The 107,684-nt window shown below is 40.1% G+C and carries 96 protein-coding genes, 1 pseudogene and 1 other annotated feature; of the genes and pseudogenes, 43 read left to right on the top strand and 54 right to left on the bottom strand.

All coding sequences use genetic code 11. The features are described 5' to 3' along the window. From bcsB to I6F41_RS09095, 9 genes are all read left to right on the top strand, one after another. Nucleotides 1-1,581, top strand: a 1,581-nt coding sequence (bcsB, locus tag I6F41_RS09055) for a cellulose biosynthesis cyclic di-GMP-binding regulatory protein BcsB (protein WP_231613487.1), incomplete at its 5' end; no start/stop codon positions are given. Beyond that, complete coding sequence (gene bcsZ / locus I6F41_RS09060) at nt 1,581-2,711, top strand: cellulose synthase complex periplasmic endoglucanase BcsZ (protein WP_197108227.1); 1,131 nt, start codon at nt 1,581-1,583, stop codon at nt 2,709-2,711. The genes bcsB and bcsZ, both read left to right, overlap by 1 nt. Continuing rightward, nucleotides 2,702-6,520 carry a cellulose biosynthesis protein BcsC gene (locus I6F41_RS09065; RefSeq protein ID WP_197108229.1) on the top strand — a complete coding sequence of 1,273 codons (3,819 nt, stop codon included), beginning with the start codon at nt 2,702-2,704 and terminating at the stop codon, nt 6,518-6,520. Before bcsZ ends, I6F41_RS09065 begins: the two co-directional genes overlap by 10 nt. A 256-nt stretch (nt 6,521-6,776) precedes the next feature. Beyond that, entirely contained in the window at nt 6,777-8,267 is a 1,491-nt protein-coding gene (locus I6F41_RS09070) for a peptide MFS transporter (protein WP_197108231.1), read from the top strand. Nucleotides 8,268-8,442: 175 nt separating this feature from the next. Next, on the top strand, nt 8,443-11,175 hold the full coding sequence (locus I6F41_RS09075; RefSeq protein WP_197108233.1) for a metallophosphoesterase: 2,733 nt from the start codon (nt 8,443-8,445) through the stop codon (nt 11,173-11,175). 319 nt (nt 11,176-11,494) lie between these two features. Next, nucleotides 11,495-12,541: a 4-hydroxyphenylpyruvate dioxygenase gene (gene hppD / locus I6F41_RS09080; RefSeq protein ID WP_011328825.1), complete on the top strand. Its 1,047-nt coding sequence runs from the start codon at nt 11,495-11,497 to the stop codon at nt 12,539-12,541. 211 nt (nt 12,542-12,752) lie between these two features. Beyond that, on the top strand, nt 12,753-14,066 hold the full coding sequence (gene fahA / locus I6F41_RS09085) for a fumarylacetoacetase (protein ID WP_086998865.1): 1,314 nt from the start codon (nt 12,753-12,755) through the stop codon (nt 14,064-14,066). Nucleotides 14,067-14,209: 143 nt separating this feature from the next. After that, nucleotides 14,210-15,373 (top strand): M23 family metallopeptidase, encoded by a 1,164-nt coding sequence (locus I6F41_RS09090; protein WP_182678374.1) that lies wholly within the window; start codon nt 14,210-14,212, stop codon nt 15,371-15,373. Next, a complete protein-coding gene (locus I6F41_RS09095) occupies nt 15,363-15,845 on the top strand; it encodes a bactofilin family protein (RefSeq protein ID WP_197108235.1) in 483 nt (160 codons plus the stop codon). The genes I6F41_RS09090 and I6F41_RS09095 overlap by 11 nt, the downstream gene beginning before the upstream one ends. Here I6F41_RS09095 and I6F41_RS09100 read toward each other — a convergent pair whose 3' ends face one another. Further along, nucleotides 15,846-16,319: a hotdog fold domain-containing protein gene (locus I6F41_RS09100; protein WP_058373868.1), complete on the bottom strand. Its 474-nt coding sequence runs from the start codon at nt 16,317-16,319 to the stop codon at nt 15,846-15,848. Nucleotides 16,320-16,699: 380 nt separating this feature from the next. On the opposite strand from I6F41_RS09100, the gene I6F41_RS09105 reads away from it, so the two are divergent. Genes I6F41_RS09105 through I6F41_RS09115 form a run of 3 tightly spaced genes read left to right on the top strand, consistent with a single transcriptional unit; the run spans nt 16,700 to nt 19,011 of the window. Further along, a complete protein-coding gene (locus I6F41_RS09105; RefSeq protein WP_011328830.1) occupies nt 16,700-17,893 on the top strand; it encodes a multidrug effflux MFS transporter in 1,194 nt (397 codons plus the stop codon). Between the two features lie 2 nt (nt 17,894-17,895). Continuing rightward, on the top strand, nt 17,896-18,528 hold the full coding sequence (locus I6F41_RS09110; RefSeq protein WP_011328831.1) for a LysE family translocator: 633 nt from the start codon (nt 17,896-17,898) through the stop codon (nt 18,526-18,528). An 18-nt stretch (nt 18,529-18,546) separates the two neighbouring features. Further along, complete coding sequence (locus I6F41_RS09115) at nt 18,547-19,011, top strand: methylglyoxal synthase (RefSeq protein ID WP_011328832.1); 465 nt, start codon at nt 18,547-18,549, stop codon at nt 19,009-19,011. 11 nt (nt 19,012-19,022) lie between these two features. Here the strand turns inward: I6F41_RS09115 and yegD are convergent, their stop codons facing one another. The 5 genes from yegD to I6F41_RS09140 all read right to left on the bottom strand — a co-directional run bounded on the left by yegD (nt 19,023) and on the right by I6F41_RS09140 (nt 24,719). Further along, nucleotides 19,023-20,387: a molecular chaperone gene (gene yegD, locus I6F41_RS09120; RefSeq protein ID WP_197108237.1), complete on the bottom strand. Its 1,365-nt coding sequence runs from the start codon at nt 20,385-20,387 to the stop codon at nt 19,023-19,025. A gap of 82 nt (nt 20,388-20,469) precedes the next feature. Next, nucleotides 20,470-21,312: a DNA ligase gene (locus I6F41_RS09125; RefSeq protein ID WP_197108239.1), complete on the bottom strand. Its 843-nt coding sequence runs from the start codon at nt 21,310-21,312 to the stop codon at nt 20,470-20,472. Nucleotides 21,313-21,344: 32 nt separating this feature from the next. Then, a complete protein-coding gene (locus tag I6F41_RS09130) occupies nt 21,345-22,001 on the bottom strand; it encodes an HAD family hydrolase (RefSeq protein ID WP_182678363.1) in 657 nt (218 codons plus the stop codon). Between the two features lie 59 nt (nt 22,002-22,060). After that, nucleotides 22,061-22,360 carry a hypothetical protein gene (locus I6F41_RS09135; protein ID WP_011328836.1) on the bottom strand — a complete coding sequence of 100 codons (300 nt, stop codon included), beginning with the start codon at nt 22,358-22,360 and terminating at the stop codon, nt 22,061-22,063. A 63-nt stretch (nt 22,361-22,423) separates the two neighbouring features. Further along, nucleotides 22,424-22,518, bottom strand: a sequence feature (Trp leader region). After that, nucleotides 22,482-24,719 carry a TonB-dependent receptor gene (locus tag I6F41_RS09140; protein ID WP_041454519.1) on the bottom strand — a complete coding sequence of 746 codons (2,238 nt, stop codon included), beginning with the start codon at nt 24,717-24,719 and terminating at the stop codon, nt 22,482-22,484. (Overlaps the previous feature by 37 nt.) Nucleotides 24,720-25,112: 393 nt before the next feature. Here I6F41_RS09140 and I6F41_RS09145 point away from each other — a divergent pair, with 393 nt between their 5' ends. Further along, nucleotides 25,113-25,661 carry an HdeD family acid-resistance protein gene (locus tag I6F41_RS09145; RefSeq protein ID WP_197108241.1) on the top strand — a complete coding sequence of 183 codons (549 nt, stop codon included), beginning with the start codon at nt 25,113-25,115 and terminating at the stop codon, nt 25,659-25,661. A 59-nt stretch (nt 25,662-25,720) separates the two neighbouring features. On the opposite strand, the gene I6F41_RS09150 is transcribed toward I6F41_RS09145, so the two are convergent. After that, the gene (locus tag I6F41_RS09150; RefSeq protein WP_011328839.1) at nt 25,721-26,581 is read right to left on the bottom strand and encodes a mechanosensitive ion channel family protein; all 861 of its coding nucleotides are present in this window, start codon (nt 26,579-26,581) and stop codon (nt 25,721-25,723) included. Nucleotides 26,582-26,770: 189 nt separating this feature from the next. Here I6F41_RS09150 and I6F41_RS09155 point away from each other — a divergent pair, with 189 nt between their 5' ends. From I6F41_RS09155 to I6F41_RS09180, 6 genes are all read left to right on the top strand, one after another. Further along, complete coding sequence (locus I6F41_RS09155; RefSeq protein ID WP_011328840.1) at nt 26,771-26,980, top strand: hypothetical protein; 210 nt, start codon at nt 26,771-26,773, stop codon at nt 26,978-26,980. A gap of 218 nt (nt 26,981-27,198) precedes the next feature. Then, nucleotides 27,199-29,334, top strand: a complete 2,136-nt coding sequence (locus I6F41_RS09160; protein ID WP_197108243.1) for a M3 family metallopeptidase — start codon at nt 27,199-27,201, stop codon at nt 29,332-29,334. 147 nt (nt 29,335-29,481) lie between these two features. Further along, the gene (locus I6F41_RS09165) at nt 29,482-30,909 is read left to right on the top strand and encodes an amidohydrolase family protein (protein WP_197108245.1); all 1,428 of its coding nucleotides are present in this window, start codon (nt 29,482-29,484) and stop codon (nt 30,907-30,909) included. A 93-nt stretch (nt 30,910-31,002) separates the two neighbouring features. After that, nucleotides 31,003-31,857, top strand: a complete 855-nt coding sequence (locus I6F41_RS09170) for a carboxylate/amino acid/amine transporter (protein ID WP_011328843.1) — start codon at nt 31,003-31,005, stop codon at nt 31,855-31,857. Between the two features lie 41 nt (nt 31,858-31,898). After that, entirely contained in the window at nt 31,899-33,140 is a 1,242-nt protein-coding gene (locus I6F41_RS09175; protein ID WP_197108247.1) for a glycerophosphodiester phosphodiesterase family protein, read from the top strand. Nucleotides 33,141-33,199: 59 nt separating this feature from the next. Continuing rightward, nucleotides 33,200-33,934, top strand: a complete 735-nt coding sequence (locus I6F41_RS09180; protein ID WP_086998829.1) for a dienelactone hydrolase family protein — start codon at nt 33,200-33,202, stop codon at nt 33,932-33,934. A gap of 58 nt (nt 33,935-33,992) precedes the next feature. Here I6F41_RS09180 and I6F41_RS09185 read toward each other — a convergent pair whose 3' ends face one another. Beyond that, nucleotides 33,993-34,916 carry a LysR family transcriptional regulator gene (locus tag I6F41_RS09185; protein ID WP_011328846.1) on the bottom strand — a complete coding sequence of 308 codons (924 nt, stop codon included), beginning with the start codon at nt 34,914-34,916 and terminating at the stop codon, nt 33,993-33,995. A 143-nt stretch (nt 34,917-35,059) separates the two neighbouring features. Here I6F41_RS09185 and I6F41_RS09190 point away from each other — a divergent pair, with 143 nt between their 5' ends. From I6F41_RS09190 to yghU, 3 genes are all read left to right on the top strand, one after another. Beyond that, a complete protein-coding gene (locus I6F41_RS09190) occupies nt 35,060-35,743 on the top strand; it encodes a type 1 glutamine amidotransferase domain-containing protein (protein ID WP_086998826.1) in 684 nt (227 codons plus the stop codon). 113 nt (nt 35,744-35,856) lie between these two features. Next, nucleotides 35,857-36,441, top strand: coding sequence for a rhomboid family intramembrane serine protease (locus I6F41_RS09195; RefSeq protein ID WP_086998823.1), 585 nt, complete (start codon nt 35,857-35,859; stop codon nt 36,439-36,441). A gap of 72 nt (nt 36,442-36,513) precedes the next feature. Beyond that, nucleotides 36,514-37,353: a glutathione-dependent disulfide-bond oxidoreductase gene (yghU, locus tag I6F41_RS09200; RefSeq protein WP_011328849.1), complete on the top strand. Its 840-nt coding sequence runs from the start codon at nt 36,514-36,516 to the stop codon at nt 37,351-37,353. A 75-nt stretch (nt 37,354-37,428) separates the two neighbouring features. On the opposite strand, the gene I6F41_RS09205 is transcribed toward yghU, so the two are convergent. From I6F41_RS09205 to I6F41_RS09235, 7 genes are all read right to left on the bottom strand, one after another. Further along, nucleotides 37,429-37,884: a hypothetical protein gene (locus I6F41_RS09205; RefSeq protein WP_197108249.1), complete on the bottom strand. Its 456-nt coding sequence runs from the start codon at nt 37,882-37,884 to the stop codon at nt 37,429-37,431. A gap of 12 nt (nt 37,885-37,896) precedes the next feature. Beyond that, complete coding sequence (locus I6F41_RS09210) at nt 37,897-38,175, bottom strand: EF-hand domain-containing protein (protein ID WP_086998814.1); 279 nt, start codon at nt 38,173-38,175, stop codon at nt 37,897-37,899. Between the two features lie 208 nt (nt 38,176-38,383). Continuing rightward, nucleotides 38,384-39,064, bottom strand: coding sequence for a response regulator (locus tag I6F41_RS09215; RefSeq protein ID WP_197108251.1), 681 nt, complete (start codon nt 39,062-39,064; stop codon nt 38,384-38,386). An 8-nt stretch (nt 39,065-39,072) separates the two neighbouring features. After that, nucleotides 39,073-40,524, bottom strand: coding sequence for an ATP-binding protein (locus I6F41_RS09220; RefSeq protein ID WP_192532115.1), 1,452 nt, complete (start codon nt 40,522-40,524; stop codon nt 39,073-39,075). After that, nucleotides 40,524-41,054, bottom strand: a complete 531-nt coding sequence (locus I6F41_RS09225; protein ID WP_011328854.1) for a hypothetical protein — start codon at nt 41,052-41,054, stop codon at nt 40,524-40,526. Before I6F41_RS09225 ends, I6F41_RS09220 begins: the two co-directional genes overlap by 1 nt. Nucleotides 41,055-41,063: 9 nt before the next feature. After that, nucleotides 41,064-42,716, bottom strand: a complete 1,653-nt coding sequence (locus I6F41_RS09230; protein ID WP_182684388.1) for a YHYH protein — start codon at nt 42,714-42,716, stop codon at nt 41,064-41,066. A gap of 33 nt (nt 42,717-42,749) precedes the next feature. Beyond that, nucleotides 42,750-43,358 (bottom strand): flavin reductase family protein, encoded by a 609-nt coding sequence (locus I6F41_RS09235; RefSeq protein ID WP_197108253.1) that lies wholly within the window; start codon nt 43,356-43,358, stop codon nt 42,750-42,752. Nucleotides 43,359-43,478: 120 nt separating this feature from the next. On the opposite strand from I6F41_RS09235, the gene I6F41_RS09240 reads away from it, so the two are divergent. From I6F41_RS09240 to I6F41_RS09250, 3 genes are all read left to right on the top strand, one after another. Continuing rightward, nucleotides 43,479-44,990, top strand: a complete 1,512-nt coding sequence (locus I6F41_RS09240; RefSeq protein WP_182684390.1) for a cryptochrome/deoxyribodipyrimidine photo-lyase family protein — start codon at nt 43,479-43,481, stop codon at nt 44,988-44,990. After that, entirely contained in the window at nt 44,980-45,117 is a 138-nt protein-coding gene (locus I6F41_RS09245; RefSeq protein ID WP_182678345.1) for a DUF2256 domain-containing protein, read from the top strand. Before I6F41_RS09240 ends, I6F41_RS09245 begins: the two co-directional genes overlap by 11 nt. A 124-nt stretch (nt 45,118-45,241) precedes the next feature. Continuing rightward, nucleotides 45,242-45,670 carry an OsmC family protein gene (locus tag I6F41_RS09250; protein WP_089368627.1) on the top strand — a complete coding sequence of 143 codons (429 nt, stop codon included), beginning with the start codon at nt 45,242-45,244 and terminating at the stop codon, nt 45,668-45,670. Between the two features lie 62 nt (nt 45,671-45,732). On the opposite strand, the gene I6F41_RS09255 is transcribed toward I6F41_RS09250, so the two are convergent. Further along, the gene (locus tag I6F41_RS09255; protein WP_182684391.1) at nt 45,733-47,226 is read right to left on the bottom strand and encodes a dipeptidase; all 1,494 of its coding nucleotides are present in this window, start codon (nt 47,224-47,226) and stop codon (nt 45,733-45,735) included. Nucleotides 47,227-47,401: 175 nt separating this feature from the next. On the opposite strand from I6F41_RS09255, the gene I6F41_RS09260 reads away from it, so the two are divergent. After that, nucleotides 47,402-47,590 carry a DUF2986 domain-containing protein gene (locus I6F41_RS09260; protein ID WP_011328862.1) on the top strand — a complete coding sequence of 63 codons (189 nt, stop codon included), beginning with the start codon at nt 47,402-47,404 and terminating at the stop codon, nt 47,588-47,590. A gap of 147 nt (nt 47,591-47,737) precedes the next feature. Here the strand turns inward: I6F41_RS09260 and I6F41_RS09265 are convergent, their stop codons facing one another. After that, nucleotides 47,738-49,864, bottom strand: a complete 2,127-nt coding sequence (locus tag I6F41_RS09265; RefSeq protein WP_182684392.1) for a TonB-dependent receptor plug domain-containing protein — start codon at nt 49,862-49,864, stop codon at nt 47,738-47,740. Nucleotides 49,865-50,230: 366 nt separating this feature from the next. Between I6F41_RS09265 and I6F41_RS09270 the strand changes: the two genes are divergently transcribed. Then, nucleotides 50,231-51,433, top strand: coding sequence for an MFS transporter (locus tag I6F41_RS09270; protein ID WP_011328864.1), 1,203 nt, complete (start codon nt 50,231-50,233; stop codon nt 51,431-51,433). Nucleotides 51,434-51,493: 60 nt separating this feature from the next. Here I6F41_RS09270 and I6F41_RS09275 read toward each other — a convergent pair whose 3' ends face one another. From I6F41_RS09275 to I6F41_RS09290, 4 genes are all read right to left on the bottom strand, one after another. After that, on the bottom strand, nt 51,494-52,540 hold the full coding sequence (locus I6F41_RS09275; RefSeq protein WP_179807884.1) for an NAD(P)-dependent alcohol dehydrogenase: 1,047 nt from the start codon (nt 52,538-52,540) through the stop codon (nt 51,494-51,496). A gap of 158 nt (nt 52,541-52,698) precedes the next feature. Continuing rightward, nucleotides 52,699-53,412: a DUF1499 domain-containing protein gene (locus tag I6F41_RS09280; protein WP_182678333.1), complete on the bottom strand. Its 714-nt coding sequence runs from the start codon at nt 53,410-53,412 to the stop codon at nt 52,699-52,701. Nucleotides 53,413-53,495: 83 nt separating this feature from the next. Then, nucleotides 53,496-54,836 carry a DUF1501 domain-containing protein gene (locus I6F41_RS09285; protein ID WP_197108254.1) on the bottom strand — a complete coding sequence of 447 codons (1,341 nt, stop codon included), beginning with the start codon at nt 54,834-54,836 and terminating at the stop codon, nt 53,496-53,498. 10 nt (nt 54,837-54,846) lie between these two features. Continuing rightward, nucleotides 54,847-56,754 carry a DUF1800 domain-containing protein gene (locus I6F41_RS09290; protein ID WP_197108255.1) on the bottom strand — a complete coding sequence of 636 codons (1,908 nt, stop codon included), beginning with the start codon at nt 56,752-56,754 and terminating at the stop codon, nt 54,847-54,849. Nucleotides 56,755-56,924: 170 nt separating this feature from the next. Between I6F41_RS09290 and I6F41_RS09295 the strand changes: the two genes are divergently transcribed. Beyond that, entirely contained in the window at nt 56,925-57,140 is a 216-nt protein-coding gene (locus tag I6F41_RS09295; protein WP_011328869.1) for a hypothetical protein, read from the top strand. Between the two features lie 135 nt (nt 57,141-57,275). On the opposite strand, the gene I6F41_RS09300 is transcribed toward I6F41_RS09295, so the two are convergent. Both I6F41_RS09300 and I6F41_RS09305 read right to left on the bottom strand, forming a co-directional pair. Then, complete coding sequence (locus tag I6F41_RS09300; RefSeq protein ID WP_011328870.1) at nt 57,276-58,406, bottom strand: S-(hydroxymethyl)glutathione dehydrogenase/class III alcohol dehydrogenase; 1,131 nt, start codon at nt 58,404-58,406, stop codon at nt 57,276-57,278. Between the two features lie 135 nt (nt 58,407-58,541). Then, on the bottom strand, nt 58,542-58,868 hold the full coding sequence (locus tag I6F41_RS09305; RefSeq protein WP_179807881.1) for a DMT family transporter: 327 nt from the start codon (nt 58,866-58,868) through the stop codon (nt 58,542-58,544). 167 nt (nt 58,869-59,035) lie between these two features. Between I6F41_RS09305 and I6F41_RS09310 the strand changes: the two genes are divergently transcribed. Beyond that, a complete protein-coding gene (locus tag I6F41_RS09310) occupies nt 59,036-59,902 on the top strand; it encodes a LysR family transcriptional regulator (protein WP_011328872.1) in 867 nt (288 codons plus the stop codon). Nucleotides 59,903-59,977: 75 nt separating this feature from the next. On the opposite strand, the gene hrpB is transcribed toward I6F41_RS09310, so the two are convergent. Together hrpB and I6F41_RS09320 are read right to left on the bottom strand one after the other, a co-directional pair. Beyond that, nucleotides 59,978-62,404 (bottom strand): ATP-dependent helicase HrpB, encoded by a 2,427-nt coding sequence (gene hrpB, locus I6F41_RS09315; RefSeq protein WP_197108256.1) that lies wholly within the window; start codon nt 62,402-62,404, stop codon nt 59,978-59,980. A gap of 150 nt (nt 62,405-62,554) precedes the next feature. Then, nucleotides 62,555-62,968: a group II truncated hemoglobin gene (locus I6F41_RS09320; RefSeq protein ID WP_182684397.1), complete on the bottom strand. Its 414-nt coding sequence runs from the start codon at nt 62,966-62,968 to the stop codon at nt 62,555-62,557. Nucleotides 62,969-63,232: 264 nt separating this feature from the next. Here I6F41_RS09320 and I6F41_RS09325 point away from each other — a divergent pair, with 264 nt between their 5' ends. Then, on the top strand, nt 63,233-63,436 hold the full coding sequence (locus I6F41_RS09325; RefSeq protein WP_182684398.1) for a CsbD family protein: 204 nt from the start codon (nt 63,233-63,235) through the stop codon (nt 63,434-63,436). 66 nt (nt 63,437-63,502) lie between these two features. Here I6F41_RS09325 and I6F41_RS18180 read toward each other — a convergent pair. The 3 genes and pseudogenes from I6F41_RS18180 to I6F41_RS09335 all read right to left on the bottom strand — a co-directional run. Further along, nucleotides 63,503-63,628, bottom strand: a pseudogene (locus I6F41_RS18180) (IS256 family transposase); the annotation flags it as partial. Further along, nucleotides 63,607-64,230 (bottom strand): hypothetical protein, encoded by a 624-nt coding sequence (locus tag I6F41_RS09330; protein ID WP_331460881.1) that lies wholly within the window; start codon nt 64,228-64,230, stop codon nt 63,607-63,609. The gene I6F41_RS09330 and the pseudogene I6F41_RS18180, both read right to left, overlap by 22 nt. Nucleotides 64,231-64,418: 188 nt before the next feature. Next, a complete protein-coding gene (locus I6F41_RS09335) occupies nt 64,419-65,393 on the bottom strand; it encodes a transposase (RefSeq protein ID WP_197108257.1) in 975 nt (324 codons plus the stop codon). Nucleotides 65,394-65,564: 171 nt separating this feature from the next. Between I6F41_RS09335 and I6F41_RS09340 the strand changes: the two genes are divergently transcribed. Continuing rightward, nucleotides 65,565-66,053, top strand: coding sequence for an Sbal_3080 family lipoprotein (locus tag I6F41_RS09340; RefSeq protein WP_011328878.1), 489 nt, complete (start codon nt 65,565-65,567; stop codon nt 66,051-66,053). Between the two features lie 135 nt (nt 66,054-66,188). Here I6F41_RS09340 and metH read toward each other — a convergent pair whose 3' ends face one another. The 3 genes from metH to metA are packed head-to-tail and all read right to left on the bottom strand — an operon-like array spanning nt 66,189 to nt 70,848. Continuing rightward, nucleotides 66,189-68,819 (bottom strand): methionine synthase, encoded by a 2,631-nt coding sequence (gene metH / locus I6F41_RS09345; RefSeq protein WP_011328879.1) that lies wholly within the window; start codon nt 68,817-68,819, stop codon nt 66,189-66,191. A gap of 12 nt (nt 68,820-68,831) precedes the next feature. Continuing rightward, nucleotides 68,832-69,911 carry a homocysteine S-methyltransferase family protein gene (locus tag I6F41_RS09350; protein ID WP_011328880.1) on the bottom strand — a complete coding sequence of 360 codons (1,080 nt, stop codon included), beginning with the start codon at nt 69,909-69,911 and terminating at the stop codon, nt 68,832-68,834. Beyond that, nucleotides 69,901-70,848 (bottom strand): homoserine O-acetyltransferase MetA, encoded by a 948-nt coding sequence (metA, locus tag I6F41_RS09355; RefSeq protein ID WP_182684505.1) that lies wholly within the window; start codon nt 70,846-70,848, stop codon nt 69,901-69,903. The genes I6F41_RS09350 and metA overlap by 11 nt, the downstream gene beginning before the upstream one ends. 240 nt (nt 70,849-71,088) lie before the next feature. Between metA and ettA the strand changes: the two genes are divergently transcribed. Together ettA and I6F41_RS09365 are read left to right on the top strand one after the other, a co-directional pair. After that, complete coding sequence (ettA, locus tag I6F41_RS09360) at nt 71,089-72,762, top strand: energy-dependent translational throttle protein EttA (RefSeq protein WP_011328882.1); 1,674 nt, start codon at nt 71,089-71,091, stop codon at nt 72,760-72,762. 86 nt (nt 72,763-72,848) lie between these two features. Beyond that, the gene (locus I6F41_RS09365; protein ID WP_011328883.1) at nt 72,849-73,757 is read left to right on the top strand and encodes a histone deacetylase family protein; all 909 of its coding nucleotides are present in this window, start codon (nt 72,849-72,851) and stop codon (nt 73,755-73,757) included. Between the two features lie 185 nt (nt 73,758-73,942). On the opposite strand, the gene cyoE is transcribed toward I6F41_RS09365, so the two are convergent. The 17 genes from cyoE to I6F41_RS09450 form a co-directional block, all read right to left on the bottom strand. Then, nucleotides 73,943-74,827: a heme o synthase gene (cyoE, locus tag I6F41_RS09370; RefSeq protein WP_011328884.1), complete on the bottom strand. Its 885-nt coding sequence runs from the start codon at nt 74,825-74,827 to the stop codon at nt 73,943-73,945. A gap of 9 nt (nt 74,828-74,836) precedes the next feature. Next, a complete protein-coding gene (gene cyoD, locus I6F41_RS09375) occupies nt 74,837-75,196 on the bottom strand; it encodes a cytochrome o ubiquinol oxidase subunit IV (RefSeq protein ID WP_011328885.1) in 360 nt (119 codons plus the stop codon). Continuing rightward, nucleotides 75,196-75,843, bottom strand: a complete 648-nt coding sequence (cyoC, locus tag I6F41_RS09380; RefSeq protein ID WP_011328886.1) for a cytochrome o ubiquinol oxidase subunit III — start codon at nt 75,841-75,843, stop codon at nt 75,196-75,198. Before cyoC ends, cyoD begins: the two co-directional genes overlap by 1 nt. Further along, nucleotides 75,840-77,843, bottom strand: coding sequence for a cytochrome o ubiquinol oxidase subunit I (cyoB, locus tag I6F41_RS09385; protein WP_182684504.1), 2,004 nt, complete (start codon nt 77,841-77,843; stop codon nt 75,840-75,842). Before cyoB ends, cyoC begins: the two co-directional genes overlap by 4 nt. A gap of 2 nt (nt 77,844-77,845) precedes the next feature. Next, a complete protein-coding gene (gene cyoA, locus I6F41_RS09390; RefSeq protein ID WP_086993897.1) occupies nt 77,846-78,760 on the bottom strand; it encodes a ubiquinol oxidase subunit II in 915 nt (304 codons plus the stop codon). A gap of 315 nt (nt 78,761-79,075) precedes the next feature. Next, entirely contained in the window at nt 79,076-79,495 is a 420-nt protein-coding gene (locus tag I6F41_RS09395; RefSeq protein WP_041454755.1) for a hypothetical protein, read from the bottom strand. Nucleotides 79,496-79,947: 452 nt separating this feature from the next. Continuing rightward, nucleotides 79,948-80,160: a (Na+)-NQR maturation NqrM gene (gene nqrM / locus I6F41_RS09400; protein ID WP_011328891.1), complete on the bottom strand. Its 213-nt coding sequence runs from the start codon at nt 80,158-80,160 to the stop codon at nt 79,948-79,950. A 94-nt stretch (nt 80,161-80,254) separates the two neighbouring features. Continuing rightward, a complete protein-coding gene (locus tag I6F41_RS09405; RefSeq protein WP_182684503.1) occupies nt 80,255-81,286 on the bottom strand; it encodes an FAD:protein FMN transferase in 1,032 nt (343 codons plus the stop codon). Between the two features lie 159 nt (nt 81,287-81,445). Continuing rightward, nucleotides 81,446-82,678, bottom strand: a complete 1,233-nt coding sequence (nqrF, locus tag I6F41_RS09410) for an NADH:ubiquinone reductase (Na(+)-transporting) subunit F (protein WP_011328893.1) — start codon at nt 82,676-82,678, stop codon at nt 81,446-81,448. Between the two features lie 18 nt (nt 82,679-82,696). Then, entirely contained in the window at nt 82,697-83,305 is a 609-nt protein-coding gene (gene nqrE / locus I6F41_RS09415; protein WP_011328894.1) for an NADH:ubiquinone reductase (Na(+)-transporting) subunit E, read from the bottom strand. A 10-nt stretch (nt 83,306-83,315) separates the two neighbouring features. Then, nucleotides 83,316-83,948, bottom strand: coding sequence for an NADH:ubiquinone reductase (Na(+)-transporting) subunit D (locus tag I6F41_RS09420; protein ID WP_011328895.1), 633 nt, complete (start codon nt 83,946-83,948; stop codon nt 83,316-83,318). Continuing rightward, complete coding sequence (locus I6F41_RS09425; protein ID WP_011328896.1) at nt 83,948-84,721, bottom strand: Na(+)-translocating NADH-quinone reductase subunit C; 774 nt, start codon at nt 84,719-84,721, stop codon at nt 83,948-83,950. The genes I6F41_RS09420 and I6F41_RS09425 overlap by 1 nt, the downstream gene beginning before the upstream one ends. Then, entirely contained in the window at nt 84,714-85,916 is a 1,203-nt protein-coding gene (locus I6F41_RS09430; RefSeq protein ID WP_197108258.1) for an NADH:ubiquinone reductase (Na(+)-transporting) subunit B, read from the bottom strand. The genes I6F41_RS09425 and I6F41_RS09430 overlap by 8 nt, the downstream gene beginning before the upstream one ends. A gap of 4 nt (nt 85,917-85,920) precedes the next feature. Next, nucleotides 85,921-87,264 carry a Na(+)-translocating NADH-quinone reductase subunit A gene (locus tag I6F41_RS09435; protein ID WP_011328898.1) on the bottom strand — a complete coding sequence of 448 codons (1,344 nt, stop codon included), beginning with the start codon at nt 87,262-87,264 and terminating at the stop codon, nt 85,921-85,923. A gap of 345 nt (nt 87,265-87,609) precedes the next feature. Further along, nucleotides 87,610-88,803: an enoyl-ACP reductase FabV gene (gene fabV / locus I6F41_RS09440; protein ID WP_086993907.1), complete on the bottom strand. Its 1,194-nt coding sequence runs from the start codon at nt 88,801-88,803 to the stop codon at nt 87,610-87,612. Nucleotides 88,804-88,919: 116 nt separating this feature from the next. Further along, the gene (locus I6F41_RS09445; protein WP_011328900.1) at nt 88,920-89,225 is read right to left on the bottom strand and encodes a BolA family protein; all 306 of its coding nucleotides are present in this window, start codon (nt 89,223-89,225) and stop codon (nt 88,920-88,922) included. A 62-nt stretch (nt 89,226-89,287) separates the two neighbouring features. Beyond that, nucleotides 89,288-89,878: an alpha-ketoglutarate-dependent dioxygenase AlkB family protein gene (locus I6F41_RS09450; protein WP_182684502.1), complete on the bottom strand. Its 591-nt coding sequence runs from the start codon at nt 89,876-89,878 to the stop codon at nt 89,288-89,290. Nucleotides 89,879-89,921: 43 nt separating this feature from the next. Between I6F41_RS09450 and I6F41_RS09455 the strand changes: the two genes are divergently transcribed. Genes I6F41_RS09455 through I6F41_RS09470 form a run of 4 tightly spaced genes read left to right on the top strand, consistent with a single transcriptional unit; the run spans nt 89,922 to nt 93,684 of the window. Next, entirely contained in the window at nt 89,922-91,070 is a 1,149-nt protein-coding gene (locus tag I6F41_RS09455; protein WP_011328902.1) for a methyltransferase, read from the top strand. After that, entirely contained in the window at nt 91,071-91,631 is a 561-nt protein-coding gene (locus tag I6F41_RS09460) for a YajG family lipoprotein (RefSeq protein ID WP_011328903.1), read from the top strand. Nucleotides 91,632-91,633: 2 nt separating this feature from the next. Further along, nucleotides 91,634-92,254 (top strand): peptidylprolyl isomerase, encoded by a 621-nt coding sequence (locus I6F41_RS09465; RefSeq protein ID WP_086993910.1) that lies wholly within the window; start codon nt 91,634-91,636, stop codon nt 92,252-92,254. 50 nt (nt 92,255-92,304) lie between these two features. Then, nucleotides 92,305-93,684, top strand: a complete 1,380-nt coding sequence (locus I6F41_RS09470) for an AmpG family muropeptide MFS transporter (protein ID WP_011328905.1) — start codon at nt 92,305-92,307, stop codon at nt 93,682-93,684. Nucleotides 93,685-93,759: 75 nt separating this feature from the next. Here I6F41_RS09470 and I6F41_RS09475 read toward each other — a convergent pair whose 3' ends face one another. Continuing rightward, nucleotides 93,760-93,999 (bottom strand): helix-turn-helix domain-containing protein, encoded by a 240-nt coding sequence (locus I6F41_RS09475; protein ID WP_011328906.1) that lies wholly within the window; start codon nt 93,997-93,999, stop codon nt 93,760-93,762. A gap of 408 nt (nt 94,000-94,407) precedes the next feature. Here I6F41_RS09475 and I6F41_RS18025 point away from each other — a divergent pair, with 408 nt between their 5' ends. Beyond that, nucleotides 94,408-94,596 carry a hypothetical protein gene (locus I6F41_RS18025; protein ID WP_011328907.1) on the top strand — a complete coding sequence of 63 codons (189 nt, stop codon included), beginning with the start codon at nt 94,408-94,410 and terminating at the stop codon, nt 94,594-94,596. Nucleotides 94,597-94,911: 315 nt separating this feature from the next. On the opposite strand, the gene erpA is transcribed toward I6F41_RS18025, so the two are convergent. Then, entirely contained in the window at nt 94,912-95,250 is a 339-nt protein-coding gene (erpA, locus tag I6F41_RS09480; protein WP_011328908.1) for an iron-sulfur cluster insertion protein ErpA, read from the bottom strand. A 253-nt stretch (nt 95,251-95,503) separates the two neighbouring features. Here erpA and I6F41_RS09485 point away from each other — a divergent pair, with 253 nt between their 5' ends. The 4 genes from I6F41_RS09485 to hemL all read left to right on the top strand — a co-directional run bounded on the left by I6F41_RS09485 (nt 95,504) and on the right by hemL (nt 100,088). Further along, complete coding sequence (locus I6F41_RS09485) at nt 95,504-97,186, top strand: chloride channel protein (RefSeq protein ID WP_182684581.1); 1,683 nt, start codon at nt 95,504-95,506, stop codon at nt 97,184-97,186. 16 nt (nt 97,187-97,202) lie between these two features. Beyond that, entirely contained in the window at nt 97,203-97,637 is a 435-nt protein-coding gene (locus tag I6F41_RS09490; RefSeq protein WP_011328910.1) for a CopD family protein, read from the top strand. 117 nt (nt 97,638-97,754) lie between these two features. Next, on the top strand, nt 97,755-98,771 hold the full coding sequence (locus I6F41_RS09495) for an aspartate carbamoyltransferase (RefSeq protein ID WP_011328911.1): 1,017 nt from the start codon (nt 97,755-97,757) through the stop codon (nt 98,769-98,771). Nucleotides 98,772-98,807: 36 nt separating this feature from the next. Next, nucleotides 98,808-100,088 carry a glutamate-1-semialdehyde 2,1-aminomutase gene (gene hemL, locus I6F41_RS09500; RefSeq protein ID WP_011328912.1) on the top strand — a complete coding sequence of 427 codons (1,281 nt, stop codon included), beginning with the start codon at nt 98,808-98,810 and terminating at the stop codon, nt 100,086-100,088. 74 nt (nt 100,089-100,162) lie between these two features. Here the strand turns inward: hemL and mrcB are convergent, their stop codons facing one another. The 4 genes from mrcB to I6F41_RS09520 form a co-directional block, all read right to left on the bottom strand. After that, entirely contained in the window at nt 100,163-102,505 is a 2,343-nt protein-coding gene (gene mrcB, locus I6F41_RS09505; RefSeq protein ID WP_182684582.1) for a penicillin-binding protein 1B, read from the bottom strand. 176 nt (nt 102,506-102,681) lie between these two features. Then, a complete protein-coding gene (locus I6F41_RS09510; protein WP_011328914.1) occupies nt 102,682-103,911 on the bottom strand; it encodes an ammonium transporter in 1,230 nt (409 codons plus the stop codon). Nucleotides 103,912-103,920: 9 nt separating this feature from the next. Continuing rightward, nucleotides 103,921-104,259 (bottom strand): P-II family nitrogen regulator, encoded by a 339-nt coding sequence (locus I6F41_RS09515; protein ID WP_011328915.1) that lies wholly within the window; start codon nt 104,257-104,259, stop codon nt 103,921-103,923. 181 nt (nt 104,260-104,440) lie between these two features. Further along, nucleotides 104,441-105,706, bottom strand: a complete 1,266-nt coding sequence (locus I6F41_RS09520) for a GGDEF domain-containing response regulator (RefSeq protein ID WP_182684583.1) — start codon at nt 105,704-105,706, stop codon at nt 104,441-104,443. A gap of 352 nt (nt 105,707-106,058) precedes the next feature. Here I6F41_RS09520 and I6F41_RS09525 point away from each other — a divergent pair, with 352 nt between their 5' ends. Beyond that, entirely contained in the window at nt 106,059-107,579 is a 1,521-nt protein-coding gene (locus I6F41_RS09525; protein ID WP_011328917.1) for a S10 family peptidase, read from the top strand. Nucleotides 107,580-107,684: the final 105 nt, after the last annotated feature.

The following is a 107,684-nucleotide window of genomic DNA, read 5'->3' on the forward strand; positions in this document are numbered from 1 at the left end:
TCTAGCTGGTTTGGTGCACAAGCCGATTGGCGCGGAGCACAATTTCCGTTATTAAAAAATAAAGCACCTAATGAACATAGCGTGGTGTTTATCACTAACGACTCTAAGCCTGATTTTTTACGTGATTACCCTGATGTTGATAAACCAACAATTGAAATTATTTCTAACCCACTCCATCGCTATAAAAAAATGTTACTTATAGTGGGCAAAGACACTGCTGATTTAAAAACTGCAGTAACGGGTTTAGCATTTGGTCATAAACTGATGACTGGTCGCACCGCTAGTATAGAGGCTATTAATCAGCTCCCGCTAAGAGAAGCATATGATGCTCCTCGCTGGTTAAGAGGCGATCGCCCCGTACATTTTGATGAGTTAATTGACTACCCAAAACAATTACAAGCTCAGGGCTTAAATAATGGCCCGGTAAAATTAAACGTACGCCTTGCACCCGATTTATTTACTTGGCGCGAAAAAGGCATCCCAATTACGCTGCAATATAGAAATACGCCTGAGAGCAGCATGCTTGACTCACGCCTAAACATGCTAATTAATCAAGAGTTTATTAGTGGTTTTTTACTCAGTAAAAATGATTCATTACTAAGTAAAACCAAAACAATTATGCCTTTAATTGGTAATACAGATACCACAAAAAACGCAGAAGATTTTTCCTTAAATGGGATTAACTTAGCAATTAGAAATGAGCTTAACTTTGACTTTCGCTTTGGTGTACTTAAAAAGGGAGAATGCTCTGTTGTACCTGCAGGAGGGGAGTATGGCGTAATAGATGGTAATTCAAATATTGATGTTAGTGGGTTTCATCATTACATTGCCCTACCCGATTTAAATGTATTTGCTAATAGCGGTTTCCCATTTACTAAATATGCCGACTTACATCAAACCTTGGTTATTTTAGATGATAATCCAACACCTAAAGCAATCACTTTACTACTCAATTTAACCGGTCGCTTTGGTGCTATCACAGGCTACCCTGGACACCGTTTAGAAATACAATCAGTCAGTGACGATAATAGTAATTATGATGACAAAGATATTATGATTATTACCGCCGCAAATACAGCGGTGAGTGACATTGATGAGAACGCGCCCACCAGTAAGCTTTTAAAAAATAACCACAGAATTATAAAGCAAGCTTTTTATAATGGCGCCTATGATGCTGATACAACAGAAGATGTACAGGTAAGCTTAGTTAGTAGCGGAGACTTAGCCGTTATTGCAGGGTTTCAATCGCCATTTGACTCTGAGCGCTCAATCGTGTCGTTAACCGCCAGTACTAATAAAGCGTACACACTACTAGATACTGCATTTAACGAGTCGCAATGGTTATCGCAAATTAAAGGCAGCGCTGCCGTTATTACTAGCCAAGGCGTAAGCTCTGTTAAGGCAGATGATACGTATTTTGTGGGGTATGTACCTGTGTATACTTTAATTTGGTTTCATTTATCTGATCATCCATTTTGGCTAGCTTTTTTATCTATTTTAACCCTGTTACTTATTTCATTTATAATTTGGCGCTTACTACAGGCCCTTACCTACAAACGTTTAGCTGAAGGAGATAAATAATGAAATTATTTATAACTAAAGCATTTATTATGCTGATTTTATTTACTCCTTTAAGCCACGCACAACAATGTGCGCCTTGGCAGCAATGGCAAACGTTTAAAACACACTTTATGAGTGATGATGGCCGAATAATCGACTTAGGCAGCGAGCAAAATATTACCACTTCTGAAGGGCAATCCTATGCGCTATTTTTTGCGCTAATTGCCAATGATAAAACCGCTTTTGATAAAGTATTAAACTGGACTGAAGAGCATTTAGCCGAAGGCGATTTAAGTACTCGCCTACCTGCATGGCTATGGGGAGTTAATAAAAACAACGTAGGTAATATTCTTGACTCAAACCCAGCATCTGACTCTGATTTATGGATTGCTTATAGCTTATCGCAAGCAGCTATACTTTGGGATGACCGCCGTTACCGTATTTTAGCTGCTGTGCTCGCACAGCGTATAATGCGCGAAGAAACAGCATATATTAAAGGACTTGGTTTATCTTTATTACCCGCACCTAGCGGCTTTGAGTTTGATAACAAGCGCTATAAATTAAATCCAAGCTATTCGCCGCTGTTTATTTATCAGCAATTTAGCAAACTTTATCCTCATTCACCATGGCAAGAGCTGCATGACGGTTCTGCCAACCTAATTCTTGAAACAAGTAATCAAGGTGTTAGCCCTGATTGGATTATGTTTGATACTAACAAGGGCTTTTACTTTGATAAAAAAGTAACCGACTTGGGAGGCTATAATGCAATTAGAGTCTATTTGTGGGCAAGTATGATGGCAGAGGATGCACCTTACAAAAAGCAATTAGTTACGCAGTTTGCTCCTTTCATTAAAACGATAAATAAGCGTGGTTATGTGCCTTTAAATACCTATGCACAAACGGGGAACTCAGATAAAAGAGGACCTGTTGGCTTTAATGCCGCATTACTGCCTTTACTAGCAACAGCAAATAATGACAATGACGCTGTAACAATGTCGATTCAACAAAAGTTAATGGTTGATAAATCATTTAGCAAATCGCGTTATTACGATAGTGTATTAAATTTATTTGGTAGCAGTACCTTAGATAAACGCTTTGCAATTTTAGCAGACGGGACGCTGCAACCTAACTGGAGCGATGAATGTCGTTAAGGTTTAGCTTAGTTTATGCCTTAGTAGCGTGCTCAACGTTAAGTGCTAAAACAGTCGACGATATAGACACTCAGTCTGTCGCATGGCTATTAAAGCAGATAAATATTGGCAAAGGGCAAGAAAATAAAAAGCTCGTTGAAGATAGCTTACGTAAGCTCGTTGCTATAGCCCCACTGCGCATTGAAACCCAATGTGCTTTAGCACGTAATTACTTTGCTACCGGCGCAACTAATGAAGCAACCTTATTACTAAACCAGCTTGATAATGGCGCAGCAAAACAACACCCATGTATTGAGCAACTTCGAGTTATTGCCCGTATTGAAACAACCGACAAACCATTAGTACAACAAGCAAAATTACTAGCAAGAGCTGGCCAATATGTTCAAGCCCGGCAAATTTATAACACCCTTTTTGATACAGCCTACCCCGAGCTTAGTTATGAGCTTGAACATTTAAACTGGTATGCACAAGACAGTGCCCAATGGCAGCAGGTTAATAAAGGCTATTTGCGCTTAATAGAGCAATACCCTGATGTAGCCCTAATCGAAATAGCTTATGCGACGCACCTGTTTAAACGCTCTGCGCTCGATAAACATGCGACTGATGTTTTTAGTAAATATGGCGTAACTGGACGTTTTAGCAACCAAATTGAGGATGCTTGGCTAAGAACATTGGCATTTATGCCTATTGAGAGTAGTACTGAGCAACAGTATCAGCGTTACTTTCTTGTGTATCCCTTTAGCAGTAAAGGGGAATTACAATATCAAGATTTCAAAAAGAAGTTTAGCGCTCGTCAAGCCTTGCTAGGTGATCCTGCTTATCAACTTTGGCAAAAAGGTGATGAACTACTTGAAAACAATAAGTTAAATGCCGCTGAACCTCTTTTATTACGAGCGTTAAAAGGCCGCCCAGCTGATTCTCAAGTTATGCGTAGTTTAGGTGTGCTCTACTTACGCTCAGGTGAGCATCAAAAAGCAGATAACTACTTTACTCGCGCATTAAAATACACCTCAGAGTTTAATGAGCGTGAAATACTCAAAGGCTTAGCCAAAACTGCCAATTTTTGGCTGTATATTCGCCAGACTAAAGAAGCCATAAATAACGCAGAGTTCAGAACGGCAGCACTCAAACTAAATTTAGCAGCTGCATTACAAGAAAACCCTAACACCATTTTATTTTATAAGGGCGAGCTTTTATTTGCTCAAGGGCAGTACTCTCAAGCTGCTACTTTTTATCAAAGTGTTTTAAAAAATGAACCGCTTAACTCAAGTGCATTATTAAGCTTACTTAAAATAGCCGAACTTGAGCAAAGTGAAAAAGCGTTAAATGCTTTTTATAATAACCTTAGTTCTTTGCAAAAACAGCAAGTAAAGTCAGCTTACGCGGCCGCTGTTAGCAAGCAACTAAGAGAAAAAGCGACTCGATTTTATGATGCTGGCGAATTAAACACCGCTAGAAAAACCTTAGAATATGCCATTGAGTTAACTCCTCAACAACCCTGGTTATACTATGATCTTGCTTTAATTTATCAGCAACAAGGTTTAACTCAGCAAGCCCGATCTTTATTTAACAATGTGTTATGGCAATTTCCACTTAACTCTTCACTGCGTTATAGCCATGCACTTTTTCTGCGCTCTATAGATGACTATAAAGGTGCACAAGCGACGTTAAAGTATATTCCGGTTAAAGATAGAGATGCCGATATTTTAGTGCTCGAACAACAGTTACATATTAATGAGTCGCTTAATCAAAGCGAGCAACTCTTAAATACTAACAATAAAGCAGTCGCGGTTTACCATTTAAGTAGTTTAGAAGCGCAAGATTTAACACCTTTAATGCAAGCAAAACTAGCAAGTAGTTGGTATAAAATTGCAGAGCAACAATACGCACTTAACTCACTTAATAAAGCTTTAACAAGCGCGCCAACTCTCGCCCCATATTGGCATATGCTTTATGGTGAATGGCTTTTAGAGCAAGGCATTGAAGAGAAAACGCATAACTGGTTTACAAGTTACACATTGCCAGAGAGCGCAACTGAAAACGAAATCACTCAATATGTGCAATTACATAATAATTATATAAATCAATATTACAGCGGTAGCGATTTAATCGCTAAGCTAAACCAGCTTGACCAAAAATATAAAAATACGCCGGCAATAACTACCGCTCTTATAAATGCAAACTTAGCACTTGAGCAACGTGAAGCGGCAATTATTTTATATCAGCAAAAAATACAAAATAAACAAACTCTTGAGCCCCAAGCTTTAATGGCTATTGCCACCACTTATAGAGAGCTTGGTGATGACTATCAGGCAAAGCAGGTTACGCAACAGGCTATAAATCAAAGTTCATCTCAAAAGGGGTACTTACAACGACAAATAATGGCATCCCTTAATGAGTTTAATTACGCGGGTGATGCGCTGTATCTTGCGAAGCAATTAGTTGATAAATCGCCAAACGATCAAGAACTTCGGTACCTAGGAGCTCAAGTTGCCGATAAGTTTAACAATGTCGAGCAAGCAAATACCTGGTATCAGCAAACACTGTCGCCTAACCAAGCTCTCAATGATGAACAGCTATACAGTAGCCTAGCGCGTATTAACGACACTGACCCTTGGTATATTAATGGCGCAAAACGTGAGTTAATAAATCAACAAAATAAAAACCAAGCTTATATTGCCATTGGGGTTAATTTTAGTGGCCAAACAAGTACCCAAAGCGAAGCAACGCTGGGAGCTGGCTTAATGCCTATGGAAGCTTATTTTCCGCTTTGGCAAGGCCATGGATTTATTAAAGTCGACCCTACAACTATAAGCGCACAAACAACACGATTTGATGAGCAATTTGCAGGTAGCCGCTATGGACAAGGTGCATTGTGTATTTTTACCTGTTCATTAGATGAAGTAAGCCCTGAGGAAAGTGGCGTTGATATTGGTATAGGTTGGCAAAATGAAAACTGGCGTGTTGATATTGGTACTACCCCACTTGGTTTTTTAATTGAAGACATAGTGTGGGGCATAAACTACGCAGACGATTTTGGCGACTTTGGATACAGCCTAGAACTTGAAAAACGCCCTGTTACCAGCTCGGTACTCTCCTATGCTGGTTTAACCGATATATACTCAGGTAAAGTTTGGGGTGGCGTGCGCTCAACTGGCTTAACCGCCAACTTATCGCACGACTTGGGTGGTAATTGGGGTTTTTGGTCAAGTGCCGACTTTCAATTATATAAAGGTCAAAACGTAAAAGACAATCAACGTTATCGGCTAATGGGTGGCAGTTACTATCGCGTTATTAGTAACCAAGAGCGTGAATTTACCGCTGGTGTCAGTTTATTGCATTGGTCTTATAAGTTTAATTTAAGCGAAGAAACCTATGGTCATGGCGGATATTACAGCCCGCAAAACTATATAGGTATTTCATTACCATTAAGTTATGACGCACGTTGGGGAGATGATTTTGTTTATCGAATTAAAACCGGTATTTCTTACTCACAAACTAAATCGAACGCGATTGACTTTTTTCCAAACGATCCCGACTTACAAGCCCAAGCATTCGTAAGCCAGCTTGAAACAGGCGTCGTTCCTGCTTTTAAGGGTGATACTAGCGCCGGTGTTTCGTATAACTTAGAAGGCAGTTTTGAGTACCGAGTAACCCCGCATTGGTTTTTTGGAGGCTACTTAGCAATTGACCGCTCTGACTTTTATGAGCCTAACTTTGGACAACTTTATGTACGTTACTATTTCAATCCTGTTTACGGCACATTAGCATTCCCAGGCAAACCTATAATACCTTATGCTGACTTTTAACAAGGTTTATTGTGTTTAAACCATAAAGCTTAACACTTCCCCTCGCACTAAGGTCTATGTATACTAATGCGCAATTGTAGCTAGGATAAGGGTGTGACTCTTACCTACGGCTTTACTACCTTAACGGCAAACCATTACCTTAGCTGCATTAAACAATACTGATGGTCGAGCATTTAGCGTGTAATACATGGCGCTAAATAGCTAAAGCAAAAATATATAAGGCCATTACAACAATACTTAAAGTTAGGAAGTAAATATGAGTTCAGCTCCAGATAGTGGTTGGTTTGGCCACCCTAAAGGACTTTCAACCTTGTTCTTCACCGAAATGTGGGAACGAATGAGTTATTACGGTATGCGAGCTATGCTCGTATTATTCATGACAGCAAGCTTACAAGAAGAAGGCTTAGCCTTTACCGTTGCCTCAGCTGCTGCAATTTATGGTTTGTACACAGGCGCAGTATACTTTTTAGGCTTACCTGGTGGTTGGCTAGCTGATAGATTATTCGGCGGTCAAAAAGCTGTTTGGTATGGCGGTATTATTATTATGTGTGGCCACATTATTTTGGCTATTCCACATGATTACTCATTTTTTATTGGTTTAATTTTTGTAGCAACGGGTACCGGCTTACTAAAACCAAATATCAGCGCTATGGTTGGACAACTATACAGTGATGCTGATGAACGTCGTGATGGCGGGTATGCTATTTACTACATGGGTATTAACTTAGGTTCATTAATTGGTTATTACGTTTGTGGTTACTTTATGGAAAATCTAGGTTGGCACTGGGCGTTTGGTGCTGCAGCTGTTGGTATGGCTATTGGTTTAGTGCAATACAAGCGCTCACTTAAAAACTTACCTGAGCATAGTGCCCTACCAGCTAATCCATTAGGTCCTAAGGGTACTGCTCGCGCATGGGGCAGTATTGCTATATTTATCATTATAGCGGCTGCAATCACTACCGCCGCTATGACTGGCGCTATTATTATTAACCCAACGGTAGTTGCAGGTTATACTGCGATTGCATTCACTATTATTTTCTTTGTTTATTTTGGTCTTATCTACTTTAAAGGTAAGTTAACCGATGCTGAGAAACAAAGAATGTGGGCACTGTTTTTAGTATGTATAGCTTCTGCCTGTTTTTGGTCTGGCTTTGAGCAAGCAGGTTCATCATTAAACTTATTTGCACGTGATTATACTGACCGTCTTATTGGTACTTTTGAAATCCCTACAACTTGGTTTCAGTCATTAAACTCGCTGTTTATTATTGCGCTATCACCATTTTTTGCAGCGCTTTGGATTAATATGTCAAAGCGTCTTGTTTCACCATCTTATAGTGCAAAATGTGCTGTTGGTTTAATTATAATGGCAACAGGTTTCTTAGTTATGTTTATGGCAGCGCATTATGCGGCTGAAGGCCTAAAAGTAGCACCTTACTGGCTTGTTACTACCTACTTTTTACACACTGTGGGTGAGCTTTGTTTGAGCCCTGTGGCATTAAGTGCTGTAAGTAAGTTATCGCCTCGTCGCTACACAGGCCAAATGATGGGCGTATTTGTATTAACTTATTCTATCGGTAATATCATTGCCGGATTACTTGCTGGTAACTTCGATCCAAATAATGTTGATGAAATACCTAACTTATACCTACAAATAGCATTATTTAGTATTGGTGTTGGTGTTATTTTAGTACTAATGACCTTTAAATCTAAAGTGTGGGAAAGACAGGGACTAAGCGAGGAAGCCTAGTAGTTAAGGTATTTAATTAAAATATTTGTTAATTAAATACCTATTACCCAACTTTTAATTACTTCCCCATAGCAGTATGGGGAAGTTTCCTCTTGGTAATCTTTTATTGCTTAGTTGTTAACTGATATTATTTAGCCAATTGATTACTGATTAGATTTTTAGGGATAGCGGGTAGATGCAATTGTTCACTTTGTATAAAGTAATTTTAGTTGTTTTTTTCATTGGTTTTTTATCTGCTTGTGGTGGCGCTGGCGATCAAGTCACTCCTAATCCTAATAACCCTTCCACTCCCCAAGCTAACGTATTACTTATTACTGGTGCAGGCTTATCTGCCACTATTAACGATAACTTTAAAATTGAAATTCCTGCCAATAGTGTTAACTCTGATACTGAGCTCACTTATATTAGTATTGAGCAAGACGAAACGCCACAAACGCAAAATATTATTTCTAATCTACATAGCTTAACTCCCGCAGGGCTTTCACTAAGTAATCCTTTTACAATTTCCTTAAAAATCCCTGACGATTACGCATTAGGCGGCCAACTTTATATTGCCCGTTTAAACGCTACAACTTGGGAAACTATAGAGAACTCTCGTGTTTTAAATGGTTTTGTTACAGCTCAAGTTAATCAGTTAGGCACATATGCCATAAAAATGCAGCGTAAAGAACGCACTGCCAGTATAGGCCCTACCTGTGATGTAAACAGCACTGAGCAATCTATTCGCTTTGTACATATTGCCGACTTACATGCTCGATTTGGTTATCAAGAGCAATTTTTTAGCCGAATTAAGGCATATCATAAAAAGGCTTTAAGCAAATCACCTCATACTTTATTTACCGATGGTGGAGATGATTACGAAAAAGGCACTGTAGCTGAGCAAATATCACAAGGTTTAGCGACCGATGAAGCCGTAAAAGCAATGAAGTTCGATCTTCGTGTAATAGGTAACCATGACTATGCTTGGGGGCCTGAAAAATTATTAGGCTTCTCAAAGGATGATAATGCCATTGTACTTGCCAGTAATACACGCTACGAAGGCGAACAAACACAAGATTTTGCAGCAGTAGGTTTTGCTAAAGTACAAGTAGGCTGCATTACACTCGGCGTATTTGGTATGACATCGGTCCCGTGGAACGAGCTAGATAGACCACTACAAGATGACCCTATTCCTGATTTTATCAAACAATTTAAAATGAGCTGGCAATGGCAACAAATAGCACAAAGTATTGTTAGTCAGTACAGCGATAAAGTAGATTATATGGTGATGTTAAGTCATTTAGGTGAAGGCCTTGATACTAAAATCGCACAAAGTGTGAGTGGTATTGATTTGGTTTTAGGCGGTCATACCCATGGCGGTGAGAGCTTTAATACCCTTGATAATGGCGCTATTGTTATTCAGCCTAACTTTTACGCTAAGGGCATAACCGACTTAAACTTAACGTTCGACACTAGTAATAAAACGCTCAAAAATGTTGACTACAAAACAGTAAAAACCGACACCATTACTGAGCGAGACACAACCACACAACAAGCCATCGACACAATTATGGGCCGTTATGCTCCCGATGCACAAACTGAAATTGCAATATCAGAAAACTACTTAAATGCAATGCAATTAGCAGCAGTCACCGCTGCAGCCGCTCAGCACTCAAGCAGCACTATTTCAGCAGCTTTACTCAACCCTGAGTTAGTGCAAAAACGTTGGACCCCTGGCGCCCTAACACAAGAGGACTTTCATAAAGCTTACTACGTAGAAAGGCAGCCATCTAACACCCCAGGCTTTAACTCTTTATATAAAGTCACGGTTAGCGGCAATGATTTAAATGCTATGTTAGCCAATCAAGCTGATTGGTTTTTACTAGCGCCTGAAAATATTCAAGCATCAAATAACTACAGTGTCGCACTTTTTAAAGGGGCAGCTCTTAATCCTGATTTATTTTTTAATGGGGTTACTTTTAATGATGTAGCACCGATAGCCGAAGCTTGGTGGCTTCTGGATCAATACGCACGTTATAGAACCACTCAATGCTTGCATATTGATACAAATACGCCACTCAATGCCTGCCAAGACATTGCTAATATCACTATTTGGAACTTTGATGATGTTAGCGATCCGCTTAAAGCCGACTTAGGCCCATCAATTCTTAGTTACTTCGATCCTGACAATAAAGGCTGGGGTCCTAAAAAGACCACCTTTGCTAGTACTAGCGCATTTAATATTAGTGATTTAGCTGATGGCGCATCAACTGTAATGGCATTTACCGATCACTCTCCTAACGAAGGGCTAAAGATTGAGTTAAATACCGCGCCAAATGGGGATTTTGCAAACCAAGGAATGGTGTCTGACTACACTTTAGTGATGGACATTTATTGGCCTTTTGCAGCAAAAGAAATATACAGAGCACTAGTTCAAACCGATGCAACAAATGATTTGAATAACGACGCCGACATATTTATTAATCCTATTGGTGGGTTAGGTGCATCAACCAGCGATAGTGGTTATTTTGGCACATCTGAGCCTGATACCTGGCACCGTATAGCTTTTGTATTTTATACCGCACCAAGCAATGGCGTATTTGAAGTGTATATTGATGGTGAATTTGCGGGTGTTAAAAGAGACGGTGAAATAGGTAAACGCTGGGCACTCGATCAAGCCGTATTATTATTAACTGATAATAACTACGAAACCGAACCGGGTTATTTAAACGCACTGCTTTATGCTGGTCGCGCAATGACTCGCAGTGAAATAAAAAGTATGGGTAACGCGCAACAAAAGCTGACTTTTAAGCAAACAACCCGAGAGCTCAATCAAAGTGTTGAACGCCATTACCAACTTGCACCCGCAATAAAACCTAATTTATGGTTAGAGCAACGTAGCAAGTTCTTTAACAATAGCAAACCGTAAACAATTAAATACAAAAAACCTTGTTTTTACTACAGTAAAAAAAGAGATTTAAGTTAGCTTAAATCTCTTTATAAAAAATAAACCACAACAAAATCAATAGCTAAAACTTAAAATGCCGCACTTATTCAAACGTTTTAATACATACGCGTATTTAAAGCACTCAGCAAAAAAGTAACTTACTGCTAACCGTCCTATAAAATTTACACACGCGCTGTTTACTAAATAACAACGCCCTCTTCCCCAAAGTACAAATTTAGTTAATCATCTACAGCAATACGACAACAAATAATCGCAGTGCTTAATTGCGGGAGTAATGATAATGAGTGAAGTAAATAACCCTTTAGGTTTAGTTGGTATCGAATTTACCGAATATGCAACACCTGATGCAGATTACATGGATAAAGTATTTACCGACTTTGGCTTTTCAAAGCTAAAAAAATTCAAAGGTAAAGACATTGTTTATTACAATCAAAACGATATTCATTTTTTATTAAATAACGAGCGTGATGGTTTTTCGGCACAGTTTGCTAAAGATCATGGCCCGGCTATTTGCTCTATGGGTTGGCGAGTAGAGAATGCACAAAAAGCATTTGAAGCAGCGGTAGAGCGCGGTGCAAAACCAGCAACCGACTCGGCAAATAAAGATTTACCTTACCCTGCAATTTATGGCATTGGCGACAGCTTAATTTACTTTATTGAGCAATTTGGCGAAAAAGGCTCTATTTACGCACAAGACTTTGAAGATCTAGCCGAGCAAAACGTGGTTGACGATAAAGGCTTTATTCGCATCGACCATTTAACTAATAATGTTTATAAAGGCACCATGGAAAAATGGGCTAACTTTTATAAAGATGTATTTGGTTTTACAGAAGTTCGCTACTTCGACATTAAAGGCCAAAAAACAGCGTTAATTTCGTATGCGCTTAAATCGCCTTGTGGCACTTTCTCTATTCCTATTAACGAAGGTAAAGGCAACGATAATAACCAAATCGATGAATACCTTGGTGAATACAATGGCCCTGGCGTACAGCATTTAGCATTTTTAACTGACGACTTAGTAAGCTCACTTGATAAGCTTGATAAATCGACTATTGCAACTTTAGATATTATTCCTGAGTACTACGATACTATTTTTGACCGTGTACCTTGGGTTGCTGAAGACAAAGAAAAAATTCGTGAGCATCAAATTCTAGTAGATAGCCAAAGTGAAAACTGTTACTTACTACAAATTTTCTCTAAAAACCTATTTGGTCCTATTTTTATTGAAATGATTCAGCGAGTTGACGATGGTGGCTTTGGTGAAGGTAACTTCCAAGCACTATTTGAATCAATTGAACGCGACCAAGAGCGCCGTGGCGTTTTATAAGTAGTTAGCATTTATATTTTAAAAGCAGCGTAACTCGCTGCTTTTGTCGTTTTACGCTGATATTGAGTAACAATTCTACTCTGTCTGTTTAAATCGTGCTATTCATCACCATATAAGCTGTTAATAATAGATGTTTTTAATCTTTATATGCATATTTAATAAATTGATATTTATACTGATTAGCACGACCAACTAAACCAAAGGAAATGTAATGAGTTTAATTAACGAAACCCATGATATAAATTTAACAAGCTGGGTAGCCTCTGCAAACGTTGCAGATTGCGACTTCCCTATTCAAAATCTACCTTTTGCTGAAGTTCGTCGTAAAAATAGCAACGAAGCTTTTCGTGGCGCTGTCGCTATTGGCGATCAGGTTATCGATTTAGCAAAACTAAATGAACTCGCTATTTTTAGTGGTGATGCGCAAACAGCCATTGCTGCTGCAAGTAACACAACATTAAATGAATTTATGAGCCTTGGGCAGCAATATTGGTCAGCACTGCGTTTAGCATTATCTAAAGCGCTGCGTGAAGGCTCTGAGCATCAGGCTAAATTAAGCGAAGCGCTTATTGCACAAGCTGATATTGAGTTTGCATTGCCGTGTCGCATTGGTGATTACACCGACTTTTACACCTCTATTTACCATGCAACTGCTGTGGGTAGCTTGTTTCGCCCAGACAACCCACTACTACCTAACTATAAATGGGTACCTATTGGTTATCATGGTCGCTCATCATCTATTGGTGTATCGGGTCAACAATTTCATCGCCCTAAAGGCCAAACCAAAGCGCCAGATGCTGAAGTACCATCGTTTGGCCCGTGTAAACGCCTTGATTATGAACTAGAAGTAGGTATTTACTTAGGTAAAGGTAACGCGTTAGGTGATGCTATAGCGATTGAAAATGCTGAAAACCATGTATTTGGCTTTTGTGTATTTAACGATTGGTCAGCACGTGATTTACAAGCGTGGGAATATCAGCCGTTAGGGCCGTTTTTAGCTAAAAACTTTGCATCAACGGTATCTCCTTGGATAGTGACAACTGAAGCGCTAGCACCATTTAGAACAAGCTGGACACGAGATGAAAACGATCCACAACCATTGGATTATTTAGAATCTAAAGCGAACCGTGAACAAGGCGCGTTTGATATTCAAATGGATGTAAAAATTCAAACTCAGCAAATGCGTGATGAAGGTCATACACCAACGCGTGTATCAACCTCAAGCTTTAAGCACTCATACTGGACAGTTGCGCAAATGGTAACGCACCATACTGTGAATGGTTGTAACTTTATGCCAGGTGATATGCTGGGCTCGGGTACGCAATCTGGCCCAACCCATGAAGAAGCGGGTTCGTTACTTGAGCTTTCTCGTGGTGGTAAAGAAAAAATCACGCTGAGCAATGGCCAACAACGTAGCTTTTTAGAAGACGGCGATAACGTTATTATGCGTGGCTGGTGTGAAAAAGAAGGTTACGCACGCATTGGTTTTGGCTGTGTGGAGAGTACTGTACTCGCTGCAAAATAATTTAAAGAATAAATTGTTTTGCTAAAAAGGATGGCATTTATTGCCGTCCTTTTTTATTAATTCAGTCATAGTTACAATTTTTTTCTAGCTTTTTAAACTCAAATTGCTATCTTAGCTTGGTTAATAGCCAGTATTTATGTGTCATGCCTATATTTATAAAGTCTTTTTTTGAACAGTTTTTTCCCTCTCGTCAACTACTTATTCGCCAAAATGGTGAAGTTAAGCATGTGGTTTTGGCGCCTTGGCTGCAAGTTTTTATCGTATTACTTGTATTAGTTACTCTTAGTTGGGTAAGTATTTCGAGCTTTCGGGTTTACTCACAAACTACAAAAATATCAGATATTGAGCAAACTCAACTCGATGAGCAAAAACAATGGCAACAGCAAGTCAGCGAGCAAAAAACACGCCATGACGAACAAATAGCACAATTAGCTGAGCTTGAACAAAAACAAGCTTTACTCCAAAGCATGATCGAATCTCTTCCTGCTTCTCTTAGTAAAGATGTTATAAAGCTGGGTGACGAACTTGAATCTCCTATTGAAGAAGAGCAAAGCGAGTTTCATGAACCTTTAGTCGATGACAGCGCTCAAAGTAAACAGGTGCAAAATACGCTCCCTAGTACATTCGCTGCTCGCTATGCACAGCTAAATCAATACTACGAGCAAAATTTTTTATCGCTTGAAAGTCAAATTACCCAACGTCATAACGCCATTTTAGCCATGCTTAAAGGTGCAGGGCTAGAGTCTGCATTAGCGCAACATTTAGCATTAAGCGAGCAAACAACCGCTCAAGGTGGTCCGTTAGATGTATTCGATGAAGCAAAAATTCCTGGCACATTTTTAGCTATTGCCGATAAATTATTACTACTAAATAATTTAGAAAACTTTTTAAATGAACTGCCTAATACCTTACCGCTGCCAGCTGCAAAGTATTATATTTCTAGCAACTTTGGATTGCGAAAAGATCCAATGAACAGTCGCCGCGCCTTTCATAAGGGCGTTGATTTAGCCGGCTGGCATAAAACTGAAATATTTGCTCCTGCCGACGGTACTGTACTGCGCGCTGGGCGCAATGGCGGTTATGGTAACTTTATAGAACTTGAACATAAAAATGGCTTAGTCACTCGCTTTGGTCATTTAAATAAAGTTAAAGTAAAAAAAGGCCAAGCAGTCACTAAGCACGATGTAATAGGCTTAATGGGCAGCACCGGCAGAAGTACCAGCACTCACTTACATTATGAAGTGCTTATTGATGGCAAGCATGTCAATCCTCTTAAAATAACAAAGGCGCTCTCTCGTGTTTGGTAAAAAAAAGCAAGTAACAAATAACGCTTCATTAAAACGCGTTAATCACGCTCCTTCTATTATTTCAGAAGATATGCGCCTTACCGGGTCAATAATAAGCCAAGGTGAAGTGCAACTTGATGGCCGCATTGATGGCGACATTAAAGCTACTCATTTAGTAATTGGCACTACAGGCGTAGTTGAGGGTATTGTTGAAGCGACAAGCGTGATTGTTAAGGGCAAAATAATTGGTTCATTAAATGCCAGTGAAGTTAACATTAAAAATAACGCTCATGTGCATGGTGATATTTTTCACGATACGCTTAGTATAGAATCTGGTGCAATTATTGAAGGTAATTTAAAACAGCGCTTTGAAAAAGAAAACTTAACACTCATTAATGATGAGTCAAAGCCGGTGAGTGATGTAAAACCATTAATTAACGAGGACGATATCGGCTTGTCATTCGTAAATAAACAAGCCTCTAATAAAAGCTAGTTACTTTTTAGCTGTAATGTACATAGTAATATCTGCAGTGAATACTAGTTCATTGCGGGTATTATATAATTTTACTGGCACCACTAAGTCTTCTTTATCTAGCCACTGGTGCGGTAAATCAATCTCTGCAATAGCGGTTACATCGGTATCTACTTTAGCTAAATACCGTACCGTCATACCTTTTGGGATCCAACGGTGAGTTTTAACCGGTACCGTGGCATCCACCATCACTCCAGCACATAACTCGGCCAAATTACACTGCGCTATTGCATGTATTGTACCTATGTGATTATGAACCCTACGCCGGTTTTTAACCCGCGCACTACAATGTCCTGCTTTTAAATTAAGTATGTAAGGCTTCATCGAGCCAAAGTATGGCGCTTTAAAACAGACTATTTTAGTAAATAGCCAGTGCCCAAAGGGTAGCTTTTTAACAATGCGCCATGCTGTTAAAACTGAAGATTTATTGCTCATTATTATTTTCCATCGTTCATTCTTTTGTAAAAGTAACACATCAGACCAGTTTGAGGTAGTGTCTTTAAAAGTCCCTTTTAGCTATTTAACCTTAACTTTGGTGAAGAGATTTACTAACGTATTGAATCATAGTTATATTTAAATTTATTTTTTCTAACCAGTGATTTTCAGTGACAATAAGGCGAATTTACGCGTCAACTGCTGACCTATTGCAAGTAAATTCAGCGCAGTTAGCGCTGAAAATATCTGCTTGAGATAGATTTATTACCCAGAGTTCATGTTATTTAAATTAAAAAATATCAATGTCGACGATACTAAGGGTCATAAGCCCTTTCTTTTTTATTAGTCCCCCCCTAAAATACGCGACAAAAGGAGAACTAATGCAAACACAGCCCGCTAAACCAAACTTAACTTTATTACTTATATTAGCGTTACTCGTTATTTTTTGCCCTATGGCTATTGATATTTACCTACCTGCATTTCCAACTATTGCTGAGCAATTTGCTGTTTCAGAGCAGCAAGTACAACAAAGTGTTGCTATTTTTATGCTCACTGTAGGCTTAGGGCAATTAATTGCAGGCCCCCTTGCCGATAAGTTTGGTCGTAAACCGGTCGCTGTCATTGGTATTAGCCTGTATGCGGGCTCTGCCTTGTTAGCCTATTATGCTCCTTCATTTAATATATTGCTGCTCGCGCGTGCTTTACAAGGGTTAGGAGCATGTGCCACTTTTGTGGTTGCTTTTGCCATAGTACGTGATAAATACGGTGCACAGCGAAGTGGGCAAATGATCACTTATTTAAATGGTATTATTTGTTTTATTCCAGCATTAGCGCCCATTTTAGGGGCATGGTTAACCGTGCAGTTTGGCTGGCGGATGAATTTTTTATTTTTAACTTTTTTTGCCATTTTTGGCTTAGTTATAACCTTATTATTTTTTAAAGAAACACGCCCAGCAGACAGCTACTATCAAGGCCATATTTTAGATTTACGCCGTTTTATGCCCATTATTAGCACTCCTATATTTTTATTTAATAGCTTACTTTGTATGGTCGCAATGTCGGCAATACTGGTGTACGTAACACTTGCGCCGGGTTGGTTAATTACTCACTTAGGCGGTACAGTTGCTGACTTTACTTTTTGGTTTACACTCAATGCGGTATGTAGCATTGTGGCGAGTTTTATAGCGCCTATGTATATTAAAAATAATAGCCAGCGTGCTTTGCGTCTTGGGGTTGGTTTATTGATTTTTTCGGGGTTATTAATGCTTGCGCTTAGCACCATACAAACCGCGCTGGCACTTATGTTACCTATGCTTATTGCTGCACTTGGTTTTGCTTTAAGTTTAGGCTCAGCAGCTGGTATGGCACTTTCTCGCTTTGCAAAACAAGCCGGAACCGCTTCAGCGCTACTTGGCGCAATGCAAATGAGTGGTGCGAGTATATTAGTGTTTGCAACACAGTTTTTAGGGTTAACTACACCATGGCTAATAGCCTTTCATTTACTATTGTTACTTCCTCTTTGGCTTATTTTAATAAGTAAAAAAGGACATGCTTTACACCCAACTCAAGGCTGATCATGATAAACCCTGATTTTTTAGTTTCTTTTTTACTGGCTAGCTTTTTAATTGCGGTGGCCCCAGGGCCTTCTAATGCCTTTTTAATGGCACAAACCTTTGCTAATGGCCGTACGGCAGGAATGCAAAGTGCGTTTGGTTTTGCCCTCGGTGGAGTAGTACATACATTTTTTGCTGTTGTTGGCTTAACCGCCATACTTAAAGCCTCTGAGGTAGCTTATAGTGCAGTGCAATATGCAGGCGCTGCTTATTTGTGCTACTTAGGGATAATGATGCTTAAAAGCACTTTTATAAAAGAGCCTATTGAGCAATCAGACAAACCACATATAACTACGAAGAAAAGTAAAAATGTAATGTTTCAAGCTATGATGACCGAAGTACTTAACCCTAAAGTGGCATTATTTTTTATCGCGTTTATTCCACAATTTGTTGATCCAGCACTTTCTTCGGCTACTTTTCAGCTCGCCTTTTTTGGTTTGCTGTATCCGCTTTTTGCTTTTCCGATTGATTGCGCTTATATTTATTTTGGCGATAAAATTGCGCGCTTTTTTAGAGATAACCCTAATAGCCAAACTTGGATAGATAGGATCACCGGCATTGTTTTCATTGCCCTTGCTATTAACTTATTACTTTAACAATAAAAAGAATTTTTTATGGACCAAAAAATACAATCGCTACCGGCTAAAAAAAATATTGCACTAGTAGCGCACGATGGTAAAAAAGCGGCTTTAAAATTATGGTGTATAAAACACCTAAACGCACTGAGCGAGCATACATTATATGCCACAGGCACCACAGGGCATTTAATCAATAAAACCACAGGGCTAGATGTGATTCAATTGCTTAGCGGCCCAATGGGTGGCGATCAGCAATTAGGGGCTAAAATTGCTGAGCATGAAATACATATGCTGGTGTTTTTTTGGGACCCGCTGGCATCGCAACCCCACGACCCAGATGTAAAAGCACTACTACGCTTAGCGGCAGTGTGGAACATACCAGTAGCCTGTAATGAAGTAAGTGCTGACATGCTCCTAAGCTCGCCATTAATGAATGTTGAGCTTGAGCGCACCTTGCCAGATTACGAAAAGTATTTAGCAACCCGACAAATAGATATTTAATATTTAATGGCTTAGCTGTAAAGCATGCTAGCCCATTTAGTTAAGCCGGCGGTTACACTACCAAAGTGATCGCCATTAACCATTTTAATATCACCTAAATGTTGGCTAAGCGCCGCTTTAATAAGAGGCGACTGTGCACTACCACCGGTTAAATAAATAACATCGGGCGTAGTATCTGCATCATTTATAGCTTGCTTCGCTAAAGTGACTATTTGGCTAATGCTATCATCTACCGCTAATGCTAAATCACTGACTGAAACATCTTTACTTAATGACGCATCTAAAAAGCTAAGATCGCAGTTATAATTAGTGGCTGAAGTTAATGCTATTTTAGCAGCCTCAGCTTGTTGTACTAATTGATGCCCTTGCCTATTTTGCTGCAAATGTATTAATCGTTTAAATAGCTCTGGCGCGCTCACATCGCGCAATTGTGCGCTAAGTTCTCTATGATGGTTAGCACTATAAAATTGGCTTTGTAAGTTTACATCGTTAATTTTACATGCTTGCCAAAAAGCTTGATTAGGCAAAGGTAGCCCTGATTTAAACGTACTGCCTAAGCCTAAAAGCGGCATCAAGCCATAGTAACTTAAAGCTATGTCTAAATCGTTTCCACCAATACGCTTACCGCTGTGAGCTAAAAAGTCAGCGTCACGGTCACTTTTATCCCGAAAGCTTGGCCCCATTTGCACAAACGAGCAATCGCTGGTACCGCCACCAATATCAATAACCAGTACTTTTTGGTTTTGTGTTAAGTTGCTCTCGTAATCAATACCGGCCGCCAGTGGCTCGTATAAAAATGCGACTTCTTTAAAGCCGGCACGTTTTGCAGCGCGCTCTAAAATACCAATTGCTTGCTGATTTGACTCCTCACCGCCTACCGCCTGAAAGTTAACCGGACGACCAATAACGGTTTGGGTTAACGTTTTGCTTAGTGATTGCTCAGCACGTTGTTTTATTTTTAAAATCATTGCGGTGGCAATGTCTTCAAAAAAGTTAATTTGTCCTTGTTTTAAACCTGTAGCGCCAAAAAATGATTTTGGTGATTTAACAAAATAACCCTCTTCAGGAAATTGCACATACTCGCTAATTGCTTCGCGACCAACAAATAAGGTTTCGTCTGTGGGGTGTAAATCTAAGTCAGATTTAATCCGTGGTAATGAATTTAGCAATGCTTGGCGCTGGGTTTTAAATGCAAGCTCATCGCTGCTACCTTGTAAATGCTTGGCAACATAGTCAACTACCAACGCACTATGGTGGGTATAAAGTGTTGAAGGTAGGTAATGTTTTCCTTGCTCTAACGGCACTAATTGAACGTTACCCTCGTTCATTACACCCATAGCACAATTAGAACTACCATAATCAAAACCAACAAACATATATCACCATACATCACTAAAAAGGCCGCGCAATTTAGCATACCTAGCAATAAATATATACTCATATAGGGCTGAATAATTGTTAGGGTGACTCTCTCACGCGTAAAAAACTAGCAAAGCGAGGTAAGCCATTTTTTGTTAAACCATGGAATCGATAAGTAATGGTGCTACCCAATGCTGGCGGGCTTTCGCGCTCGGCATCGCTAAATCCGGTGCCAATTGAAAACAGTTGCCCTTGCGCTGTTTTTACTCTTAACGCTCCTAACATGCCTTGGTATTTACCTTTACCCGGTAGGTATGCAATCACTATTGCTTCAGCATCTAAGTAGGGCTTTAATTTTAATAGCGCATCGCTGCGCCCATCGGCATGTTTTGCGCTTGCTAAATGCAGCATAACGCCTTCGCCACCTTGCGCTGTTATATTTTTAAAATAGTTAGTTAATAATTGGTTATTAGTAAACTGATGCTGCTTTATAGCCTTTATATGAGGTGAATTTAAACCAGCAACAAGGTGGCTGTAATTGCTGTAGCGCTGGCTAAAAGGCACGTTTGCATCAGGCATATCAAATACTTGATACGTAATACTTTGCCAATCATGATTATTGGGAGTTTTAGTGCGCACAATGCCACTGAGCACCGCAAAGTGCTGATGTTTAGTCCACAGTTCACCATCAAGCCATACTTTAGGTAAGGGTGCTGTAAACCATTCAGGCGCGTTTATTACATTACCTTGTCGGGTAACAAACTGTTTGCCTGTCCAAATAGCCCTTACACCATCAAACTTTTCACTAACTAAATAGTTACTTACATCGCTGTGCTTAGTTTCATCATACACTTTAGCAAGCAGCACCTTGGGCAATGTTGCATTCACAATAGAGCTAAAAAGTACTGCTGTGATTAAAGTAATTAATTTTATATAAAACATCAGCGCGTCCAAGCAAGGTAATGTGGCTTAAACTATAGTTGAGATTGCAGCCATTGCCAAAACTCTTGCAGATCATCCATACGGTAACTGGCTTGGCTAAAGTCATGGTTTTGCGTATGGCTATTAGCAATCGCCACAACACTTACAGCGGCGTTGTTTGCTGCAGTTACTCCGGTAAAGGTATCTTCTACTGCAATGGCATCTTTAGCAGCTACATTTATCTGCTTGAGTGCTAATAAGTAAGGATCTCCGGCTGGCTTTGGATTAATAACATCATCTTTAGTGACTACTGCGTCAAATAGATCATAAAAGCCAAGCCCTTTTAATATTGGTTCTGCTTCGTGGCGAGCGCTGCCTGTTACTAACGCCATTTTTAAGCCGCTGCTTTTAACCGCTATTAATGCTTGTTCTGCAAAAGGCATTAGTGCTGGTAAATTGGTTTTTACATATTGTGCAAATAAACGGTATTTTTCATCGGCTAAATAGTCACTGCTAACCGATAAGTTATGCTGTTGCTTTATTTCACTTGCAGCTTCGAGCGTTGGCCGCCCCGAAAAACGCTGACAAAACTCACCCTCTTCGTAGTTTACATTAAATGGCGCAAGTACCTGGCTCCAACATGCAAAGTGCATGCTTTCAGAGTCGACTAACGTGCCATCCATATCAAATAATACTGCTTTTAAAGTCATTTTTATTCCTTATCACAGCGCTAAAAAAGACGCCTAAGCGCCTTTAATATGTTTATAAATTACTCCGTTAAACCCGCCGGTGGCTCACCAGTGGCCTCTTCACCTGTTTCAACATCAACCAACTCATAACCACGCGCTTTACGCGCCACTTTTAAAACAGGTTTTTCAAACGCTGTTTTTAATCGCTCAGAATCAGCTTTTAATTCATCAAGCGATGTACCAAAAGGAGCTGCTCCGGTTTCAGACCAATTAGTTACTTTACCATTAAGGTTATATTCTACTTCATGTATTTGATACTGCGCTGCTTCATCTTTTGTGGCTTCACAAAAAATCACTCGGTAGTTCCAAAATCCAGCCATTTTTCATCTCTTTATTTTGCAAATCAATTAACGCTACTTTAGCAGTAATATTAATGAATATAAACGAAAAAGCCCGCTATAAAAGCGGGCTCTGTAGTATTTTTACTATTAGTGTTTAAGCTTAAAAGAAGTTAACTTTAAACTCTACACCAACGTAACGCTCTTCATTAACCATTACAGTATTATTGTTGAAGTCTACGCCACCAATAGATTGTTGCTCGTCAAATAAGTTACGCACAAATGCTGACACTTGGTATTCATAGTCGCCATCTGCCCATGCGTAACCGGCACGTAAGCCAGTTTCAACAAGCGGCTTACCTTCAAACTCAACTGATTCATATAAGAAAAAGTTAATTTTGCTACGATAAGAAACATCGCCATAAGCAAAGAATTCACCATCAGCTAGCTCTTTGGTATAACGTAATGTGAAGTTAGAAATCCACTCTGGAGCATGCGGTAAGCTGTTACCATCGAGTAATACTTTACCATTTACTACTGGGTTAGTAATTGTCAACGTTGGGCGGCTTGGAGCTGCTATGCTAAGCGTGTCATCTTTAAGCTCAGTTTTGTTATAACTTAAGTTGAATGTAGCATTTAGCTCATCACTTAACACCCACTCAGAATCTAGCTCAAAACCATAACCTGTGGTTTTATCAACATTTAACAAACGGTTAAAGTTAGCACCACCACCTACAGCTGTTAACTGTTGGTCATTCATTGTGTAGTAAAAAACAGTGGCGTTAACACGGCCTTGACCGTCTAGTACGTCTGACTTAATACCTGTTTCGTATGAGGTTACCGTTTCTGTTTCTGCGGTAGTTACATCATTACCATATAAAATACGCCCTTGTAAGCTAGGTGCACGGAAGCTATTAGCAATACGTGTGTACCAGTTTACGTCATCATTTACTTTATAGCTTGTTGAAATATCCCAGCTAATATGGTCATCACTTACATTGATGAGTCCACTAGATAGCGGACCAGCACCAATTGGGCTTTGAGTACGGTTTGCAGAAAATTCTTTTTCATCGTCTGAATAACGCAGACCTGCAGTTACTTTTAAATCATCGCTAATCGTGTAATCAACTGAGCCAAATACCGCCCATGCTTTTGTATCTTGTTGCTGTATTACATAACCGGTTTCATTACCTGCAGGTGATGAAAACGTATCATAGCTGAAATTTTCAATTGTCAGCGCTTCATCAAAGTAAAACACACCTACTTGGTAGTTTATATCGCCAGCAAAGTTGCTTGATAAGCGTAACTCTTGGGTATACTGATCATGATCTGGAATACCATCAGCACTTTCTGCTGAGCTAAAACCTGTCTCATAAGCGCCGTCAATGTCTGCACGAGAATATATTTCTGCACTTTCCCACGCCGAAATAGAGGTTAATGTGTGATTATTAAAATCCCACTCAAGCTTTAAGCTCGCACCTTCTGACTCAACTTGCTGCGTCGCACGTGATGCCGCATCGTGGTAAACCACGTCATTTTCAAAGCCATCAACTAAATCGTTAGTACCTGGCTTGATAGAATTACCAAAGAAGGCAATTGGTTTACCGTCCATATCACGCACGTGGTAGTTAAATAAACCAGTGAAGTCATCGCCTTCGTATAAAAACTGAATACGGGCTGCTTTATCTGTGTAGCCGCCTAGCGCGTCTTTTTGTTCAAACCCTGGAGCACGACTATCAATGTAATCGTCTTTATCTTGCCACAGTACTGATACACGCGTTGATAAACGGTCAGTTAAACCACCGCCTACCGCACCTTCAAAATCTACAGCGCCACGGCTACCGTAAGATACCGAGCCGTAACCTTCAAATTCTTGGCTTGGTTTTACTGAATCAAATTTAACAAGGCCCGCAGGCGTGTTACGACCAAACAAAGTACCTTGTGGTCCACGTAGTACTTCTACACGTGAAACGTCAAATACTGGAAAGCCTTTTAAAATAGCGTTTTCTTGTACTACTTCATCTACAACCAATGATACCGGTTGTGATGCGTTTAAATCGAAATCTGTATTACCTAAACCACGTACATAAAAGCGTGGGAATGAACGACCAAATGAAGACTCAATTGATAAACTTGGGATTTTCGCATTCATAAAACGAATATCCATACCAGCAGAGCTGTAAGCATCCAAGCTATCGCCTTGCAGTGCAGAAACAGCTACTGGTACTTCTTGTGCATTTTCTACACGTTTACGAGCAGTAACTTGAATAACTTCTAATTGATTTTTCTTTACCGCTGGCGCTTGCTCAGCAGCAATAGTAGAAAATGAAGTGCCTGCTACGGCAGAGAGTAACGCTGCATTTACTAGGGTTGCTAACGTAGATCTTTTCATTGCTTTCATGTCGGGGATTAACCTTTTTAGTGCACTCTTGTTCAACGGTTGATGTGTTGCGCCACTTACAATAGCGGACTCAGGCAATTTTTCGCGATACGCTACGCGGACCTCTTTCTCGAGAGTGCAAAACGAATTAAAGAGGCTGAATGAGTGGTTAATATTATAACACCCTGACGCTCTTTTACTGCATAAAAGAAACATAAAAAAAACAATTTGTGCAAAAAAATACATCTCTTAAAATAATTAAAAATAAAGCCTTTAAAAAACAAAAAATAGCGGACATTTGACCTGTTTCAAATTAAAATTATGCTATATAGACTTGGTGTTAAACTTGTTTGACCCTGCTAATAACAATAGCTACCTTATTTGGGCGCTCATACTATTTACTTAAGGATTAAAATGAATCTTACGAATACACTCACCAAAAACTGGTCGTTACTTTTACTTCGTGGTGTTATAGCCATGCTGTTTGGTTTAATAACCTGGTTTGCACCTGAGGCGTCGTTGCAAGTTATGTTATTAGTTTTTGCTGGCTATTTTTTATTTGATGGCATATTAAGAGTTTGGGTTGCCATAACATCAAAAAAATCAAATCCCTTTTGGATGTTATTATTAATTGGTGGCTTACTGAGTATTATTGCCGCTTTTGTCACTTTACTTGCACCAAACCTTACCGCGTTATTGTTACTTTATTATGTTGCTGCGTGGGCGATTGCAATTGGTGTAGTAGAAATATTTTTAGCCCAAAAGTTACGTAATGAAATTAGTAACGAATGGATTTTAATTATTAGTGGTTTTATTTCTATAATATTTGGACTGTACTTAGTATTTAACCCAGGTGCAGGCATTTTAACCTTGCTTTGGTTAGTTGCTGTATACGCTATAGTATTTGGCGCGCTTATAGTTGGTTTAGCGCTTAAATTAAAAAAATTAAATCAAAGCCGCTAATTCAGTTGGCTTAGCACCAAAATGCTAAGCCACTTTTCTTTATATTTAATGGGTGCTAATTACAGTGGCGTATTGAATTTTTTATCATCAATATGAATAATACGTTGTGGTAAGGCAATTTTAATATTATTTAACTTAAACTGCTTATAAAGACTAAAACGAATATCGCTGCGAACTTGGCGCAACATCGTTTCAGACTCTGCATACACCCAAAAATAAGCACTAAACATCATCGCGCTTTCAGCAAAGTCATCTAACAACACCGCTTTTGGTAAGGTGGGTAATATTGCCGGATGATCTGCAAGCACTTGTTGCATCAGTTTTTCAACCAATTCAACATCTGAGCCATACATTACACCCACATTAACCGAGGTACGTGCATTACGATCAATTAGCGTCCAGTTAGTTACTGTATTTTCTAATAATTGACTGTTTGGTACTAGCATATGTACGCCATCGTTACGGCGAATACGGGTTGAGCGAGTGTTTATCGTTTCAACTACGCCCTTGGCATTGCCCACCTCTAAAAAGTCACCAATACGAATTGGTCGCTCCCACATTAATATCCAGCCACTAATAAAGTTATTAATGATATTTTGCGCACCAAAACCAACACCTATCGCAATAGCACCCGATACAAAAGCAAAAGCGGTAAGCGGTATATTTAACACCTCTAAAGAAGTGAAAATTAAAATTGCGATACTTAAAATAAAATAAATTCGCGTAAACAATAGCACCGCATCAGGGTTCATTTTACGTTTAAGTAATGATTTTTTTATTAACTTACCAATACGAGTAACCACAAACCACATAGTAAATAATATCAATGGGATCTGAATTACTTTTACCACTGTAATTTGCACATCGTTGTAACTAAAAAGTACAAAAGCAAGCATTTGATTTAATTGTTCTAGTGTCATTTATTATCCAAATAAGTAAGAAGATACCGCTCTATAAACGTGTGTCTAAAATAAAAGTAAAACTGGTTCAGGGTTCGCTAAGTTTAGCACGTCATAATATTAGGGGAATAAAATCAATTTATACAATCAACTAACCTTTTATGGTACTTAGTGCTATATAAATAGTGTACTTGCACTGGAGATAACATTATGACGCAACTAACTTTAGCTCAAAAACTAGCAACCTTGCAGCCGCAGGTTGACCTTAATTTATTTGAAACTAGCCTCGAATACCGTAATAAAATTTTATCTTTACTCGCTCAACAAGAACAAGCACTGGCAACTATTAATCAAGAATTTGGCCAACAGCAACCGGTAAACTTTAGCTCTGATAAAAAATTTGTACTAGGTTACAATTAAAATTTGGATACTTTTTTTGCTTATTTACTTAACTAAGTAGCTCAAACGTTTATATTTAGAGCTACTTTTACCCACCTTTTCCTCTATTATTCGCTAATTTGCGTTTAAATCCCGCTTAATACCGATAAACATGATTGTATATAACTCTAAATTTGATAAGTTAACTGTGTTTTTCGACTCGCACAGCCTATTTCGGCTAATATTTTTATGGAGTTACTATGCGTAAAACATTGATCGCCACTACTATTGCTAGTGTTTTAGTATTATCTGCCTGTACATCAAACGATTCAAACAACATGGCAAAAGAGAGCGCTACACAAGTGCAAAACATTAACGCAGACAATGTATTGTTCAAATCAAGCCCATTACAATATATGGCACCAGAATTTAATAAGTTCTCTACTAAAGATTACGAAGCTGCTTTCGATGCCGGTATTGCTCAGCATAAAGCACAAGTATTAGCAATTGCTAACAACCCTGCCCCAGCTACATTTAAAAATACGTTAGTTGAAATGGAGCTTTCGGGTGAGTTATTAAATCGCGTATCTACTGCGTTTTATAACTTATCAGGATTAATTTCTGACAGTGAATATCAACGTATCGATGAGAAAATGGCGCCTGTACTTTCAGCGCACTCAGACGACATTTACTTAAATGGCGCATTATTTAAACGCGTACAAACTATTTACGACAATAAAAGCAAACTAAATGCAGAAGATCAGCGTCTTGTTGATTTTTACTACAAACAGTTTGTTAAAGCGGGTGCCAAATTAAACGACGCTGAAAAAGCAAAAATGCGTGAAATTAACTCTGAGCTTGCTAAGCTTTCAACGGCATTTTCACAAAACGTTTTAAAATCGTTTAAAGAAGACGTAATTGTTGTTACCGATAAAAGTAAATTAGCCGGTCTTTCTGAAGGCGAAATTGCAAGTCTAGCCGATGCAGCTAAAAAAGCAGGCAAAACCGGTTACATGATCACTTTAGTAAACACCACGCAGCAGCCAATTTTAAGTAGCCTAGAAAACCGCGACTTACGCGAGCAAGTGTTTACAGCTTCAACTAAGCGTGCGGCTAAAACTAACGGCCCTATTATTATTAAAGAAACCAACCTACGCGCTCAAAAAGCAGAGCTTTTAGGCTATAAAGATTGGGCTTCTTATGTAATGACTTCGCGTATGGCGCAAACCACTGAAAATGTTTACGGCATTTTAGATGACCTTGCACCTAAAGCAGTTGAAAAAGCAAAAATTGAAGCTGCAGCAATTCAAAAAGTAATTAACGATTCTGGCGAAAGTTTTGAACTTAAACCGTGGGATTGGGCTTTTTACGCTGAAAAAGTACGTGCTGAAAAGTACAACCTAGACCCAGCCCTAGTTAAACCTTACTTTGAATTACAATCGGTAATTCATAATGGTTTATTCTTCGCTATGGAAAAACTATACGGTATTACCTTTAAAGAACGTAAAGATCTGCCGGTTTACCACGAAGATGTAACTACCTTTGAAGTATTTAATGCTGATGGCAGTGCAATTGGTTTATTTTACATGGACCCATACGCACGTGAAGGTAAGCGTGGCGGTGCTTGGATGAGTGCATACGTAGGACAAAGTGGTTTAAAAAACACTAAACCTGTTATCTACAACGCGCAAAACATTCCAAAACCAGCAGCAGGTCAGCCTACATTATTAACCTTTGACGAAGTATCTACTTTGTTCCATGAGTTTGGTCATGCGGCGCATGGTTTATTCTCAGATGTTAAGTACCCAAGCCTAGCGGGCACAGCAACAGCGCGTGACTTTGTTGAGTTTCCTTCTCAAGCAAATGAAGACTGGATGATTGAACCGACTGTATTAGCTAACTACGCTAAGCACTACAAAACTGGTGAGCCAATTCCACAAGACTTGCTTAACAAAATGTTAGAATCACAAAAATTCAACCAAGGCTTTGGTACTACTGAGTACTTAGCTGCGGCATTGCTTGATATGGAATGGCATTCTTTTGGTTCTGATAAAAAAATAGCTGATGTAGAAGAGTTTGAGCAAAGCGCGCTAGAAAAACATGGTATTGCTTACTACCCTGTACCACCGCGTTATAAATCAAACTACTTTAGCCACACTTTTGCCGGTGGTTACTCTGCAGGTTACTACGCGTACCTTTGGACTGAAGTATTTGCAGCCGACGCCTTTGCCCATATGGAAAACAACGGTGGCTTAACGCGCAAAAATGGCGATAAGTTCCGTAAAGAAATCCTATCTAAAGGCAATAGCCGCGACTTAATGCAAAGCTACATTGAATTTAGAGGTCAAAAACCAACTACCGACGCACTTCTTAAGCGCCGTGGTTTAGTAGACTAATTAGTTAACTAATTTACACCTTTTAAAAAGCCCGCTTGCGGGCTTTTTTATTGCCATTAACTTAACCCACTTTTATAACCTTTTAACTCAAAGAAAATACCACTTTAAACAACTATGTTAATCTGAATAAAAAATTCAGGTGCCGCTATGAAACTCATATTAATACTCCCCATCACGCTTATTTTAGCTGCTTGTAACCAAGTGACTCAAAAACAACAAGCCGACATTATTATTAACCACGCCAATATAATTAACATGATGACAGGGCAAATTACGGCTAATCAATCCATTGTTATCAAAAACTCTACTATTGTAGCCCGCGGCGGCAATGAGCTAAATTTACGTTACAGCGCTACGAGTCAAATTGATGCCAGTGGTCAATATATAATGCCTGGGCTTTGGGATATGCATGTACACTTTGGCGGCGGTGAGCAACTAATAACAGAAAACAAACAGTTACTGCCGTTATATTTAGCCTATGGCATAACCACAGTGCGCGATGCAGCCGCTGATTTAAGTGAATCGGTATTGCAATGGCGCGAGCAAATTAATCAAGGCACATTAATAGGCCCTACTATTTATACCTCAGGGCCAAAGCTAGAAGGTAAAGACTCAATTTGGCCTGGCGACTTAGAAGTAGAAACCAGCGCAGAAATGCACGCCGCCATTGATAAACTTGAGGCCATGAATGTCGATTTTATTAAAATTACCGACAGCGCTTTAACGCCACAGTTATACTTACAAGCAGTAAAAGAAGTTAAAAAGCGCGGTTATCAAATTTCGGGGCATATTCCTTTTTCGCTTTCGGTAACCGATGTGTCAAACGCAGGGCTTGATGCGATTGAGCATATGACCTACATGTTAAAAGCCGCCGCCGATAACGAACAAGAAATTTCTGCTAAGGTAAAATCAGGTATACTGAGCTACTCCAGTGCGCTGCCAATTATTACTGAGCATGTTGACAAAGCCACAGCAATGAAAAAATATCGCGTACTCGCAAAAAATAATACCGCTGTTGTGCCTACCTTAATTGGCGGCCAAATTACGGCCTACATTGATGAAAACGACCATCAGCAAGACGAGTACCTAAATTATTTAGGCAAAGGATTAAAAGCCACCTACCAATGGCGAGTTGATCGCGCAAATAAAGATACCCCTGAGCAAATAACACAACGCAAAGAGCGCTTTATAAAAACGGCAAAATTACTCCCTTGGGTGCAGCAAGCTGGCGTATCAATTATTGCAGGTACCGACGCCGGTTTTTTAAATTCTTATATTTATCCGGGATTGTCGTTGCATCAAGAACTCGCTATTTTTAGTGATTACGGGCTTACCCCGTTACAAACACTACAAAGTGCCACAATAGCTGGGCCTAAATTTTTAGGTAAAACGCAGCAATTTACCAGTTTAGAGGTAGGTAAAGTGGCAGATATTATTATTTTAGCGCGCAATCCGTTAGTTGATATTAGTAACACGCAATCATTACAAGGCGTTATTAGCCATAACCGCTACTACAATAAAAAAGCGCTAGAGCATTTAAAACTACAAGCAAAGCAATTTGTAAGTTCACAATAGTTACTTTTTAGTCCACTTGTTTTATCAAGTGGACTATTACCCTTTTTTATTATCTAGGTTAAACTCGTTGTTTTATTTGGAGTTATAAAAACCATGGCTTACTTGTTTGCCGTCACCCTATTATGGGCGTTCTCGTTTAGCTTAATTGGTGTGTATTTAGCAGGCCAAGTTGATGCATGGTTTAGTGTGCTAATCCGCATTGCACTGGCTGCATTAATCTTTTTACCGTTTTTAAAGGTTAAACAGACTCCTAAACCATTGGCGTTAAAATTAATGCTTATTGGCGCAGTACAACTTGGCGCTATGTACAGCTTTTACTATCACTCCTTTTTATATTTAAGCGTGCCTGAAGTACTACTATTTACAGTAATGACCCCGCTTTATATCACCCTACTAAACGATGCTTTAGAAAAACACTTTAACCCTCGCTTTTTTATTGTTGCTATTATTGCCATTGGTGGCGCGGTAGCCATTAGGTATGAAGGCATAAGTAGCGACTTTTTGCTTGGCTTATTATTAGTCCAAGCAGCTAACCTGTGCTTTGCCATTGGCCAAGTGGCCTATAAACGCTTAATGAGTAACAGTACCCTTGAGCACAAATCGGTGTTCGGTTGGTTTTTTATCGGCGCTTTGTGCGTTGCTTTAGTGTGCTACCTGCTGTTTGGCAATACCGATAAACTACCGACAACCACAACTCAATGGAGCGTGCTTATTTATTTAGGAATCGTAGCGTCTGGGTTTGGTTATTTTGTTTGGAACAAAGGGGCTACCTTAGTAAATGTGGGGGCGCTGGCGGTAATGAATAACTTACTGATCCCTGCTGGTATTATTGTTAATGTGCTTATTTGGAACAGAGATGCCGATTTATTCAGGCTAGCTATTGGTGCTGGAATTATTTTAGCTGCATTATTGGTGAATCAATACTTTAATAAAAGTGCCATAAAATAGCGCTACACTTACATTATCTTAATAATTTAAAGCTGTTTTAAATGCTCGATAAAATAATTTTAGTCGCCTGTTTTATTTTTATAATTACTGGCTGTAGCAATACACTAATTAACAAACAAAATGCTCAACTGGGTACGCGTCCTTATTATTTAATTAACGATATGGACGCTGGTGATTTAAAGGCACAATTAGAATCGTGTAGTGAAGGCCCTTTTTATCGCACCGACTTTTCAATTGGGCATCGCGGTGCGTCTATGCAGTACCCTGAGCATACCAAAGAAGCTTACACTGCTGCTGCAAGAATGGGCGCAGGTGTTATAGAGTGCGATGTTACATTTACAAACGATAATGAGCTTGTATGTCGCCATTCACAATGCGACTTACACACCACAACCAATATTTTAGCCATTCCTGAATTAGCGGCTAAATGCAGCGAACCATTTATCCCCGCCGACGCTAAAAATGCAGTAACCGCCTCTGCAAAGTGCTGTACTAGCGACATTAGCTTGAGCGAGTTTTTAACGCTTAAAGGCAAAATGGATGGTGCAAACATGCAAGCAACTACTGCTAAGCAGTATATGCAGGGCACTCCCAATTGGCGCACCGACTTATACGCAACTAATGGCACATTAATGACGCATAAACAAAGTATTGCGTTATTTAAAGCACTCGGGGTAAAAATGACTCCTGAGCTTAAATCACCAGAAGTTAGCATGCCTTTTAAAGGCATGACGCAGGAGCAATACGCGCAAAAAATGTTAGATGAATACATGCAAATGGGTATACCGGCATCGCGAGTATACCCGCAATCATTTAATCTTGATGACGTAAAATATTGGATAAACAACAATCCTGATTTTGCTGATCAAAGTGTCTATCTTGACGGGCGAGATAGCGATGCAGGGTTCGATCCAAGTAATCCACAAACATGGCAACCTAGCATGGATGAACTGGTTACTAATGGGGTGAAAATTTTAGCCCCACCTATTTGGATGATGTTAAAAATAGATAAAGAAAGCAATATTGTGCCATCACAATACGCAATTGCCGCTAAAGCTGCAGGCTTAGAGCTTATTGCATGGAGCCTTGAGCGCTCAGGTCCACTTAACCAAGGTGGTGGCTATTATTATCAATCAATTGCTGATGTAATAAATAACGATGGCGACATGATGAAAGTAGTTGATGTACTTGCGCAAGATGTTGGCGTAATGGCTATATTTTCCGACTGGCCAGCAACCGTAAGCTACTACGCAAGTTGCAATAAAATGCCTGCTAGTCTTTAACTAGTCGTATATTTTATCGCGCTCAGTTACCATATAAATTTATATAACTGAGCGCAATTATGATCATCGAACAACATAATGCCGACTTGCCTACCCCTACAGGGTTGATGCGAACCACTATATACCGCCCTCAGGCGCAAGGGCTGTTTCCTGCACTTATTTTTTACTCTGAAATTTTTCAGCAAACCGCCCCTATTGCCCGCAGCGCCGCTATTTTAGCAAGCCATGGCTTTGTAGTATTAGTACCTGAAGTATTTCATGAGTTAAATCCTATTGGCACTGTGCTCGCTTACGACGACGCAGGTAAAGACAAAGGTAATGCCGACAAATGGGCTAAACCTTTAGAGCATCACGATAGCGACACCCAAGCCATGATCGACTTTGTAAAACAACAAAACTATTGCACAGGTACGCTTGGTGTAATGGGTGTATGTATTGGTGGGCATTTAGCATATAGAGCCGCATTAAACCCTGAAATTAAAGCTGCATTTTGTTTATACGCAACCGATATTCACAGTAATACATTACCGGCAAAACCAGGTAATAACTCATTTGAACGTATGGCAGATATACAAGGCGAAATTCACTTTGTATGGGGTAAACAAGATCCACATGTGCCGCAAGAAGGCCGCACTAAAATTTATCAGCAATGCGTTAATACGGGTATAAATTACCAATGGCAAGAAGTAAACGCACAACATGCCTTTATGCGCGACGAAGGTGAGCGATACGACGCAGCGCTTGCAATAAGTATGTATCAACAAGCTGTGGCATTATTTAACCGCACTTTATAAATTAGATGTTTAAATTAACCCAAACGCTGGATAATAAATCTTTTAACCAGCGTTCATGTTAAATGTTTTTTAGCATGCCTAAAGCAGTATGTTGTTTTACAAAGTAGGCTTTTAAATAATCTATAAATAGCCGCAATTTTTTAGAGCCTGCTGCGCCTGGCGGAAACACCCCATAAAGCTCAATATCTTTGCTTTTGTAATCGTCTAATATAATTTCTAGCAACCCTGCTTGCACTTTAGGCCACGCATCGTACAGCGGTATACGGCCTATGCCATGCCCGGCTTCAACAAAAGCAGTACGGGCAGCAGCGTTATTGGTACTTAAACCGCCTTGCATTGTAATGTCGTGTTTTTTACCTTCTTTTGAAAGAGTTAACGTTTTACTGCCCAATTGATACACCACCCATTGATGCTGAGCTAACTCAACAGGATTTTTAGGTTTGCCAAAATGAGCAAAGTAATCTGGCGAGCCACAAATACAGGTACTCATTGTTGTGAGTTTAGTTGCTTGTAAATTAGAGTCGCTTAGCGCCACCCCACGAATGGCAAAATCAAAACCATGCTTTATAATATCAACTACATCATCGCTAAGTTGTAGGTCTATGTTAATTTTGGGGTATTGGCGTTTAAAGCTATTAATAGCAGGCACTATTAATTGCATCCCTACATTTACCGGACAACTAATTTTGAGTAGCCCCTGAGGCTCACTTTTTATATTTTCTATTTGTTGATTTGCCGCATTGGCTTGCTCAGTAATTATTCTGCAGCGCTCGTAATACGCCACTCCCGCCTCTGTTAATGCCATAGTGCGTGTTGAGCGATTTAGTAGGGTAATTTCAAGTTGGGTTTCTAATTTTTTTAAATGGTAACTTGCCACCGCACGCGTTAAACCTAAATGCTTAGCCGCAGCGGTTAAACTACCCTGCTCTACAATTTGTGCAAACACCACCATACTTTTTAACTGCTCAAACGACACTTTCATAACATCTCCTAAATCCACTGCATTATTGTATCAATTATTGAATCAATAAAGTTAAATTTATCATCGTTGTTTAAAGCATTATTAGTGCATATAGTAGTTGGTAGCAAAATTAACTAATTTAAATCATCAAAAGGAATATTCTAATGGCTAAAAAAATACTTATGGTTTTAACCTCACATGCAGAATTGGGCAACACAGGTGAAAAAACAGGTTTTTGGGTAGAAGAATTCGCAGCCCCTTATTACGCATTTAGAGATGCAGGCGTTGAAGTCACTCTTGCATCGCCAAATGGCGGCCAGCCCCCGATAGACCCTACAAGTACTCTTGCTGATTTTCAAACTGATGCAACTAAACGCTACGACGCAGACAGCGCCGCACAAGCATTAATGGCCAATACCAAAGTGCTTAGTGAAGTAAATTCGACAGATTTTGACGCGGTATTTTACCCAGGCGGCCACGGCCCACTATGGGACTTAGTAGAAAACACCGACTCTATTGCACTTATTGAAAGCTTTATTAAAGAGCAAAAGCCAGTAGCGGCTGTTTGTCATGCCAGTGCCGTATTTTTGAATACTAAAGATGCCGATGGTAATGCACTTGTTGCTGGTAAAAAAGTAACTGGTTTTACTAACAGTGAAGAAGCGGCAGTACAACTTACCGACATAGTGCCGTTTTTAGTAGAAGACGAACTGATTAAAAAAGGCGGCGACTATCAAAAAACGGATGACTGGGGTGTACTTGTACTCGAAGATGGCCTAGTAATTACCGGTCAAAACCCAGCAAGCTCAGAACTTGCTGCTAAAAAGCTACTAACCAAACTAGGTTAATAACGATTTATAAGTAAAAAGCACAGCATTTAATGCTGTGCTTTTTTAATTGCTTTGCATTAGCAAATACAATTCCTATACTGGCAACTATTAAGCTCAACTAGGACTATTATATGGCAACCACACGGTCATTACTAACAAGCAAACGCTTCGCTATTTTTAGTATTGTTACAATTTGCTTTGTTTTACAGCTAATTAATAGCTTACCTGGCATTAATCTTAATGGTTTTGGCATTTATCCGCGCAGCATTAATGGCTTAATTGGCATACTGAGCGCGCCATTTTTACATGGCAGTTGGTGGCACTTTGCCAGTAACATGCTGCCTTTTATGGTTTTAAGTTGGTTGATTTGCCAATACAGCGTTAAGCGTTTTTATAACGTATTTATTTTTACCGCATTAGTAGGTGGTTTTTTAGTATGGGCACTTGGTCGTAGTAATATTCATGTTGGTTTAAGTGGCGTTATATATGGGTTATGGGGTTTTATACTTTGCTATGGCGTAATTAGACGTTCATTTAAATCCATTGTTATTGCTGTTGTCGTTGCCCTACTTTACAGCGGATTTGTTTGGGGTGTACTACCACAGCGCTTGCATATTTCGTTTGAAAGCCACTTATTTGGAGCATTGAGCGGATTGTTTTTAGGCTATAAATTAGCAAAATCCGACAAACTTAAAAGTCAAAAAACTCGCCTTTAATTTATTTTAATGGCCACATTTATTAATACATATATTTTTTATATGTATTTCATTTAAACAGAGGTTATTTTTATGAGTGATCAAAATCAATACACCCCACCCAAAGTTTGGACATGGGACAGTGAGAGTGGCGGTAAATTTGCCAGCATTAATCGCCCCATTGCCGGCGCAACTCATGACAAAACCTTACCTATTGGCGAGCACGCATTTCAGCTTTATTCGCTTGCTACACCAAATGGTCAAAAAGCCGCTATTATGTTTGAAGAGCTGTTAGAGCTGGGCTTAACCGATGCAGAATACGACGCATATTTAATCAGCATAGGTGATGGTGATCAGTTTGGTTCTGACTTTGTAGATATTAATCCAAATTCAAAAATTCCAGCGTTAATGGATCATTCAACCACGCCGCCAACACGTATTTTTGAATCGGGCTCTATACTGCAATACCTAGCAGAAAAGTTTGATGTGCTTATACCTAAAGATTTAAAAGCTAAAACTGAATGTCGTAACTGGCTATTTTGGCAAATGGGCTCAGCGCCGTACTTAGGTGGTGGCTTTGGCCACTTTTATAGTTATGCACCCACTAAAATGCAATATCCTATTGATCGTTTCACCATGGAAACCAAGCGCCAGCTTGACGTGCTAAACCGCCATTTAAGTGCAAACGAATACATGGCAGGAGATGAGTACTCAATTGCCGATATCGCAATTTGGCCTTGGTATGGCTCTTTAGTGCTTGGCGACATTTATGATGCAGCTGAATTTTTAGATGTTGCCTCATACACTCATGTTGTACGTTGGGCTAAACAGGTTTCAAAGCGCCCTGGCGTAAAACGTGGTCGTCGCGTTAACCGCACATGGGGACCTGAAGAAGAGCAACTAGCAGAGCGCCACAGTAGTAGTGACTTTTAACCTTGCTGTTATTGGTAAACTAAAAAATCAGCAGTAATAGCTGGTTTTTTAGTTTAGGTGTTGCCTTATTTATAATTACGCTTTAACACTCAGTATCGAATCACCTTGTGATAAAGCAAACTTTTCTTGAACCGCCGATAAAATAGCACTTTTATCTTCGTCATTTAACTGGCTTGAATACTGCGCTAACAACTCATCTAAATAACTAACTACATCTTTAGTATTTACTTGCTCAATTGAATTTTTAGGCGGTAGTGGTGGGCGCTGACCTTCAGGTCGAGCAGCATCACCTATGCTTTTAGCCTCAAACTCCAACTCGCCCATTAGCTCAGCCAACTCTTTTGTTGGCGCTATACCTTGCTCTTTAAGTGCAGCTTGAATACTTAGCGCGTTTTCTGCCGTTAAATTTTCGGCATCGAATTCAGCGAGTGTTTGTTTTACAAAGTCACTTTGTGCTGTTGTTAACTTTGCGGTTTGGCTACTTTGTTGCTGCACCAGGCTTGCAGAATTACTGCTAATATTATTAATCATTACAGTATCCTTTCAACGCTTACGACGAGGTGGTTTATGATCATTTACTTCTTGCTCACTAATTTCGCCATTACCATCTGAATCTATTTCGTCAAAAATTGTTTGTGCGTCTTCGCCGTGTGGTGGTTTTTTAGCGCTAAACTCTGCATAGCTAATTACGCCATCGCTATTGGTATCCATGCTTGAAAAATCAGGTTTAGGTGGTTTGCAATCGCTGCCTCTTGCTGCAACATTTACTGAAAAAGCAACCGACAATAGTGTAATAATTGTAAGTGATGATAAGTGTTTCATGCTCGTAACCTTTTGTTTAATTAATAACAAAAGATTACGCTGTAAAAATGCAAACAATGTGCAAATAATGAGGAAGTAAAAATAATGTATATCGCTAATGCATAAATTTAAAATGATAGCGAAATGCTAATGCGAGTAAATAGCTAAAGTGGCTATTAATTACTTACGTTAACGCATCGTATTTGCTAATTAATCAAATATTTTGTTGTTAATTACACTGCTGTGGATTTACAAAGCGATAACCAACACCATAAACCGATTGAATAACGCTGTCGGTTTTGGTTAATTCGTCCAGCTTTTTACGCAATTTTTTTATATGACTATCAATAGTACGCTGGCTCACAATACGTTGATCGGCGTACATAGTATCCATTAAGCTATCGCGCGAATAAATACGGTTAGGGTTGTTAAACAAGGGCTTAAATAACTGAAACTCAACATTGGTAAGCTCAATACTTGCTGCTTTGTATTTTACACTGTAGGTGCTTTCATCAAGTTGCATAACATTGGTTTTTGGCTTAACGTTATTCAAGCGCCTTAAAATAGCTTTAACACGCGCCACCAGCTCTGCATAACTAAAAGGCTTACAAATATAGTCATCGGCTCCTAATTCAAGCCCAAGTAATCGGTCAATCTCCTCTACCTTTGCCGACACCATAATGATAGGCACATTAGAGAACTGCCTAATTGCTTTACACAATTCAATTCCGCTTTGACCAGGTAGCATTATGTCGAGCAAAATCACACTAGGCTTGTTAATTTCAAGCCAAGGTAGTACTTCATTACCATGATGTATTTGATGCGTTATGTAATGATGGCTTGTTAAAAAATCGCTTATTAAGTTAGCCAGCTTAACCTCATCTTCTACAATCAATATTTGCTCTTGCATAGTGTCCTCTAAGCTTTAAATAAGGGTAATTTAATAATGATAGCAAGACCGCCTAAACTAGATTTTTCAGCTTTAATCTCGCCTTTATGACCTTTAACTATGTGCTGACAAATAGATAACCCCAAACCCGAACCGCCCTCTTGGCGATTTCGCGAACTATCTACTCGGTATAAATACTCAAATAAGTGCGATAAATGCGATGGCTCAACCCCCACGCCATTATCTTCAATAATAAGCTGTAAATACATTTGCCCTTTAATACTTATATTACTCGCCGTTAATGAAATAGTAGAGCATTGTGCGTAATGCACTGCGTTCATTAAAATATTATCGAATAACTGTAAAAGGCGTGTTTTATCTGCTTGAACGGTTATATTTTTTGCAGCATTTAATAGGTAAAGCTTTATATTATGTTGCTCAAGTATAACCAGATATTTTTGCTCAATAGTATTTAATAACAATGCCATATCAGTAGCTTGCATAGTGTAATGCATGCCCCCTAACTCTGCGCTATTGAGCATATGCAAATCGTCTATTAAGCGCTTTAAATGCAGGGCTTCGTCGTTGGCCGAGTTTATATTTTTTGCATTTGGCTCGCGTATGCCAAGTAGCATAGCTTCAAGCTCACCAAGCAAAATGCTCATTGGCGTTCTAAGCTCATGAGAAATATTGGCAAGCCAGCGTTTACGTACTTGCTCGTCTTTGGCGAGCGTAAATGCAAGCGTATTAAAATCCTCGCTTAACTGCCCTAGTTCGTCTTTTCGATCTAGGGTCAGCTTAGTCTCGTAATTGCCTTGCGTTAAGCGGTGCATACCGTTAGCTATTTGTTTTACTGGGCTAACTAAATGCCGAGATAATAAAAAGGTAACCAGTAATGTAAGCAGTACCGCCGCTAAAGCAATAAACCATAAGTAGTTTGTTTGCTGCTGTAAAAAATCAAGTTCGTAGCCATCAACTAAGCTATCTCTTTTGGATACAGCTAAATAACCAACCGCTTTATTATTCACTGTAATGGCTGTAGTCATATAGTTTAAATTACTTAAATACCTGCCCACTATTCGCTGTTTATTTTCGTCAAGCAAAGCATAATGAGCAATATTTTCAGGAGGTGGTCGGCGCGCGCCTAAAACAATATGCTCGGATGGTGGTGGCCGGCGCATCATTCGCCCTCTTGGATCAGGGCTTTTTGGTAACTTAGATAAAAACTGGCTGTTTTCTAGTTGCGATTCTATAAGCATTCTAAAGTTTTTGTCGCCGCCAATAACTAACTCCCACGAGGGCGTTTTTTGATACTGCTTTGCAAGTTGTAGCGTAAGTGGTTCTAATGCTTTTATCTCTTTTGCATTAACAAAATCAATAACGCCTTGCCCTATACTCCACTGTATAAGTATTACCATCCCTGCAATAACACTAAAGGTAAAACTAAATAGTATTAAAAAAAGTTTATTATGAATTTTCATTAATGCGTATTTTTAACCTTGCTAGGAAAGCTTTCAAATCGGTATGTTATAAACTCTTTGGTTTGATCATTAACATACAACGTAGCAACTATTTTTTTGCCCTGAGCGGTCCAATACATGTGACCATGATTATTTAAAGTAACCGATACGGTATTTATACCACTTTTAAATAAGTTAGCAGGTAAATGCAATGCATGTCCGTAAATTCGCTGTATTTTAACGCCATTAATATATAAATGAGCGTGGCCTTGTAAAAAACCGGTATTTTCGTTTGTTGTCGCGCTCATCATTTGTTGCATGTTCATTGCGCCCTCAGGAGGCACTGATAAATCATAACGCTGTGTATCTAGAATTAAGTTATAACCCGACATACTATCTTTTAATAACTTAAGGCTCAGTGCCGGTGTGGGTGCAGCGTTTGGTACTGCAATAGGCATATGGCTATGATCCATCATTTCCTGCTGCGCAAAGAGCTTAAAGCTCAATAGCACAGCAGTAGTTAGGATCAATGCGTATTTAAAATAACGCATAGTTACTCCTTACCTTCTTGGTGGTGGACCCATTGTTTCGCCCGTATCACAGCGACCAATTGAATTATCAGCTAATTGACCTTTAAAACGTGGCCCAATTTGATAAGGGAACGAAGGCTGTAATTTACCATCGCTGTCTAACGAAAGTGTTATGTGGTAGTGATAACCTTTACCATCGTTGGTATCGTGGCCGTTATGCTCATCAAGTTGTGCACCTGCTACTGTTTTTTGGGCGTAGTAATAATCTTCAAAATAATAACCGTCGTCGGCATTTAATGTATTACCTGAAAGTGTTGTTACTTCTGCGCCAATAGCTGGGCCTGTATCGCTTATTTGTGTACCTTGGCTAATATCGTATTGATTGACTAAAGTACAGCTTCGCTCACCTTGCGTACCACAACCGCCCTCGCTTGTTGATGCACCATAATCGCGCATTTCCCAACCGCTTAATGCAAGTTGCCCGTTACTTTCATAAGGGCCATAAAGTGGGTAGCCATCAGCTGCAAAACCATAAATTGGTGAATGCGCATCGCCATCATCTTCAAGTAAATCAGCTAAGCAGCTCGTGTAAAAATGATGATGATATTCTCCGTTAGCAGCGTGTCCGCCACATACATCCACATCGTATTGTTCGGCAATTGGCGCTAACGTATACCAAACATTATTACCGTAGCTCATACCATCGCCCCAATTAAATATGCTGGTGCCATTAACCATTAAACCAACTGTACCTAGGCCAGTTTCACAGGTTTCGGTGTCAGGTAAATCGGTGGGTGTTATTGGAAAGTACGCTTCTACAGCTTGTTCAGTCGGACAACCAGGTCCTGGAGGCCAATAGCCTGCACCGCCTGTATCATTACAATTTTCAGTGCTGCTGTTATAACCTATGTCTTCACCAAAAGAGATTGTTTGCCCTACTGCTGCTGAGGTTACACCGTTATAAAAATCGGTGGCTGCACGTGGGCGGTTATTTAGCGCGTCTACTTGCTCTTGTGTAAGCGTTACGTCATATTTTGGAATATCTGTGGTTTGCACGTACATGTATTCAACGTCAGCATCATCTTGTGCAACGCTAACAACTTCAACTGATTGCACATCTTCAACCACTGCACCATTATTTTGTATATAAGTAGAAGTTGTATCCTTGTTAATTAGCCAACTAGCAAGCTTTGCACTGGTATTGCTAGTATAATCTGATGATGCACGCACAGTAATTGTTACACTATCTATAACAACATCATTAGTGCCATCATCTGCACTGAGTTCAAATATCAGTGCTTCGTCGGTTAATACCTCAGGTGCTACAAACTCTGTTGACGTTGCAGTACTTAAAGATAAACTAACGGTTGTGCCCGATGTTTGCGACCAGCTAACCGATACTTCACCATCATCTTCAACCGTAGCGTTTAAATAAACGGTATCACCCGCATTAACTATTTGATCAATACCCGCATTAACTGTTGGAGCTGCATTACTGACTATTTCGCCTTCAATAGTTGCACTTGTTGAATCGCTATTACATGCGCTTAAAGCGATGCAAAGTGCACTTAATGCGAATAACTTAGCTACATTCGAGGTTTTTGTTTTAGAGTGCGTTTTCAATGTTTGAACCTTTACATTAACGTTTAATAAAACAAAGTTAACAAGTAAAAGTGCAAACAATGTGCACAAACTAAGGAAGAATCTACATTAAAATTACAATTGTGGCCTTTTGAGCACAAATTTATCTTTGGTTGTACTAAAGTAATCGCCGCCCATTTTGCCCACTGCATTTAATAATTTGGGATCAATATAGCCATTACTCATCACGCTATCGTTTATACAAATACCCACTACATCCAATAACATCATTTTTCCGCCGCCAGGCTCATTGGAAATGCTAATAACCTCGCGTAACTTACATTCAAACCGTACTTTTGAACCGGCAACACTTGGCGCGTTAACTAACAGACTTGGAGCTTGGGCGATGTTAGCTGCATCAAATTCACTTATATCACTAGGATAATTTGCACAACTTTGATTCATTTTTTCAACTAGCTCTTGGCTAACTATATTAACCACACATTCTTTAGTTGCCATTAAATTACTGAGCGTATCTTTATCCGTTTTATCACTTGGGTTTACTTGCGTAACGCTTAAAACAGGTGGTTTGCAGCTAGCCACAGTAAAAAATGAATAAGGCGCAATATTCGCAATACCTTCACTATTTAATGTGCTTATCCATGCAATTGGTCTAGGGCTTATTGCGCCTACTAAGTAGGAGTAAACATTTTGACTGGTGTTTTCGGTTAGATCTAAAAACATACTTTTCCCTTTAATACATTAAAACTAAATCTTAATTCAAAGTAGTTACGTATAGGCTTGGCTGACTTAGCTAAATAACAAACTAATTTTTATCTCCATTTAAAGCAATAAACAAATTATATGAAAATAAACATAGTGTGGTTTAAACGCGATTTACGTCTTAGCGATCATCAACCATTAAAAAATGCATTTAGTAACGGCTTACCTACCCTACTACTTTATAACTTTGAGCCATTAATGCTTGAAGATGCACACTACAATGAGCGGCATTGGCGCTTTGTATATCAATCAATAGTTGAGTTAAATAATCAACTAACACGCTTTAATGCCTGCGTTTATATATTTAATTTAAACATGGGTGACTTACTTGAATCGTTAAAGACGCAGTTTGAAATAGTTAATATTTTTAGCCATCAAGAAATAGGTTTAAACAATACCTTTGAGCGCGATAAAGCCATTAAAGTGTGGTGCCAACATAACCGCATTAATTGGCAGGAGTCGCAAACAGGCGCAGTAATTCGCGGCAAAAAAAATCGTAATAATTGGAACGAGCGCTGGCAGCAAACAATGCAAGCACCTATCGCGGTTCCTAATTGGAAAAGTATAAAAACAATTACCCTCAATAATTACCAAGCACCTGAGCTGCCAAGCGCTTACACCCAAAATCACGACAGTTTTCAACAAGGCGGCCCGCTGCAAGCACGCACTGTATTACAGAGCTTTTTTGCCGAGCGCGGTAAAGGTTATCAAAAAGGAATATCAAGCCCAAGTTTGAGCCAAGTACATTGCTCTCGGCTCTCGCCGTATTTAGCCTGGGGGAACATTAGCCTTAGGCAAGTGTACCAAATGGCCTTTGACAAATATCATTCAAAACATCCTGATAAAAAAGGCTGGAAGCGCCCACTTGCTGCGTTTGTATCGCGCTTGCATTGGCACTGCCACTTTATGCAAAAGTTTGAAAGCGAATGCTCTATGGAGTTTTTAGCACTTAATCCGGGTTATCACGTATTTCCGTATCGTGATGACGAACATGTAAAAAGCGATATTGAACGCTGGGCGCAAGGTCAAACAGGTATTCCAATTATTGACGCTTGCATGCGCTGTTTAAAAGCCACAGGTTATATAAACTTTAGAATGCGCGCCATGCTTGTAAGCTTTGTAACACATCATTTAAATATAAGCTGGCAGCAAGCAAGCTTTCCTCTTGCTAATTACTTTTTAGATTTTGAACCAGGAATTCACTACCTGCAAATTCAAATGCAAGCCTCAGTAACTGGCATTAATACCATTAGGCATTACAACCCAATAAAGCAGTCGGAAGATCAAGACCCAACAGGCGCGTTTATTAAAAAGTGGTGCCCCGAACTTGAAAAACTCCCTATTGAATATTTACACCAGCCTTGGCAACAAACTCCTATGGAAGCGCTATTTAACGATTTTAAGCTAGGGGAAGATTACCCCGAGCCCATGCTTGATTTAACAGCAGCCTCAAAAGCAGCGCGCGAACGTTTATGGCAATACCGCGAGCGAGCAGATGTTAAACGCGCCATAGGAAGTATTCTTAGAAGGCACGTAGCAATTACAGCAAAAACAAGCCAAGTAAAAAATAAAACCACTAACGATGGCTCATAAAAAGCAAAGCTTACCTCAAAAAACATGCCCCATTTGCAATAAACATTTTACGTGGCGTAAAAAATGGCAACGCGACTGGGACAATGTTATTTACTGCTCAAAGCGCTGTAAGTGCAATAAGCAATAATAGCTGGCGCTCATCTTGCACTAACCTTATAAATACAACGCTTTTTAGCTATTTTGTGATTATTTTTGCAAATAACACTCACCTAGTATGAAAAGCTTACCGCCAATGCAATAAGGAGAAGATGATGACAATTAAAAAATCTGCAAACTCAAAATGGTCTGGTGATATTAAAACAGGTAAAGGGAGTATTTCTACGCAAAGTGGCGCGCTTAATAATCAACCCTACGGATTTAATACCCGCTTTGAAGATAAACCCGGCTCAAACCCTGAAGAATTAGTAGCTGCGGCGCACAGTGCATGCTTTAGTATGGCATTATCGCTAGCATTAGGTGAAGCAGGGTTTACCGCCGACAACATTGATACCAAAGCGGTAGTTAGCTTAGATGAAGTAGACGATGGTTTTGCTGTTACCCACATTGCGCTTGAAGTTAATGCTAAAATTGCTGATATTGCAAACGAGCAGTTTCAAGCTTTATGCGATCAAACCAAAAAAGGCTGCCCTATTTCTAAACTAATGAATGCTGAAATATCACTCAAGGCTGAGCTGAACTAACTATTGTAAATACATTATTAAAACGCCGCATTTATTTGCGGCGCTATATTACATGCGTTTAGTTACATATTACCTAGCTCTATCATCATCGCGGTGTACATGCGCAAGTTAAGCTTTAGCTGCTCAAGGGTAATAAACTCATGCTCAGAGTGTCCGGTGTAACGCTTACCTGGCATTGATGGGCCAAACGATACCGCATTATCAAATAACTTAGCGTTAGTACCGCCGCCAATAGAGACAAAGCCGGCTTGTTGATCACCCGTAAAGTGCTTAAAAATATCAAGTAATTTTTGCGCATGCGGCGCGCCATCAAGTAGCATAGGCGTACCAATAATAGTTTTAACATCATTTAGTGTTACATTGTTAGTGGCTTGCCATTTTGCTAGGGCACTGTCTATTTGCTGCTTTAACACCAACTCTTCTTTGCCCATAGGACGGCGCGCATTTACACTAAGCGTTAGGGCATTTCCCTCTCGTTCAATCACAGTAGGTGCCACTGTCATTGGCCCCATAAAATCATGTTTATAGGCAATATCGCCAAACTGTTTGCCATGAATATCTAAACCAATTAGCTGATTTACAAAGTTAATTAACTGCCCATCGCTATTATTTTCAAGCACTAGACCTTTAAATATTTCGGCTAAATAAGCAATTGCGTTAACACCCGACTCTGGCTCTGATGAATGCGCCGATACGCCTTTTACACTAATTGCGACAGCAGTATCGCTTTGCTGAGCAAAGTTAAACTCTACTTGCTTAAGCGTACTGGCTTTGGCTTTTAATTGAGTAAGTAACTTAGCATCGGCATTATGCAGTACTAGGCTGGCGTCTTCTGGTATTTGGCTTACAAATGCACCACCTGCAACATCACTAACATAAACGCCTGTTTTTGCCGAGGTAGCATTGAACGTTGGCGCAATTAAACTCCACCCTTTTTCAGCCACCACTACCGGGTATGACGCATCAATTGTTACTGCGTACTTTGGCTGCTCATAGGTTTTCATAAACTCAGTAAGCGGGCCCCAATCAGACTCCTCAGCAAGGTAAATCATTAACTCAATACGGTTATTAAGCGTTATGCCTTTATCTTTAATGGCTTTCATGGCGTAAAGCGCTGTCGCTATTGCGCCTTTATCGTCTTCGGTACCGCGGCCAATTAAGCGCCCAGGCTCTGATGTTGTATCAATAATAAATGGGCTTTGCTGCCACTTACTCGCATTAGCTGGTTGCACGTCGCCGTGTGTTACTACGGTTACTTTATCGCTTTGTTCCCCAAGTCCAATTAATACTGTGTAGCCTAAATCCTGATAATCTAAACCCAGCTCGGCCGCTTTCATTTTGAGTAAGGCTTTAAAACCAATAAAGTCGGGATTTTGTGGTGCGCTAATATCGCTTTTATTCACAGTAGGAAATGATACTAAATTGGTTAGTGTATGTACCTGGGCGCTTTGGTAGGTATTTACGGCATAATTGGCAACACTATCAATATTTTTATTTAACTGTGCTTGGGCACTAAACGCAAATAATGCAACACTGGCTAACGCTAACTTTTTCAAAACAATTCCCATTTAATTAATCACTAAGAAACATAATTATAACCTTGTGCATCTCACACAAACAGCGCTTTGCGGTAAAGTCACATAACAACCAGTGCAATTAGTTAAATATTTATATAGTTGCTTTTATACTTGGTGCTATATAATGCGCGCCTTAAAATTATGAGTATTAAATATGAACCGTCGCAAAAAAATCGTTACTAAATTTCAAAAGAAAGATAAGCGCACCAATGCCAAATTACATAAAAGCAAAAAACCAGGTTATGTATCAAAAGCTGAGCGCGAAAAACTTGAAAAACTTACTGACGAAAAAGTAGAACAAACAACTGAGCAAACCGCTGAACCTGAAGCTGAGCAACAATAAGCGCTTTTAGGCGCTTATTGCTTTAAGTTTTTACGGATCTATTGTGGTAAAAGTAGCGTATCGCTCAATAACCTACTACCACAGTGGTAACTATTAATTTAAAAGCCATAGTAAATTTATATAGCCCTTCTATTTACCGTTTCAACCTTAAAACGCGTAGCTTAATGCTAAATTTAATGATCTTCCTTGTCCTGCTAATTGTGTAAAGCCGGTTGCGTTATCTTGTTTAAACCCCGCAATGCTAACCCCACCTAATGGTAGTTGGTAATACTGATCAAATAAATTTGTTACCTCAACACTTAGCGTAAATGCATCCCACACTGTTTTAGAACTTAAATTAACTAAATGATAGCTATCGGTTTGGTTTTCAAAGCGGTTGTTATCTACTCTCGTTTTAGTATCGACCCATTGCCATAAAAGTGAGTTTTCAACATTACCAACTTGCTGGCTAATACCAAGCTGGGTTTGCAATGGTTTAATTTGATAAAGCGGCTGAGTGCTAGAGTTACCGTCGCGTTTGCCACGGGTGTTAGTTATATTTGCTTTTAACTGCCACTGACCTAACTGTTCAGATTGATAAATACTGGCACTTAAATCTACTTTAGCGCCATATAAAATGGCGTCTACATTAGTAAACTGCAAAATATTGCGACTATTACCGTCAATACCTGAACTATTAAAGTTTCTTACTATGTCAGCATCAATATAATCATTCACATCGGTATACCAAATATTAGTACTTACACGCCAGCTGTCGTCTTTTGCCAATTTAGTATAAGTAGCACTCATTGTATGTGCGGTTTCAACGCCAAGATCTGGGGTGCCAATATAACCATTACCATCGCCGTACCAGCCAATCATGGTGGTTGCCATATTGCTAACCCCCCAACTGTATCGCTCGTATAAGTTTGGCGCGCGATTTTTACGAGCAATACCAAGTTGCAGTTCATCAACGTTAGTTATTTGGTAATTAATTAATACGTTTGCATCAACTACAGTATCGGTTTTATTTCTACTCCCTGCATTAAACGTATTTGCTGCTATAGCGTCACTTGGCCCTATATGCATACCGCCCATGTGCATACCTGTGTTATATGCCTGTACTTCACTTACTTGGGTATTTATATTTTCAATACGCACACCCGTGTTTAACCATAGTTTTTTACTATTTTGGCTTTCATATTCTGCAACAAGTGCAATGCGTTCACGCTTTCCATTATTAATATTTTTATAGTCGTTTGGCCCCATCATGGCCGAGCCTGTAATACTTGGCCACCAATCATCAATACTATAATGGTAATATTCTTGAGCTAGCAATATGCTGCTATCGTTATCTAAATTTATACGCCATTTTAACTGGCTGCTTATATCTTCTGCGTCGGTTTTCATTGGCATCATGCCGATTTTTTCTGCGCTAAAAAATCCCATATCGTGTTTTACGCTATGCCAATTTACTTGTCCTGCAAACTCGCTGCTCGCAAATGCTCGTTTGTATTGCGCTGTAACCCCGTAACTGGTGTTATCTGTCATATCCATATACTGATTAGCAAAGCCTTGATACGGAATTTTTTGATGACTAAGCTTAACTACAACCTGCTGTTTATCGTCGCGTATAGCTGCGGTTAAACTGTGATTTTGGGCGCGATACAACGTATCAAGCACTACATCGCCGTTCCCGTCTTCATAGCTGTTTGCATCACTAAACGAGCCCTGATAATTAACGCTAAGTGTATTACTTGCTAAACGTGCACCTACTCCAAAATTACGACCATTGTCAGCAGTGCTGTACTTTGCCGATACATAACCAGAATGCCATGCTAAATCGCTATTTTGAGTGTATTGCGGTGCAATAGAGTTAACACTTATTACACCTGCTATATTATCGCCACCTGCACTTACCGGTGATACACCGGCAACCACATGATAAGACGTAACTTGGTTCGCCGAAATGTAAGACAACGGCGGATTCATTTGATTAGCGCATGCCGCCGTTATTTCTGCGCCATCAACTAATACTTTTACTCTGTCGCCCATTAAACCATTTAAAATAGGTAAATTAGATACGCCACCAGCAGCTGAAAAATCGACACCTAAATCACTTAATAGCGACTCTGTAGAGCCAAGTGCTAAATGTTTATTTTGAGCATCCCCATGTACTTCAATCACTTCTAAAGATGTATCGTCGGCAAATACTAAAGGTGATAAAAGCCCACTTGTTAAAAACACTAAAGGTGAGAGTAAGTAAGGTGTACGGTATATTATTTTATGCGCCATTATTTTATTCTTTGGACTGCTATTATTAATGACGTAATTATACTGGATTCACCTTACTTGCATGCGCGACATAATGTCGCACTTTATTAACTATAATCAGTATTTTTAGCCAAGCTTATCTTTTTATATTAGGTTATTTGCCTCTCTAAATTAACCACACGACATTAAGATTTTATTAAAGTAATTAATTTACCTTTAACGGCCAGCTAATAGATGACGCCCTATGTTATTTGGCTTAAAATGGCCGCCTATTTATTCCCAGCATTTACAACAACACTTCTTTTGCTTTTTTCGCAGCAACAACACTTTACAGTTTGCTTGTTGCCCTAGTTTTTATGAATTAAACATTAATCTCAAAGGATTTTTATGACCGCTAATGTAGCGCCGCCATCTAATCAACTTAACCGAACAGCTATATTAATCGTGCTTGCGCTCGGTACTTTTATTTTAGGGTTATCTGAATTTTCGATGATGCCTATGCTGCCACTGATCAGTGAAACTTTTGGCTCAACGCCTTCGCAAAGTGGCTACGCTATAAGCGCTTATGCTTTAGGTGTTGTTGTTGGTGCGCCCATTTTAATGTTAACTACTGCAAACATGAGAAAACGCAAAGCGTTGCTTATATTTTTAAGCTTAATGTGTATTTCTAATAGCTTAAGCGCTTTTGCAACGTCACTTGAGCAATTGGTATTGTTTCGCTTTTTAAGTGGCTTGCCCCATGGTGCTTATTTTGGTGCAGCTATTTTATTAGCCTCTGAAATTGCCCCTGCAGGTAAGCGTGCAAGCTTTATGTCGAAAGTTTTTATGGGTTTGACCATTGCCACCATTGTTGGCGTACCTGTGGTAACTTTAGTAGGGCAAAACTTAAGCTGGCGTTACTGCTTAGCCGGTGCAGGTGTTTTAGCTTTTATTGCTTTTATTTTTGTATATAAAGTTGTGCCAAATATTGAAAACACTAAACCATCTAATTTACTTAATGAGTTTGGAGTATTAAAAAACAAGCTGGTTTGGTCTATTTTGGGGATTGTAATTATTGGTTTTGGTGGGGTATTTTGTATTTATACCTATGTTGCCGATACTATTTTAGAAGTAACCGAAACAGCGCCCTACACCATTTCGATTGCTATGGTGATGTTTGGTATTGGCTCAACATTAGGTAATTATGTATTAGGTAAAGCGGCAGATAAATCTGCAATTAAAACAACTGGCTTAGTACTGGTTTGCACTATTGTATTTGCCTTTGCTTATGTAACCGCAAGCTATAACATTTGGCTGCTTTATGGGGTTATATTTTTTATTGGCTGCAGTTTAGGTTTAGCAACGCTAGTACAAACCTTACTAATGGATGTGTCTCCTAATGGGCATGCCATGATAGGCGCGTTAGTACAGTGTGCTTTTAATGTTGCTAATGCAATTGGCCCTTGGGTTGGAGGCATTGCAATTGCGCAAGGTGCCGCGCCAAATCAAACAGGCTATGTTGCCGCTGCTCTTTTTGTTGGTGGGTTTATTATGTGGTTACTTAGCTACTTACAAATGAGCAATAAATCGTTTGTAGCAAAAGAGGCTTAATAGTTAACTAAAAAGAGCCGCTAATTTGCGGCTCTTTTTATTTTTAATTACTAAGTGTAATTAAACACTTAACGATGCCATATCAATAACAAAACGATAACGAACGTCAGACTTTTCCATTCGCTCATAAGCTGTATTTATTTCATCAATATTGATCATTTCACATTCGGGTAAGACATTATGCTCGCCACAAAAATCAAGCATTTGCTGCGTTTGTGCAATACCACCAATAAGTGAGCCTGCAATACGGCGACGCCCCATTAATAATGGCACTGTGCTTAGCTCATCAACCGGGCCAACCTGACCAACAATAACCAGCGTACCATCAATATCTAGCAGTGGTGTGTAAATAGATAGGTCATGCTTTACCGGTACAGTATCAATAATAACGTCGAAGGCTGACTGCGCACTTTTCATTGCATCATCGTTTGACGACACTAAATAATGCTGGGCACCTAGTTTAACCGCATCGTCTTTTTTAGACTCACTACGGCCAACTACCGTAACGCTTGCGCCCATAGCGACAGCGTTTTTAACCGCCATATGGCCAAGACCACCTAAACCAACTACAGCAACACGACTGCCTTTTTTAACGCCCCACTTATGTAATGGCGAGTAGGTAGTAATGCCTGCACACAACAGCGGTGCAACACGCGACAGCTCTAAGTTTTTAGGTACTGAGAGTACGAACTCTTCACGCACTACAACATGTTTAGCATACCCACCTTGGGTCATATCGCCGTTAACACGATCTGTTCCTGCATATGTGCCTACCATGCCTTCACGGCAAAACTGCTCTTCGTTATTATCGCACTGATCGCAACTTTTACATGAGTCGACCATACAGCCAACAGCAACCGTATCGCCTTGCTTATATTTTGTAACGTCGCTACCTACCGACATAACCTTACCAACAATTTCGTGTCCGGGTACTAACGGGTAGCGACTACCGCCCCAATCATTACGTACCGCGTGCAAGTCTGAATGACAAACTCCACAGTATAATATTTCAATTTCTACATCGTTATTTCGTAAATCGCGGCGCTCAAAAGAAAACTCGGTGAGTTCTGAACCTTGGCTTTTTGCTGCATATCCTACTGTTTTCATAATAACTCCATAGTATGTTAAAAATATAAATACCAAATAAGTATACTTGCTTAGCTGTGAACACTAACTGATGATAAAAAACCCAAGCCGTACGCTTGGGTTCCATTTGATTGCTGATAACTTAATTGTTAGTAACTTAGCATTTAGGTTTGCCCTAATTATTTTGCCAGTACCGCGTTTAATTCATCTACAAATGTATGAATACGCTCTGCATTTTTACCTAAATCACTGCGACCAATACGCGACTTACTACGAATATCAACAAAACGCTGAGAGCCTTCATCTTTAATACGCACCACTATGTCGTCTTTAAAACCAAACCAGGTGGTGGTCTCGGTTGCTTCAACAATCCCTTGGCTGGCATCGCTATTAACTAACTCCCAACCCAAATTTTTAATCGCTTGCACTGTAGCCACTACTAGCTCACTTTTTGGGTAAGCATAATTAAGGGTAGTCAGTTCTGGGTAAGCTTTAAGCTGTTGCGCAGCCGTTTCTGCTCCGGCATAAGCCACTGGGTTTGGCGCATCGGCACGCAGTGGTGCAATAGCTACAAACTTTGGTGGATTAACTACATCTGTCGAAATATCATGGATTGGCGGCACACTTTTCGCTTTATCCATCATATTAAGTGGCATAAAAATAGCAATACCCGCAAATACAACGGCCACTATAGTACTACTTACAGTGGCTGTTTTACGCATAAATATGACCTGCACTAAAAGTAATACAAGCGCAGCTCCCCCCACGTAAACACCAAACCTAAATCCAGCAAACGCAGTGCCTAATTCAACAACGCCAAATTTATATAATGGCCCGGGCAATACAACCATTAAAAAGGCGATTAAACTCACCAAACTTACTAAAACTTTCATTAATTTACTCCATTACATGAATTTTTTATTCGCAAACAGTTTTATACTGTTTGCGATGGAATTTGGGTTACATTAATAACGAATTAAACCATAAAATCTAATGTCGACTGATTAAAGTATCTTAAGTTTGGAAATATATCACCTAATTCTGATGCAGGAACACCAAACCACTTAGCTAGTGTGGCAAAATATTGCTCATTTGCAACACTTGGTATTAATCGCCCTCGGCCGGTATCTTGTGGTCCGCCTAAATGTTGAGTTAATAACTCCCCATATATATTGGCGCCTTTAACTGCGCCTCCCATAACGATTTGGTTTCCTGCCCAACCATGATCCGTGCCATCGCCATTAGATGTTAGCGTACGGCCAAAGTCCGACATAGTAAACGACGTTACTTTGTCAGCCATATTCAGCTCATTCATCGCACTATTAAACTCGTTAAGTCCTTGTGCTAGTGTGCTAAGCAATGCAGGGTGAGTATTCAATTGATTATCGTGTGTATCAAACCCTCCCATAGAAACAAAAAACACTTGGCGCTGCGTACTTAACTTTGCTTGCACACTAATCGCCTTAGTTACCGCAGCTAGTTGCTTCGACAACCCTGTATCGCTAAATGAGGTAATAAGTTCAGGGGCGGCTTCAAGCGCACTATTCATTGTTTGGGTATTTCTAATCGCTGAATTAAAACTATTAGCGTAAGCACCCGTTAATGGATGATTCGTATTACCCATTATACGGTTCATAATATTGGTTACATGCTCAGTTCTTGGCTGATAACCGCCAAAAGCGTTTACTTTACTTATACCGCTTTTATTAAGCGAAAACGCCTTAGTTTGCGCGCCTGTTTGCCAAAGATTGGTGCCATCGAGCGATATGTTTGCAGCAAACTGATCTTGCTGATTTAAGCGTTCTAGCAAACGCGCTCCCCAACCATTATTTAGCGATTCCTTTTCACGACCATACATCCACGCTGCTTGTTGATTGTTATGTGAAAACAAGTGTTGAGGCAGCGGTACTGCTTTATTTTTATAATCGTCAAGTGTGGTTGGTGCAAGCAAAGTACCTACTCCGCCAACAAATGCCAAGTTAGCCGAATCAAACACACTTTGCATGGGTGCAAGCGCTGGGTGCAGCCCTACACCACCAGCAAACGACGAATTAGTATTAAGCGCAATAGGCGAAGCAACCGCCAAGTTTTGCCTGCTTTTTTCATATAAATTTCGTTGCTCGCCCTCTAACGGCATTAGCATATTTAGTGAATCGTTACCGCCATATAAAAATATACATACTAGGGCTTTATAATCACCCAATTCAATAGCATTTGTTGAACCCGTTAATGCTTGAAGTTGTAAGCTGGTTAGCGCCGCTGCCGACACCCCGCCTTTTAAACATAATGACAAAAATTGCCTTCTATTTATGCTCATTATGCCTCTCCTAATACTGCAAATTAAATTCAGGTGAAATAGCAATCATATAAAGTAAATACGATACCCGCTGACGATCTTGATTATCAATAAAATAGGCACTTAAATCGAGTAACGCCTGGCGTGTTTCGTGGCTCATTGAACCGGCAAAATACAACACATTGTACTGTTCAAGTAACGACTCTATGCCATAATTTTTTAGATGGTTCATATCGTTTTTAATATAGACGTATAGTAATTTTGGACTTAAAGATGTTTTTCCTTCAGCCGCATTCCACACTAAATCTGCAAAGTGCTTATTCATTATGCCAATTATTGTAGAGTCATTTGCTATTTGTAACTCTGGAGCAACTAAGCCATCACTACGTAAATAAACAGGTTGGTAATCGGGCCTGTAAAAGTTAAATACTGAGGGCGACTTCATTGGCCCCTGTCCATAGGTATTGTATAAACCCCACGTGTTGTAATAACCGTTACCGGTTTTAGCATCTAGATTTCGCCAAAACTGTATTGTGGTTATCAGTGGCTCTTTTAGTTTCCCTTGATAATTTAAAACACTGCCAAAATGGCGTGCCTCATCATCTAAATAAATAGCCTTTATTACCGCGGCTAAATCTCCTCGTACTCCAGCGCCGTTATCATTAAAAACACGAGCAACACGGGTAACATATTGCGGTGTTGGGTTTGAGGTAATTAAACGCTGTATGAGTTGTTTACTAATAAATGGCGCTACATTATTGTGATTAAATAGGTTATCGAGCGCTATTTGCAGTGTTTCTTCTGGTCCGTAGCCCTCGGGGATAATTTCGCCATTTAACAATGTTTTTTGTTTACTAGAGTGATACTCGCTAAACGCTTTCATTGGATTTACATAATCACGTTTTTTTTTCTTAAAAGTTTCACTAGCTGCAAATGTCCACCCAGTAAAAACGCGCGCAAATCCTTCTATTTGAGCCTGACCGTAGGTGGCAATTGTATTACCTTGCGCATCAAGCTTTGGAGTAGCGTCTAAATTTAACTCTTCAAGGCCTATTGTAAATAACTGCATTACTTCGCGGGCGTAGTTTTCATCTGGGCGAATATTAAGCTCATCATTTGCCTTTTCATTCCCTAAATGGCTTAAAAAAGTACCCATAATTGGCGACAGCGTTACGTCTTCTAGTAGCTCTCTATAGTTACCAAAAGCATGTTTAAGCAAAATATCGTAGTAAGTGATCATGCCCTCGGGCTGATTACCTACATTACTACTTGCATCCGATACAACCAATATTTGACTCAATGCAAAGGCAACACGTTGGCGTAGTTGATCGTCGCTATGCAACACCCCCTTCCACCACGCATCAATCCTATTAATATACTGAAATTTGTTTTCATCAGGGCTTTTCACTAAATAGCTACGATGGTAGTTAATTGGTAACGCCATTTGTTGCTCAAGCCACTGCTGTTCGCTTAACCCTTGAGCTTGGCGTATTTCACTTAATGTGGGGCCCATACTGCCTTGCTGTAATATACGTGCGGCAGCAGTTTCATCCATACTATTACGCGCAACAAAACTCACAGTTTTAACGTTGGTAGCCCCTTCATTATCGGTTGCCGTTACGCTAAAAGCGTACTCCATTGCTGCATGACTTTGCGCATCTGGTAAAGTAATAGTGATACTACTGGCATTTACAGGTGCATTAAGTACTTTAAGCCCCGCAGTTTGTTCCCACACAACACTACTGATAACGCCATCGGCATCGCCAACTGTTGCATTTAAATCAATAGTTTGACCTTTAACTATATCGTTTTTGATATTGGTTATTGATAGGGAGGGGATTTTATTTGTGCTTATAACTGGTGTCTCACCTGAGCCAGAGCCACCGCAAGCACTGATAAAAAAAGCAGAGCTTGCTAGTAAAAAAGTTCTATAGTACATGTAAATTTGTTCTCACCTTTAATTAAAGCACAACAGTGCTTACTGCAATTAACACATCAATTGAAACATAAAAATTACATACTTACTCTTTATTTTTTGTAACCGAAACTTGACTAATTAGCAAAAATGCACAAACTACGGGGGTTAAACTAGCCTGAGCCTTATTATTTATGAAAACAGAAATTAGCTATCGTTTTGAATCTTCTCAAGTTGCCAACCGATTTATACATCTACTTAAAAATTGGCCCATTAATGATGTAAAAACAAAATTATTTAATGGCGGCAATTGCGTAAAGGTTAATTATGACTATGACGAGAGTGGTTTTGACTACACAGTTGCAGAGCTTGACGATTTAGCCGAAACACACGGCGGTAAAGAAATTTAAAAACAATGTTTTTATATTTTGAAGTGTTTTTGGCTGGATCTACTTTTTTAAAACTGATGGATTGTTGATTAGTAACTATAAATTAAACAAAAAAAGCACTATGGTTTAATTAAACCATAGTGCTGCTGTTTATCGTTATTTATCGAAATGAATAACAGTGCGAATACTTTCGCCTCTGCGCATTAAATCGAACGATTCGTTAATATCTTCAAGTCCCATTGTATGGGTAATAAAGTCACTTAACTTAAATTCACCCGCTAAATAACGTTCTACATAATCAGGTAATTCGCTGCGACCTTTAACCCCACCAAATGCTGAACCTCTCCATACTCTACCCGTTACCAATTGGAACGGACGGGTTGAAATTTCTTGCCCCGCACCAGCAACACCAATAACCACAGACTCGCCCCAGCCTTTATGGCAGCACTCTAGCGCAGAGCGCATTAGGTTAACATTACCAATACACTCAAACGAGTAATCAACACCGCCATCGGTCAACTCTACAATTACATCTTGAATTGGTTTGTCGTAGTCTTTAGGGTTAATAAAGTCGGTAGCGCCTAGTTTTTTTGCTAATTCAAACTTACTTTCGTTAATATCTATAGCAATAATTCGGCTCGCTTTAGCCATAGTTGCACCAATAACTGCCGACAAGCCTATGCCACCAAGGCCAAATATGGCTACTGTTGCGCCTTCTTCAACTTTTGCTGTATTCATTACCGCGCCCATACCGGTTGTAACACCACAGCCTAATAAACACACCTCTTCTAATGGTGCAGATTTATTAACTTTTGCTAACGAAATTTCTGGTAATACCGTGTATTCAGAGAAAGTTGAACAACCCATATAATGAAAAATTGGCTGTCCGTCTTTGTAAAAACGAGTGGTGCCATCAGGCATTAAGCCTTTACCTTGAGTTTCACGAATTTTTTGACACAAGTTAGTTTTACCCGATAAACAAAACTTACACTCGCCACACTCTGGTGTATATAAAGGAATAACGTGATCCCCAACTTTTACACTCGTTACGCCCTCGCCAACTTGCTCAACGATACCACCGCCTTCGTGGCCTAAAATAACCGGAAAAATCCCTTCAGGATCATCGCCAGACAAAGTAAAAGCATCGGTATGACAAACTCCAGAGGCAATAACTTTAACTAATACTTCGCCCTTGCGCGGCAGCATTACGTCAATTTCTTCGATAGATAAAGGCTGTTTTGGACCCCATGCTATGGCGGCTTTCGATTTTATAAACTTATCTGACATCTCGTTCTCTCTTAATTAATAAATTATTTAATATAAATGAACGTAAACACGTATTTTAGTTTAGTTCAGTTACCTTAATAATGCGCTGCTGCATATTATTTTTGGCTTAGAATTATGCTATTCATTTTAAAGCAATTAATGGCTATGCCCTTGCGATAGGTTAATCATTGCAATGCCTATGGCCACCAATGCCATTCCTAACCAAGTGGATAGTTCTAAATGCTGTTTATATACAAGGGTAGATAGTAGCGTAACGGTAACAATAGCTAACCCTGCCCACATCGCATGCACAATACCTACAGGCATGCCTTTCATTGCTTGGCCTAAAAAAACAAACGCAGCCAAATGGCCCAATAACACCACTATGCTGGGCAGTAACCTAGTAAAGCCATCTGTTTGTTTTAATGCCACATGCGACATTGCTTCTGCAATAACACCTAAAAATAAAAATACCCAACTCATATTTTTTCCTATTTATTTTGCGAGCTGTTGTATTAATGTCGATAACGTTATATCGACGATTTAACTTATTCACAGCATGTTTGTGTTGATGGCTGCTATTATATTTGTTTCTGTAAAAATGATAATATGCTATTTTTGAAATTAACTTGTACATATAGGTAACAATCATGCAATGGGAAGGTATTAGTGAATTTGTACACGTTGCTGAAAATGCCAGCTTTACGCAAGCCTCAAAAAAAATGGCAATATCTACAGCGCAAGTAAGCAGGCAAATTAGTGCGCTCGAAAACCGGCTGAATGTGAAGCTGTTTTATCGTACTACGCGCAAAGTGTCGTTAACTGAAGAAGGCCGAGTGTTTTATCAGCATTGCCGCAGTGTGCTTGATGGCTTAGATGCTGCAGAGCGGGCTATAACTAATTTACAAACAACGCCCCAAGGTAAAATAAAGCTTACGGCTTCGGTAACTTATGGAGAGCAGCAAGTACTGCCTTTGGTTTCTGACTTTATGCTGCAATATAGTGAGGTCGCGGTTTCTGCTTACTTGAGTAATCAACAAATTGACTTAGTTGAAGGCGGATACGATTTAGCTATACGTATTGGTAAGCTGGCCGACTCGTCAATGATGGCAAAAAAACTCGGAACCAGAACCAGTTATGTGTGCGCATCGCCAGAATATCTGGAAAAACACGGCATACCACATGCAATTTCTGAACTGAGTAAACATAGTTGCCTACTAGGCACGCTTGATTATTGGCACTTTATGGAATCGGGAAAAGAAAAAAACATTCGCGTTGCCGGTAAGCTAAGATACAACAGTGGCTATAGCCTAGCGGATGCAGCATTAAAAGGATTAGGAATAGTACAACTGCCCGATTACTACGTGCAAAATCACCTGCAAAGTGGTGAACTAATTACCTTATTAGATAGCTATCGGGTGCCTGATGAAGGCATTTGGGCCATATACCCTCATAATCGTCACTTATCGCCAAAAATAAGGTTATTGGTCGACTATTTAGCAAAGCATCTTAGTTAGTATTTACGTATTTGAATAATATTAATCTCGAATTTAACTGTGAGGTTAATATTATTACTTCAACTAAGTACACGCTCACATTTTACTTTTCACTTTGTTAGTTGCAATACTGGTTGCAGGGCTATCGGGCCAAAAATGCTTGGGGTAACGCCCTTTCATTTCTTTTTGTACATCGCGATAACTGGTATTCCAAAAGTGCGCTAAATCTTGAGTAAGTTGCAACGAGCGTTTCCCCGGCGACAATAACTCCATCAGCAGTGGCAATTTCCCCTGCGCCAACAACGGCGTGCTGGTCATACCGTATACTTCTTGCATACGTACACTGAGCTTTGCAGGGCCTTCAAGCTGATATTCAATCCTAATATTAGAGCCGCTCGCTACCGTTAAACGCAGTGGCAGTAAGCTTTTTAAGGCACTTTGTTGTTGCCAGTCAAAACAGTTTTGTAATGCCTCAAAGTAGTTAAGCTTTTTAAGCTGCTCCAGAGTTTTAATATCTTGTAAAAATACACCTAGCCACTGCGGTGCCGTTTGAATAAGTTGTTGCTCGTTAATTTTCGGAAACTTTTCGCTCATTAGTTTACTTGCTAAGCTCATTCTAATTAATAGTTGCTCAGCGTCTTTTTGTTCATTAAACAGTGCAAAGCCATGTTTAGTAAATAAATTTAACCATGCTTTGGCGCGCTCACTTTTATCGAGTTTTTGCGCACTTGGCTGGCTAGTAAGGGTAATAGCGCCCAGTTTCACTTCGTCTTGATGGGTAAAGCGTGCGGTTTTTTCATCAAACTCACAGCGAGTTTGCATGCTAAATAAATGCGGCAAATAAGCTTGCAGCTCAAATGGGCTAAGTGATGTGGCACTAAAAATACGCCCGCCTTTGTGCCCGCCCATAGTGGCAATTGCAAGGTAGTCGTCGTTATGCCAGTAATCGCGGTTTAGCTCAGCGCCTGCACCATTGGCAAGTAAGTATCCACTGCCACGCTTTTTCGCGATTCGATCGGGGTAAGCAAGCGCCACCAGCAAGCTTAAGTGCTCGGTATTTAAATCGCCATTTGACTCTTTTACTTTTAAGCGACTTTGCCAATATTTTAATTGCTGCTTGAATACCGGATGTGGCCGTTGTTGTTGGCTATGCAGCGCTAAGCTTAGCTCATTAGCAGTATTAACTCGGCTTTCAAGTAATGCCACCAAATAAATAGCGAGTCGATAAATACCGGGGAGCGCTTGCTCTAATGCCTGCGCTTTTAATAGCATATGCGCCAAACGAATATCAGCGCCAAAGCCTAACATTTTACTGCCCAGCGGTGTGAGCTTACCTTTGCTGTCTATGGCTTCAAGCATGCTAAGTAAGTTACTTGCCTGTATGCCTTGCTGCTCGGTAGGCTTATCAAGCAAGGTTAGCTCCTCAATGCTTGTCCCCCACTGCTTAGCTTCTAGCATTAGTTGGCTTATGTCTGATGTGAGTATTTCGGGATTGTCGTGACTATTACGGCGCTCAAAAGTTTGCTTAGAGCCAAGCCTATAAACCACACCTGGCTCTATTCGCCCTGCACGCCCTGCACGCTGCACTGCCGATGAGCGCGATATGCTTTGTGTTGTGAGTTCAGTAACACCGGTTTTTAAATTAAAGGTCGCGGCGCGGCGTTTACCGCTATCAATCACAATCCTTATGCCTTCAATGGTTAAGCTAGTTTCGGCCACATTGGTAGTAAGTACCACCTTGCGCATCCCTTCAGGCGCAGGAGCAATAGCTGCTTGCTGGTTGGCTTTATCTTGCTCGCCAAATAGCGTTGCCACTATACAATTGTTTGGTAAGTCAGTGAGTGCTTGTTGTACCCTGAGTATTTCGTGCTGCCCTGGTAAAAACACCAACGCGCTGCCTGTTTGCTCACTCAGTGCTTGTTTTATAATAGTGGGGATTGCATCAAGCCAGCGGCTTTCATCTTTTATGGGTATATATACTTCATCTATTGGATAGCTGCGCCCATTTGATTGAATTACAGGGCAAGCAAAAAACTCAGTGTAGCGCTGGGTATCAAGGGTTGCCGACATCAACATTATGGTTAAATCTTCGCGCAGCGCACTTTGGGTCTCTAACGCAAATGCCAATGAAGTATCGGCTGCAATAGAGCGCTCATGAAACTCATCAAATATCAGTAAATCAACATCGCTAAGCTCAGGATCGTTTTGCAGCATGCGGGTAAGCATACCTTCGGTAACTATTTCAAGGCGCGTATTAACACTTACTTTGCTCTCACCTCTTATACGCAGGCCAACACTTTGGCCAACACTCTCGTTTTGACACTTTGCCAAGTAACTAGCAATATTACGCGCAGCTAAACGACGCGGCTCTAGCATTACAATACGTTTAAAGTGCCCGTCGCGCATAAGTTGCAGCGGCAACCAAGTAGACTTACCTGCACCCGGCGGCGCTTGCAGTAGCGTAATTGGGTTGCTTTGTAATGTTATTACGAGTTGTTGATATATGTTTTGAACCGGCAGCACAGCTATTTACCCTAAATTGCTTTACCGGCATTGTAACAAAAAACCGCAGCGTGACTGCGGTTGATGTTTAATAATTAATACTCTTTTACAAGCAACTAAGCTCATATAGGTTGCCCATTAGCTACCCACTTTCTACCTATTAACTCTCTACTAGCTACCCGATACCATTCTAATTCGCTCTGCGGGTACGCGCAATTGCTGCATTAAATACACTTTAAACGACTCTGCATAAGGCTGATCATCTACGGCTTTTTGCATGCATAATAGCCAAGCTTCACTTTCGGCAACGCCTACCGCCAAGTGTTTATGCGCCTGTGGAATGTTAATGCTGCCAAAATGATCCGCGTACAGCTTAGGGCCGCCCATCCAACCTGACAAAAAGTAAGCTAACTTTTTACGCGACTGCGACAAGTCTTTACTGTGCATATCTCTTATGTGCTTAGCCTCTTTTAACTGTTGCATATAATCATAAAATGCATCAACCAGCTGGGTAATACCTACTAACTCCCCCGCCATTTTGTAAGAGCAATCTCCTACGCCATATTCACACACTTTAGTATCCATAACTCACTCATACCGTCTGTTTTATCGCAACATAATAACTTAAAACCTATATTGGATAAGCAATTATTACAAACTGCTATGTATATTTTGTATGCATTTAAAGAAGGGCCACATAATTACACCCACCTTTTAGCCTTACTCTATTTATGATTGATCTTAAGCTACTGATATTAATTACAAAAAATATTTATACTTTTTTTGGTATACGACTTGCTACTTTATAGTTGACTGTTAATTTCACTAATCTAAAGTAAGGAGCTACTTATGAACAGCGATCGTATCAAAGGTAATTGGAAAGAACTTAAAGGTAAAGCGCAACGTAAATGGGGCGAAATAACCGACGATGATTTAGATAAAATTGAAGGTAGCCGCAAAGAGTTAGTTGGCAAAATTCAACAGCAATACGGTAAGTCGAAAGAAGAAGCCGAACGCGAAGTTGATGAATTTGAAAAAGACCATTCATTTTAGCTATTAGCTACTTAAAAATAACCGCCATTGTTGAGGGCGTTCAGAATTCTGTGTCAGCTTAAATTGCTAAATATCTAGCACACCATCTAACCTACCTTCGAAGTGGATGGCCAATTGCGACAATGTCAGATTCCAGTTATGGATTGGCATTGTCCATTTCTTTGAGGCATTTAATATGCCTGTAACACATAACTATAACGACCATTTTTAAACGTATAATTATGATTGCCACCACTGCCTTCAAATGTAATATCGCCATTTAGTAAAACCATATCAGGCTTGTCGCTTGGCTTTTTATCAATACCCCACGCTGCATAACGAAAATTATGATCGCCTAAATCATCAACACGAATATGGTAGTTAGCTGTTTTCCAATCAAGTACTGGCTTTTCAAAAGTATTGATACTTGCATGCAAAGATTGCTTACCTTGTTTTATTAAGCTTTTAGCAAGTGCCTGCTCTTTAGCGTTTTGGGTATTTACAGCAATAATTTTACCGTCGGTATCTACCCACATAACGCCGTTATTGAGCATAATACCGCGCCAACCTACACTATCCCAATCGGTATCAATGTTTGAACTGGCAATAACTGCGGTGAGTTCATCGTCAAACACTTCATCAAAGCGGTTAATAAGCTCAGCCTCATCTTTAATGTCAGGTATAGGATATCGTCGTTTTAATGGGTAATAAACAAGCGAGGTAATAGCTGCTTTATCGTCACCCTCAAAGGCAGCAATAACAGGTAAAGTGAACTCGTGATATTTTTGCTCAAGAGAACATAGAATGACACCCACCCTAATAATTAATCCCTTTGATGTTTATCTAAATAAACATTGCTGAGCTTAAAACCCTATTAGCTTTAACAATCTCTCTGCTTATTTAAATAATATTCAAATAACGCTGTTTTTATTCATTTTTAGGCATGCGAAATACTCTGCTTTCACAGTGAGAGGGAATTACGGAGAGTTTTTGAAGTGAAATTTTAAGCCAGTAGCTTTTCGCAGTTACTAATGTTGGCGCGCCGCTTTCTGTTTAGGTGTTCGCAGTATCCTTCGTGCGACGCTGGGCGACCTACTGCGCCATGAAATACGCGACTAAATTGTGTGGTGAGTTTTAGCCAGTTTTCGGGGGTAATGTTTACTCTTTGTAACAGGGGTAAAGTGCTGCTTTCGATATAGCCTGCTTTACCTTCGCGTATACAACGCCCGGTTAATTCTACTAGTTCAAGGTAAGATTTAAGCGCAAAGGGTAATCCTTTTGCCATGTGCTTTTTTGATTTACCTGAAAAGCGCAGGAGTTGCTTCGGTTGCTTACCTGCAGTGGCACTTTCAATGCGTATTTTTACGCTGGTATGCTCTGATGTTTCTGGTGTTGTTGATGCCTTTGCTCTTATTGGGTTTAAATCAACATATGCCATACAGGCGATTAATGCCGCTTCATCTAAGAGGGCTTGTGATTTAAAGCGTCCCTCCCAAAACCGTCCGGTACAGTTATCTTCTTTATTAGCTCTGCGCGCAATGTCTTCATTTAATAGCCGCATAAACCAACTGATATTAGCTAAGCGTTCTCGGTATTCAATGATTGTTTCATTTAGAAAGAGCCATTCAATTTTGCTTAGCTCTTCGCCTTGCAGGTATTTGTTAGTGTGTACAGTGCCTTTACAAAGCCTGTGCCACCGCTGAATAATGGCTTTATCGGTTAGTCGCTTGGCTTTTTTATCATCAACATAGAGTACTAAATGAGTGTGATTGCTCATTACTGCATACGCGCACACATCGATACAAAATACGTTAGCGAAGGCAAGTAATTTGCTTTCAACCCACTCTCTGCGATGTTCATACGATTGATTAGTAAAGTTGTCTACGCCGCATAAAAATGCACGGCGTACACAGCGCGAAATACAGTGATAGTATTTTGTATCGACCAAACTAACCTGACGTTTTCTTGCGATAGCCATGTGACACCCTGCTTAATTATTGCACTAAACAGAGCATAGTTAATTACACTGATATTACAAATATTAAGGTGGGTGTCTGTTCAATTTGTTACAAATATTAAGGTGGGTGTCTGTTTAATTTTTACCATGGTATTATTTATAAGATCTATATAATTATTGGAAATTAATTTAATGTTAAGATGCTTCACCGCTATATCTACAATATTGTTACTCTCTGGTTGTGCTAACAATGCAATTGTTGAGCTTCAAAAACTAGATTCAAAAAGTTTAACAAACAAAAATATACAAATAATCGATGATGGTAAAACTAAAGATTCAATTAAACATATCATTGCTGGCAAGTTAGATAAATACGGCTTTAAATATCAAATTGTCGATATTTCACAGTCTAACTCTAACGTAACAAATAACCCTAAGCTGACTTACTCTGCAAACTGGTGGTGGGACATGGCTAGTTATATGCGCTATTTGAACATTGAGATAAAAGACAACAGCCAAACTATCGCACTGGTAAAAATTGACACCGTGAAGTGTGGTGGTTTTGACAAGTTTGGTTCAGCCCAACGACGCACTGAGATCACCTTAGATTTACTCCTAAGTGACTTGAGCAAAGAAGAAGCCAATGAACTGATTTGTCTTGGTGGCCAACCCAAAAACTAATCTAAAAAATTGAATAATAAAATTAATGTGTTGTGGCCAATTAATTCTAGACTCTGAATTAATTTGCCACAATAGTTGTTAAAAACGAGCCAAATTTGGCTCGTTTTTGTTTTACTGATAACTGACCGCTCCGCTCTATTCCGGATCATACCCTAAGTTAGGCGATAGCCACCTTTCAGCTTCCTCTAACGTCATATTGGTTCGTTTAGCGTAATCTTCAACCTGATCTTTTTGTACTGCGGCTACTGCGTAGTATTTTGCCTCTGGGTGTGAGAAATACCAGCCCGAAACAGCAGCCCCTGGCCACATGGCGTACGAGCTGGTTAGCTGCATGCCAATACGTTTTTCGGTGTCGAGCAACTGCCAAATTTTCTTTTTCTCGGTGTGCTCTGGGCACGCTGGGTAGCCTGGCGCAGGGCGAATACCTTGGTAGTTTTCACGTATTAGCTCATCGTTTTCTAGGTTTTCATCTGGTGCAAAACCCCAGTATTCTTTACGTACTTGCTCGTGTAGGTACTCGGCAAACGCTTCGGCGAGCCTGTCGGCAACGGCTTTAATCATTATTTTGTTGTAGTCGTCTTGCTGGGCGTCAAACGCATTAGCTAGGTCGTCTTCTTCCAACCCCCCCGTTACTGCAAATGCGCCAAAGTAATCTGGCGTACCTTTTGGGGCTATGTAGTCGGCTAGGCAGTAGTTAGCAAAGTCGGTTTTTTCGGTTTGCTGGCGTAAATGGCACGAGGTAGTTAACACCTCTTTGCGTGTTTCGTCTGTGTATATTTCTATGTCGTCGCCAACGCGGTTTGCCGGAAATAAACCAATTACACCCAGTGGTTGCAAGCTGCCTGCTTTTTCAAGGTCGTCTAACATGTCGTTGGCGTCTTTAAATAAGCTTTGCGCTTGCTCGCCAACTACTTCATCGGTCATTATGCGCGGGTATTTACCAGCAATTGACCAGGTCATAAAGTATGGCGTCCAATCTATGTATTTACGCAGCGTAGTTATAGATACATTTTTAAACTCTTGCACGCCAAGCTGTTTAGGCACTGGTGGTGTGTAGTTATCCCAATCGAGTTTTGCGGCGTTATCGCGAGCACGCTGAATTGTCACTGGTTTTGAGCGTGGTTTTTTACGCGCTTGTTGCTCGCGTACTTTCACGTACTCGGCTTGTGTTTTTTCTAAAAAGTCACTTTTGTGCTCTTTCGATAATAAGTTTGAAACCACACCCACTGCACGGCTGGCGTTACTTACATACACTACGCCTTTATCGTACTGAGGCTCAATTTTAACGGCGGTGTGCGCTTTTGATGTAGTAGCACCACCAATTAACAGCGGCAGTTCAAAACCACGACGTTTCATTTCTTTGGCTACGTGTACCATTTCGTCAAGCGATGGGGTAATTAGCCCCGATAAACCAATAATATCAGCTTTTTCGTCGATTGCGGTTTGCAGTATTTTATCAGCAGGCACCATTACGCCTAAGTCGATTACTTCGTAGTTATTACATTGCAGTACTACGCCAACAATGTTTTTACCTATGTCGTGTACGTCGCCTTTTACTGTGGCCATTACAATTTTGCCGTTGGTTGAACCTTCTTCTTTCTCAAGCTCAATGTAGGGATCTAGGTAGGCTACGGCGCGCTTCATTACACGGGCCGATTTAACTACTTGTGGTAAAAACATTTTACCTGCACCAAATAAGTCACCTACTACGTTCATGCCGTCCATTAACGGGCCTTCAATTACGTGAATAGGTTTAGCGGCAGCAGCGCGGCACTCTTCGGTGTCTTCGTCTATAAAGGTAGTTATACCTTTAACAAGGGCATGTTCAAGGCGTTTTTCAACGCTCCAACTGCGCCATTCTAAATCTTCAACGCGCTCGGCTTGTGCCATACCTGAGTATTTAGGCGCAAGCTCTACTAAACGCTCGCCTGCACCGGGGTCAGTATTGAGTATTACGTCTGTAACGGCTTTGCGTAGCTCTTCTGGTATGTCGTCGTAAACGGCTAGTTGCCCCGCGTTAACAATCCCCATATCCATACCCGCTTGAATAGCGTGATATAAAAATACTGAGTGAATGGCTTCACGTACCGGGTTATTACCGCGAAACGAAAACGACACATTCGACACCCCACCCGACACTTTACAGTGCGGCAAGTTTTGCTTTATACGCCGTGTGCCTTCAATAAATTCGACCGCGTAGTTGTCGTGCTCTTCTATCCCTGTGGCTACAGCAAATATATTTGGGTCAAAAATAATGTCTTCGGGCGCAAAGCCAACTTCTTCTACTAATATTTTGTAGCTACGCTCACATATTTCAAACTTTCTATCGGCGGTAGCGGCTTGGCCGTCGGTGTCAAAGGCCATAACTACAGCCGCTGCACCAAAACGTTTAATGGTTTTGGCTTGACGAATAAACGGCTCTTCGCCTTCTTTTAACGAAATTGAGTTAACAATGGCTTTGCCTTGAATGCACTTTAAACCGGCTTCTATTACTTCCCATTTAGAGGAGTCGACCATGATAGGTACGCGAGAAATATCGGGTTCTGAGGCAATTAAATTTAAAAACTTAACCATGGCGGCTTTTGAATCCAACATGGCTTCGTCCATGTTTATATCAATTACCTGCGCGCCGTTTTCTACTTGTTCGCGAGCAACTGTTAACGCGGTTTCATAGTCTTCTTCCATGATCAAACGTTTAAACATGGCGGAGCCGGTTACATTGGTACGTTCGCCGACATTAGTAAATACTGCTATTTTTTGAGTCATGTTGGCGGCTCCTTAATTTAAGTTACAGGCTTCGAGGCCCGATAAACGCATGCGTACTTCAATTTCTGGCAACTGGCGTGGTTTAACGCCTTCAAGCCCTTTTGCAAAGGCGCGAATATGCGCAGGTGTGGTGCCGCAGCAACCACCTACAATATTAATAAAGCCCGACTTACCCCAATCAATAATTTCGGTTGCCATTTCTTTTGCTTCTAGGTCGTAGCCACCAAATTCGTTAGGCAAGCCTGCATTTGGATGCACAGAGGTAAAGGTTTCGCATACACGCGACAACTCTTGCACATATTGGCGCAGTAAATCTGGGCCTAAGGCGCAGTTAAGGCCTATAGAAAGCGGTTTAATATGGCGAATAGAGTTATAAAAGGCTTCGGTAGTTTGCCCCGAAAGCGTACGCCCAGAGGCATCGGTAATAGTGCCGGAGATCATAACTGGTAATGTGCGCCCTGCTTGCTCAAACGCTTCCTCTACTGCAAACGATGCAGCTTTAGCATTGAGGGTATCGAATATGGTTTCGATTAAAATAATATCGGCGCCACCTTCCATCAGTGCCAAGGTCGATTCTACATAGGCAGTAACTAAACGATCAAAGGTAACATTACGATAACCCGGATCGTTTACATCGGGCGACAATGAACAAGTTTTTGATGTTGGCCCAAGTACGCCCGCTACATAACGTGGTTTTTCGGGTGTTTTAGCACTAAACTCATCGCAAAGTAGCCGTGCCAATTTTGCCGACTCTAGGTTTATTTCACGGCTTAGATTAGCCATGTCGTAATCTTCCATCGAAATGGTGGTGGAGTTAAAGGTATTGGTTTCGATAATATCGGCACCGGCAGCTAAAAAGCTACGATGAATATCGGTAATTATTTTAGGCTGCGTAAGGCTTAGTAAATCGTTATTACCGCGAATAAGTACATGCCAATCTTTAAAGCGCTCACCGCGATAGTCTTGCTCTTCTAATTGGTGTGCTTGGATCATAGTGCCCATAGCGCCGTCTAAAATTAAAATTCGCTCTTTTAACGCTGCACTTAGTTCGTCGTGCTTATTTTGGTCATTATTAAGAGGGTTATTCGGCATAGTTGTTAGTCCTTACGTCTTGGCTAACTAAATTAATATCATAGGGTGTAGTTTGGTACACGTAATAATTTAACCAGTTCGAAAAAAGTAAAAAAGCATGGCTTTGCCACGTTTTTGAAGGTTGTTTAGTTGCATCATCATCTGGAAAGTAATTTTCGGGTTTGGGCGCATTGTCGCTTTTTTCGCAATCGCGTTGGTATTCAGCTTTTAACGAGTCGGCGTCATACTCTGGGTGGCCGGTAATAAACACTTGGCTGCCCGACTTATTTTTAACTAAGTAAGCACCTACTTTCTTAGAACCCGCTAGCACGACTAGTTCATTGCAAGCATTTATTTTATTTACATCTACATGGCCATAACGCGAATGCGGTACTAAAAAGGTGTCGTCAAAGCCGCGCGTTAACGCCCCATGTTCAAAATAACATTGGTGCGTAAATACGCCACACAGTTTATCGGTTTTTAAATCGCGCTTTATTTTATAATGATGATAAAGCGCTGCATGCGCTGCCCAACACGAAAAAAGTGTAGACGTAACATGCTGCTCAGCCCAATCTAAAATTGCGGTAAACTCATCCCAGTAAGCTACATCCTGGTACTCTAAATGCGCTAGCGGCGCGCCGGTAACTATTAATGCATCGTAGTTATTGTTTTTTACTTCTGAAAAATAACGATAAAAGGTGTCTAGGTGCTGCTCTGAATTACTGCTACTGCGATGAGTGTCTAGACGCAGTAGTTCTACATTTACTTGCAAGGGCGAATTGGCAAGCAAACGAATAAACTGTACTTCGGTTTCAACTTTATTAGGCATTAAATTAAGAATAGCCAAACGCATGGGGCGAATTTCTTGCGTTTTTGCACGAGTTTGTGGCATTACAAATACGTTTTCTTGGCGCAGGCGAGCAATAGCTGGTAGCTCGTCTTTTACTGTAATTGGCATCCTTTTACTCCTATTCATCAAAACCGAAAACTTATTATGAACAGATAAGAAAAAATATCAACCAATAGATGTATAGATGTCTAAATATCCAAATGAAATTTTTTCATCCTATTTTATAATCGTTTTTGCGCACTTTATAGTTTGTTTGTCGGTTTAAAATTGGCCATTCGTTGACTGCCTCACCCGTCAACCACTACAATAGAGCATTGTAATTTTTATTATTATTTGAAGGTTTTTTCCATGGTTTTACCTGATAAATTTATATTCTCGATGAGTCGAGTTTCTAAGGTTGTGCCACCTAAGCGCACTATCTTAAAAGACATCTCGTTACACTTTTTCCCGGGCGCTAAAATTGGTGTGCTTGGTTTAAACGGCTCTGGTAAATCAACATTGCTACGTATTATGGCCGGTGTTGACCAAGACTTTGAAGGTGATGCCTTTCCACAACCAGGCACTAAAATTGGTTACTTACCGCAAGAACCTGTTTTAGACGAAAGCAAAACCGTACGCGAAATCGTTGAGCAAGCTGTTGGCGAAGTTAAATACGCGCTTAAACGCCTTGACGAAGTGTATAACGAATACGCCATGGAAGACGCTGACTTTGACGCACTTGCAAAAGAGCAAGGCGAGCTTGAAGCGGTTATTCAAGCGCACGATGGTCACAACATAGACAACGTTTTAGAGCGCGCTGCCGATGCACTACGTTTACCTGAGTGGGATGCTAAAATTGAGCACCTTTCGGGTGGTGAACGCCGCCGTGTTGCTATATGCCGACTGTTACTTGAAAAACCAGACATGCTTATTCTCGATGAGCCAACTAACCACTTAGACGCTGAGTCGGTTGCCTGGTTAGAGCGCTTCTTACACGATTACGAAGGCACAGTTGTGGCGGTAACGCATGACCGTTACTTCCTAGATAATGTAGCAGGTTGGATTTTAGAGCTTGACCGTGGTGAAGGTATTCCATGGGAAGGTAACTACTCTTCGTGGTTAGAGCAAAAAGATGCGCGCCTACAACAAGAGCAAAAATCTGAAAAAGCACGTCAAAAGTCAATTGCGCAAGAGCTTGAATGGGTTCGTTCAAACCCTAAAGGCCGCCAAGCTAAGTCAAAAGCACGTATGGCGCAGTTTACCGAAATGCAGCAGTCTGATTATCAAAAACGTAACGAAACCAACGAAATGTTTATTCCGCCTGGCCCACGTTTAGGGGATCAAGTGCTTGAAATAACTAACTTACGTAAAAGCTTTGGCGACCGTGTATTAATCGACGATTTAAGCTTTAGCATGCCAAAAGGTGCCATTGTGGGCATTATTGGTGCTAACGGCGCGGGTAAATCAACACTGTTTAAAATGATCAGCGGCGAGCAACAGCAAGACAGCGGCAACATCACCATAGGTGAAAGCGTACACATTGCAACGGTTGATCAGTTCCGTGACGGTATGGACGAAAGCAAAACTGTTTTCCAAGAAATATCAGACGGGCAAGACGTACTTAAAATTGGTAATTTTGAGTTCCCAAGCCGTGCTTACGTTAGCCGTTTTAACTTTAAAGGTAACGATCAGCAAAAATTTGTTAAAGACCTATCGGGTGGTGAACGTAACCGTTTACACCTTGCTAAGTTATTAAAAGCTGGCGGTAACGTGTTACTACTCGATGAGCCAACTAACGACTTGGACGTTGAAACACTACGTGCACTAGAAAACGCTATTTTAGAGTTTCCTGGTTGTGTAATGTGTATATCGCATGACCGTTGGTTCCTTGACCGTATTGCTACACATATTTTAGATTACCGCGACGAAGGCCAAATTAACTTCTTTGATGGTAACTACACTGAGTACGAAGAGTGGCTTAAAAAGACGTTAGGTGCTGAGGCAACTCAACCTAAGCGTATTAAGTACAAAAAGATTGGTTAATAGCTAATTTTAAGCTCTAGGCAATAATTAAGCCCTGCATTTATGTAGGGCTTTTGTTTTATAACTATAACTACAAATAGAATTTTATGACCCTAAATCCTCACTTGCCGTTAGTTTATCATCCTAATTACTCGTTTAGCTTTGATCCTAAACATCGCTTTGTAATGAGTAAATTTGCACATTTATACCAGCACGTTAAGCAGTTAGGATTAGTTGGCGATAACTTAGTACAGCCGTTATTAGGTACGCCAGAGGCACTAGAATTAGTACACTGCGAAAACTATATTCACGACCTATATCATAATCAATTAGACGAAAAAGCCATGCGCCGTATTGGTCTACCTTGGTCAAAAGAGCTAATGGCGCGTACCTTTACAGCCCCACAAGGTACACTACAAACCGCTCGCTTAGCCCTTAAACACGGTATGGCATGCCATTTAGCAGGCGGTACACACCACGCGCATACTGATTTTGGCTCAGGCTATTGCATGGTTAACGACTTGGCTTTTACTACGCAAACATTAATTGAGTCGGGTGAGGTTACTAATGTACTTATTTTTGATTTAGACGTACATCAAGGCGATGGCACCGCGGCCATGCTGCAACATCAGCCTTATGCGTATACCTGCTCGATTCATTGCGAAAAAAACTTTCCGTTTCGTAAATCCCCTAGCGATTTAGATATTGGTTTAACTAACAATATGCAAGACGCTGAGTATTTAGGCATAGTTGACGACACCCTACAATTTTTGCTCAAAGAGCTAAACCCCGATTTAGTGCTGTACGATGCGGGAGTTGATGTGTGGCAACAAGACGGTTTAGGCAAACTCGATATTAGCTGGCAAGGTATAGAGCAGCGCGACCATCTCGTACTTAAACGCTGCCTTGAGCACAACACTCCGGTAGCTACGGTTATTGGCGGCGGTTACGACAGAGATCACCAGCGTTTAGCTCAGCGTCATGGCATTGTAGTTGAGCAAGCAGCACGTTTTTAATAGTTTTAGAGTTTTGGTATAAATACATATTGCAGCGGGCGTTAAAACGAAAAAAGGCTCCTCGAATATCTCAGAGCCTTTGTTAACTTTGGAATTAACTCGGTACTATTAACTCGGTACTATTAACTCGGTACTATTAACTAGGTGTATTAACTAGGTATGGTTAAATTAACCGCGACTTAAACTTAATTCAGGGCTAGTAACTGCGGCGCTATGCTTTGATAATCTACCGCCATAGCAATACTAAGTGCAGTAATATTAATAATTGAAAACGCGAACACTTGACGCGCCCAGCCGCTTATATCTATATTACGACGATAGCCCCGCAGCGCCATTAACAGCCACCAAAAACTAGTAATACAGGCAACCGCCATAAAAGCAGCTCCGGTATAACCACTAATAGGTAGCAGCATCACAACCAAGGCATATATGGCAATATAAAGCACAATATGGCGTTTTGCTTTATCAATACCTTGCGCTACAGGTAATACAGGAATACCCGCTGCTTGGTAATCTTTAAAGCGAAAAATAGCAATGGCGTATGAGTGCGGCATTTGCCACAGGCTAAACATTACCAGTAAAATTAATGCCCCCATATCAAACTCCCCTGATACTGCGCAGTAACCAACAACTGGTGGCACAGCCCCCGATAAACTGCCAATAAAAGTGCCATAAACTGAGTTACGCTTCATGTAAAGGCTATAAACCCCTACATAAATAAAGTAACCAAAGGCGGCAAAAAATACTGCTGCAGGAGTGGTATAAGCTATTAATAAACCAAAGCCTATAATCCCCAATACCACCCCATGACATAAAGCAGCCATTGCAGACATTTCGCCCGTTACTGTTACCCGGGTGCGAGTACGCGCCATGGCAATATCTATATCTCGGTCAATCACATTATTAATAGCACAACCTGATGCAACCACTAGCGATAAGCCAATTAAGGTAGCAACCATTAGCCATGGGTTTATATCACCGCGGGAGGCTAGTAAAAACCCGCCCGCTACGCTGATTAAGTTACCCATAATAATACCTGGCTTAGTTACTGATAAATAACGACGAAACATCTTTAGCTCCTAATACATCATCATTGCGTTAGATTCGTAAATAATCCAAACAGATAGCCCAACCACCATAACAATAATTAGGGCACTGAATAAAAACGAGAAGGTACTTGCACGGCCATCTTCGGTAATAAAATTAAGGTGTAAAAAGTATTTTAAATGCACCCAAATTTGTACTACGGCTAGAGTAATAATGCTGTAAAGCGTGGTTGCTTTTGAAAAGTCGCCACTCATTACCATATAAAATGGTATAGCGGTTAAAATTACCGACAATACAAAACCAATTAAATAACTTTTAACACTGCCGTGAGATTCATCGTGGTGATGCTCATTTTGCATTTGCTTTAAAGCATGTGTTTCGCTGTGGCTCATTACATTGCTCCCATTAAATAAACTAGGGTGAATACACAAATCCACACAATATCTAAAAAGTGCCAAAACAAGCTTAAGCAGCTCAAACGCGTTACGGTTGCTTTACCTAAGCCACGTTTAGCAACTTCAATCATCATTACACTCATCCAAATTAAACCTGCGGTTACGTGTAAACCATGCAAGCCAACTAATGCAAAAAACGAGGTTAAAAAAGCACTTTTTTGTGGACCATTGCCATGCACAATTAGGTGATTAAATTCGTAAACCTCCATACTAATAAACACCACGCCTAAACAAAAAGTAACCGCTAACCATATTAACGTCAGCGCCTTTTTTTGCCCTTGCGCGGCTATCATTGCAAAACCAAAGGTAATACTACTAATAAGCAGTGCGGCAGTTTCTACTGCTACAAAGTCGAGTTCAAAAATATCTTTACCCGATACGCCGCCAGCGGTGTTCATAAACAACACCGCGTAGGTAGCAAAAAACGAGGCAAACAATAGGCAATCGGTCATTAAGTAAAGCCAAAAACCAAAAGTAGTATTACTAGAGGTATCATGATGCGCGTGAGCATCATGATCCTGTTTGGTATTTACAATTGCAGAGTTTAAAGTTACTGACTCTTGACTAACAGACAAGGTACTCATGCGTTTAGCTCCTTATCAGTGGCTAAAATAGTGACACTTAAGTTATGTGCTTGTTCAATACGTGCTACTTCGTCGGGCTGCACATAGTAGTCAACATCGCTTGCATAACAACGTTTGATAAATATAGCTATGCCTCCTACTAAACCTGCCGCAGCTAACCACCAAATATGCCAGATCATGGCAAAACAAAATGCGGTTAAACTAGCAGCCATAAGTACCCCTGCCGAAGTGTTTTTAGGCATATGAATTGGGCTATAGCTTATTTTACCTTGATAAGCTTCGCCTTTTTCTTTCATGTCGGTCCAGGCATCAATATCGTCAACATGCGGTATTTGGGCAAAGTTATAAGCCTGTGGTGGTGACGATGTTGACCATTCAAGCGTGTGACCGTTCCATGGATCGCCGGTAGCATCGTCAAGTGCTTCACGGTCTCTAAAGCTCACATACAATTGAATTACTTGGCAAATAATACCAAACATAATAATGACTGCGCCTACTGCAGCTATGTATAACCAAATATTCCAATCTGGGTTATTGGTGTGATTTAAACGACGGGTCATACCTAAAAAGCCTAATACGTACAGCGGCATAAACGCGACAAAAAAGCCAATAATCCAACACCAAAATGCGCCTTTACCCCAGCCTTCATTTAGCTTAAAGCCCATTGCTTTAGGGAACCAAAATGCAAAGCCAGCAAGGTAGCCAAATACCGCGCCACCAATAATAGTATTATGAAAATGTGCGATTAAAAACAAACTGTTATGCAGTACGTAGTCGGCACCAGGTATTGCTAATAGCACCCCGGTCATGCCACCTACGGTAAAGGTAACCATAAAGCCAAGCGTCCACAATACGGGTACGGTTATACGTAAACGGCCACGGTAAATAGTAAATAACCAGTTAAACAACTTAACCCCGGTTGGTACGGCAATAACCATAGTCATTACCCCAAAAAACGCATTAACGTTGGCGCTCGAACCCATGGTAAAAAAGTGATGTAACCACACAATAAAGCCTAAAATAGAGATAGCACCACTGGCGTAAATCATCGACTTATAACCAAATAGACGTTTGCTGGTAAAGGTAGAAATTATTTCAGAGAACACACCAAATGCTGGCAGCACTAAAATATAAACCTCTGGATGACCCCACGCCCAAAATAGGTTGATGTACATCATGGCGTTTCCGCCCAGATCATTGGTAAAGAAGTGAAAATCGAGATAACGGTCAAGCGTTAGCATGGCCAATACGGCTGTTAAAATAGGGAATGATGCGGCAATTAAAATATTAGCCCATGTACAGGTCCAAGTAAAAACCGGCATTTTCATTAAGCTCATACCTGGTGCACGCATTTTAAACACGGTAACTAAAAAGTTCACTGCGGTTAATAATGTGCCAAGCCCTGATATTTGCAACGCCCATATATAATAGTCGACCCCCACCCCGGCACTAAAAGTTAGCTCCGAGAGCGGTGGATAAGCCACCCAACCTGTTTTTGCAAACTCACCAAAAATAAGTGACAAATTAATTAAAATAGCGCCACTGGCAGTAAGCCAAAAGCTTAAGTTATTTAAAAATGGAAAAGCGACATCACGTGCGCCAATTTGCAATGGCACTATAATATTCATTAAACCTATCATAAATGGCATGGCCATAAAGATGATCATAATAACGCCGTGTGCGGTAAATATTTGGTCGTAATGTTCTGGTGGCAAATATCCAGGAGCGCCACTGGTAGCAAGTGCTAACTGAGCACGCATCATAATGGCATCAGAAAACCCACGAAATAACATAATTAACGCTAATAAAATGTACATTACGCCTAAGCGTTTATGATCAACCGAGGTGATCCAGTCGCGCCACAGCACGCCCCATTTTTTATATTTTGTAATAAGCCCGGCAATAATAAGCCCAGCTAATGCAATAACGGCCATGGTTACCATAATAATGGGTTCATGAAACGGAATTGCATCCATTGAAAGTTTACCTAAAAACAACATGGTTATTCCTCGCCTTGGCTGTGAGATGAGTGCGTTGAATGCTCACCCATTGCAGGGTGCTTTTTATTCATATCGCCGTGTGCGCCCATATATTTCATCACTATGGTATGAAATAAGCCTGCTTCAACGTCGCCGTAATAGGCCACCTGGTTGTTTTCGCTCGCTTTAGCCAGCTCAACATAATTTGCATGAGTAAGGTTATTACCTTGTGCTTTTATATCGCTTACCCATTTGTCAAAACCGGCTTGGGTAGGAGTAGCAATGGCATTAAACTTCATACCGGTAAAACCTGCACCACTGTAATTGGCCGAAAAACCTTTAAAAGTACCCGGTTCATTGGCGATTAAATGCAGTTTGGTTTCCATGCCAGCCATTGAGTATATTTGACTCCCCAATTGCGGAATAAAAAATGAATTCATGGTGCTCTCTGAAGTAATTTTATATTCAACCGGTACATTTGCCGGAAACACCAACTCGTTAACCGTAGCAATGCCTTGCTCAGGGTAAATAAATAACCACTTCCAGTTTAGCGATACCACTTCTACAGTGAGGTGCTTGCCTTTGCCTTCAATTGGCTTGTAAGGGTCTAACGCTTGCGTAGACTGCCAAGTAATAACACCTAAAATAACAACAATAACAATAGGAACAGCCCACACAACAGCTTCAATCTTATTAGAATGAGCCCATTTGGGAGCGTAAATTTCATGAGTTTGTGTGTCTCTATATTTCCAAGCGAAATATAAAGTCATCACAATAACGGGGATCACTACCAGTAACATAAGCACAGTAGCTATGATGATTAAGTTTTTCTCATCAATGCCTATCTGCCCTTTTGGATCGAGTATCCCGCCTTTACAGCCTGACAACGCCAGTACTGTACTAGCTAAAGCAATATTACAGAGGTTACGAATTATCAAGGGACTATCCTACAAACCTAAAAGTTCTAAGGTGCTGCTTTAAAATAGCGCTAAGCAACGGTTTATCGGTAAACCCAAGTTAACTAATATCAAATTATAAAAAATAAGGGGGCTATTCAAAATCTAAAGCTCATGCCAATAAAGACCTAGCAACAAACCCAGCTTTCTAAACGCATTTATATAACGTAATAAAAGTTAACTTGGGTGAGTGGTGGTTGGCTGAAATGTGTTTAAAAAACACTGAGCTACTTTGTTTACAACAGGCTAATTATTTACAGCAAGACAAAATAATTAAACCAATAACAAGGGGTAACCTTACAGACAACCTGTAAAGCTAGGTGGAGCACGACAACCATGTGCGGCTTGCACTGGTTGGCTAACTTTAGCCTCGCTAAAAGCAAAGGCTGCTTTACGGAGGATTATTCCAGCACGACGTGCTGAAAATGTATGAAACAATAACCAACAAAGGCCAATAAGTAACTGGCTAGAAATAATCGGATAAGCTAAAAATTCAGCAATTGTTAGTAATAACGGCTCTACAAAAGTGTTATCGCTTAACAAAGCTTCAAGGCTAAATGCATCCTCTGCAGCTCCGCTTAGCAGCATTAGGGTATTAAATACGACTAATGTTATAGCCACGCACACGCCTTTTCCAGCCTTATTCAAGCGCCCACACAATGCACTCTCGCCAAAGGCAAGCTGAACATTAGTATGATTACAAGATAGTGCGTTCAAAGACATTAACCTACTTAAATGACTAATAACAAAAATAACTCAATACGCAAATAATGAAAAATAGCAAATCACACCTGCTGTAAGCCTAAAATCAGCTGCTAAATACAATTAGATCCGACTAGCACAAACTTGCTAAGTGGAAATTGATTTGCATCAATCAAACTTTCAAAACTTATTGAAAGTTCGAACGTGAGTATAACAAAGCGAGTGGGCTGCACAAGAAAAAATAATAAATATTTAGCATTTTTACTTCATTAATTTTTATACCTAATCAAATTTTGCTTATTTATATTGATAAAACAACGTCCAGTTCAATAACAATTTAATTAGCCTTAAGTTAGTTTTCGTTTTATATGCGTTATTACTCTGCTATTAATAACGCATATAAAAAAGCCCCCAATAATTAAATATTGGGGGCTTTTTTTACACGTATGTTTTAAATAAAAAATACGTTACATAATTTGATTTTCTTTCCAAACTTGCTCTTTTGCCATGCGCTGTTTACGTTTATCACATGGATCATCGCAATCGCAGGCTTTATCAATACCTACGGCACCTAGGCCACCACAACTACCAGCCATAGATTTTTTTTGTACAATCATGCCCACAGCCATCGCTGCCACAATCAAAATAAGTAAAGTAAAAGTAAGAAGAAAAAGTGACATTGCTTAGCCCCTATTGTTCAGCAATAAATTAGGCTCAAACATATTTGAGCAACTGTTATTATATACCTTAGTGATTAAAATATAAACCTAAGCGTTATAAATAAGGCTTAAATGCAGGGCTTGAATATGTTATTAAACCCTCATCTGACTTTCCTATTAAATACACTGGTAAATCATGTTTTTGTGCATAAGCTTGGGCTTTTTTCATACCCATTACGGTTAATGCCGTTGCAAGCCCGTCTGCTGTCATAGCACTTGGGTGCAATACGGTTACCGATACTAAATCGTGACGGCTAGGCATACCTGTTACTGGATCGATTAAATGGCTGTATGTTTCACCTTCCATTTCATAAAAAATACGGTAATCGCCCGATGTAGCAATACCATTGGTACCGGGCGCTAAAACTCGATGCACTTCACGCTCACCTGGCTGTGCATCAGGTTGTTCAATGGCTATTTTCCAGTCTTGATTATTGGGTTTAACACCGCTTATACGCAGCTCGCCACCAATTTCTACCATATAGTTACTAATATTATGGCTTTCTAAAAGTTGCGCTACTTTATCTATGCCATAACCTTTAGCGGTTGCCGAAAACGTCAGCTCTAAGCCATCAACGGTTTTAGCCAAACCTTGCTCAGTTAAGGTAAGTTTATCAACGCCAATATTTGCCAGCATTTTTGCTAGGGCTACATCGCTTGGGCGCTTAGTTGGTTTTTTATTAGGGCCAAAACCCCATAAATCAATGAGCGGCCCCATAGTAACATCGAGAGTTTTAGTTGATTCGCCTAATCGAATTGACTCAGTAACAACCGCTCTAAAGTCTGCACTTATTGGCATTACTTCATTGGCTGGTAAACGGTTAAAAGTGTTTATTTCAGAGTCAGGTATGTACGTTGACATAGACTGATTTATATCTTGTAAAACAGCATCAACTTCCTCTTTAAGCACTACTACGTCGCGCTGAGGCTGCTCATCGTAAAATTTAATATGGTAAGTAGTACCCATTGTTTTACCTTCTAGGTAAAAGCTCTCTGGCTGCGGTTTTTCATTACATCCACTAAGTAAAAAAATCAGCGATATTAAAAACAAGGCCATTATGCCTTGGGGAATACTTACACGATTCATCACAACCCTACTTCTATTAATTTAAGAATAAAACTTTATGAATAAAAAAGCCTCGTAGCATAATATGCTACGAGGCTGATATTTTAACCAAAACTAAGTTGTTTTGATATAGATCTTGTTGACCTTTAAGGGTTGAAATAGATTCAACCCATTTAGCTATTAGCCACCGAAATCATCTAGTAAGATATTCTCGTCTTCAACACCTAAATCTTTAAGCATAGTAATAACTGCCGCGTTCATCATTGGAGGACCACACATGTAGTACTCACAATCTTCAGGGGCTTCGTGATCTTTAAGATAGTTCTCAAATAACACGTTATGGATAAAGCCTGTGTAGCCTTCCCAGTTATCTTCTGCTTGCGGATCTGAAAGCGCGGTGTGCCAAACGAAGTTATCGTTTTCAGCAGCTAGGCCGTCAAAATCTTCAACATAGAACATTTCGCGTCTAGAACGTGCACCATACCAAAAGCTCATCTTACGCTTAGAGTTCAAACGTTTAAGTTGATCAAAGATATGAGAACGCATTGGCGCCATACCAGCACCACCACCAACGAAGATCATTTCTGCGTCAGTATTTTTAGCGAAGAACTCACCAAATGGACCAGAAATAGTTACTTTATCGCCTTTAGTTAGTGACCAAATGTACGAAGACATTTTACCACATGGCAGGCTTAGGTTTCTTGGCGGTGGAGCAGCAATACGCACGTTAAGCATAATGATGCCTTCTTCTTCTGGGTAGTTAGCCATTGAGTAAGCACGAATTGTTTCTTCGTCTACTTTTGACTCCAGGTCGAAGAAACCAAAATGGTTCCAATCACCACGATACTCTTCTGGAACATCGAAATCAGCATATTTAACATGATGAGCTGGCGCTTCAATTTGGATGTAACCACCCGCACGGAACGGCACTGACTCGCCATCTGGAATTTGTAGTACAAGTTCTTTAATGAACGTTGCTTTGTTATCGTTAGAGATAACTTCACAATCCCATTTTTTAACACCGAAAATTGACTCTTCAAGCTCAATTTCCATGTCATTTTTAACATTTACCTGACACGCTAAACGACAGCCTTCACGGGCTTCACCTTTAGAAATGTGATCAAGTTCAGTTGGCAGAATATCGCCGCCACCTTCTTTAATGTGTACACGACACTGACCACAAGAGCCACCGCCACCACATGCAGAAGATACGAAAATACCTGACTCAGATAGCGCGCCTAATAGCTTGCTACCTGCTGATGTTTTAATGGCTTTGTCTGGGTCGCCATTAATCCCAATGATGATATCGCCACTTGCAACTAACTGAGATTTAGCACCAATGATCACTAAAACTAGTAGTACAACGATAGCGATGAAAACACCAACTCCTAAGAAAATATCAGTATAACCCATGATTTATCCTCGCTACCTTTACAGTGAAATACCAGAGAATGACATAAAGCCAAGAGCCATTAAGCCAACAGTAATAAAGGTAATACCTAAACCACGTAAGCCATCTGGAACGTCTGAATATTTCATTTTCTCACGGATACCTGCAAGTAATGTAATTGCAAGTGCCCAACCAACACCAGCGCCAATACCATAAACCACAGACTCGCCGAAGTTATAGTTACGCTCAACCATGAAAGATACCGCACCAAAAATTGCACAGTTAACTGTGATTAGTGGTAAGAAGATACCTAACGCGTTGTAAAGTGCTGGGAAGAACTTATCTAATGCCATTTCCAAAATTTGCACAAGTGCTGCAATAACACCAATGAAAGTTAAGAAACGTAAAAAGCTAAGATCTGCATCTGGGTAACCAAGCCACGTAAGTGAACCCGGTGCTAACACTGCATGGTAAACTAAGTTATTAACTGGTACCGAAATACCTAATACAACAATAACCGCTACACCTAGGCCAATTGATGTGGTTACTTTTTTAGATACTGCTAAAAAAGTACACATGCCTAAGAAGAATGATAACGCTAAGTTTTCAATAAAAACGGCTTTTACAAATAAACTAATATAATGTTCCACTGTGTGCCCCTTACGCTTTAGCTTCTACTTGGTCTTTCTTATAAGTACGTAGTACCCATATGAATAAACCAATGATGAAGAATGCACTCGGTGGTAATATCAATAGACCCATAGGTTGATACCAACCACCATTTTGTACTAATGGGATAATATCAACACCGAATAGTGAACCCTTACCAAATAGTTCACGAATGAAACCAACGGTAAGTAGTACTACTGAATAACCTAAACCGTTACCAATACCGTCAAGAAACGACATAAGTGGCGGTGACTTCATTGCGTATGCTTCAGCACGACCCATTACAATACAGTTAGTAATAATTAGACCGATAAATACCGAAAGCTCTTTTGCCGTAGCGTAAGAAAATGCTTGTAGTACTTGGTCAACAACAATTACCAAAGATGCAATAATCGTCATTTGTACAATAATACGTACTGACGATGGGATCTGGTTACGAATAGTCGAGATAAAGAAGCTAGAAAACGCGGTTACCAAGGTCAAAGCAATTGACATGATTAATGCGTTTTTTAAGCTAGATGTTACCGCTAGCGCAGAACAAATACCAAGTACTTGTAGTGCGATTGGGTTGTTAGCTAAAACCGGGCCAAATAGGACCGCTTTCATTTCTTTAGTATCAGCCATTATTTCAATGCTCCTTTACGTACTTCCGCAAGGAATGGACCAAAGCCATTGTCACCAGTCCAAAAGTCAACTGTATTATCAACACCGTTAGACGTTAAAGTTGCACCCGATAGACCATCAATTTGATGCTCATTGCTAGCGCCACTTTTTACAACATCGATAGGTAATTCTTTACCTTCCCATTTTGCAGTCCACTGTGGATTTTGGATTTCGCCACCTAAACCAGGTGTTTCACCATGCTTATAAAAGATAATGTTTTTGATTGTTTCGCCATCATTTTCAAGCGAAAGGAAACCATACATTAAGCCCCATAAACCGTAACCTTGAATAGGAACAATAATAGTGTCAACTGACCCATTATCTGCTCTAGAGATGTATACAGGTGCCTCTGTCGTTACGCGCTGAATGCCCGCAATATCAGTAATGCCTTTTTCAGCAAGCGCAAAGCTTAGCTTAGGGTCAAATTTGCTTTTTTCAAAGTCAAATGCATTAACCTTAGCCTGAACTTCTTCACTTGAGTCGCTTGCAAAAGACTCACCCGTTTTCATATTAACTAAGCGTACTTCGATTTTGTTGTTGAATGTTTCAGAAACATTTTCAACTTTTCCGATTCCCGCTGCAACTAAGATATTACTTTGAATATCTTTCGCTTTATTAGCTTGCTGTAAAGGACGAAGCTGTACAGCAGCAAACGATACGATAATTGCACACACTAAACATAGCGCAACAACTACTGCTAACGTTTTACCGATTGATTCGTTATTACTAGACATTACGTGCCAACCTCCGTTTGATATTAGCTTGCACTACAAAGTGATCGAACAGTGGAGCAAATAAGTTAGCAAATAAGATTGCTAGCATCATACCTTCTGGGAAAGCAGGGTTCACAACACGGATCATAACAACCATAAAACCAATAAGCGCGCCATAAGCTAACTTACCTTTATCGGTAAATGCAGCAGACACAGGGTCGGTAGCCATAAAGAACATACCAAACGCAAAACCACCTAGTACAAAGTGCCAATGCCAAGGCATAGCAAATACGGGGTTAGTCTCAGAGCCAACTGTATTTAGCAGTAATGCAGTGATTACCATACCGAAAAATACACCTAGCACTATGCGCCAAGAAGCGATACGCACGTAAATAAGGAACAAGCCACCCACTAATAATGCAAGTGTCGATGTTTCGCCTACAGAACCTTGAATGAAACCGTAAAACGCATTCCACCATAACTCCATGTTTGAAAAATCAAGTGTGCCAACAAACGCTTGACCAAGCATAGTCGCACCAGAGAACGAATCTACTGCTGTCCATACTGTGTCACCTGAAATTTGTGCAGGGTATGCGAAGAATAAAAACGCACGACCAGCTAACGCAGGGTTTAAGAAGTTACGACCTGTACCACCAAAGATTTCTTTAGCAATTACAACACCAAATGTAATACCAAGCGCAACTTGCCATAAAGGAATAGTTGCTGGCAAAATAAGTGCAAATAACACTGATGTTACGAAGAAACCTTCGTTAATTTCGTGTTTACGCACTGAAGCAAATATAACTTCCCAAAAACCACCTACAGCAAAAGTAACTGCATAAATTGGTAGGAAGAAACACGCTCCATAGAACATTTTAGCGCCCCAGCCTGCATCAGCGGTTAATTGACCGCCTAACAGTTGAAACAAATCAACTTGCCATATATTAGCTAGTTCAAAACCTTGTGCTAAAGCACCAGCGGCCTGATGACCAATATTGAACATACCAAAAAACATAGCAGGGAACGTTGCCATCCACACTAAAATCATCATGCGTTTTAGGTCGATGTTGTCACGAACGTGTGTCGCGCCTTTATTTACGTAGCCTGGTGTATAAAAAATAGTTGCTACTGCTTCATACAGAGCATAAAACTTTTCATATTTACCACCGGCTTCAAAATTCGGCTCGATATCTTCAAGATATTTTTTTAAACCCATCTCTCTAGCCTTCCTTCTCGATCGTAGTTAAGCAATCGCGTAGGGCTGCGCCATACTCGTATTTGCCCGGACAAACGAAGGTACATAACGCTAAATCTTCTTCATCTAGTTCAAGCGCGCCTAATGACATTGCACTGTCTACATCGCGTGACAATAGGTCGCGTAATAATAGAGTTGGCAAAATATCTAACGGCATTACACGCTCATAGCTACCAATTGGTACCATGGCACGTTTTGAACCACCTGTTGACGTTGTCATTTTAAATAAACGACTCGGTGCAAGGTGAGAAATAAAGGTACGCGTTACGGAAAATTTATCACTACCTGGTGCAATCCAACCAAACAATTCTTTTTCGCGACCTTCAAGTAAAACAGATACTTGAACGTGGTAACGACCTAAGAATGCATGAACACCGTTTGAAATAGAACCTGACAATACTGAACCAGAAATAACACGGTTATCACCGTCTTCTAATTCGCCAGCAACTAAATCATCCAATGAAGCACCTAATTGTGTTTTCACTAAACGAGGGTTTTTAACGCGAGGACCTGCAAGAGAAATTACACGATCAGTGTAAATTTCACCGGTAAGGAATAAGTGACCAAAGGCGATAACGTCTTGGTAACCAATATGCCAAACCTGCTTGCTAATAGATACTGCATCAAGATGATGGATATGTGTGCCAACAAGGCCAGCCGGATGCACACCACCAAACTCATGTACTTCTACTTGAGCTATAGATGAGCTAGGAACTTGGCTACCTGCTTGTTTACAAACAAATACTTTACCGTCGGTTAAACGCGACACAACAGCTAAACCTGCTTCGAATGCTTGCACATTTTCAGCAATAATTACCGCAGGATCTGCAGCAAGTGGATTAGTGTCGATTGCGGTCACAAAAATAGAGCTAGGATTTGCATCCACTGCCGCTACTTTACTGAATGGGCGAGCACGAAGTGCTGTCCACTGACCAGACTGTATAAGTACTTCTTTGGCTTTTTCACGATCTAAGCTCGAAAGCTCGGCATCAGAAAAAGTACCAAAGGTGATTTGCTCACTGCCGTTAACTTCAATAACAACAGATTGCAGTACACGTTTAGCACCACGATTAATTTCTTTTACTGTGCCAGAAGCTGGAGCAGTAAATAATACACCTGGGTTCTTTTTATCTTCAAAAAGTACCTGGCCTTTTTTCACTTGGTCATCCACACGAACATGCATGGTTGGACGCATACCGATAAATTCTTCACCTAGCACAGCTACACGTTTGACGGTAGAACCATCATGAATAACTTGCTGAGGAGCGCCCTCTATGGGTAAGTCCAGACCTTTTTTTATATTGATCATACGCACTTGCACTACATTAACGGAAAGAAACTGAAAAATCGTATCAACCACGTCGCCATATTAACTATAACAAGTTGTGTAAAACTAACTTGCTATAAATACTAAACAAGCAACGCAGTAAAACTCCTCACATATTGCTATGATTTTAACATCATTGTGCAACACTATGCGAGTGTATTTATAAAAATTATACCAGAGAAAGACTTATTTACGCTTGATGTAGCTATTTAATAAAATTCAAGCTAGACCAAAGTTGTACGTTTACTAAGAAACATTATTTTTATAAAAAAATCAGTAATAAAAAAGTCGCACTAGGCGACTTTTCAAACTGTTTTGTACAATTGATTAGTCAATCATATTCGCAATAGGCTGAACAGGGTCAACCTCTTGCTCATAATCAACGCCTTGTATACCAAAACCAAACAAGCGTAAAAACTCATTATGATAACCAACATAATCGGTTAGTTCATCAATGCTACTAGTATCTACTTTATCCCAAATAGCTTGAATACGTGCTTGTACGTCATCTTCTAGCTCTTTATAGTTTTGGAATAAATGACCGCCTTCGTCAAAACGTGGCGTGTCGCCGTATAAGTTTTCGCTAAATAACGCCTGTATTTGCTCAATAGTACCTTCGTAGGTGCCATCGGCTTTCATTACTTTAAATAAAGCAGAAATATACAAAGGCATAATAGGAATAGCCGAGCTAGCTTGTGTTACTACCGCATTAAGTGACGATACATACGCTTCGCCATTTAAATCACTAGTCGAAGCTTTAATAGCAGCCGTTGCACGATCCAAATCTTCTTTTGCTTTACCAATCGTTGCATGCCCGTATATTGGCCATGTTAGCTCTTTACCTATGTAGGTATAAGCAGTGGTTTTGAAGTTATCGGCTAGCACATCGGCTTGTTTTAGTGCATCAATCCACATTTCCCAATCTTCACCGCCCATTACTTTAATAGTATTGTCGATATCATCTTGGTTTGCCGCTTCAACGGTTATTTCATCAATTTCACGCTTTGAGGTATTCAGGTTTTTAGTTGTAACTGCATTACCAATTGGCTTAAGCGTAGATGAGAACACTTCACCGGTATTAGGATCGGTACGACGCGGAGACGCTAAGCTGTAAATAATTAAATCTACTTTGCCTAAATCGGCTTTAATAGTATCAATTGCTTTTTGCTTAATTTCGTTTGAGAACGCATCGCCATTAATATTTTTTGACCAAAGGCCTGCTTCGTCTGCAGCATTTTGAAATGCAGCTGTATTGTACCAACCTGCAGAACCCGTTTTGCGCTCAGTGCCTTCTTTTTCAAAGAAAATACCTAATGTTTTAGCACCGCCACCAAACGCCGCAGTAATACGCGATGCAAGGCCATAGCCTGTAGAGGCACCAATAACTAATACATTTTTAGGGGCATTTTTTAATGCACCTTGTTGCTTTACATAATTAATTTGTTCTTGAACATGTTCGCTACAGCCCACTGGGTGGGCATTGGTGCAGATAAATCCACGAATTTTAGGCTTAATGACCATTGATCATCCTATATCTTTACAATAAAAATTAGCGCTAGTTTAAAGGCTAATACTAAAAACACTGATCTGATCAGTTAATCTTGAGTGTAAACATCAATCAAATCGCTATTAATTGTTTAAGCTGACTTAGAGCCACCCATACAATTGGGTGAATCAGGCGCTTCACCATTATGTTCAGCAAACTCATCTGGCGTATAAGTATGAATAGCCAGTGCATGAATATGATTGGCTAATTCATCTTTTAAAATTTCATTAATTTCGCGATGGCGCTGTAATAAGCGCTTACCAGCAAACTCTTCGCTAACCACTATCACTTTAAAATGCGAGTCGCTGCCAGCACTGTGCATATGGCTTTCGTTAATTACATTTAAATGCTTACAGGCAATTGCATCGCTGATTTTTTGTTGAATTTGTTGCTGCATGACATAAACCATTATTGTTACTTATTTATAAGCCCACTATAGCAACTTGCTAAGCCTAATGGCTAACGCTTTATCAAGCGAAAGGTTAAACTTATTCGCGGATGAGCCAAGGTAGTTTGCTTAGCAATAGCGTGTTGATAGTCGCGCTGACTATTGCCACTCATAATTAAACAGCTGCCGCTACGGAGCTTTAAATCAGTAACTTTATTGCTAGCTTTGTGTTTTAGTTTTAATACTCGCTCAGCCCCAAGCGATATACAAACAATAGTAGGTTGATGGCCAAGCTCTGCTTCATCGTCGCTATGCCACCCCATAGTATCGTTACCATCGCGGTAATAATTTACTAATAGTGAATTTAATGGCTGGTTTAAATGCCGCTCTAAACGTTTGCGCATTGCCAGTAAAACATCAGGCCAAGGCTCTACTATTAACTTACTGTGAGAATAACCATACTCAATATTGTTTTCACTGATAAAACACTGCAGCCGAGGAATTGGCCCCGTTTTATTGTAAACCGTAACATTAGGCTGCTGCCAACACAGGTTTTGCTGTAAATAGTAGAACAAATCGAGGCTTTTTTGTGCACTAAGCGCCCTACTTTGATAAGAAAAGCCATTTGGTAACAGTTGGGGGTTGGCGTTTGGCCGTTGCATGTTAGAATTTACCTATCATTTGATTACTGATCACTAAACTATTATGACCATGCAAGCACAGCTCGGCGATAAAACCTTTACTCTTGAACGCTTTCCTTTGGATCAAAAAAACCGCAGCTTACAAGCTTGGGATTCAGCCGACGAATATTTAATCGACTATGTTAGCGAACATCATCCTGATTGTCGCTCTTTGCTGATTTTAAATGATAGTTTTGGCGCGCTTTCTTGTTATTTTAGCCACAAGCAATTAACTGTTTGTTCAGTAAACGACTCTTATATTAGCCACCAAGCAGCAGCTTATAACTTAGCAGAGAATAAAATACCTGCTATTACCTTTAGCCAGCTCGATAGTTTATCGGCTTTACCTGAACAAGTTGATTTGGTACTTATTAAAGTACCACGCACATTAGGCTTTTTACAGTATCAACTGTCTGAGCTTAGCGAAGTGCTTGCACCCGGAACGCCTGTTATTGCCGCGGCAAAAACAAAAGATGTGCATAATTCAACAATTAAAGCGTTTGAGCAGTTTATTGGCGAAACAAAAACAAGTTTAGCGGTTAAAAAGTCACGCTTAATTATAAGCCACGCACAAGGTGGGTATAAAGCCGCTGATTTTCCGGTAAATTGGCCACTTGAAGGCACTGACTTTACTATTAGTAACCATGCAAATGTGTTTTCGCGTGATTCATTAGATATTGGCGCACGGTTCTTTTTTAACTACTTACCAGAAACCAATAAAGCTAAAAGCATTATTGATTTAGGCTGTGGTAATGGCGTGGTGGGTTTAATGGCATTATCGCGTTGCCCAAATGCAAATATTACTTTTGTTGATGAGTCGTATATGGCCGTTGAATCGGCACGCTTGAATGTAGAGCTCAATATGGAAGCTAAATATGAGCAATGTTCATTTGTTGAAAATGACTGTTTATCGGGATTTGAGCGCGACAGTGTTGATATGGTGCTATGTAACCCGCCATTTCATCAAGCTCAAGCGGTTACCGACCACATTGCATGGCAAATGTTTAAAGAAGCAAAAGATACTTTAAAAGAAGGTGGCGAATTGCGTATTATTGGTAACCGTCATTTAGATTACCACGACAAACTAAACCGTATGTTTGGTAACTGCAAGCTACTAGGTTCTAACAAAAAGTTTGTTGTACTTAGTGCCACAAAAAATACCGGAATGTTATAAATGCAAATTATAAAATACCTTTTACCTTGGTTGGTGTTTTTGGCACTGCCTGCATGTAGTAATCAGCCAAATCAGATAATACTTAATCCTGTTTATAAAAATGGGCAAATAAGTTCAATCAACAGCAGCTTAAGTACCAGTGTAATTGATTTAAGAGGCGATACTGCCACCTTAAAACTTATAGAGTCTGACAAAACCAAAACTTTTGCCAGCCATGGTATTACAGCCTCAGTAAAAAGTGCGCTCGACAGCGCCCTAAGTCGTAACGGTGCCAGCATTTCTAACTTAGCCACGGTGCGCTTTGAAGTAGATATTCATGCTTTGCAAGCAGTTGTTACCGAAAAACTAATGAGCCACACCAGCGCGGCTTCTATAGAGTTTGGCGTGCGTGTTATTCGCGCTACCAGTAACTTTAGCAAAGTATACCGAGGCAATGCTAATTTAGCAGGGCCACTGGGGCACGACAGAGCAAAAATAGAAGGTCAGCTTAATAAGTTGACTGAGCAAATTATTACCCGCATTGTATCTGACCCTGAATTAATAGAATTTTTAGAAGGTTAACAATGAAACGACTTTTTTTAATCTGCTTAAGCCTATTCTTTAGTACCACTACGCTTGCTGCTAAAGAAGGCCGTTTTGTACAAAAAGATAATATTTTTCCGCGTGTTGAAATAGTCACTTCACTGGGTAGCATAGTGATTGAGCTTGACCGCTCTAAAGCCCCCATTACTGCAAATAACTTTTTAACCTACGTAATGGATAAAAGCTATCAAGGCAGTGTGTTTCATCGTATTGAGCGTGATGTAGAAAACGACCGCGACTTTGTTATTCAAGGTGGCGGCTACGATAAAGACTACGATGGACTACACGAAAACGATCCTATTTTTAACGAAAGCGGTAATGGCTTAAAAAACGATATGTATAGCATAGCTATGGCGTATCAAGACCGCCAACCTCATTCAGGAACGCGCCAATTCTTTTTTAATATGGACGATAACGACCATTTAAACCCTGGCAGAGAATGGGGGTTTGCGGTATTTGGCAATGTAATGGACGGCTACGACACGCTAGATAAAATTATGGCGGTAAAAACCGGATTTAACGAAAAAATTGGCTACGACTTTGTACCCAAAGAGCCTGTAGTTATTTTAAATATTAAATTACTTGAACAAGTTCCCCTGTAACAATTAAAAGAGCAGCCTAGCTGCTCTGTGTTAAAGCCAATGAAGGCCCTATGAGCAAAACACTCTCTATTCGCGAATATTTTTCTTATTTTAAAGACAAACGCCTTATCAATATTTTTATATTTGGTATGAGTAGTGGTTTTCCATGGGTGCTGATTGGCTCTGTAATGTCGGCATGGCTAAAAGACGAAGGCTTAAGCCGCAGTATGATTGGCTTATTTGGCATTGTGTTTGGCGCTTACAGCATTAACTTTTTATGGTCGCCGTTAATTGATCGTACCAAACTACCCTTTTTATACAAATGGTTAGGCCAACGCCGAAGCTGGATACTGTTTTGCCAAAGCTTTATTTTACTTGGCACACTGCTATTAGCAGGGCTTGATTTAAAAGCCAATTTAGCGCTCGTCGCCGCACTTTGTTTATTAATAGCCATAGCCTCTGCCACTCAAGATATTGCTATTGACGCTTTTAGAATAGACGCCCTGGGCGAAAATGAATCTCACAAAGCGACCGCCGCCGCTGCCATGGCAACCTCGGGTTGGTGGTCGGGTTATGCGCTACTTGGGGCCATTCCGTTTTATATGGCCGATATACCTTCGATAGATTGGCCGCAAGTATACTACTTTTTATCCGCCATAATGCTGCTACTAATGAGCTGTGTATTTTGGGCAAAAGAACCCGAATCAAACCGCGAAGCAGTGCACGCTGAGCTTGAGCGGGTATACCTTGAAAAACTTGCCGCCAGCAAGCAAACACCATTAACTAAAACACTCGCTTGGCTTGCAGTTACTGTGGTTGATCCGTTTAAAACCTTTTTTGCTAAAAATGGCGTTAAAACCGCGTTGGCACTGCTTGCATTTATTTTCTTATTTAAAATTGGCGAAGCGTTTTTAGCTCGCATGTCGATTGTATTTTATAAAGAGGTTGGCTTTAGTAATACCCAAATAGCCAATTACTCTAAGCTAGGCACCGGATTAATTACCATCGTATTTGCCTTTTTAGGCAGTATTTTTAATCATAAATACGGCATTGTTAAAGGCTTATTTATTAGTGGTGTGGCAATGGCGGCATCTAATTTAATGTTTTCTTGGATTGCACTTGCCGGCCCACAAGAGCATTTATACGCCATGGCTATTGTGGTTGATGGTTTTACTCAGGCATGGTCGCTAGTAGCTATGGTGGCATTTATATCCATGCTATGCGATAGAGCATTTAGTGCAACACATTATGCGTTACTTGCGTCGCTGGGTAATTTAGGGCGTACTTTACTGTCGAGTTACAGTGGGGTAGTAATAGATGATTGGCTAGCGGGTAACTGGTCGCTATTTTTTATTCTTACGGCATTAATGGTGTTGCCATCGTTGATATTTTTATACTTAATTCGTCATAAACTGTATCAGCTAGAGCGTAATTATCACCAAAATACTTAAACTCAATACTTAAAATAAATTATTTACTTGGCATATTTAAAGGTGCATTAAAATATGCCAAGTAACTTGCGGCTATTAATCAACTTTAAGTAAGTTTAATGCCTCATGCGGATCAACTTCGAGTGCATTACAGTAGCGCACAAATTCAATTACATCTAAGCGGCGCTCTTGGTTTTCAATTTTGCCAATAAACGAATGTGGTGTACCCAATAACTGCGCTAAACTGCGCATTGTATGCCCTTTGTCATGACGTTTACTTTTAAGCCATTTGGTCAGTTTTGCATTTTCTTCTGATGAAACTGTTTTACCCATCATGTACATCTCCTACTTAATGCGGTGTAAATACTAATTGATGCAATTTATTAATAGCGCTCAGTGAGTACACTGCACAACAGCCTAATTGGGCATTGATTGCAACTCAGCTTTACTAATTACTAATTACTAATTACTAATTACTCATTGTGAGCTAAAAAACGCTATAAATAATACTTACTTATTGTGGTGGTGAATGAAATTTTGCCCGTCTCATTCTTATATATTGTATACTATTAACTCATTGGTAAAATGGCTAATTACATTCGGCACAGGTTAAATAATGAATATATATTTACCAAGCCTGAATAGATAGCTTAAACCATTAATAAATATTTGTAACAATTTTGTTCCATTTTAGTGTTACATGTTTATGCTTAATCAATAACGAGCACCCTAAAAGGCTAAATAATGTTCAGGCTACTTTTTTTACTTCCTATTATACTGTGCTTAGGCTGGTGTTTTTTTCTTCGCCACCATGGTGTGCCTATTAAAAAAGGCAAAAGAGGCTTTGTATATATACTCGCGTTTTCTACTTTTGTACTTGGCTTTTTTATATTAATGATGCAAATAACCGAATTCACTCCTAGCGAATTTTAGGCATTAAAAAAGCCGCAAAAGCGGCTTTAATATTTTATTGTTTACCCAGGGTTTGTTGACCTTTGCGGGTTAATATTTGTTCCAACTAGGGGCAATTTAATCGCGGCGCTAGGTTTGTAACCTAGTGGGCTAAGTAAAAACCGAGCAACAAAGAGTTAATTGCCCCTAGGCAGAACCCTTCGGGCAGCGCCTGTTTGGCATTGATGCTACGTTATCGCCTATTTATGGGGAATAACCACACCACATAGGCTCTGCCTTGCCTAAACACCAAACAGACTGCTGCAAATTTAACCTTGAAAGTTCAACAGACCCTTGTTAAATAGTAAAGCTTGAACCACAACCACAGGTTGTAGTTGCATGAGGATTAGTTACAAAAAAGCGTGCGCCTTCTAATCCTTCAGTGTAATCAACTTCACCGTCTACTAAATATTGTAAACTCATCGGATCAACCACCAGCATCACGCCATTTTTGACGATTTCTAAATCACCTGGATTGGCCTTTTCATCAAAGGTAAAACCGTACTGAAAACCAGAACAACCACCACCCGTTACATATACGCGTAATTTAAGTTCTGGATTTTCTTCTTCATCGATTAACTGTTTAACACGATCGGCTGCCGCGTCAGTGAACTTAATTGGTAATTCTTCAGACATTTTAAAACCCTCAATATCGTAATGCCGTGATTATCTAATACCCGAGTGTTTTAATCAAGTATAGTAAGATAAAGGTTGCAGGCACTCGCTGCTGTTAGTAGCAAACTAAACCTAAATATTGAGTCCAGCATCGCTTATTTGCGTATTTTAACGTTAACTTTTCTATAAATGTAATTATTTTACAAAATCACAACGACTTAGCGAGTGGCTTTTGCTAAAATGACCGCTGAAAAATGCTGCGGGGAAATAAAGCATGTGGCTTGAGCAACTCAGGCGTCGATTAGCCAAACCTAAAACATCCGTACAATTATGCTTATTAGGCGTAAGTGCCGGATTAATAGCTGCATTTTTTATTATTTTATTTCGCTTAACGATTCTTTTTTTTCAAAGTATATTTTTAGAAACTCCCGACGACTTTACCACCCTCCCCACTTTAGAACGCGTATTAATGCCCCTTATTGCGGCACTCTTAATTGCGCTTTTTGCGGCTTTTACTGGCTTTAAACATTATCGCTTGGGTATTCCGTTTGTAATTCACCGTATTAAACGCCATTACGGGCAAATGCCAATATATAACACCCTAAACCAATTTGTTGGTGGTGCATTGGCTCTCATCAGCGGCTTTTCGGTGGGACGCGAAGGGCCTTCGGTGCATTTAGGTGCAACTGGGGCAAGTATCTTAGCAACTAAATTGCACTTACCTCATAACGCCATGCGTACCCTTAGTGGCTGTGGCATTGCAGCTGGTATTGCCGCCTCGTTTAACACGCCGTTAGCAGCGGTTATTTTTGTAATGGAAGTAGTACTTCGAGAATATAAAGTACATATATTTGTGCCAATTATGCTTGCAGCTGTTACTGGCGCTTTAGCAACCCAATTTGTATTTGGCGAAGGCTCAGAGTTAGCACTTATAAGCATTGCACCGCTAAGTGGCTGGCATTACCCGTACTTAATATTGTGTGGCATGGCGCTGGGCGCAATAGCCTATAGTTTTAATCAAAACTTAATGTTAATTATTAAAACGTTTAAACCACTTAGCATGTTTCCTCGCTTACTTATTGCTGGCTGTATTGCCAGCTTAATTGCGTATACCGTCCCCCAAGCTATGGGGTCGGGTATGAGTGCAATTACTATTGCGGTTGAATCCCCTGAAGACATGCAATTATTAACTACTATTTTAATTGCTAAGTTACTCGCCACATTATTTGCGATAGGTTTGGGTATTCCCGGTGGTTTAATTGGACCGGTTATAGGGCTGGGGGTTTTAATTGGTACTTTAATGGCCTTTTTTGCCCAGTTTATTAGCCCAGGTACAGATATAGCAGGCACTTATGGTGTACTTGGCATGGCAGGATTATTAGCAGCAACGCTGCATGCACCGCTTGCGGCTTTAACCACAGTGATGGAGCTCACTTCGTCTCCAGAAATAATAGTGCCTGCAATGATAGTTATTACCACCGCTTATGTTACCGCGCTGCAAGTGTTTGGTAATCGCTCGATATTTTTACAACAGCTGGATTTTCAAGAGTTACCTTACCAGGTATCTCCCGCTACTGAGGCACTACAAAAAGTAGGGGTAATGGATGAAATGGATGAAGACTTTAAGTTGCTTTACTCCGACGATAAACAGCAAATAAAAAACACCCTTGATGCGATGGACAGCCAAACCCCATTAATTGTATTTGATGAAGAAAATGGTTACCGATTGGCTGAATATGACTTGAGTTTAATGTCGGATCAAGTAACTAACCTTAGCTATATTAGTTTGGCCGGTATTAGCAGCCAAGCCACTTTAGCTGATGCCTTTGAGCTATTAAATGATAAGCGCAGTGGCGCATTGTATGTATATAACTTATTAGATAATCAACAAATTATGGGATTACTACGTTGGGATCAAATCCATCATATTTTAACCATTCGTAACAGCTTACTTTAATTTAAATGAGGGTAATATGAGCGCATTATTAATTTACAAAACCTTGCATATATTTTTTATGATTGCCTGGTTTGCCGGTATTTTTTACTTACCAAGGTTATTTGTGTACCACGCTATGAGCGAAGAAAGGGCATGCAACTCTATGCTTAAAGTAATGGAACGTAGGCTGCTTTTTTTTGTCACTCCGTTTGCCGTGTTAACCGCGGTATTTGGTGTACTCACTATAGTTGAATATGGCCGCGATTGGTTTAAGTACAGCATGTGGTTGCATTATAAACTAGTGCTAGTAATTATTTTATACCTATACCATGGTTACTGTTTTAAGCTTTTAGCTGATTTTAAACATGACCGTAACACTAAAAGTGACCGTTTTTATCGTATTTTTAATGAGTTACCCGTTATAGCACTATTAATAATAGTGGCACTGGCGGTAATAAAACCCAGTTTATAATAAAATGTTTCTAGGTAATTTACTCTGCCAACTAGCTAAGTAACTTTGCTATAATATGCGCGATTGCGTGCTCCTTTAAGGATTATCGCGCCTTTTTGAATAAGTAGGAATAACCCCATGTTAAGTTTCCAAGGTGAAAATATACTCTCAGTTAATCAACTCGACAGAGACTGTATTGAACGTATATTTGCAGTAGCTAAAAAAATGGAACCCTACGCTAAAAAACAAAAGCGTACTAACGTGCTAGAAGGTGCCATTTTAGCCAACTTATTTTTTGAACCTAGCACACGCACACGCGTAAGCTTTGGCACCGCTTTTAACTTACTCGGCGGACTCGTTCGCGAAACAACCGGCATGCAAAGCTCAGCGCTCGCTAAAGGCGAGTCGCTTTACGACACCGCCCGTGTTATTTCGGCGTATGCCGATGCTGTCGCTATGCGCCACCCCGATGCAGGTTCAGTAAGTGAATTTGCAACAGGCTGCTCAATCCCTGTGATTAATGGTGGCGATGGCCCTAACGAGCACCCCACTCAAGCACTGCTCGATTTATTAACCATTGAGCGTGAGCTTAACCGTTTTGAGCAAAACATAGATGGTATGCACATTGCGCTAGTAGGCGATTTAAAATATGGTCGCACTGTGCACTCTTTATCAAAACTATTATGCCACTATAAAAACGTGAAATTCTCGATGGTTGCACCCGATGGTCTACAAATGCCTAGCTATATATTAGATGCAGTAGATAATGCAGGTCATAAAATTGAATTGGTAAACAAAATGGAAGGTAACTTAGCTGCCGACATAGTTTATCAAACGCGTATTCAAGAAGAGCGCTTTCCTTCGCAAGAAGAAGCCAACAAATACCGTGGTGGGTTTAGAATTAGTCAATCAATTTACACTGCACATTGCAAACCTAATTCAGTGTTAATGCATCCGCTACCACGCGATAGTCGCCTAGAAGCCAACGAGCTAGATAACGACTTAAACGCAAATGACAATTTAGCTATATTTCGCCAAGTACAAAATGGCGTATTAATTCGTATGGCACTGTTTGCTTTAACCCTCGGCGTAGAAAACAAAGTCGAGCAGTATGAAGTAGACGTACCTTGGTTTAGCCGCAAACGCGATAGCTAAACCCACTTTTTTTGTGACAAAACAATAGGATTTTTCATGACAATTAGCCAAGACTTATTTGCACGCGCTCAAGCTTCTATTCCTGGTGGCGTAAATTCACCAGTACGTGCTTTTAATGGTGTAGGCGGCACACCGCTATTTATCACTAAAGCTGAGGGTGCGTTTACATTTGACGCCGATGGTAATCGCTATATCGATTATGTTGGCTCTTGGGGCCCTATGATCATGGGCCATAACCACCCTGCAATTAAACAAGCAGTACACGACGCGGTAGAAAACGGCCTAAGTTATGGCGCGCCTACCGAAGCCGAAATTTTAATGGCTGAAAAAGTAAAAGAGCTAGTACCATCAATCGAAAAAGTACGTATGGTTAGCTCAGGCACAGAAGCCACTATGAGCGCTATTCGCTTAGCGCGTGGTTTTACTGGCCGCGATAAAATACTTAAATTTGAAGGCTGTTACCACGGCCATGCCGACTCATTATTAGTTAAAGCGGGCTCTGGCGCATTGACTATGGGCGTGCCTAATTCGCCGGGCATTCCTGAAGATTTTGCAAAACATACGCTTACTGTATCGTTTAATAATTTAGATGAAGTGAAAGCTATTTTTGCTAAATATGCCGACGAAATTGCATGCATTATTGTTGAGCCTGTTGCTGGTAACATGAACTGTATTCCACCGGTTCCGGGGTTTTTAGAAGGTTTGCGCGACGTTTGTGACGAATACAAATCGGTACTTATTTTTGACGAAGTAATGACCGGGTTTCGAGTTGCACTTGGCGGCGCACAAGCCTACTACAATATAAAACCAGACTTAACCTGTTTAGGTAAAGTAATTGGCGGCGGCATGCCAGTGGGCGCTTTTGGCGGCAAAACCGAAATTATGGATTATATTGCACCGGTTGGCCCAGTTTATCAGGCGGGTACATTGTCGGGTAACCCAATTGCCATGGCTGCAGGTTTAAAATCGCTAGAGTTATTAAGCGAGCCAGGCTTACATGCAAAACTAGAAGCAACCAGTAAAGCAATTTGTGAAGGCTTTGAAGCCGGTGCTAAAAAAGCAGGCATTGCATTAACCACTAACTACGCCGGTGGCATGTATGGTTTTTTCTTTACTGATGCTGAAAAAGTAACAACTTACAAACAAGCTACTGAGTGTGATTTAGAGCGTTTTAAACGTTTTTTCCACCTGATGCTTGAAGAAGGTGTTTACTTAGCCCCCTCTGCTTTTGAAGCAGGCTTTGTATGTGCAGCGCACAACGAGCAAGAAATAAAAGATACCATTGCAGCCGCAGAGCGCGCGTTTGCTAAGCTGTAAAACATCAGTTTTATTCAGCCAATAAAAAAAGCCCTAACGGGCTTTTTTTATGTCTTGTAGTTATTCAAAACAGCTTAACGAATACACTGCGGCCTTGGTTCAAATTCACTGGCTCTTAGTGGTAGCTGAATAACTTTGCCGCACCCTGGTGGCGCTTGTTTACCCGTTAGCTCGTTAATAAACGCCCAGCGAATTGAAGGTGGACGAGTATCGGCTATCGCTTCGGGATTTAGCGGTTTTAAATAACGAATATAGGTCTCTAAAGCCCCTACACTACCGGTTAAGCCGGTACTTTTGTTATCATCTCGGCCTAGCCAAGCAACGGTCACTGTGTTTTGATCAAACCCGGCAAACCAGCTATCGCGTAAATCGTTACTAGTGCCCGTTTTACCCGCAAGTTGAATCGACGGAAAGTGTAAGTTTAACCGTTTTGCGGTGCCATCTTTAGTCACTCGTTTCATTGCGTATTTTGTCATGTACATGGCATCTTTAGCAAAACGCGGCTCAGATTTCACCTCATGCTTATACAATACTTTGCCTATTGAGTCGGTTAACGCAGAAATAGCGGTTAACTTTCTATATTCGCCATCGGCAGCAATGGTTGTGTACAATTGTGCTACCTCAAAACTAGACATTTCAAGTGCCCCCAATAACAACGATGGGTATTCGTTAATTCTTCCCTGCGCGCCTAACCCTCTTAGTGTATTTGCAACTTTATCTACACCTACATCAAGGCCAAGATTTACCGCAGGTATATTTATACTGCGACTAAAAGCTTTGTATAACGGGATCGCTCCGCGAAATTGACGATCGTAGTTTTCAGGTTGCCATACTTTACCTTGCTCATTGGTAACTTGCACCGGTGAGTCGTCAAGTAAAGTGGCTAGGTTATAATGTGGTAACTGCAGCGCGCTTAAATACACTGCAGGCTTAACTAATGAGCCAATATTACGTTTGGTATCAAGTACTCGGTTAAAGCCTGAATAACGCACATCGCGCCCAGAAACTAATGCCGATACGCCACCTTTTTCTACGTTAACTGAGATCATCGCCGCTTCAAGCGCGCGAGTATTAGGGCGTTTTTCTAAATAAGGCAAACTTGCCTGAATCGACTCTTCCATTGCCGTTTGTTTTTGTAAGTCAAAATAGGTAAACACACGAACACCGGCATCTAACACATTTTGATCGGGCAATAACTGCTTGAGTTCACGATTTACTAGTTCTAAATAACCTGGGTACGATTTTTGTAAACTGGCTTTCATTGGCGCTATATTCAAAGGACGTTTTAATGCAGCGCGGTATTCATTAGTACTCAAAAGTTTGTCTTCAACCATTAAGCGCAGCACTAAGTCACGACGTTCCATTGTGCGCTCTTCGTAACGACGTGGGTTGTAATAAGACGGCCCTTTTACCATAGCCACCAGCAGCGCTATTTGATCGTACTCTAGCTCATCTACTGGTTTAGAAAAGTAAAATTCAGCAGCCAAGCCCATACCATGTACACCTTGGTTATAAGACTGCCCTAAATATACTTCATTTAAATACGCTTCAAGTATTTGATCTTTTGAATAACGGTAATCTAAAATAAGCGCAATAAACGCTTCGTTTATTTTTCGTGTAAGTGAGCGCTCTCGGGTTAAGTAAATATTTTTAGCCAGTTGTTGCGTTAGCGTACTGCCGCCCTGAACTGTTCGCCCAGCACGAATATTACTATACAACGCACGTAAAATAGAAAATACCGATACGCCGTGGTGCTGATAAAAATTACGATCTTCAACCACTAAAAGCGTGTCTTTTAGCATTGCCGGAAATTTATCCAGCGGTACAAATTCACGGTCTTGTTTAGAGTCGTTACCTATACGCGCTATTTGCACCGGCTCCAGCCTAGCGTTGTTTAAACGCCGACCAAACTTGTCTTTAATACTAGCCACTTTTTGCCCTGCAAAACGCAGTTCAATTATATGCGCCTGTTCTAGCGCGTCATAAAATTCAAAATCGCGACGATATATTTTAATGCTGTTGGCAGTTTTAACATATTGCCCTGTACGACTTAACCTATTAACGGCTGAGTAGTTTAGCCGCTCTAACTCCCAAATAACCTCTTGGCTTGATAAGAACTGCCCGGGGTAAAACGCCATCGAGCGTGCATAAACTTGCGCAGGAAGCTGCCATTTATTACCTTCAAATTGACGAGTTATTTTTGCATCGAGGTAAATAAAATAAAGCGCCATAGCAATAAATGTCGCTAAACTAAGTTTCCAAAAAATAGACCATAGTTTATTGAGTAAAGATCGCTGAGCAACTGATGATTTGTTTTTTGTACTTTTTTTAGCGCCGTTACGCGGTGTACTTTTAGAGGGTTTAGCGCTGCGCTTTGTGGGGGTTTTACCTGTCGGTGTTTTTTTGTTATCAGCCATTTAAATGTAATTTATTCCAAGGTTTATTTTACGGACGTGAGCTTAGCATAGTCACCTACTAGTTCACCATTATAAGGTAAATTAACAACCCATCTTAGCAGCACTAAAGTTAACCTCCCCTGAAATAAAAAAGCGCTACCTAAGTAGCGCTTTGGACAACACACAATAACTTAAATTTAATTACTACGAACCGATACAAATTCTGGGTAGGCGTCAATGCCACAATCGTGTTGATCCATACCGTTTAGCTCTTCTTCTTCGGTAACCCTAATGCCCATAGTATGCTTTAAGATTGCCCACACCAGCAGCGAAGAAATAAACACAAAACCAATAATACACAACAAGCCTATTAACTGAGTTACCAAGTTTGCCTCGGCGTTTGTCACAGGTACTAGCATAATACCAAGTACTCCACATACGCCATGCACAGAAATAGCGCCAACTGGGTCGTCTATTTTTGCCTTATCAAGTATAACAATACTAAATACCACTAATGAGCCGCCTAATAACCCTAATAAACACGCCATCAATGGTGAAGGTGAAAGCGGATCGGCGGTAATCACAACCAGCCCAGCTAACGCGCCATTTAATACCATAGTTAAATCGGCTTTACCCCATAATGCTTTACAAACAAATAGTGCTGAAACAGCCCCCATTGCAGCAGCAGCATTGGTGTTTAATAAAATCTTTCCTACAGCAGTCGCGTTTTCTGCATCTGATATAAGTAGCTGCGAGCCGCCGTTAAAACCAAACCAGCCCATCCATAAAATAAACGTACCTAACGTTGCCAAAGGCAAGTTTGACCCCGGAATTGGGTATATTTCGCCATTTTTACCATATTTTCCTTTACGTGCACCCAGTAATAATACGCCAGCTAATGCCGCTGATGCGCCGGTTGCATGCACTATTGCTGAGCCCGCGAAGTCAACAAAACCCATTGCCGATAAAAATCCAGAGCCCCAAGTCCAGTAACCCTCAATAGGATATATAAGCCCAGTTAACACCAAGGTAAACACCAAAAATGCCCACAACTTCATGCGCTCAGCCACCGCACCCGAGACAATAGACATAGCCGTGGCAACAAAAACAACTTGAAAGAAAAAATCAGATTCTAGAGAGTGATCAGCATCAGCGGCTTGTGTACCAATTAAGCCACCAAATGAAGGAATGATGCCTCCCTCGGTATTCCCTACATACATAATATTGTAACCAACGAGTAAAAACATGGTGCATGCAATTGAATACAAGGCGATATTTTTAGTTAATATTTCTGTGGTGTTTTTTGAGCGTACTAAACCCGCTTCTAGCATGGCAAACCCTGCGGCCATCCACATTACTAATATGCCACAAATTAAAAAATAAAAGGTGTCGAGCGAAAACTTTAGTTCTATCAGTGTACTTTCCATAAATCCCCCTTAAAGTGCATCTTCATCAAGTTCGCCCGTACGAATACGAACAATTTGATCTAGGTCGTACACAAAAATCTTACCGTCACCTATTTTTCCGGTGCCTGCAACTTGCGTAATTGAGTCAACTACGCGTTGGCAGTTTTCAGTACGAGTGGCAATTTCGAGTTTAATTTTAGGAATAAAATCAACTTGGTATTCAGCCCCACGATACAATTCGGTATGACCACGTTGTCGACCAAAGCCTTTTACATCAACAACTGTCATCCCTTCTATGCCTAAATCAGCGAGTGCTGTACGCACTTCATCTAATTTAAATGGCTTGATGATTGCACTAATCATTTTCATTTTAGTCCCCTTAGGACACGTTATTGTTTTTCTTAGTTAATACAATCCAAGCTTTATGCCATTTTTATATGGCAATAAAAAACAATAACTTATAAAAATATTTTATATTTAAAACAAAAAAACGCACCAATTAGGTGCGTTTTTTTATATATAATACTTGATTGGTGCGTGTGTATTTAACTCAACGTATAGCTGTAACCTCTGCTAGCTGCAAAGTACTATTTAAAACCACACAATTGCGCCCTTGATCCTTAGCTTGATACAAAGCTCTATCGGCAACACGCATAGCAGCGGTTAAATTGGTATTTTGAAATTCGGCTAGGCCTATACTTGCTGTTATTGATAAGGTTTTATCACTGATAGTAAAGTCGTAACTTGCGAACTTTTGTATAAATAAATTTAAACATTTCTCGGCTTGTTCAACTTCTACTTGCGTTAATATAATTGCAAACTCTTCACCGCCAATACGTGCCACTGTACTGTTAGAAAATGAAGTACGGATTAAATTACTCACTTGTTTAAGTGCCTGATCGCCGCCGTCATGCCCAAATTCATCGTTTATTGCTTTAAAAAAATCTATATCGAGTAACACTAAGCTATTTTTCTGATTTTTATTTTTGAGTAGTTTTTCAGCATACTGATAAAAGTAACGACGATTATAAAGCCCGGTAAGATGATCTCGAAAAGCACTTTCTTTAATGTCTGCAATTAACGATAACTGCTCCATGGTTTGCAATACACGACAATGAAACTCTTCATTCATAAAAGGTTTAGTTAAAAAATCATTAGCACCATATTTAATAAATCGCGCCGATAAACCATGCTTACTCGCGCCTGATAACCCAATAATTGCTAAGTCATCACGGCCTCTAAAGTTTCTCACCGCTTTAACTAATTCAAAACCATCCATTGTTGGCATTGCATAGTCTGTCATGAGTAATTTAATTTCAGCATCGTTTTTGAGCATATCTAATGCTTGGCGTCCATCGTGCGCCTCACTGACTGCAAATAATTGTTTTTCTAGCATTTGCTTCATTAAAGTACGACTTAAAACCGAGTCGTCGGCTATTAATGCTTTACAGCCTTGGTTACGCAACAGCTGTGCAACTAATTTTATAGCGTAATTATATGAGTCACGGTTATCTTTTATCACATAATCAATTACGCCTAATTCTAACATTTGCAGGCGCTTGTACTCATCCATCTTAGAAGTAAGCACCACAGTAGGAATACCTTTTAATAAGGTATATTTGGCCACCTCACCATTTGGTGCGTCGGGGAGCGTTAAATCAACTAAGGCTAGTGTATAGCTGTGCTTACTTACAAACTCCTTACACTCAGATAAAGACCAAGCAAAATCAATGGCAACATCAAGATACTGTGCAGATATATGGCGAAGGACTTGTTGTACTACTTTACTATCTTCAACTATCAACAGTCTTTGCATAGGGCTTCTCTTTACTTCTAATTTGATTACTTGTTTTATAACCATATGTTCATCATAAATTTAAAGCCTTTAATGAGATTTTAAATTTATTAAAAAGCAAATTACACACCCTGTCGGTTTGCCACTATTTTTTTAAAGTAAATCTCACTTATTTAAGCTGCTATTTATAAATAGATGCGAATATACATTACTTTCATTACGATCGAAATAAAGAGCGATACAAAGCGTTAAAAGCTAAGTTTTTACACATTCTATTTACTCAACCACTATTATCGGCAACTAGTCTCAATACTTTTGTTTTTTTACTGAATATTTCTTTTAATAGAACATTAACAATAAAAAAGGGTCATTCATGAAGTTTAGCCAAAGTATTTTTTTACCTATTGCCGCCATTGCCTTAACACTTAGTAGTGCCTCCTTTGCCGATAATAACCAGCGTCGTATTGATATCGACAGCAAAGTGGTTACTGAGCACAAAGCAAAAATTAATAATCAGCGCTTTTCATATACGGTTGCAACCGGTACGCAACCTGTTTGGGATGACAAAGGCGATGCTATAGCAACCTTGCAATATACTTACTACACCCGCGATAAGGTAGATGACAGAGCAAAGCGCCCTTTGCTTATTTCGTTTAATGGCGGCCCTGGCTCGGCATCGGTTTGGATGCACCTTGCTTATACTGGCCCTCGCGTATTAAAAATTGATGATGAAGGCTACCCTATTCAACCATATGGGGTTAAAGACAACCCTTACTCAGTGCTCGACATTGCCGATATTGTATATGTAAATCCGGTAAACACCGGCTACTCTCGGGTAGTTGAAGATAAAGACGGTAAATTACTCTCTAAAGCTGAACAAAAAGAGCAGTTTTTTGGCGTAAAAGCCGATATTAAGTACCTCGCTGAGTGGCTTAATACCTTTGTAAACAGAAACGAGCGCTGGCGCTCTCCTAAGTTTTTAATTGGCGAAAGCTACGGTACAACACGTGTATCGGGCCTTGCCCATGAACTGCAAAATAGCCAATGGATGTACATTAACGGCGTAGTATTGGTTTCACCAACCGATATTGGCATTAAGCGCGACGGCCCAATTAAAGCAGCTAACCGCCTGCCTTACTTTGCCGCTACAGCTTGGTATCACAAAGCATTAAATGCCAACTTACAAGCTAAAGACCTAGACGAGTTACTGCCTGAAGTTGAGCAGTTTACAATTAACGAACTGATCCCCGCACTGGCTAAAGGCGGCTTTATTGCAGATGATGAAAAGCGCCGCATAATTAAAAAAATGGCGCAATATGCTGGGCTTTCTGAAACCTTTGTAGAGCAAAATAACTTAGATATTCCAACGCAGTTTTTTTGGAAAGAGTTATTACGTGATCGCGGCCAAATGGTAGGACGCTTAGACTCGCGTTATTTAGGTATTGATAAACGCGATGCGGGCGAGTCGCCTGATTACTGGGCAGAACTCACGTCGTGGTTACACTCTTTCACACCCGCTATTAATCATTACTTACGTGAAGAGCTAAATTATAAAACAGATATTAAATATAACCTGTTTGGTAATGTGCACCCATGGGATAGAAGCGGTAATAACACCGGCGAAAACTTGCGTTTAGCTATGGCGCAAAACCCGTATTTAAAGGTAATGATTCAATCGGGTTATTATGACGGTGCAACTAACTACTTTGATGCTAAATATACGTTATGGCAGTTAGACCCAAGTGGCAAAATGCAAGACCGCTTAAGCTTTAAAGGCTACAGAAGCGGACATATGATGTACTTACGCCATGCGGATTTAGAGAGCTCTAATACCGACTTACGTGAGTTTATAAAGGCGGCATTACCTAAAGAAGGCCAAGCTGCTAAATACTAATCAGCAAATATAAAAAAAGGCTCGTAATGAGTAATGCCGATCAGTTAAGTAATAAAAAGCTTGACGATCGGTAAAATGAGATCAGAATCCTATGATCACAGGTCA

Origin of the sequence: Pseudoalteromonas sp. SCQQ13, assembly GCF_015864415.1 — a bacterium.
Classification (GTDB): domain Bacteria; phylum Pseudomonadota; class Gammaproteobacteria; order Enterobacterales; family Alteromonadaceae; genus Pseudoalteromonas; species Pseudoalteromonas nigrifaciens.

Coding starts and splice junctions, on each gene's coding strand:
- bcsZ (WP_197108227.1), top strand. CDS start 1,581: ATGAAATTATTTATAACTAAAGCATTTATTATGCTGATTTTATTTACT.
- I6F41_RS09065 (WP_197108229.1), top strand. CDS start 2,702: ATGTCGTTAAGGTTTAGCTTAGTTTATGCCTTAGTAGCGTGCTCAACG.
- I6F41_RS09070 (WP_197108231.1), top strand. CDS start 6,777: ATGAGTTCAGCTCCAGATAGTGGTTGGTTTGGCCACCCTAAAGGACTT.
- I6F41_RS09075 (WP_197108233.1), top strand. CDS start 8,443: ATGCAATTGTTCACTTTGTATAAAGTAATTTTAGTTGTTTTTTTCATT.
- hppD (WP_011328825.1), top strand. CDS start 11,495: ATGAGTGAAGTAAATAACCCTTTAGGTTTAGTTGGTATCGAATTTACC.
- fahA (WP_086998865.1), top strand. CDS start 12,753: ATGAGTTTAATTAACGAAACCCATGATATAAATTTAACAAGCTGGGTA.
- I6F41_RS09090 (WP_182678374.1), top strand. CDS start 14,210: ATGCCTATATTTATAAAGTCTTTTTTTGAACAGTTTTTTCCCTCTCGT.
- I6F41_RS09100 (WP_058373868.1), bottom strand. CDS start 16,319: ATGAGCAATAAATCTTCAGTTTTAACAGCATGGCGCATTGTTAAAAAG.
- I6F41_RS09105 (WP_011328830.1), top strand. CDS start 16,700: ATGCAAACACAGCCCGCTAAACCAAACTTAACTTTATTACTTATATTA.
- I6F41_RS09110 (WP_011328831.1), top strand. CDS start 17,896: ATGATAAACCCTGATTTTTTAGTTTCTTTTTTACTGGCTAGCTTTTTA.
- I6F41_RS09115 (WP_011328832.1), top strand. CDS start 18,547: ATGGACCAAAAAATACAATCGCTACCGGCTAAAAAAAATATTGCACTA.
- yegD (WP_197108237.1), bottom strand. CDS start 20,387: ATGTTTGTTGGTTTTGATTATGGTAGTTCTAATTGTGCTATGGGTGTA.
- I6F41_RS09125 (WP_197108239.1), bottom strand. CDS start 21,312: ATGTTTTATATAAAATTAATTACTTTAATCACAGCAGTACTTTTTAGC.
- I6F41_RS09130 (WP_182678363.1), bottom strand. CDS start 22,001: ATGACTTTAAAAGCAGTATTATTTGATATGGATGGCACGTTAGTCGAC.
- I6F41_RS09135 (WP_011328836.1), bottom strand. CDS start 22,360: ATGGCTGGATTTTGGAACTACCGAGTGATTTTTTGTGAAGCCACAAAA.
- I6F41_RS09140 (WP_041454519.1), bottom strand. CDS start 24,719: ATGAAAGCAATGAAAAGATCTACGTTAGCAACCCTAGTAAATGCAGCG.
- I6F41_RS09145 (WP_197108241.1), top strand. CDS start 25,113: ATGAATCTTACGAATACACTCACCAAAAACTGGTCGTTACTTTTACTT.
- I6F41_RS09150 (WP_011328839.1), bottom strand. CDS start 26,581: ATGACACTAGAACAATTAAATCAAATGCTTGCTTTTGTACTTTTTAGT.
- I6F41_RS09155 (WP_011328840.1), top strand. CDS start 26,771: ATGACGCAACTAACTTTAGCTCAAAAACTAGCAACCTTGCAGCCGCAG.
- I6F41_RS09160 (WP_197108243.1), top strand. CDS start 27,199: ATGCGTAAAACATTGATCGCCACTACTATTGCTAGTGTTTTAGTATTA.
- I6F41_RS09165 (WP_197108245.1), top strand. CDS start 29,482: ATGAAACTCATATTAATACTCCCCATCACGCTTATTTTAGCTGCTTGT.
- I6F41_RS09170 (WP_011328843.1), top strand. CDS start 31,003: ATGGCTTACTTGTTTGCCGTCACCCTATTATGGGCGTTCTCGTTTAGC.
- I6F41_RS09175 (WP_197108247.1), top strand. CDS start 31,899: ATGCTCGATAAAATAATTTTAGTCGCCTGTTTTATTTTTATAATTACT.
- I6F41_RS09180 (WP_086998829.1), top strand. CDS start 33,200: ATGATCATCGAACAACATAATGCCGACTTGCCTACCCCTACAGGGTTG.
- I6F41_RS09185 (WP_011328846.1), bottom strand. CDS start 34,916: ATGAAAGTGTCGTTTGAGCAGTTAAAAAGTATGGTGGTGTTTGCACAA.
- I6F41_RS09190 (WP_086998826.1), top strand. CDS start 35,060: ATGGCTAAAAAAATACTTATGGTTTTAACCTCACATGCAGAATTGGGC.
- I6F41_RS09195 (WP_086998823.1), top strand. CDS start 35,857: ATGGCAACCACACGGTCATTACTAACAAGCAAACGCTTCGCTATTTTT.
- yghU (WP_011328849.1), top strand. CDS start 36,514: ATGAGTGATCAAAATCAATACACCCCACCCAAAGTTTGGACATGGGAC.
- I6F41_RS09205 (WP_197108249.1), bottom strand. CDS start 37,884: ATGATTAATAATATTAGCAGTAATTCTGCAAGCCTGGTGCAGCAACAA.
- I6F41_RS09210 (WP_086998814.1), bottom strand. CDS start 38,175: ATGAAACACTTATCATCACTTACAATTATTACACTATTGTCGGTTGCT.
- I6F41_RS09215 (WP_197108251.1), bottom strand. CDS start 39,064: ATGCAAGAGCAAATATTGATTGTAGAAGATGAGGTTAAGCTGGCTAAC.
- I6F41_RS09220 (WP_192532115.1), bottom strand. CDS start 40,524: ATGAAAATTCATAATAAACTTTTTTTAATACTATTTAGTTTTACCTTT.
- I6F41_RS09225 (WP_011328854.1), bottom strand. CDS start 41,054: ATGCGTTATTTTAAATACGCATTGATCCTAACTACTGCTGTGCTATTG.
- I6F41_RS09235 (WP_197108253.1), bottom strand. CDS start 43,358: ATGTTTTTAGATCTAACCGAAAACACCAGTCAAAATGTTTACTCCTAC.
- I6F41_RS09240 (WP_182684390.1), top strand. CDS start 43,479: ATGAAAATAAACATAGTGTGGTTTAAACGCGATTTACGTCTTAGCGAT.
- I6F41_RS09245 (WP_182678345.1), top strand. CDS start 44,980: ATGGCTCATAAAAAGCAAAGCTTACCTCAAAAAACATGCCCCATTTGC.
- I6F41_RS09250 (WP_089368627.1), top strand. CDS start 45,242: ATGACAATTAAAAAATCTGCAAACTCAAAATGGTCTGGTGATATTAAA.
- I6F41_RS09260 (WP_011328862.1), top strand. CDS start 47,402: ATGAACCGTCGCAAAAAAATCGTTACTAAATTTCAAAAGAAAGATAAG.
- I6F41_RS09265 (WP_182684392.1), bottom strand. CDS start 49,864: ATGGCGCATAAAATAATATACCGTACACCTTACTTACTCTCACCTTTA.
- I6F41_RS09270 (WP_011328864.1), top strand. CDS start 50,231: ATGACCGCTAATGTAGCGCCGCCATCTAATCAACTTAACCGAACAGCT.
- I6F41_RS09275 (WP_179807884.1), bottom strand. CDS start 52,540: ATGAAAACAGTAGGATATGCAGCAAAAAGCCAAGGTTCAGAACTCACC.
- I6F41_RS09280 (WP_182678333.1), bottom strand. CDS start 53,412: ATGAAAGTTTTAGTAAGTTTGGTGAGTTTAATCGCCTTTTTAATGGTT.
- I6F41_RS09285 (WP_197108254.1), bottom strand. CDS start 54,836: ATGAGCATAAATAGAAGGCAATTTTTGTCATTATGTTTAAAAGGCGGG.
- I6F41_RS09290 (WP_197108255.1), bottom strand. CDS start 56,754: ATGTACTATAGAACTTTTTTACTAGCAAGCTCTGCTTTTTTTATCAGT.
- I6F41_RS09295 (WP_011328869.1), top strand. CDS start 56,925: ATGAAAACAGAAATTAGCTATCGTTTTGAATCTTCTCAAGTTGCCAAC.
- I6F41_RS09300 (WP_011328870.1), bottom strand. CDS start 58,406: ATGTCAGATAAGTTTATAAAATCGAAAGCCGCCATAGCATGGGGTCCA.
- I6F41_RS09305 (WP_179807881.1), bottom strand. CDS start 58,868: ATGAGTTGGGTATTTTTATTTTTAGGTGTTATTGCAGAAGCAATGTCG.
- I6F41_RS09310 (WP_011328872.1), top strand. CDS start 59,036: ATGCAATGGGAAGGTATTAGTGAATTTGTACACGTTGCTGAAAATGCC.
- I6F41_RS09320 (WP_182684397.1), bottom strand. CDS start 62,968: ATGGATACTAAAGTGTGTGAATATGGCGTAGGAGATTGCTCTTACAAA.
- I6F41_RS09325 (WP_182684398.1), top strand. CDS start 63,233: ATGAACAGCGATCGTATCAAAGGTAATTGGAAAGAACTTAAAGGTAAA.
- I6F41_RS09335 (WP_197108257.1), bottom strand. CDS start 65,393: ATGGCTATCGCAAGAAAACGTCAGGTTAGTTTGGTCGATACAAAATAC.
- I6F41_RS09340 (WP_011328878.1), top strand. CDS start 65,565: ATGTTAAGATGCTTCACCGCTATATCTACAATATTGTTACTCTCTGGT.
- metH (WP_011328879.1), bottom strand. CDS start 68,819: ATGACTCAAAAAATAGCAGTATTTACTAATGTCGGCGAACGTACCAAT.
- I6F41_RS09350 (WP_011328880.1), bottom strand. CDS start 69,911: ATGCCGAATAACCCTCTTAATAATGACCAAAATAAGCACGACGAACTA.
- metA (WP_182684505.1), bottom strand. CDS start 70,848: ATGCCAATTACAGTAAAAGACGAGCTACCAGCTATTGCTCGCCTGCGC.
- ettA (WP_011328882.1), top strand. CDS start 71,089: ATGGTTTTACCTGATAAATTTATATTCTCGATGAGTCGAGTTTCTAAG.
- I6F41_RS09365 (WP_011328883.1), top strand. CDS start 72,849: ATGACCCTAAATCCTCACTTGCCGTTAGTTTATCATCCTAATTACTCG.
- cyoE (WP_011328884.1), bottom strand. CDS start 74,827: ATGTTTCGTCGTTATTTATCAGTAACTAAGCCAGGTATTATTATGGGT.
- cyoD (WP_011328885.1), bottom strand. CDS start 75,196: ATGAGCCACAGCGAAACACATGCTTTAAAGCAAATGCAAAATGAGCAT.
- cyoC (WP_011328886.1), bottom strand. CDS start 75,843: ATGAGTACCTTGTCTGTTAGTCAAGAGTCAGTAACTTTAAACTCTGCA.
- cyoB (WP_182684504.1), bottom strand. CDS start 77,843: ATGTTGTTTTTAGGTAAACTTTCAATGGATGCAATTCCGTTTCATGAA.
- nqrM (WP_011328891.1), bottom strand. CDS start 80,160: ATGTCACTTTTTCTTCTTACTTTTACTTTACTTATTTTGATTGTGGCA.
- I6F41_RS09405 (WP_182684503.1), bottom strand. CDS start 81,286: ATGAATCGTGTAAGTATTCCCCAAGGCATAATGGCCTTGTTTTTAATA.
- nqrF (WP_011328893.1), bottom strand. CDS start 82,678: ATGGGTTATACTGATATTTTCTTAGGAGTTGGTGTTTTCATCGCTATC.
- I6F41_RS09420 (WP_011328895.1), bottom strand. CDS start 83,948: ATGGCTGATACTAAAGAAATGAAAGCGGTCCTATTTGGCCCGGTTTTA.
- I6F41_RS09425 (WP_011328896.1), bottom strand. CDS start 84,721: ATGTCTAGTAATAACGAATCAATCGGTAAAACGTTAGCAGTAGTTGTT.
- I6F41_RS09430 (WP_197108258.1), bottom strand. CDS start 85,916: ATGGGTTTAAAAAAATATCTTGAAGATATCGAGCCGAATTTTGAAGCC.
- I6F41_RS09435 (WP_011328898.1), bottom strand. CDS start 87,264: ATGATCAATATAAAAAAAGGTCTGGACTTACCCATAGAGGGCGCTCCT.
- fabV (WP_086993907.1), bottom strand. CDS start 88,803: ATGGTCATTAAGCCTAAAATTCGTGGATTTATCTGCACCAATGCCCAC.
- I6F41_RS09445 (WP_011328900.1), bottom strand. CDS start 89,225: ATGCAGCAACAAATTCAACAAAAAATCAGCGATGCAATTGCCTGTAAG.
- I6F41_RS09450 (WP_182684502.1), bottom strand. CDS start 89,878: ATGCAACGGCCAAACGCCAACCCCCAACTGTTACCAAATGGCTTTTCT.
- I6F41_RS09455 (WP_011328902.1), top strand. CDS start 89,922: ATGACCATGCAAGCACAGCTCGGCGATAAAACCTTTACTCTTGAACGC.
- I6F41_RS09460 (WP_011328903.1), top strand. CDS start 91,071: ATGCAAATTATAAAATACCTTTTACCTTGGTTGGTGTTTTTGGCACTG.
- I6F41_RS09465 (WP_086993910.1), top strand. CDS start 91,634: ATGAAACGACTTTTTTTAATCTGCTTAAGCCTATTCTTTAGTACCACT.
- I6F41_RS09470 (WP_011328905.1), top strand. CDS start 92,305: ATGAGCAAAACACTCTCTATTCGCGAATATTTTTCTTATTTTAAAGAC.
- I6F41_RS09475 (WP_011328906.1), bottom strand. CDS start 93,999: ATGATGGGTAAAACAGTTTCATCAGAAGAAAATGCAAAACTGACCAAA.
- I6F41_RS18025 (WP_011328907.1), top strand. CDS start 94,408: ATGTTCAGGCTACTTTTTTTACTTCCTATTATACTGTGCTTAGGCTGG.
- erpA (WP_011328908.1), bottom strand. CDS start 95,250: ATGTCTGAAGAATTACCAATTAAGTTCACTGACGCGGCAGCCGATCGT.
- I6F41_RS09485 (WP_182684581.1), top strand. CDS start 95,504: ATGTGGCTTGAGCAACTCAGGCGTCGATTAGCCAAACCTAAAACATCC.
- I6F41_RS09490 (WP_011328910.1), top strand. CDS start 97,203: ATGAGCGCATTATTAATTTACAAAACCTTGCATATATTTTTTATGATT.
- I6F41_RS09495 (WP_011328911.1), top strand. CDS start 97,755: ATGTTAAGTTTCCAAGGTGAAAATATACTCTCAGTTAATCAACTCGAC.
- hemL (WP_011328912.1), top strand. CDS start 98,808: ATGACAATTAGCCAAGACTTATTTGCACGCGCTCAAGCTTCTATTCCT.
- mrcB (WP_182684582.1), bottom strand. CDS start 102,505: ATGGCTGATAACAAAAAAACACCGACAGGTAAAACCCCCACAAAGCGC.
- I6F41_RS09510 (WP_011328914.1), bottom strand. CDS start 103,911: ATGGAAAGTACACTGATAGAACTAAAGTTTTCGCTCGACACCTTTTAT.
- I6F41_RS09515 (WP_011328915.1), bottom strand. CDS start 104,259: ATGAAAATGATTAGTGCAATCATCAAGCCATTTAAATTAGATGAAGTG.
- I6F41_RS09520 (WP_182684583.1), bottom strand. CDS start 105,706: ATGCAAAGACTGTTGATAGTTGAAGATAGTAAAGTAGTACAACAAGTC.
- I6F41_RS09525 (WP_011328917.1), top strand. CDS start 106,059: ATGAAGTTTAGCCAAAGTATTTTTTTACCTATTGCCGCCATTGCCTTA.